The sequence below is a fragment of the Pseudomonas sp. 43(2021) genome, from assembly GCF_017490805.1.
GTDB lineage: Bacteria > Pseudomonadota > Gammaproteobacteria > Pseudomonadales > Pseudomonadaceae > Aquipseudomonas.
Genome location: NZ_JAFGYJ010000002.1, coordinates 158658 through 271185, shown reverse-complemented (window position 1 = coordinate 271185; position 112528 = coordinate 158658). Strand labels below are relative to the sequence as shown.

Genomic DNA, 112528 nt, shown 5'->3' with positions numbered 1-112528 from the left:
AACGACATGCCCATGGCCGTCGAGGCGCTGCGCCGGGTAGTCGCTTTCGAGCCCGCGCACCAGGTCATATGGGTGGCCGGCAATGGCGCCGAGGCGGTGCAGCGCTGCACCGAGCAGCAGCCAGACCTGATTCTCATGGACCTGATCATGCCGGTGATGGACGGTGTCGAGGCCACCCGGCGGATCATGGCCGAGACCCCGTGCGCCATCGTCATCGTCACGGTCGACCGCAAGCAGAACATGCACCGGGTGTTCGAGGCCATGGGCCACGGCGCCCTTGATGTGGTCGACACGCCGGCGCTGGGGGCGGGTGATCCGCGCGAAGCGGCAGCGCCTCTGCTGCGCAAGATCCTCAACATAAGCTGGCTGATTGGCCAGCAGCGCGCACCGGCTACCCGCCCGGTCGCCGCGCCTGTGCGGGCAGCGTCCCAGCACCGTGGCTTGGTGGCGATCGGCTCGTCTGCTGGCGGCCCGGCGGCCCTTGAAGTGCTGCTCAAATGCCTGCCGGCGGCGTTTCCGGCGGCCATCGTGCTGGTCCAGCATGTGGACCAGGTGTTTGCCGCGGGTATGGCCGAATGGCTCAGCAGCGCTGCCGGCCTGCCGGTGCGCCTGGCCCGTGAAGGCGAGCCACCGCAGCCGGGGCAGGTGTTGCTGGCCGGCACCAATCACCACATCCGCCTGCTACAGAACGGCCAGCTGGCCTACACTGCCGAACCAGTCAATGAAATCTACCGGCCCTCGATCGATGTGTTCTTCGAAAGTGTGGCGCGCTATTGGACCGGCGATGCGGTGGGCGTATTGCTTACCGGCATGGGCCGCGATGGTGCCCAGGGGCTGAAGCTGATGCGCCAGCAGGGTTTCCTGACCATTGCCCAGGACCAGGCCAGCAGCGCGGTATACGGAATGCCCAAGGCTGCTGCGGCCATCGATGCTGCAGTGGAAATCCGCCCGCTGGAACGCATAGCCGGGCGCTTGATGGAATTTTTCGCAAAATGACGAAGTGTATTGAATCACGCCGCCAGGCCGGTAGTGATCGGGTGAACAGGTATGAATGATTTACCGATCGAAGGTTTCACGACCCCCAACGAGAACTCGGCGATGGTGCTGCTGGTCGATGACCAGGCCATGATCGGCGAGGCGGTGCGGCGTGGCCTGGCCAATGAAGAGAACATCGACTTCCACTTCTGCGCCGACCCGCACCAGGCGGTGGCCCAGGCAGTGCGCATCAAGCCCACGGTGATCCTCCAGGACCTGATCATGCCTGGCCTGGACGGGTTGACCCTGGTGCGTGAATACCGCAACAACCCGGCAACCCAGGACATACCGATCATCGTCCTGTCGACCAAGGAAGACCCGTTGGTCAAGAGTGCAGCCTTTGCTGCCGGGGCGAACGATTACCTGGTCAAGCTGCCGGACACCATCGAGCTGGTGGCGCGCATTCGCTACCACTCGCGTTCCTACCTGACCTTGCTGCAGCGCGACGAGGCCTACCGCGCCCTGCGCGTCAGCCAGCAGCAACTGCTCGATACCAACCTGATGCTGCAGCGGCTGATGAACTCCGACGGCCTGACCGGGTTGTCCAACCGCCGCCACTTCGACGAGTACCTTGAGCTGGAGTGGCGCCGGGCCATGCGTGAACAGCAGCAATTGTCGCTGCTGATGATCGACGTGGACTTCTTCAAGGCCTACAACGACAGCTTCGGCCACCTGGCCGGTGACGAGGCCCTGCGCCAGGTGGCCGAGGCGATACGCGGCTCGTGCTCGCGGCCGACCGACCTGCCGGCGCGCTATGGCGGCGAGGAGTTCGTCCTGGTGTTGCCCAACACCTCGCCGGGTGGGGCACGCCTGGTGGCCGAGAAGCTGCGTCAGACCGTACTCGGCCTGGGCATCCCGCACACCGCCCCGGTGACCAACTCGTACCTGACCGTGAGCATCGGCCTGGCCACCCAGACTCCGTCTATCGGTAGCCATAGCCGGCAGCTGATCTCGGCGGCGGACAAAGGCCTGTACCAGGCCAAGAATGGCGGGCGCAACCAGGTTGGCATCGCCTGAAAAGCTGAAGCTGGCGCGGCCCCTGTGGGAGATTGCCCAGCCCTTTGGGCTGCGCTGTCGCACAGGGAACAATGTTCGAAAGCGTGTCACCTTCCCTTGTGGGAGCGGGCGTGTCGAGGCGTCGAACCGCCGCGAAGCAGACGACGCGGTGTATGGCACCGGCTTCGCCGGTGTTCGCGGGCACGCCCGCTCCCACAGGGGCTGCGCAATTTCCGAATGCTCTATATATAGGCTACCGCCCGGCGGGTCTGCCGCCTTGCTACGGACTCGGTTATACTCGCAGGCTTTTCACCGAATTCGTGCGAGTAGCCAGCCCATGGAAATCCAACCGATCCTGAACACCATCAAGGACCTCACCGAGCGTTCCCAGTCCATTCGGGGGTATCTTTGACTACGATCACAAGCATGACCGCCTGATCGAAGTCAACCGCGAGCTGGAAGACCCCAACGTCTGGAACAAGCCCGAGTACGCCCAGGCCCTGGGCCGCGAGCGTGCCATGCTGGCGCAGGTCGTCGAGACCCTGGACAAACTGTCCAACGGCCTGTCCGACTGCAAGGACCTGCTCGACATGGCCGTCGAGGAAGAGGATGAAGGCGCCGTAAGCGACGTCGAGACCGAGCTGCAAGCCCTGGAAGAGTCCCTGGCCCTGCTTGAGTTCCGTCGCATGTTCAGCGGCGAGATGGACATGAACAACGCCTACCTGGACATCCAGGCCGGCTCCGGCGGTACCGAGGCGCAGGACTGGGCCAACATCCTGCTGCGCATGTACCTGCGCTGGGCCGACAAGCGTGGTTTCGACGCTACCATCATCGAGCTTTCCGAAGGTGAAGTCGCCGGTATCAAGGGCGCCACCGTGCATATCAAGGGCGAGTACGCCTTCGGCTGGCTGCGCACCGAGATCGGCGTGCACCGCCTGGTGCGCAAGAGCCCGTTCGACTCCGGTGCCCGTCGCCACACCTCGTTCTCCGCGGTGTTCGTATCGCCCGAGATCGACGACAAGGTCGAGATCGAGATCAACCCGGCCGACCTGCGTATCGACACCTACCGTTCCTCCGGTGCTGGTGGTCAGCACGTGAACACCACCGACTCGGCGGTGCGTATCACCCACGTGCCGACCAACACCGTGGTGGCCTGCCAGAACGAACGCTCCCAGCACGCCAACAAGGACACCGCCATGAAAATGCTGCGGGCCAAGTTGTACGAGCTGGAAATGCAGAAACGCAACGCCGCCTCGCAGGCGCTGGAAGACAGCAAGTCGGACATCGGCTGGGGCCACCAGATCCGCTCCTACGTGCTGGATGACTCGCGTATCAAGGACCTGCGTACCGGTGTCGAGCGCAGCGACTGCCAGAAGGTCCTGGACGGTGACCTCGACCAGTACCTGGAAGCGAGCCTCAAGCAGGGGCTGTAAACCGTACACAACTGCCGCGGTACCTGGCCTGGGGCCGGTATCGCGTGCCCTGCCCGAAAGGGGCACCGCACACCTGATGGAAAGAATGACGAAATGAGCGACCTCAAGACCGAAGTGCAAGACCTGCAACAGGAAGAAAACGCCCTGATCGCCCTGCGCAAGGAAAAGCTTGCCGCCGAGCGCGCCAAGGGCAATGCCTTCCCCAATGACTTCCGTCGCGACAGCTACTGCAACGACCTGCAGAAACAGTACGCGGACAAGACCAAGGAAGAACTGGAAGCTGCAGCGATTCCGGTCAAGGTTGCCGGTCGCATCATGCTCAACCGTGGCTCGTTCATGGTCATTCAGGACATGACCGGCCGCATTCAGGTCTACGTCAACCGCAAGACCTTGTCGGAAGAAACCCTGGCCGCGGTCAAGACCTGGGACTTGGGCGACATCATCAGCGCCGAAGGCACCCTGGCCCGTTCCGGCAAGGGCGACCTGTACGTCGAAATGACCCACGTGCGCCTGCTGACCAAGTCGCTGCGCCCGCTGCCCGACAAGCACCACGGCCTGACCGACACCGAGCAGCGCTACCGCCAGCGTTACGTCGACCTGATGGTCAATGAAGAAACCCGCCACACCTTCCGTGTACGTTCGCAGGTGATCTCGCACATCCGCAAGTTCCTCATCGAGCGCGACTTCCTCGAAGTCGAGACACCGATGCTGCAGACCATCCCGGGCGGTGCTGCGGCCAAGCCGTTCGAAACCCACCACAACGCCCTGGACATGGCCATGTTCCTGCGTATTGCGCCGGAGCTGTACCTCAAGCGCCTGGTGGTGGGTGGCTTCGAGAAGGTGTTCGAGATCAACCGCAACTTCCGTAACGAAGGCGTTTCGACTCGTCACAACCCTGAATTCACCATGCTCGAGTTCTACCAGGCCTACGCCGACTACCGCGACAACATGGACCTCACCGAGGAACTGTTCCGCGAGCTGGCGCAGCTGGTACTGGGCACTACCGACGTGCCGTACGGCGACAAGGTATTCCACTTCGGTGAGCCGTTCGCCCGCCTGTCGGTATTCGACTCGATCCTCAAGTACAACCCGGAGCTGACCGCTGCCGACCTGCAGGACGTCGACCGCGCCCGCGACATCGCCAAAAAGGCCGGCGCCAAGGTGCTGGGCCACGAAGGCCTGGGCAAGCTGCAGGTGATGATTTTCGAAGAGCTGGTCGAGCACAAGCTGGAGCAGCCGCACTTCATCACCGAGTACCCGTTCGAAGTGTCGCCGCTGGCCCGTCGCAACGACGACAACCCGGCTGTTACCGACCGTTTCGAGCTGTTCATCGGTGGCCGCGAGATCGCCAACGCCTACTCCGAGCTCAACGATGCCGAAGACCAGGCCGAGCGCTTCCTGGCCCAGGTGGCCGAGAAGGACGCCGGTGACGACGAAGCCATGCACTACGACGCCGACTTCGTTCGCGCCCTGGAATACGGCATGCCGCCGACTGCGGGTGAAGGCATCGGCATCGACCGCCTGGTGATGCTGCTGACCAACTCGCCGTCGATCCGCGACGTGATCCTGTTCCCGCACATGCGTCCGCAGGCCTGAGTGAATTGAACGAGCCGCCTTTCGAGGCGGCTTTTTCTTGCCTGTACACTTGAATTGCCTGTGCCGGCCCTTTCGCGGCTAAAGCCGCTCCCACAGGGATCCCACTGCCCTCAGGCTGGTGCAGTCCCTGTGGGAGCGGCTTTAGCCGCGAAGAGGCCGGCACTGACGAAACACTGTCCATGAGGTACCCCCCGTGACACCCGCAATGCCTCACCAGGGCGCCGCCGGCATCGCCACCGCCGTCGCCGAAAGCGTGCAATACCAAGGCCGCAAGACTGCCCGCCAAGGCAGCGAGCAGCGTCGCCAGCTGATCCTCGACGCCGCCATGCGCATTGTCGTGCGCGATGGCGTACGCGGCGTACGCCATCGCGCCGTCGCCGCCGAGGCCGGTGTGCCACTGTCGGCCACCACCTACTACTTCAAGGACATCGAGGACCTGCTCACCGATACCTTCGCCCAGTATGTCGAGCGCAGCGCCGCCTACATGGCCAAGCTGTGGGCCAATACCGAGGTGGTGTTGCGTCAGTTGCTGGCCCAGGGCGACGGCAGCCCGCAGGCGCGGGCACGCCTGGCTGATGAGGTAGCGCGCATGACTGCCGACTACGTACAGCGGCAACTGCTGACCCGCCGTGACTTCCTGATGGCCGAGCAGGCCTTCCGCCAGGAGGCGCTGCTGTGCCCGCGCCTGGCCGAACTGGTGTGCGCCCACGAGCAGATCCTGCTGCATGGCACCCGGCAATTGCTGCAGGTGGTGGGCTCGCGGCAACCGGAGCAGGACGCCCAGATGTTGACGGCGATTATCGAGCAGATGGAATATCAGGGCCTGCTCAAGGATGCCAACGCGCAAGCCGATGGGCAGATGCTCGCTATGCTTAGCCGATACCTGCAGCTGGTGCTGGCGTCGGCCTGAGCCGAGACCGATTTTTCAAGGAGAACCTGATGAAAGCCTGGCGTGTGGTGTTGTTGACTCTGTCATTCCTGCTGCTGGGCGGTTGTCTGGTGACCTTCCACGAGCCCTTGCCGAGCAACCAGGCAGCGCCCAAGGCCTTGCTCGGCAAGTGGAGCAGCAAGGACGCCTGGGGCGAGCCGCTGAAGCTGGTGATCAGCCGTAGCGGCGCCGATGCCTACAAGGCGGTGGCCACGGCCAAGGGCAAGGCCCCTGAGGAATACGTGTTCACCGTGTCGCGCCACGGCAACCGCTGGTACCTGTCGGCCGGCGTGCCCAAGCGCCTGGGTGGCAACTTCCTGATCGGCGGTTTCGATATCGTCGATGGCAAGGAACTGGTGGTCTACAACCTGGATGTCGAGCAGGTGCAGCAGGCGGTGGACAAGAAGGAGCTGACCGGGCGCAGCACCGAGGTGCCTGAAGACAACGGCGACGGCGTGCTGATCGACAGCCCGTCGGCGCGGGTGCTGGCTTACCTGGACGACCCGGCCAACTCCGACCTGTTCGTTGAAGTGGCGCGGTTCCAGCGTTCCGGCAAATGACCGCGCTGGCTTCTTCGCGGCTGAAGCCGCTCCCACAGGGATTGCAGTACCTGTAGGAGCGGCTTTAGCCGCGAAGAGGGCGGTTCAGGCAATGCAAGGCTTGGCACTTTGTTCCAATAAGGAGTCCCCCGGTGGACGAATACCAGCAAACCATCCGTGCCCTGTCCGACCGCATCGTCGCGGCCCAGACCCCGATCCGGGTGCTGGACGCGGTGAAGTGGGACGACAACATCCGCCAGGGCTTCCTCAAGGCCAAGGGCAAGGAGCCGCCGGCCGTCGACCGTGCCTACTACCAGTCGCGCCCGCTGGCGTTCGATTCCAGCGCGGTCAAGGCCGAGTTCCAGGGCATCGAGCGCGACATCATTCGCCAGCTCGGCCAGTTCAACCCGGTCGGGCAGATCATGAAGCGCATGTGCCGCGAATACCGCATGGTCGTGCGCATGCTCGAAGCGCGCGGCACCGAGGATTTCGGCCTGATTTCCCAGGAGCTGTACGGCGCTGCCTCGGATGCCTTCCACGCCGGTGACCCGACCTTGGCCGACCTCGGTCTGATGCTGTCGGACTACCTGAACAACATCGATGGCCGTGGCGACCTCAAGGACGAACCGAAGAACCTCACCGCCAAGGAGGCCGTGGAAATCCTCCAGCACCGGCTGAACAAGGTGTTCGGCGAGGCCGAGGAGACCATCCGAGTGTTCGAGTCCGACGGTATCGTCGCCGATGCCGCGGCCGGGGCCGACTACATCAAGGTGCGTGCCGACGCCATGTTCAACGCCCGTGATGTGCGCGCCCTGGAGGTGCATGAAGGGCTGGTGCATGTTGGCACCACGCTCAACGGCCTGAACCAGCCGATCTGTACCTTCCTGGCCAAGGGCCCGCCCTCGTCGACGGTGACCCAGGAAGGCCTGGCCATCCTCATGGAGGTGATCGCCTTCGCCTCCTACCCCAGCCGCCTGCGCAAGCTCACCAACCGCACCCGCGCCATCCACATGGTCGAGGAGGGTGCCGATTTCATGCAGATCTACAACTTCTTCCGCGAGCAGGGCTTCGAGATGGCGCAGAGCTACAGCAACGCCAGCAGGGTGTTCCGTGGGTCGGTGCCCAATGGCCTGCCATTTACCAAGGACTTGTCCTACCTCAAAGGCTTCATCATGGTTTACAACTACATTCAGTTGGCCGTGAAGAAGGGCAAGCTCGAACAGATCCCTTTGCTGTTCTGTGGCAAGACCACCCTGGAAGACATGCGCACCCTGCGTCAGCTGGTCGAGGAAGGTCTGGTCGAGCCGCCCAAGTACCTGCCCGAGCAGTTCCGCGACCTCAACGCGCTGTCGGCCTGGATGTGCTTCTCCAACTTCCTCAACCATCTGAGCCTGGACCGCATTGAAGCCGACTACGCGAACATTCTCTGAGTGCTGCCGCCTGCTGACCCTGGGCTTGATCCTGCTGGGCCTGGGTGGTTGCAGCAGCCTGCTGTTCTACCCCGAGCGTGGCCAGCCGTTCACGCCCGAGCGAGCCAGGCTCGAGTACCGCGATGTCACCCTGACCACGGCTGATGGCATCCGCCTGCATGGCTGGTGGTTGCCTGCCAAGGCCGGGGTCGAGGTCAAGGGCACGGTGCTGCACCTGCACGGCAATGGCGGCAACCTGCCTGGGCACCTGGGCGGCAGCTACTGGCTGCCGGAACAGGGCTACCAGGTGCTGATGATCGATTACCGCGGCTATGGCCTGTCCCAGGGTGAGCCGAGCCTGCCCGAGGTGTATGAGGATATCGCCGCGGCGATGGCGTGGCTGGACCAGGCGCCCGAGGTCAAGGGCAAGCCGCTGGTGCTGCTGGGGCAGAGCCTGGGCGGCGCCATGGCCATTCACTACCTGGCGGCCCACCCCGAGCAGCGCCAGCGTTTCAGCGCCCTGGTGTTCGACGGCGTGCCGGCCAGCTACCGTGCGGTCGGGCGCTTTGCCCTCAGCACCTCGTGGATGACCTGGCCGCTGCAGGTGCCACTGTCGTGGCTGGTGCCGGACGGCGACAGCGCGATCCGCTCGATCGAGCAGCTGAGCAGCCCGCCCAAGCTGTTCTTCCACAGCATCGACGATACCCTGGTGCCGATGGACAACGGCATCCGCCTGTACCAGCACGCGCCAGCGCCGCGGGTACTGCAACTGACCCGTGGTGGCCACGTACAGACCTTCGCCGACCCGACCTGGCGTCAGGTGATGCTGCGTTTCCTCGACGACCCCAGCCATTTCAACGGCCTGCGGCGGCTGGCCGAAGTGCCCGATTACCCTGACGAGAAGAACAAGCAATGAGTGAAGAACGCAACGCCATCCCGCTGATCCTGACCGGTGTCGGCAGCATCATCGTGACGGTGGGGGCCTTGTGGTACTACGGTTACCTGCATTTCGCCAAGCCCGAGGATGCCCTGTTGCTGCAGGACTTCACCATGCTCAAGACCCTCCCTGGCGAGGACTACAAGGTCTCGCTGGACCCGGCGCCACAGGTGGCCCAGTGCGTCGATGGCGTGCTGGTGCTGTTCGACACCCAGCAGAAAGGCCTGACCGGCGTGCTGGTGGACAACCGCAAGCGCGCGGTGCGCTGCATGGGTGAGGAAACGCCGCAGCAGATACAGTGAGCCATTGTCTCTACTGCTTGTGCTGGCCCTTTCGCGGCTAAAGCCGCTCCCACAGGATCGGGCTGTACGCGATCCCTGTGGGAGCGGCTTTAGCCGCGAAAGGGCCGGAACAGGCAAAAGAAAGCCCCGCTTCGATCGCGGGGCTTGTCAGTTCAGCTAACCAACCTTACTGCTGCACCTGGCTCACCGAGCGCGGCGCCACCGGCTGGTTGTCGTTGGAGATGGTCACCTCCACCCGACGGTTCTGCGCCCGCCCCGAATTGCTCGAGTTGTCCGCTACCGGGTACTCCTTGCCATAGCCCTGGGCGACGATGCGCGCCGGGTCGACGCCGGCACGTACCAGTGCCATGCGCACACTGTTGGCGCGGCGCTCTGACAGGCCCTGGTTATAGTTGGCCGAGCCGACGCTGTCGGTGTAACCCTCGACAATCACCTTGCGTTCCGGGTTTTCCTGGAGGAACTGCGCCAGCTTGGTGATGTTCGGGTAGGCGTTGCTCTTGAGTTCGGCCTTGTTGAAGTCGAACAGCACGTCACCGAAGGTGACCAGCGTGCCGCGGTCGGTCTGCTTGGCGTTGAGGCTGTCCTGCAGCTTGGCGATCTGCGCGTCGCGGGCGTCCAGCTTGGCCTGGGCACGCTGGGCCGAGGCGTTCTTCAGTTCGCCTTCGGCGGTGCGCAGGGCGATGGTCTGCTTGGCCACCTCGACACGCTGGTTGGTCAGGTAGGCCAACTGGTCGACCTTCTTCTCGTCTTCGCCGTCCATGTAGGCCTTGTCGGCTTTGTTCAGCCAGTCCTGGGCATCCTTGGTCTCCAGCGCCGCAACCTTGCTCGATTGCGGGTCACTCTGCAGCGAGGAGAAGTTGGTGCGGGCCGATTCGAGGTTGGCGTTTGGGTCGTGCGAGCAGGCGGCAAGGCCGACACTCAGGGCCAGCAGGGCGGGAATCATGACGTAGTTGCGCATAGTGTTCATCCTTTGATCGTTTGCGAAGGCCGAGGTTGGCAGGGCAGGGCTCATTGAGCGCTGCGCAGGCCTTCCTCACGTACGTCCTGAACGCCCTCGCGGGCATCCTGCACGGCCTTCTGGGCCTTGGCCGCCTGGGCCTTGCGTTCGGCGAGGCGGGCGTCCCATTCGGCCTGTTCGGCCAGGCGCCTGGCGTCGTCGTATTTCTTGTCATGCATGGCGATCTCGGCCTGCTTGAACTTGTCCTGGGCCGCTTTCATTTCCACGGCGGCGAACTCGGTGCCGCCAGCGCTGACGGCGGAGTTCACGGCGGACTGGGTGACGGCATATTGCTCGGTGGGCGGGTTGCCCGCACAGCCGGCCAGGGCCAGGCTACTGCCCAAGGCCAGTGCTGCCAGCTTGAACCCGCGCACATGAGTGGATGAGGGTTTGCAAGTGAGGGTCTTCTTGGTGGTCAGTTCCATTGGATCACTCCTGTTCACGACGATGTCCGTAGCAGTCCATCGCTCATTCCCTGACACGTCCGCGCGCTTCAGCTCAACGGTGCACAACGGCAGGTGTGCAGGGTTTTAGCGTGATGGCTATTGGCTGTGACTGAGGCTTTTTCCGGATAGTTCAGAAAAAATCACCCTTAACGGACAACTATTTCTGACTAATCGGTCAGTGTGATTCGTCCGGAACTTTTGCGGTGTATAGCGGTATTCCGGGCCCCTACCAGGCCCGGAAGAATGGGGCGGCGGGTTACTTCTCGCTGTCGGCTGCGGGGTTGCTCAGGGCGTGCAGATGCTGCCGCGACAGTGAAAGAAAGCGCGGAGTAGGGCCGATGTCCTCGTACAGCGGGTCGCCTTCTTCGTCGGTGGCGATGACCTGGCGGCCCTGCACATAGGGGAAGCTGGCCTCCAGTTCCTCAAGAGCGGCTGCGACCAGTTCACCGAGCAGTTCTTCGGCGGTGCGCTTGGGGTACATGTCGATCAGCGCGGCCAGGCGCGCCTCTGACTCCAGGTCCAGGTGCAGGACATGGCCCGTGGGGCTAAGGGTACCGGCGGCATTCTGTTCCCAATGCCGGGCGAGTTCACGAATTTTCATGATGACCTCTGTTGACGCCTGAAAAGGCTGCATTGCATGGGAGTCTCGTGCTTTCACTTTAGTTTGCTTTGGCCGATCACGGCTTGCCATCGCCGCCCGGCTGTGGGCACTCTTGGGGCGAATACCGCGCACCCCTGTGGGAGCGGGTTCACCCGCGAACACCGGCGCAGCCGGTGCCAGGCACCGCGCTGGATTCTTCGCGGGTTAACCCGCTCCCACAGGGGATCGCGTAAAGGCTTAAAGGAATGCAATGCGCCAGAGCCGCGCCGGAGAGAGGGCCAATGACCGATATCGATGTGCGTTTGCGTGAAGATGTCCATGTGTTGGGTGAGTTGCTCGGCGAAACCATTCGCCAGCAGCATGGCGAGGCGTTCCTGCAGAAGATCGAAGACATCCGCCACAGTGCCAAGGCTGACCGTCGCGGCGCCGGCGAGCAACTGAGCTCGACCCTGGCGGACCTGGCCGAAGAAGACTTGCTACCTGTGGCCAGGGCCTTCAACCAGTTCCTCAACCTGGCCAACATGGCCGAGCAGTACCAGTTGATCCGCCGCCGCGACGCCGACCAGCCCGAGCCGTTCGAGGCCCGGGTGTTGCCCGAACTGCTGGCGCGCCTGAAGCAGGCCGGGCACGGCAATGATGCCCTGGCCCGGCAGCTGGCCAAGCTCGACATCCAGCTGGTGCTCACCGCGCACCCCACCGAGGTGGCCCGCCGTACCCTGATCCAGAAGTACGACGCCATCGCCGGCCAGCTGGCTGCCCAGGACCACCGCGACCTGACCCCGGGCGAACGCCAGCAGGTGCGCGAGCGCCTGCGCCGGCTGATCGCCGAGGCCTGGCACACCGAGGAAATCCGCCGCACCCGGCCTACGCCGGTGGATGAAGCCAAGTGGGGCTTCGCGGTGATCGAGCATTCGCTGTGGCATGCCATTCCCAGCCACTTGCGCAAGGTCGACAAGGCCCTGCTGGAGGCTACCGGCCTGCGCCTGCCGCTGGAAGCGGCGCCGATCCGCTTCGCCTCGTGGATGGGCGGTGACCGTGATGGCAACCCCAACGTGACCGCTGCGGTCACCCGCGAAGTCCTGCTGCTGGCGCGCTGGATGGCCGCCGACCTGTTCCTGCGCGACATCGATGCACTGGCTTCCGAGTTGTCCATGCAGCAGGCCAACGACGCCCTGCGCGAGCGTGTCGGCGACAGCGCCGAACCCTACCGCGCCGTGCTCAAGCAACTGCGTGACCGCCTGCGGGCGACGCGCGCCTGGGCGCATTCGGCGTTGACCAGCAACCAGCCGGCCAGCGCCGAGGTGCTGGTGGACAACCGTGACCTGATCGCGCCGCTGGAGCTGTGCTACCAGTCCCTGCACGCCTGCGGCATGGGTGTGATCGCCGAAGGCCCGTTGCTGGACTGCCTGCGCCGCGCGGTGACCTTCGGCCTGTTCCTGGGGCGCCTGGACGTGCGCCAGGACGCCGCCCGCCACCGTGATGCGCTGAGCGAGATTACCGACTACCTGGGCCTGGGGCGCTATGCCGACTGGGATGAAGAGCAGCGCATCGAGTTCCTCCAGGCCGAGCTGAAAAACCGCCGGCCACTGCTGCCCGCGCACTTCAGGCCGCAGGCCGATACCGCCGAGGTGCTGGCCACCTGCCGGGAAATTGCCGCCGCGCCGGCTGCCTCGCTGGGCTCTTACGTCATCTCCATGGCCGGTGCTGCCTCGGATGTGCTGGCGGTGCAGTTGCTGCTCAAGGAGGCTGGCCTGACGCGGCCCATGCGCGTGGTGCCACTATTCGAGACCCTGGCCGACCTCGACAACGCCGGCCCGGTGATGCAGCGCCTGCTCGGCCTGCCAGGCTACCGCGCCAACCTGCGTGGCCCGCAGGAAGTGATGATCGGCTACTCCGACTCGGCCAAGGATGCCGGTACCACGGCAGCGGCCTGGGCGCAGTACCGGGCCCAGGAAAACCTGGTGCGCATCTGCGCCGAGCACCAGGTCGAGCTGTTGCTGTTCCACGGCCGTGGCGGCACGGTAGGCCGCGGTGGAGGCCCGGCCCATGCCGCGATCCTGTCGCAGCCACCAGGTTCGGTGGCAGGGCGCTTCCGTACCACCGAGCAGGGCGAAATGATCCGCTTCAAGTTCGGCTTGCCGGGCATCGCCGAGCAGAACCTCAACCTGTACCTGGCCGCCGTGCTCGAAGCCACCTTGTTGCCACCGCCACCACCGCAGCCGGCCTGGCGCGAGTTGATGGACCAACTGGCCGCCGATGGCGTCAAGGCCTATCGCGGTGTGGTGCGGGAGAACCCCGATTTTGTCGAGTACTTCCGCCAGTCGACCCCGGAGCAGGAACTGGGGCGCCTGCCGCTGGGCAGCCGCCCGGCCAAGCGCCGCGCCGGTGGCATCGAAAGCCTGCGGGCCATTCCGTGGATCTTCGGCTGGACCCAGACCCGGCTGATGCTGCCAGCCTGGCTTGGCTGGGAAACGGCATTGAACAATGCCCTGGCCCGTGGCCAGGGTGAACTGCTGGCGCAGATGCGCGAGCAATGGCCGTTCTTCCGCACCCGCATCGACATGCTGGAGATGGTGCTGGCCAAGGCCGATGCGCAGATCGCCGAGGCCTACGACGAACGTCTAGTGCAACCGCATTTGTTGCCTTTGGGGGCGCACCTGCGCGACCTATTGTCGCAGTCGTGCCAGGTGGTACTGGGCCTTACCGGGCAGCCGGTGCTACTGGCGCACAGCCCCGAGACACTGGAATTCATCAGCCTGCGCAACACCTACCTGGACCCGTTGCACCGTCTGCAGGCCGAGCTGCTGGCCCGCTCGCGCAGCCGCGAAGCCGCTCTGGACAGCCCGTTGGAGCAGGCCTTGCTGGTCACTGTAGCGGGTATTGCAGCCGGCCTGCGCAACACCGGCTGAGGGTAGGCCCGAGGCGTCCCGGGCGGGTGCTGTGCTGGGCATGCAAGTGAACGATGAGGGTGGTTGCGCCGGGCGCAACCACCTGCCAGGTCGGCCGCAGGTGGCGCATTCCTGCAACTTTGGGACGCTTGTCTGGCTGCCGGGCGCTGTGTATCTTGAGCAGCCTTCTGACCGATTTGTGGTCATACCCGATTTTCCGGACTTGGCCCTGGTCGCCGAATCCATTGAATTTCATAAAAAAATTTGAGGAGCACAAGATGCGCGTAATTCTGCTGGGAGCTCCCGGGGCCGGTAAAGGTACTCAGGCAAAGTTCATCACCGAAAAGTTCGGTATCCCCCAGATTTCCACCGGTGACATGCTGCGTGCCGCCGTCAAGGCCGGCACCCCGCTGGGCCTGGAACTGAAGAAAGTCATGGATGCCGGCCAGCTGGTCTCCGACGAGTTGATCATCAGCCTGGTCAAGGAGCGCATCGCCCAGCCTGATTGCGCCAAGGGCTGCCTGTTCGACGGCTTCCCACGCACCATCCCGCAAGCCGAAGCCATGGTCGCTGCCGGTGTCGACATCGACGCCGTGGTCGAAATTGCCGTGGACGACGAGGAAATCGTCGGGCGCATGGCTGGCCGCCGCGTGCACCTGGCCTCGGGCCGCACCTACCACATTCAGTACAACCCGCCGAAAGTGGAAGGCAAGGACGACGAGACGGGTGAAGACCTGATCCAGCGCGATGACGACAAGGAAGAAACCGTTCGCCATCGCCTGTCGGTCTACCACAGCCAGACCAAGCCGCTGGTGGACTTCTACCAGAAGCTGTCGGCCGCCAATGCCGGCAAGCCGAAGTACAGCCACATCGAAGGCGTCGGTTCGGTCGAAGCCATCACCGCCAAGGTCCTGGCAGCCCTGAGCTGATCCAGCGCCTGACGCACCTCGACAACGGCCCGCTTGCGGGCCGTTGTCGTTTGTGGGACTCGGCATTGCGGCCCTGATGCGGCCTCTGTGGGAGTGGGCGTGCCCGCGAAGAATTCAACGCGGTGGCTGGCACCGGCTGCGCCGGTGTTCGCGGGCACGCCCGCTCCCACAGAGACCGCGCCAGTTCATCATGTAGCGCCTGATGGCCGTACAGCTGCCCCTTGGGGACACAACGCCGCCGCTGTTCTATACTGCCGCTCTTTTTCATTCGCACCTGGATACCCGTTCGATGACCACCCTGCTGGCCCTGGATACCGCTACCGAAGCCTGTTCCGTCGCACTGCTGCATGACGGCAAGGTAACCAGCCATTACGAGGTGATCCCGCGCATGCATGCCCAGAAGCTGCTGCCGATGATCAAGCAGTTGCTGGCCGACTCCGGCGTAGCGCTGAACGCGCTGGATGCCATCGCCTTTGGCCGTGGCCCGGGCGCGTTCACTGGCGTGCGCATTGCTATCGGCGTGGTCCAGGGCCTGGCCTTTGCCCTGGAGCGCCCGGTGTTGCCGGTGTCCAACCTGGCCGCACTGGCCCAGGGCGCCCTGCGCGAGCACGGCGTGCAGCAGGTGGCGGCCGCTATTGATGCGCGCATGGATGAAGTGTATTGGGGCTGCTACCAGGCCGCCGAAGGCGAAATGCGCCTGGTCGGCCAAGAGGCGGTGCTGCCGCCCGAGCAGGTGGCGCTGCCGGCGGGCAGCAGTGGCGAGTGGTTCGGTGCGGGTACCGGTTGGGGCTATGCCGAGCGCCTGGCGGTGCAGGTGGCGGCCAGCAATGCCAGCGCCTTGCCCAATGCCCTGGACATCCTCAGCCTGGCCAGGTTTGCCTGGGCACGTGGCGAGGCGATCGTTGCCGAGCAGGCGCAACCGGTCTACCTGCGCGATAATGTAGCGACACCCAAGAAGCGTTGAGTGTTGTTTGTCGGTTATCACCGATGACACTAAAACCTTTTGCGTGATCTGTGGTCCAGTTATCACTCGAGCATTAGCGATGGAACCCTGATGCTGCTAAATTGCCATCATCGGTCCTGAGTGCTCATGCCATGCGTATCGACGGTTTCTCACCGCAGTCCTACCCGATCAAGCGCTCGCCGCGCAAGGCGGCGGTGCGTGACGAGGCCATCGAAGATGCCGAGGTGATCGAGCAGGCCGAACCAGCCCCTCAGGAAGCCACCGGCCGCCGTCGCAGTGGCGGCCTGCCAGCCCGCCAGCAGGACATGATCTTCCCCCGCGCCCGTGACCGCCGCACTGCTACCGCATTGGCCAGCTACCTGAGCACCGCCGGTTTTACCGACTGGGACATGGAAGTAATGGGACTCGACCTGTACATTTAGTGGATGAGTTCATCGCCACTGCCTTATTTTCTCGGTTGCCCGTCCTGGAGCGAAAACGCCTGGCGCGACTACCTGTATCCCGCCGACGCCAACAGCAGTGAGATGCTTGGCTACTACAGCCGGGTATTCAACGCCGTCGAGGGCAATACCACCTTCTACGCCCGTCCCGCACCCGGCACCATTGCGCGCTGGGCGCAGATCATGCCCGAACATTTCCGCTTCACTGCCAAGTTCCCCAGGGACATCAGCCATGAAGGCGACCTGCGCGATCAGCTCGAACCGGCCTTTGACTTCACCCGCCTGATGGCCCCGCTGGGCCAGCGTGTAGCACCTTACTGGCTGCAGTTGTCGGCCCAGTTCGGCCCCGCACGGCTGGGCGAGCTTTGCCACTTCCTTGACGAGATCGGAGTGCCGGTGGCTGTAGAGGTGCGCAACCAGGCCTTCTTCGCCAAGGGTGAAGAAGAGCGCTTGCTCAACCGCCTCCTGCATGAGCGCGGTGTGGAGCGTATCTGCCTCGACCCGCGCGCCTTGTTCAGTTGCACCTCTCATGACCCCGCCGTGCTGCATGCGCAGGCGAAGAAGCCCAAGGTACCTCCACGCCCGGCAGCCTTCAGCCAGCAGCCGCAGGTACGCTTCATCGGCCATCCGCAGCTGGAGGCCAACGAGGCCTTCCTTACCCCCTGGGTAGACAAGGTTGCCACCTGGATCGAGGAAGGCCGCCGCCCCTACATATTCCTGCACACCTCGGACAACCGCCTGGCCGCGGCGCTGGCCCAGCGCTTTCACCAACGCCTGATGCAGCGCCTGCCGGGCCTTGCCGCGCTGCCGGAATTGCCGCGCACCCCCGAGGTCGAACAACTAGGGCTACTCTGACCATTCCCTGACTGCCGGAGGTTGAACCATGGATGTGCAAACCCTGCGAGCCGAAGCCTTCAAGGCCCTGCACGAGCGCGACAGCGCCTTCGTCATCCCCAACCCATGGGATGCCGGTTCGGCCAAGCTACTGGCCAGCCTGGGCTTCGAGGCGCTGGCCACCACCAGTGCAGGCCTGGCTTTCAGCCTGGGGCGGCCGGACGCCGAAGGGGCCTTGAGCCTGGACGATACCTTGGACAACGCCGGTGAGATTGTCGATGCCACCCCCTTGCCGGTGGCTGCTGACCTGGAGAACGGCTTTGGCGACCAGCCCGAAGATTGCGCCCAGACCATTCTGCGGGCAGCAGAAGTCGGCTTGGTGGGTGGCTCTATCGAGGATGCCAGTGGCCGCAGCGATGCACCGATCCATGACTTCGAGCTGGCAGTAGAGCGTGTGCGCGCAGCCGTGCAGGCGGCGCGCAGCCTGCCGTTCCCGTTTACCCTGTGCGCCCGGGCAGAAAACCTGCTGCACGGGCGCATGGACCTGGACGACACCATCCTGCGTTTGCAGGCCTATGCCGAGGCCGGTGCCGACGTGCTCTACGCGCCCGGGCTGCCTACTGTCGAGGAAATCCGCGCGGTAGTGCAGGCCGTCGCGCCACGGCCGGTGAATGTGCTGATGGGCATGGCGGGCGTGCCACTGAGCGTCAACCAGTTGCAGGACCTGGGCGTACGCCGTATCAGCGTCGGCTCATCGCTGGCCCGTGCCGCGTTGGGGGCCTTCCACCGGGCCGCGCTGGAAATTCGTGATGAGGGCACGTTCGGCTACGGGGAACAGGCACTACCGTTCGCCCAGCTCAACGAGCTGTTCCGCCGCTGACCTCAGGCGTGGGCGCGCACGTTGTTCAGCACCACCGGGCGGGCCCAGTGGATGTCGAACTCCAGGTCGTTCTGCTGTTTGGCCAGGGTGGCGTCGTCGAACGGCTCGGGGGCCGGGTCCAGCAGGTTGGTCTCGAACTCGGCGATCGGCAGGAACAGCGAGCGCGGGGTAGGGCCGGGGCCGGGCTCGGCAATGGGGTGACCTTGGCTCATCACCACAGGGCGCAGCCAGCTGTTGCTGATATCAAGCTGGCGCTGCTGTTCGATCAGCTCGACTGCGCTGAACGGCTCGGGAGCGGGCGGCAGCAGGTTGGCTTCGAGTTCTGCCTTGGGCAGGAACAGTGGCTCTGGCGGTGCCACCTCGGTGTCGTGTACCGGGCAGGCACGCTGGGCGTCGATCAGGGCCAGCGCGCGGGCGCCGCCGATCGGCTCGCCGCTGGCCTCGTCGTACTGCACGAACGACTGGCTGACGCTGTCTGCGGGCTCTTCCTGCTGCTCGGCCATGGCCCGGGCAAAGAAATCCTGCCACAGGTGGCTGACGCCCCCGAGTGCCTGGGTGTTGTGCTGACTGTAGTTGCCGACAGGCGACAGGTAGGTCAAGCCGATGGGAAGAGTATCTGACATGGCAGTCGCGCGCGTTGTGCTCTGGCAGAATAGCGGGATATTGCCTGTATCGGCCGAGGTGGCCGATACATTAAGGGCTGGGTTCAATTTCTAGGTGTGAATGATGGAAGAGCAGGGCACAGGTATCCGGGTCGAGGCGCTGTCGGCTGAATTCGAGGCGCAAGCCGCTGCGTGGGCCGAGCGTCTTGAGCTGCCGCTGCGGGACGATGCCGCCGGGTTTGCCGTGCAGGTGGGCGTCGATGGCTTGCAGATCCAGCAGTTGGGCCCGCAGGCCCCGGGGCCGGTGCGGGTGGACTTCGTCGAAGGCCAGGCCGCGCACCGGCGCCAGTTTGGCGGTGGCAACGGGCAGATGATCGCCAAGGCCGTGGGTATTTCCCAAGGTGTACGGCCGCAGGTGCTGGATGCCACTGCCGGGCTGGGCAAGGATGCGTTCGTACTGGCCAGCCTGGGCTGCCAGATGACCCTGATCGAGCGCCAGCCGTTGATTGCCGCGCTGCTGGAGGATGGCCTGGCGCGGGCCCGTGCGGATGAAGAGGTGGGGCCGATCGTGGGGCGCATGCGCCTGCTGACCGGCAACGCCATCGAGCGCATGCGAGCCTGGGAAGGCGAGGCACCCCAGGTGATCTACCTCGATCCGATGTTCCCGCATCGGGACAAGAGTGCGCTGGTGAAGAAGGAAATGCGTGTGTTCCGGCCTTTGGTGGGCGACGACCTGGATGCCCCGGCCTTGCTCGAAGCTGCCCTGGCGCTGGCGACCCACCGAGTGGTGGTGAAGCGGCCGCGCAAGGCCCCGATCATCGACGGGCCGAAGCCGAGCCATAGCCTGGAGGGCAAGTCGAGCCGGTATGACATTTACCCGAAGAAGGCGCTGAAGGCCTGATTTGGCTATGCCTGTGCGGGCCTCTTCGCGATGTGGTCTTGAGGCTCGTGCAGTGCCTGTGGGAGCGGGTTTACCCGCGAAGAGGCCCGCACAGGCATCCAGATATCAGGGCTGGAATGCCCGCATGAATACCCCGACCACCTCGCGCACATGCGCCTCGGCCTCATCCCCCTCCAGCGGCCCCGCGCACCCCAGCAGCAACCGGTAATCCGGTGCGCCCTTGACCAGGCAGAAGAAGTGTTCCGCCGCGCGCAGCGGGTTGTCGATGCGCAGCAGCCCGCGCTCATGCGCCCCGCGCAGCAATGCTTCCATCCCCGCCAGCACTCGCTTGGGCCCGGCTTCGTAGAAGTACTCGCCAAAACTCGGGTCGAGGCTGCCCTGGGCCATGATCAGGCGGCTGAGCTTGACCGCTTCATCGCTGCTGATCAGCGCCTGGAAGCCACGGGCAATGGTCAGCAGCACCTCTTCCACTGGCACCCCATCGGGGTACTCGAAAAGCAGGTCGGGCAACTGGATCTGGCAGGTTGCCATGACCGCTGAGCCGAACAGTGTCTGCTTGTCGGTGAAGTGGCTGTAGACGGTGAGCTTTGAAACACCTGCCGCCGCAGCGACCGCATCCATGCTGGTGTTGGCGTAGCCAAGACTGAGGAACAGGGCCTTGGCTGCTTCGAGAATCGCCTCTCGTTTGGCCAGGTCCTTGGGCCGGCCCGGGCCGATGGGTGCGTCGTTGGACATTGTGGTCTGCATCTGGTTGAAGAATCGCCCATCTTAACGGGTCAGGCGCCATTCGGGTGAACCTGCAAGGCTCAAACCCTGCCCTGCAAAAACCGGCATGCCCCCTTTCCGGCACCGATTGCCTGATTTAATATACTTACCAGTATAAATATTCAATGCGCCCTCCGCGAAAGGATTCATCATGTTGCGCCATGCCTTGTCCATCGCTCTGTCCGCTGCTGCCGTGCTGTTCCTGGCGGCGTGCGGCCAGGAAGCCGCCCCACCTGCTGCGCCGCGCCCGGCGTTGGTGGTGCAGCCGCAGCCGGCTGAAGCCGCTGCCGACAGTTACCCCGGCGAAGTGCGTGCGCGCTTCGAGCCGGAACTGGCCTTCCGCATAGGCGGCAAGGTCAGCAAGCGGCTGGTCGAGGAAGGGCAGCGGGTCAAGGCAGACCAGCCGCTGGCCGAGCTGGACCCGCAGGACGTGCGCCTGCAGCTGGAAGCCAACCGTGCCCAGCTGGCGGCCGCCGAGGCCAACCTGTCGCTGGTGCGCGCCGAGCGCGATCGCTACCAGAAGCTGCTGGAACGGCAGATGGTCAGCCATTCCCAGTACGACAATGCCGAAAACCTCTACCGCGCCGGCCTGGCCCGGCTGAAACAGGCCAAGGCCGAGTTCGACGTGGCTGGCAACCAGGCCGAATACGCTGTGCTGCGCGCACCGCAGGCCGGGGTGATCGCCAAGCGCCAGGTCGAAGTGGGCCAGGTGGTCGCAGCCGGGCAGACCGTGTTCACCCTGGCCGCCGATGGCGAGCGGGAAGTGGTCATCGGCTTGCCGGAGCAGCAGTTCGCCCGCTTCGCCGTGGGCCAGCCGGTGAGCGTGGAGCTGTGGTCGCACCCGCAAGAGCGCTTCCAGGGGCGTATCCGCGAGCTGTCACCGGCCGCCGATCCGCGTTCGCGCACCTTCGCTGCGCGTATCGCCTTTACCTCGGCCGCCGCGCCGGCGGAGCTGGGCCAGAGCGCCCGGGTGTTCATCGCCCATGAAGGGCTGATCCCGCTGGCGGTGCCCCTGTCGGCAGTCACTGCGGAAAACGGCCAGGCCTACGTCTGGCGGGTCAACAAGGACAGCCGCCTGGAGCGGGCAGTGGTACGCCTGGGGGCCTATGGCGCCGACAGCGTACCGGTGCTCGAAGGCCTTGCCCCGGGCGACTGGGTGGTCGCCGCTGGCGGCCATGTACTGCGCGAGGGCCAGGAGGTACGCCCCGTGGACCGCACCAACCGCGTAGTGAACCTGACGGCCAAGGAGTAAGTCCCGATGGGTTTCAACCTTTCTGCCTGGGCGCTGCGCAACCGCCAGATCGTCCTGTTCCTGATGATCCTGCTGGCGGCCATTGGCGCCATGTCCTACACCAAGCTTGGCCAGAGCGAGGACCCACCATTCACCTTCAAGGCCATGGTCATCCGTACCCTGTGGCCGGGTGCCACTGCCGAGGAAGTCTCGCGCCAGGTTACCGAGCGCATCGAGAAGAAGCTGATGGAAACCGGCGAATACGAGCGGATCGTCTCGTTCTCCCGACCGGGCGAATCGCAGGTCACCTTCATGGCCCGCGACTCGCTGCATTCCAAGGACATCCCCGAGCTGTGGTACCAGATCCGCAAGAAGGTCGCCGACATCCGTCATACCTTGCCGCCGGAAATCCAGGGCCCGTTCTTCAATGACGAGTTCGGCACCACCTTCGGCAATATCTATGCGCTGACCGGTGAGGGCTTCGACTACGCGGTGCTCAAGGACTATGCCGACCGTATCCAGATCCAGCTGCAGCGGGTCAAGGACGTGGGCAAGGTCGAGCTGATCGGCCTGCAGGACGAGAAAATCTGGATCGAGCTGTCCAACCTCAAGCTGGCCACTCTCGGCGTGCCGCTTGAGGCCGTGCAGCAAGCCCTGCAGGAGCAGAATGCGGTCAGCACCGCCGGCTTCTTCGAAACGCCCAGCGAACGCCTGCAGTTGCGGGTGAGCGGGCGCTTCGACAGCGTCGAGCAGATTCGCCAGTTCCCCATTCGCGTCGGTGACCGCACCTTCCGTATCGGCGATGTGGCCGAGGTGCACCGCGGCTTCAACGACCCGCCCGCACCGCGCATGCGCTTCATGGGCGAGGATGCCATTGGCCTGGCGGTGTCGATGAAGGACGGCGGCGACATCCTGGTGCTGGGCAAGGCCCTGGAAAGCGAGTTCGAGCGCCTGGCACGCAGCCTGCCGGCGGGCATGGAGCTGCGCAAGGTCTCGGACCAGCCAGCGGCGGTCAAGGCTGGCGTGGGCGAGTTCGTCCAGGTGCTGGTCGAGGCGCTGGTCATCGTGCTGCTGGTGAGCTTCTTCTCCCTGGGCCTGCGCACGGGGCTGGTGGTGGCGCTGGCCATTCCGCTGGTGCTGGCCATGACCTTTGCCGCCATGCACTACTTCGGCATCGGCCTGCACAAGATCTCCCTTGGCGCGCTGGTGCTGGCCCTGGGCTTGTTGGTGGATGATGCGATCATTGCCGTGGAGATGATGGCGATCAAGATGGAGCAGGGCTATGACCGCCTCAAGGCGGCCAGCTACGCCTGGAGCAGCACCGCCTTCCCGATGCTCACCGGCACCCTGATCACGGCGGCGGGCTTCCTGCCTATTGCCACGGCAGCCTCCAGTACGGGCGAGTACACCCGTTCGATCTTCCAGGTGGTGACCATCGCCTTGCTGACCTCCTGGGTGGCCGCCGTGGTATTCGTGCCTTACCTGGGCGAGCGCCTGCTGCCAGATCTGGCCAAGCTGCATGCCGCGCGCCATGGCAAGGACGGCCACGCGCCAGACCCTTACGCCACACCCTTCTACCAGCGTGTGCGACGTGTGGTGGAGTGGTGCGTGCGGCGGCGCAAGACGGTGATCCTGCTGACCATTGCCGCCTTTGTCGGCAGTATCCTGCTGTTCCGTTTCGTGCCCCAGCAGTTTTTCCCGGCCTCCGGGCGCCCGGAGCTGATGGTCGACCTGAAGCTGGCCGAAGGTGCCTCGCTGGCCAACACCGCCGAGCGGGTCAAGCAACTGGAGGCGCTGCTCAAGCAGCAGGACGGCATCGACAACTACGTGGCCTACGTGGGCACCGGTTCGCCGCGTTTCTACCTGCCGCTGGACCAGCAACTGCCGGCGGCCAGCTTCGCCCAGTTCGTGGTACTGGCCAAGTCGATGGAGGACCGCGAGCGCCTGCGCAGCTGGCTGATCAGTATCGTGGACCAGCAGTTCCCCGACCTGCGCGCGCGGGTCACCCGCCTGGAAAACGGCCCACCCGTGGGTTACCCGGTGCAGTTCCGGGTAACAGGCGAGCACATCGAGAAGGCCCGTGCACTGGCCCGCGAAGTGGCCGACAAGGTGCGCCAGAACCCGCATGTGGTGAACGTGCATCTGGACTGGGAGGAGCCGAGCAAGGCGGTGTTCCTCGAGATCGACCAGGACCGTGCCCGCGCCTTGGGCGTGAGCACCGCGCACCTGTCGAGCTTCCTGCAAAGCTCGCTGACTGGCACCACGGTCAGCCAGTACCGTGAGGACAACGAACTGATCGAGATCCTGCTGCGCGGCACCCGGCAGGAACGCAGCGAGCTGAGTAACCTCGGCAGCCTGGCACTGCCGACCGACAACGGCCAGAGCGTGGCGCTGTCGCAGGTGGCGACCCTGGAGTATGGCTTCGAGGAAGGTATTATCTGGCATCGCAACCGCTTGCCGACGGTGACCGTGCGCGCCGATATCTACGACAAGGAGCAGCCGGCCACGCTGGTGAAACAGATCGAGCCGACCCTGCGGGAGATTCGCGCCAAGCTGCCGGATGGCTACCTGTTGGAAGTGGGCGGCACGGTGGAGGATTCCCAGCGCGGGCAGAAGTCGGTGAATGCCGGCATGCCGCTGTTCGTGGTGGTGGTGCTGAGCTTGCTGATGATCCAGTTGCGCAGCTTCTCGCGTACGGTGATGGTGTTCCTCACCGCGCCGCTGGGGTTGATTGGCGTGACCCTGTTCCTGCTGGTGTTCCGCCAGCCGTTCGGCTTTGTTGCCATGCTCGGCACCATTGCCCTGGCAGGGATGATCATGCGCAACTCGGTGATCCTGGTGGACCAGATCGAGCAGGACATTGCGGCGGGGATGGAGCGCTGGCAGGCGATCATCGAAGCCACGGTGCGGCGCTTCCGTCCGATCGTGCTGACCGCGCTGGCGGCGGTGCTGGCGATGATTCCGTTGTCGCGTAGCGTGTTCTACGGGCCGATGGCGGTGGCGATCATGGGGGGGTTGATCGTGGCCACGGTGCTGACCCTGCTGTTCCTGCCGGCGTTGTATGCGGCGTGGTTCAGGGTGAAGAAGGGCTGAAGACCGCAGGGGAGGGCTTTGCCCTCCTGTCGCGACACAAGGCCACTCCCACAAAGGGCGTAGGAGCGGCCTTGTGTCGCGATGGGCTGCAAAGCAGCCCCCAGGGCCCTCAGAGGGCGCCGAAAACCTTCTTGGCCAGGCTGGTGGCCGCTTCAGCCGGGTTCTGGCGAATGCTCTGCTCCTGCTTGCCGATCATCTCGAACAGGCCATCCAGTGCCTTTTCAGTCACGTAGTTCTCGATGCTGGCGCTCTTGGCATCGACCACACCCAACGCCACGGCCTGCCCGGCAAAGTTGTTGTACTGCTGAGCCAGGCCAACCTTGTCGGTAGCCTGCTTGACGATCGGCAGGAACTTGGCGCGGATCTGCTCGCGGCTGCTCTTGTTCAGGTACTGGGTGGCCGAGTCGTCACCGCCGCTGAGAATACCCTTGGCATCGGTCACGCTCATGTTCTTCACGGCATCCACGAGAATCGCCTGGGCCTGCGGCACGGCAGCCTCGGCGGCCTTGTTCATGCTGGTTTCCAGGGCTTCGACCTGTTCACCTTTGCCGAACATCTTCATCGCCTTGGCGGCCTTGCCCAGGTTGCCAGGCAGTTCGATGCGCACGTCCGGGTTGTTGCTGAAGCCGCCCGGGGTGCTCAGTTGCTTGACGGCCAGTTGTGCGCCCTGGGTCAGGGCATCTTTCAGGCCGCCGGTGGCGTCTTTCTGGGTCAGGTCGCCCAGCGACAGGGCCAGGGCGCTGGCCGACAGCAGCAGGCCGGCGCACAGAGTGGTGAAGCGCAGGGAGGTGCGGATCATGAAGCTTTCCTTGTAAACAGATGAATACGGGTATCAGCGGACCGGATCGACCTTGATCCGCACAGGCTGTGGGTCACTGCCGTCGAGCATGACGCCGTGGTGTTCGGTGTTGATGAACAGCAGCTTGCCGTCCAGCTCGATGCGCGCGCTTACCGCATAGCGGTGGCCGGGCTTGACCTGGGCCGGGTCGTAGGTGAGGTGGAATGGCAGCGGTACGTTGCCTTTGACCGGGCCGGCCTGGCGGGCCAGGGTCACGGCAGGGGCATCCATCAGCGAAACATCCTGCAGTTCCACGCTCAAGGTAGCGGCAGGCGGCAGGGCAATACGCTGCAGGTAGAAGACTTCACCGTCCAGGCTGGCCTGGGTGGATGGGGTTTGGCTGGAGCAGGCTGCGAGCAAGGATGCGCAACACAGCATAAAGAGCTTTTTCATGGGGTCTCCGGTGTCCTTGGAGCTGGCTTGTGGCCAACCCCAGGGACTTTAGCGGATTTTCCCGGCTGATAAAGCCTCAGATGGTGGAAGTTTCCAGGCCGTCTTCACGGTGCAATGCCACCTGGCGGATCGACAGGCGTAGTTCGGCCGACAGCACGCGCTTGGCCACGCCTTCAGCCAGCTCGCCCAGCTTGTCGTGATAACCCAGCTTGCCCTGGGCATCTGCATGCAGCACGCCTTGCTCGACCAGGGTCTGGATGAAGTGGCGGAACAGGGTCTTGTCGAAGAACTCCGGGGCGTTCAGGCCGTGCAGGATCGACAGACGCTGGGCCATCATCACGCACAGGTCTTCCAGTTCTTCGGCGCTGAGGCTGTTCTGCCCACTGTTCAGCAGCAGTGAGGTGGCCATGTAGAAGCGCTGCAGGGTCTGGGTGATGGTGCGGGCGAGCAGGGTCAGCAACACGAACTGCCGCGAGCTGGGCGCCGGGCGAATGTAAGTGTCGTCGTCCTGGCGCAGCAGCCCTTGCTCGACCAGCGCTGCCAGCCATTGGTCAATCACCGCGTCCAGTTGCTCCGGCGCCCAGCGCAGGAATAGTTCGGCCTGCAGGTAGGGGTACAGCGCATGCACATACTGCCCCAGCAGTTCGCGGCTCATGCGCGAGCTGCTGAGGAAGAAGCTGGCCAGCAGCGCTGGCAGGGCGAAGATGTGCAGCACGTTGTTGCGGTAATAGGTCATCAGTACCGCATTGCCTTCATCCAGGTACAGGATGCGGCCCAGGGCGTCCTTCTGCTCGGCCACCAGGTTCATGCTGCGCACGTGTTCGATCAGCGCCTGGCCGTCGCCGTCGGGCAGGGTGGTGTGCGGCGAGTAGGGCACCTGGCGCAGCAAGGCCAGGTACAGGTCGAGTACGCGGGTCAGGGCGCGTTCGTCCAGGGCCAGGCGGCTGGTGGACAGCAGCGCCAGGGCCACCAGGTTGACCGGGTTGATCGCGGCCGCCTCGTTGAGATGGCGGGCCACGGTTTCGCCCAGGCGGGTGGTGGTGGCGTTGAGCCAGGCCGGGCGGTATTGCGGGCCGTGGTCCTGTTCACGCCAGCCGGGCTGTTGCTGGTCGAGGAAGCCGGCCAGGCGGATCGGTTCGCCGAAGTTCACGTATACCTGGCCAAAGCGCTGCTTGAGCGCCCCGAACACCTTGAAGATGTCGAAGATCGACTCCTTCTTCTTGCTGGCACCGCGCAGCTCGCCCAGGTAGGTGCGGCCTTCGAGCACGCGCTCGTAGCCGATGTACACCGGCACGAACACGATCGGCGTGCGCGACGAGCGCAGGAAGCTGCGCAGGGTAATGGCCAGCATGCCGGTGCGTGGCTGCAGCATGCGCCCGGTGCGCGAGCGACCGCCTTCGACGAAGTACTCGACCGGAAAGCCCTTGGTGTACAGGGTGTGCAGGTACTCGTTGAACACCGCGGTGTACAACGGGTTGCCCTTGAACGTGCGGCGCATGAAGAAGGCGCCGCCACGGCGCAGCAGGTTACCCACCAACGGCATGTTGAGGTTGATGCCCGCGGCCACGTGCGGCGGGGTCAGGCCGTTGCGGAACAGCAGGTACGAAAGCAGCAGGTAGTCGATGTGACTGCGGTGGCACGGTACGTAGATCACTTCGTGGCCGGGTGCGATGCCCTGCACCTGCTCGATGTGGTTGACCTTGATGCCGTCGTAGATCTTGTTCCAGAACCAGCTCAGCACCACTTCGAGGAAGCGGATGGCGGTGTAGGTGTAGTCCGAGGCGATCTCGTTGCCATAGCGCAGAGCCTGGGCTTCGGCCTTGGCCAGGGGCAGGTTTTCGCGCTGCGCCTCATCGACGATGGCCTGTCGCACCTGGGGCGCGTGGATCAGGCCCTTGACCAGGTTGCGCCGGTGCGAAATGTCCGGGCCGATGACAGCGGTCTTGAGGTTGCGAAAATGCACGCGCATCAGGCGCTGGGCCATGCGCACGGTGCGCTCGTGGCCCTTGTTGTGCTGCACCAGTTCGCGCAGGTGGATGGGGGCGGAGAACTGCACCCGGGTCTTGCGCCCGAGGATCAGCACGGTCAGCAGCCGGCGCAGGCGCCCGGTAACCGCCCAGCTGTCGGCGAACAGCAGCTTCCACGGGCTGGATTCACTGGCCGGGGTCTGGCCCCAGAACACACTGACCGGAATGATCTGCGCATCCTCTTCGGCATGCTGGCTGACGGCGGCGACCAGACGCTCCAGGGTGGGCGGGGCGCCGCGCTTGTCGTGGCGGCCGAGCCAGTCCGGGTCCGGGGTCAGGTAAAAGAAGGCAGCCGGTTCCTGCAGCGGGCCAACCGCCACCGGCAGCACCGGGCGCGGCAGGCCCGCCTTGGTGCATTCATGGTCGAGCACGGCCAGGTCGGTGAGCGCGGGCGTGGGCAGGGCATAGAACACCGGGCGGCTGCGGTCGAGCTTGAGGGTCAGGGAGGACTGGTTGATGGTCTCGGAGCGCACCCACAGGTACAACAGGCGACGCAGGGCGCCGAAGATCAGGCGGCGCAGGGGGGAACGGGTCATGGGGTGTGTGCCCTGGGAGTGATGTTCAGGTGGGTATTCAGCCAATTAGTCTGCCGTATCCGCGCAAGTTCAGCAAAAATCGCCGAACGGCGCGACAGTCATCAAATTTTTTTGTTCTGTGTCATATACTCGGCCTGCCACTTGCAAGATATTTACGCAAGCGGCGTCGACACAGGGAACAGACCCCTGTGTCTACAAGGCGATCTTCACAATAAAAATCCGGAGTAGTTCAGATGTCGTCTCGTGAGACTGGGAATGTAAAGTGGTTCAACGATGCCAAGGGTTACGGCTTCATTCAGCGCGAAGGTGGTGCGGATGTGTTCGTCCACTATCGGGCGATCCGCGGTGAGGGGCATCGTACCCTGGTCGAAGGACAGCGGGTGGAATACGCCTGCGTGCAGGGCCAGAAAGGCCTGCAAGCCGAGGACGTAGTGGGCCTCTGAGCCTCATGCTGTAAGGCTCGTTGTGGGAGCTGGCTTGCCGGCGATCACCGGCGAAGCCGGTGCCAGGCACCGTGTTGCCTGCATCGGCGGCAAGCCGGGCTCCCACAAAGAATGCAGTGCATTCAGGTGCGCCAGGTGATTTCCTCTTCACCGTCGGCGCTGATGCGGACCCAGCGGTCGGCATCTTCTTCTCCATCTTCTTCCACCCAGCCACCCGGCGCGCAGCGCACTTCCACGCCCAGTGCGGCAAATGCGGCGCGGGCGCAGGCGACGTCATCGGCCCACGGCGTCTGGTCGCTTTCCAGGTACAGGCTGTTCCATTTCCCTACAGCCTTGGGTAGCCAGGTGACCGGAATGTTACCGGCCTGGCATTTGAAGGTATGGCCTTTCTGCTTCCATTCGCTGCACGGGCCGATCGCCTGGGCGAGCCACTCGGCAATCTGCTTGTGGTCGACGTCGGTGTCCTTCAGGTAGATCTCGATATCAGGTTGGCGCATAAGGGCTCCGGGTGTGCTCAGTCTTGGCGCACGAAATAGTCATAACGCATGGAAACCGTGACCTCGAACGGCTCGGGCTGGTCGATCACCCGGGCACGCTTTTCGGCACTGGCACGCCAGCCGTGCGGGGTCATGGCCAGCAGGTCGGCGCGGGCCTTGGGCGCGGCCAGGCTCAGGCGGAACTCCAGGGTTTCGCTGTGGGCATGGGCCATGCCTTCGGGGACCAGGGCCAGGTGTTTGTCGTCGGCGTAAGGGCGTACTTCATCGTAGAGCACTTCGCGCAATTCCATCAGGTGGCCGCTGGTGGGGCCGACCCGCATCAGGCCGCCGCCGGGGCTGAGCAGGCGCTTGGCCTCGGCCCAGTCCAGCGGGCTGAACACGCTGGCGATGAACTGGCAGCTGGCGTCGGCAAGCGGCACGCGGGCCATGCTGGCGACCATCCAGGTGACCTCGGGCGCGCGGCGGCAGGCACGCTTGACCGCCTCGCGGGAGATGTCCAGGGCGTAACCGTCGGCGGCCGGCAGGGCCTGGGCGATCTGCGCGGTGTAGTAACCCTCGCCACAGCCGATGTCCAGCCAGGCACCGGGCTGGCGCTCGGCGGCCAGCTCGGCCAGGCGGCGCGCCACCGGCGCGTAGTGGCCGGCGTCGAGGAAGTCGCGGCGGGCTTCGACCATGGCCTGGTTGTCACCCGGGTCGCGGCTGTTCTTGTGCTGCACTGGCAGCAGGTTCAGGTAACCCTGGCGGGCGCGGTCGAAGCGGTGGCCGGCCGGGCACACCACCCCGTTGTCGAGCCGGCTCAGCGGCGCCTGGCAAAGAGGGCAGGTGAGCATCAGGCGAGCAACCGGACCAGGGTCTGGTAGTAGATTTCGGTCAGCAGGTCGAGGTCGCTGGCCAGGATCCGCTCATCCACCTGGTGGATGGTGGCGTTGACCGGGCCGAGTTCGACCACCTGGGTACCCATGGTGGCGATGAAACGGCCATCGGAGGTACCGCCGCTGGTGGACGGCTGGGTGTCGCGGCCGGTGACACCCTTGATGCTGGCCGAGACGGCGTCCAGCAATTCGCCCGGTTCGGTGAGAAACGGCAGGCCCGACAGCGCCCAGTCGATCGACCAGTCCAGTTCGTGCTTGTCGAGGATCGCCGACACCCGCGCCTGCAGGCCTTCGACGGTCGACTCGGTGGAGAAACGGAAGTTGAACAGTGCGGTCAGCTCGCCCGGGACCACATTGGTGGCGCCGGTGCCGGAATTGAGGTTGGAGATCTGGAAGCTGGTGGGCGGGAAGAACGCATTGCCTTCGTCCCAGTGCTCGGCCGCCAGTTCCGCCAGGGCCGGCGCGGCCAGGTGGATCGGGTTGCGCGCCAGGTGCGGGTAGGCCACATGGCCCTGCTTGCCGCGCACGGTCAGCTTGGCGCCCAGCGAGCCACGGCGGCCGTTCTTGACCACGTCACCCAGCAGGGTGGTGCTGGAGGGTTCGCCGACGATGCACCAGTCCAGGCGCTCGTTGCGTGCTTTCAGGCGCTCGACCACGGCCTTGGTGCCATGGTGGGCCGGGCCTTCCTCGTCGCTGGTGATCAGGAACGCGACCTTGCCGCGGTGGTCCGGGTAGTCCTGCACGAAGCGCTCGCTGGCAATCACCATGGAGGCCAGGCTGCCTTTCATGTCGGCGGCGCCACGGCCGCAGAGCATGCCGTCGGCGTCGATCAGCGCTTCGAACGGCTCATGCTGCCATTGCTGCACCGGGCCGGTGGGGACCACGTCGGTGTGGCCGGCGAAGCACAGCACCGGGCCGTCCTGGCTGCCGTGGGTGGCCCAGAAGTTGTCGACGTCCTCGATGCGCATCGGTTCGAGCTGGAAGCCCACGGCGCCCAGGCGGTTCATCATCTGCGCCTGGCAGTCGGCGTCGACGGGGGTGACCGAGGGGCGACGGATCAGGTCGCAGGCCAGTTGAAGGGTAGGCGAGAGCTCGGCTGGGGCCGTCATGGGGGACTCCGGGGCAAGGCGGGAAATCTGAGGGGCGTTATCTTATATCAAACCGATGGGCCATTGGGGCCGCTTTGCGGCCCTGTCGCGACACAAGGCCGCTCCTACAGGATCACCACAGCCCATCAGGCGTGTGCAATATCTGTGGGAGCGGCCTTGTGTCGCGAAAGGGGCGCAAAGCGCCCCCCCAGGATCTCAAGCCTGTTGCGGTTCGGCAGCCTTTTCTACGGGCTTGGGCAGCGACGACAGGAAGGCCATCACCAGCGCCGCCACATAAGGCAACGACTGCACCAGCAACATCGCCACCCAGAAGCGCATGTCCGAACTCGGCAGCCCCTGTACCAGGTAGATGCCCAGCGCCGCGCCCCACAGCAGCAACATGATGAACAGCTCTTCCCGCGCTTCGGAAATCGCCACCAGCAGCCCGTGGCTGTCGGCGTTCTTCGGTGTGCGGAAGAACGGCATGCTGCTGGTGAAGAACCCGTACAGCACCGCCTTGGCGATGGTATGCGACAGCGCCAGCCCCGCCAGCGCCGCAGCAAAGGCATCCTTCAGGTTCACCCCCACCGCGCGGCGGTAGAGGAAGACGATCTTGCCGACCTTGAAGAAGAACAGCGCCAGCGGTGGAATGGCAAAGATCATCAACGGCGGGTCGACCCGGTGCGGCACGATGATCATCGCCGCCGACCACAGCAGCGCGCCGATGGTGAAGAAGATGTTCATGCCATCGGCGATCCACGGCAGCCAGCCGGCCAGGAAGTGGTAGCGCTGGCCGCGGGTCAGCTCGCTGCCCTTGCCGCGCAGCAGGGCGCTGGCGTGGTGCTTGATGATCTGGATGGCGCCGTAGGCCCAGCGGAAACGTTGCTTCTTGAAGTCGATGAAGGTATCGGGCATCAGGCCCTTGCCGTAGCTGTTGTGGGCGTAGGCGGCCGACAGGCCTTTCTCGAACACCCGCAAGCCCAGTTCGGCGTCCTCGCAGATGCACCACTCGGCCCAGCCCAGCTCTTCCAGCACGCTGCGCCGGGTCATGGTCATGGTGCCGTGCTGGATGATCGCGTCACGGTCGTTGCGGGTGACCATGCCGATGTGGAAGAAGCCCTTGTACTCGCTGTAGCACAGCTTCTTGAAGGCGCTTTCGTGCTGGTCGCGGTAGTCCTGCGGCGACTGCACCACGGCAATTTTCGGGTCAGCGAAGTGCGGCACCATGTGCTTGAGCCAGTTGCGATCGACGCAGTAGTCCGAGTCGATCACCGCGATCACTTCGGCGTCCTTGGCGGTATGCGGGATCAGGTAGTTCAGCGCGCCGCCCTTGAAGCCGGCCAGGGGCGCGACGTGGAAGAACCTGAAGCGCTCGCCGAGCTTCTCGCAATGGGCCTTGAGGGGCTCCCACACGGCCGGGTCCTTGGTGTTGTTGTCGATCACCAGCACTTCGTAGTCGGGGTAGTCCAGCGCAGCCAGGGCATCGAGGGTCTGTTTCACCATCTCGGGCGGTTCGTTGTAGCACGGCACATGCACCGATACCTTGGGCCGGTAGGCGCTGTCGGCCTGCACCGGCAGGAACTCGCGCCGGCGCTTGTGTATCCATACCGCCTCGGCCAGTTCGTGGGCCTCGGTCAGCAGCACGATGAACACGCCCAGCGCGCCGAGGGCCAGCAGCACGCCCACGGTCAGGCTGAACCAGGTGCTGTATTGCTGGCTGTAGTCGTAGGCGATCCAAACCAGCACCGACCCGCACAGGAAGGTGATGAAGGTCAGGAAGGTGCGGCCGCGCTGGCGCAGGGCCGAACCGTCGATGAACAACACCATCAGGGCAATCATCGCCAGCACCACCGAGGCCACCGCCAGGGCACGCCACTGCGGGATGGCCACTACCGGGCCGTCGAAGTTGAATTTCTGCTGGCGTTCGGCGTTGTACACGCCCCAGTAGGCGCCCACCGAGCCTTCGTCGCTGGCCTTCCACGGCTGGTCGTAGGCTTCGATGACGAAATAGTTGTAACCACGGCGATTGAGGGTGTTGACCAAGGTGCGCAGGTAGATGGCCTGGTCGGCCTGGGTGGCATCGGCACCGCCGCGCATGCGGCCGTTGCTCGGCCAGCCAACTTCCGAGAGCAGCAGGGGTTTGCGCGGGAACTGGTGTTTCAGCTCGCGGGCGCGGTCGAGTACGAACTCGACCGAATCCTTCATCGGCACGAACTCCCAGTACGGCAGGATGTGCGCGGCTATCAGGTCGACGTGCTTGGCCAGCTGCGGGTTTTCCTTCCAGATGTGCCATTGCTCGCTGGTGGTCACTGGCACCTTGACGGCTGCGCGTACCCGGTCCAGGTATTTGATCAGGTTTTCCGGAGTGACTTCTTCACGGAACAGCGCCTCGTTGCCGACCACCACCCGCACCACGCTGCGCGACGTGTTGGCCAGCTGGATGGCCGTGGCGATTTCGCGCTCGTTGCGCTCCAGGTCCGGGCTGATCCAGATGCCCAGCGTTACCCGCAGGCCGAATTCCTCGGCCAGGCGCGGGATATCCGCCTGTGTGCCCTCCACGGTGTAGATACGGATGCTGTCGGTCAGTTTGCTCAACTGCTCCAGGTCCTGGCGCATCTCGTCGTCACTGGGGTACTGGCCCTTCTGCGGGCTTTCGCCAAGGCGGAACGGTGAATAGGAGAAGCCAGAGATCTGTTCTGGCCAGGCGGGGGCGGAAACCGGGCGGTTGATCAGCGCCCAGAACCCGGTGAACAACGCGGCGATGGCCAGGACCACAACCAGGTTCAGGCCGAATTTACGTGAAGACATTGTCGTCCATTTGTGTCGAAGTGATAGGACATTAAAGCAGGGTTGGTAGTGTCTTTCCTAACGATGCAGGCCATGGGCCCGCTGGCATATAATGCGCGCCGGTTTTTTGGGGTATGAGCATGAGCACAGAAGATCCACGCTTCGCCGGCGTTGCCCGGCTGTATGGCGACCAGGGGTTGCACCGTCTGGGCCAGGCCCACGTGGCCGTGGTCGGTATTGGCGGGGTAGGCTCGTGGGCGGCGGAAGCGCTGGCCCGCAGTGGCGTGGGCGAGATCACCCTGTTCGACCTCGACGACGTGTGCGTCAGCAACACCAACCGCCAGGCCCATGCCCTGGAAGGGCAGGTGGGGCGGCCCAAGGTCGAGGTCATGGCCGAGCGCCTGCGGGCGATCAACCCGGCGTGCACGGTGCATGCTGTGGCCGACTTCGTTACCCGCGACACCATGGTCGAGTACATCACCGAGAACCTCGATTGTGTGATCGACTGCATCGACAGCGTCATGGCCAAGGCGGCACTGATCGCCTGGTGCCGGCGGCGCAAGATTGCCATCGTCACCACGGGTGGCGCCGGCGGGCAGATCGACCCGACACAGATCCAGATCGCCGACCTGAACAAGACCTTCAACGACCCGCTGGCCTCGCGGGTGCGTTCCACCCTGCGCCGCGACTACAACTTCTCGCGCAATGTCAGCCGCAACTATGGCGTGCCCTGCGTGTTCTCCAGCGAACAGCTGCGCTACCCCAAGGGCGATGGCAGCGTTTGCCTGCAGAAAAGCTTCGTGGGCGAAGGCGTGCGGCTGGACTGCTCGGGTGGCTTTGGCGCGGTGATGATGGTGACCGCGACCTTTGGCATGGTGGCGGCGAGCAAGGCGGTGGAAAAACTGGTGGCGGGGTCGCGGCGGCCTTCGGAGCGGGTCAAGCCTGAATAGACTGCGTGGGCTTCTTCGCGGGTAAACCCGCTCCCACAGGTACTACATCTCTCTCAGGAAAGGTGAGGATCCTGTAGGAGCGGGTTCACCCGCGAAGAAGCCAGCACCGATTTAGCGGGGAGACGCCAGCTCCGCCATCCGCTGCAACACCGCATGCAGCCCATTGCTGCGCGAAGGCGACAGTTGGCGCTCCAGCCCCAGCTGAGTGAACCACTCCCGCAGATCGAGCCCGGCCAGTTCCTCATTGGCCAACCCTTGCACCCGCACCAGCAACAACGCCAACAGCCCGCGCAACAAGCGCGCATCGCTACTGGCCTTGAAGCGCCATACCCCTTCAACCTGCTCGGCCACCAGCCATACCAGGCTTTCGCAGCCATGCACCCGGTTGGCATCGGTCTTTTCAGTGTCAGCCAGCGGTTCCAGCCGGTCGCCCCACTGCATCAGCAGCCGCGCACGCTGTTCCCAGCCCTTGCCCTGCTCGAAAGCTTCCAGCGCCTGGCGCGCCTGATCCGGCAGGATCATCGCAACAGCTCCAGGCCCTGGTCCAGTGCCTCGAAGAAACGCTGCAAGTCATCGCTGTCGTTATACAGCCCCAAGGACACGCGGATCGCGCCCTCCAGGCCCAGGCCCTTCAGCAGCGGCATGGCACAGTGGTGCCCGGCACGCACGGCAATGCCTTGCTCGGTCAGCAGGTGGGCGATGTCGGCGTTGTGCACGCCTTCGATGACGAAACTGGCAAGGGCCGCCTGTGGCGTGCCGAGGATGCGTACACCATCGCGGTCTGTCAGGCCACGCAGCAGGTGCTGGTGCAGGCTGGCTTCATGGGTTTCGAGCGCCTGAGCATCGAGGCTGGCCAGGTAGTCCAGGGTTGCCCCCAGGCCGATCACCCCGGCGATCGGCGGCGTGCCTGCTTCGAACCCCAGCGGCGCCGGGCGGAAGCTGGCGCTGTGGTACTCGGCCAGTTGCACCATCTCGCCGCCGAACTGCCAGTGCTGCAGCAGTTCCAGTGCCTGGCTGCGGCCGTACAGCACGCCAACGCCTTCCGGGCCGTACAGCTTGTGGCTGGAGAACACATAGAAGTCGCAGCCAAGCTGCTGCACATCGTGGCGGCCGTGCACCACGCCCTGGGCACCGTCGACCACGCTCAGCGCGCCTTGGGCGCGGGCATGGGCCAGCAGCGCCGGCAGCGGCTGCCAGGTGCCCAGCACGTTGGACAGCTGGCTCACCGCCAGCACCCGGGTGCGTGGGCCGATCAGTTGCAGCGCCTGGTCCAGGTCGATGCGGCCATGGGCATCCAGCGGCAGCACCACCAGGCGCAGGTTGCGCCGGCGCGCCAGCTGTTGCCAGGGCAGCAGGTTGGCATGGTGTTCCAGGGCACTGACGGCAATTTCGTCACCGGCCTCGAAGCGGTGTTCCAGGCCATAGGCCAGCAGGTTCAGCGCCGAAGTGGCGCCGTGGGTGAAGATGATCTGCCGCGAGTCTGCCGCATTCAGCCAGGCGGCAACCTTGTCGCGGCTGGTTTCGAAGGCCTGGGTTGCCAGTGCGCCGGGCAAGTGCTGGGCTCGGTGCACGTTGGCTGCGCCATGGCCATAGTAATGGCTCAGGGCATCGAGCAGGGCTTGCGGCTTCTGGGTGGTGGCGGCGCTGTCCAGGTAGGTCTGGTGTTGCCGTTGCAGGGCGGCGATGGCGGGAAAATCGGCACGCCAGGGGGAGGGCTGGAACATGGTCACGGGGCCTGGAATGAAAATCGGGTCTGGCGTGGTGCCAGACCCGATCTTAACATTTCAAACGCTGAGAATCCGCTGTTGGCGAGCAAGCTCGCGCTTACAGGGGCTGAAGGATTCTCAGTTGTGCGCGTGCAGCGCCTCGTTCAGCTCGATGGCCGACTTGTGGGTCTTGCACTCCACCGCGCCGTTCAGCGAGTTGCGGCGGAACAGCAGGTCGGTCTGGCCGGCCAGGTCACGGGCCTTGACCACTTTGACCAGCTGGTTGTTCTCGTCCAGCAGGTTCACCTTGGTACCGGCGGTGATGTACAGGCCGGCTTCGACGGTGTTGCGGTCACCCAGCGGAATGCCGATACCGGCGTTGGCGCCGATCAGGCAGCCTTCGCCAACCTTGATGACGATGTTGCCGCCGCCGGACAGGGTGCCCATGGTCGAGCAGCCGCCGCCCAGGTCCGAGCCCTTGCCGACGAACACGCCAGCGGAAACGCGGCCTTCGATCATGCCCGGGCCTTCGGTGCCAGCGTTAAAGTTGACGAAGCCTTCGTGCATGATGGTGGTGCCTTCGCCGATGTAGGCGCCCAGGCGCACACGGGCGGTGTCGGCGATACGCACGCCGGCCGGGACCACGTAGTCGGTCATTTTCGGGAACTTGTCCACCGAGAACACTTCCAGCAGCTCGCCCTTCAGACGCGCTTCCAGTTGCAGTTCGGCCAGTTCGGCCAGGTCGACCGCGCCCTGGTTGGTCCAGGCCACGTTCGGCAGCAGCGGGAAGATGCCGGCCAGGCTCAGGCCGTGCGGCTTGACCAGGCGGTGCGACAGCAGGTGCAGCTTGAGGTAGGCCTCTGGGGTCGAGGTCAGCGCGGCGTCTTCGGCCAGCAGGGTGGCGACCAGCGGCTTGTGGCTTTCAGCCAGGCGGGTCAGCAGGGCGGCCTGGGCGGCATCCACACCCTTCACGGCTTCGGCCAGTTGCGCGGCCTGGGCGTTGCTGAAGGCGATGGCCTGGTTGCCACCTTGGTAACCGAGAACAGGGGCTACCGCGGCGACCAGTTCGGCGCTCGGGTTGAGCAGCGGTTGTGCGTAGAACACTTCCAGCCAGGCGCCCTGGCGGTTCTGGGAGCCGACACCGAAGGCCAGGCTGAACAGGGTATTGGACATGTGATTACCTCGTGCGAAATAGGGTAGGGGCTCAGGCCAGGGCAGCGGCGTACAGGTCAGGCTTGAAGCCGACCAGGGTACGCGCGCCAAGGTCGAGCACCGGGCGCTTGATCATCGACGGCTGGGCCAGCATCAGCTCGACGGCCTTGGCCTGGTCGAGGTCGGCCTTGCTGGCGTCGTCCAGCTTGCGGAAGGTGGTGCCGGCACGGTTGAGGATGACTTCCCAGCCGTGTTCGTCGCACCAGCGGTTCAGGCTGTCACGGTCGATGCCTTGGGTCTTGTAGTCGTGGAATTCGTAGGCAATGGCCTGGTCTTCGAGCCAGGTACGTGCCTTCTTCATGGTGTCACAGGCTTTGATGCCGTAGAGCGTGTAGGTCATTGTGTGCATTGGGGATCACAGGCGGCCCCAACCTCTCCGTTTTCCGATTTCAGTCGCGGGATTATGCGGGAACGATCCTCGCGGCGCCACGCCCGTGGTGCCCATGTTTACTGATCAAGGTATGTCTCAAGCGACCAGGCGCTGTACCGAACCGATGATCTTGTCACCGTGTTGCTGTTCAGCGGTGCGCAGATCGAAGGCGGTCTGCAGGTTGAGCCAGAACTCGGGGGTGGTGTCCAGGCAGATGGACAGGCGCAGCGCCATGTCGGCGGAAACACCGCCCCGTTCACGCAGGATGTTGTTGACGGTTGGTGTGGCAACCCCTAGCGCCCGGGCCAGTGCCGCGGCGCTGAAACCCATCTCTTTCTGGAAGTCCTCACGCAGGACTTCTCCGGGATGAATCGGACGCATACCGTTCTTGAGCATGATGCACCTCAGTGGTAATCGACAATTTCAACGTTAATCGGCCCGTTGTCGGTCCAGATAAAGCACAGGCGCCATTGGTCATTGACACGGATACTGTGCTGGCCTGCTCGGTTGCCGCTCAATGCCTCGAGACGGTTGCCAGGTGGCGACCGAAGGTCTCGCAGCTCTGTTGCGGCATCGAGCATGGCCAGTTTGCGTTCCGCAACTGACTTGATATCTGACCAACGCCGTGTCTTTCCATGAGTAAAAAGTGCTTCCGTGTCGGCACAGCTAAAGCTTCGAATCATGAGGCTGAATGCTTAACGTTATTCGTTAAGGTTGATTATACGACGGGATCCCAGCAGTTCAAGCCTGACTAGCGCAAGATGCTCGCCAACGTCAGTCACGTGCTGGGTATCATCATGTTACATATTCATCCGCCACCTGCGACTATCGTGCAGCGGCCCCGAATCGCCCATCGCCGCTAACATATTGTTTCAATGGCGATGTTTCGCCTTGTTGTCGTTTCTGGTTCACAAAGGAAGCTTTCCCGGATGCAGTCCGCCTACACCGTCCTCATCCTGCTGACACTGGTCAGCGTGTCGAAGCTGGTCGGCCGCATGATTCCGCTGCCCTTGCCGCTGGTGCAGATCGCCGCCGGCGCCTTGCTGGCATGGCCGACACTGGGCCTGCATGTGGCCCTGGACCCCGAGTTGTTCCTGTTCCTGTTCCTGCCGCCGTTGCTGTTCGCCGATGGCTGGCGCATTCCCAAGCGCGAGTTGTGGCGCATTCGCGGGCCGGTGGTGGCGCTGGCCGTAGGCCTGGTGCTGTTTACCGTGGTCGGTGCCGGTTACTTCATTCACTGGCTGCTGCCGAGCATCCCGCTGCCGGTGGCCTTCGCCCTGGCTGCCGTGTTGTCGCCGACCGACGCCGTGGCGGTTTCGGCCATTACCCAGGACCGCCTGCCCACCCCGCTGATGCACATGCTCCAGGGCGAGGCCCTGATGAACGATGCCTCGGGCCTGGTGACCTTCAAGTTCGCCCTGGCAGCGGCGATCACCGGGGTATTCTCGCTGACCGACGCCAGCTTCAGCTTCGTTCTGGTCGCCCTGGGCGGCCTGGCCGTGGGCGTGGCCCTGAGCTGGTTGATCGGCCGCTTGCGCGCGTGGATGATCGCCCGCGGCTGGGACGACCCGGCCACCCACGTGGTGTTCATGTTACTGCTGCCGTTCGCTGCCTACGTACTGGCCGAGCGCCTGGGTGTGTCGGGCATTCTTTCGGCGGTGGCGGCCGGCATGATGCAGAGCTGGCTCGACCTGCTGCCACGGCAGACCAGTACGCGCCTGCTCAACCGCAGCGTGTGGTCGCTGCTGGAGTTCGCTTTCAACGGTCTGATCTTCCTGCTGCTGGGCCTGCAACTGCCGGACATCATCAAGGCCGTGGTCAGCCATGAACCCACCGTCTGGCCGACCCTGGCCTGGCGCTGCCTGGACGTGGTGGCGATCTTTGTGGCGCTGATCTTGCTGCGGTTCATCTGGGTGCAGAGCATCTGGCGCTCGATCGGTGTGGTACGCCGCTGGCGCGGCAAGCCGGCGCTGGTGCTGATGCCCACGGCGCGTTCCTGCTGGTTGCTGACCCTGGGCGGTGTGCGTGGTGCGGTCACCCTGGCCGGCGTGATGTCGATCCCGTTGCTGATGGGAGCAGGCAAGGCCTTCCCGGAGCGTGACCTGCTGATCTTCATTGCGGCCGGGGTGATCCTGCTGTCGTTGATCAGTGCCTGTATCGCGCTGCCGCTGCTGCTGCGCGGGGTGACCAAGAGCCCGGACGAGCGTTTGCACCAGGAAGTGCAGGAGGCCTGGCGGCGCACGGCCGAGGCGGCGATCCATGCGCTGGAGGCAGAGGAAGTGATCGACAGCAATGCGCCACAGGATGCCGCGCAGGCGACCTTGGCAACCGAGTTGAAGGCGCGCTTGATGGCTGAGTACCGGGATGAGCTGGACAGCTACAACGACAGCGCCGAGGCCAAGGCCCTGGCTGAACAGATGGATTTGCTGGAGCGGCGTTTGCGCCTGCGTGCGCTACGGGCTCAGCGGCTGGAGCTGTATGAGCTGCACCGCAAGCATCTGGTGGGGGATGAAGTGGTGCGGCAGGTGCTGGGGGAGCTGGATATGAGTGAGGCAAACCTAGGGTCGGTCAGGTAGACCGCAGGGGGCCGCTTCGCGGCCCTGTGGGAGCGGGTAAACCCGCTCCCACTGGCACTGCACAACACTCAAGAATTGTACGGCCCCTGTCGAATCAGCGGTTCTGCAGGAATGCGCGAATCCGCTCCGCCGCCTCGATGCACTCGGCCAACGGTGCAACCAGCGCCATGCGCACGCGGCCGGCGCCCGGGTTCACGCCATCCACTTCACGCGACAGGTACGACCCCGGCACCACCGTCACATGCTGGGCCTCGAACAGGTCGCGGGTGAACTCGGCATCGCCGCCGGGTACCTTGGCCCACAGGTAGAAGCTGCCATCCGGACGCTGCACGTCCAGCACCGGCTGCAGGATATCCAGCACGGCATCGTACTTGGCGCGGTACTGGTCGCGGTTCTCGCGTACATGCGCCTCGTCCTGCCAGGCGGCGATGCTGGCCAGCTGGGTTTGTACCGGCATGGCGCAGCCGTGGTAGGTACGGTACAGCAGGAACGGCTTGATGATCTCGGCATCACCGGCGACGAAGCCCGAGCGCAGGCCCGGCAGGTTGGAGCGCTTGGACAGGCTGTGGAAAACCACGCAGCGCTTGAAGTCGCTGCGGCCCAGTTCCGCACAGGCCGTCAGCAGGCCCGGTGGCGGGGCGTCCTCGTCGAAGTACAGCTCGCTGTAGCACTCGTCGGCGGCAATCACGAAGTCGTGCTCGTCGGCCAGGGCGATCAGCTTCTTCAGGGTGGCCATCGGCACCAGTGCGCCGGTGGGGTTGCCCGGCGAGCACAGGAACAGGATCTGGCAGCGCTTCCACACTTCAGCCGGCACGGCGTCGAAGTCGGGGTTGAAACCGTTGCTTTCCAGGCACGGCAGGTAGTGCGGGGTGGCACCGGCCAGCAGGGCTGCGCCTTCGTAGATCTGGTAGAACGGATTGGGGCTGACCACCAGGCCGTCATCGGCGCGGTTGACCACGGCCTGGGTGAAGGCGAACAGCGCTTCACGGGTGCCGTTGACCGGCAGGATGTGGCGGTCGGCGTCCAGCCAGCCGGCCGGTACGCCAAAGCGCCGCTCGCACCACTGGCCAATGGCTTGGCGCAGGGCCGGCAGGCCGATGGTGCTTGGGTACACCGCCAGCTTGTCGAGGTTGTCGGCCATGGCCTGGGCGACGAACGCCGGCGATTCGTGCTTCGGCTCACCGATCGACAGGGCGATGGCGCGTTTGTCCGCCGCAGGCTTCACGCTGCCCAGCAGGGCGCGAAGCTTCTCGAACGGATAGGGCTGAAGCTGGGTCAAGGCATGGTTCATCGGCGCAAGGTCTCGTCAATCGTCTAGTCGTTAAAAGGTCACGCGGGTAGGGCTGGCATCGCTGGCCTGGCCGGCCTGCAGCTGCTGGACGATGGCCTCCTGCAGGCGGCTGCACAGCTGTGGGTCGGACAGCGGCTGGTTGTCGGCATCGGTGATGAAGAACACGTCTTCCACCCGCTCGCCGAGGGTGGCGATCTTGGCGTTCTGCAGCGACAGGTCGAACTCCAGGAAGATCCGCCCCAGCCGGGCCAGCAGGCCTGGGCGGTCGGGTGCGGTGATTTCGAGGATGGTCACCGGTCGCTGGGCATCGTTGAGGATGGTCACCTGCGGCGGGAAGTCGAAGTGCTTGAGCTGGCGCGGCACCCGACGCTGGATGATGGTCGGGTAGTCCTCGGGGTTGCGCAGCGCTTCGGTCAGGCCGTCGCGAATCTGCTTGACCCGCTGCGGGTTGTCGCCGATCGAGCCGCCGTCGTTGTCCAGCACGATGTAGGTGTCGAGGGTGAACTGGCTGCTCGAGGTGATGATCCGCGCGTCATGAATGTTCAGGTTCAGCTGCGACATGGCCGCCACCGTCACGGCGAAGAAGTCGTGCTGGTCGGGGGCGTAGATGAAGATCTGCGTGCCGCCCTCGAACTCGCGCTGAGTGGTTTCCTTGATCAGCACCAGCGGCCCGCCATCGGCCGGCTGCTGGAGTATCGCGTCACTGTGCCAGGCCACGTCGGCAGCGGTGTGCTTGAGGAAGTAGTCATCGCCCAGCTGTGACCACAGCTGCTCGACGTCGTCCGGGTCGGTGCCTTCGCGCACCAGGATGTCCAGCGCTGCCGATTGGGTCTGGCGAATCTGTTCTTCGCGGTCCAGCGGGTTTTCCAGGCCACGGCGCAGGGCGCGCTTGGTCTCGGTGTACAGCTGGCGCAGCAGGCTGGCCCGCCACGAGTTCCACAGGCTGGGGTTGGTGGCGTTGATATCGGCCACGGTCAGCACGTACAGGTAGTCCAGGCGCGTCTCGTCACCCACGTGCAGGGCAAAGTCGTTGATCACCTGCGGGTCGGACAGGTCCTTGCGCTGGGCGGTGGTCGACATCACCAGGTGGTTCTGCACCAGCCAGACGATCAGCCGGCTGTCCCAGGCGGGCAACTGGTGGCGTTCGCAGAACTTCTTCGCATCCACCGCACCCAGCTCGGAATGGTCGCCCTGGCGGCCCTTGCCGATGTCGTGATACAGGCCGGCCAGGTAGATCAGCTCGGGCTTGGGCAGGCGGCCCATGAGCTTGCTGGCCAGTGGGAATTTCTCGGACACCGGCGTGTATTGCAGCTTGCGCAGGTGCTTGATGAGGTTGAGGGTGTGTGCATCGACCGTATAGATGTGGAACAGGTCGTGCTGCATCTGCCCGACGATCAGGCCGAACTCCGGCAGGTAGCGGCCAAGGATGCCGTAGCGGTTCATCCGCCGCAGGTTGCGGTGGATGCCGATTTCGCACTTGAACAGCTCGATGAACAGGCTGGTGTTGCGGATATCGGTGCGGAAGGTGTCGTCGATCAGGTGGCGGTGCTCGCGCAGCAGCCGCACGGTATCGGCACGTACACCCTTGATCTCGGGGTGCTGGGCCATCAGCACGAAGATTTCCAGCATGGCGAACGGCGTGCGCTTGAACACGTTCGGCCTGGTCGCTTCTATATAGCCGTCATGCAGGCGGAAGCGCGCATTCAGCGGCTGGGTGGTGCCGCTGTCGTCATCGGCGAGGATGACCTCCTCGAAGTGCTGGATGATCAGGTCGCACAGCTGACTGATGCTCATCACCACCCGGTAGTACTGCTGCATGAACTGCTCGATCGCCCGCTTGGGGTTGTCGTCGCTGTAGCCCAGCAGTGCGGCGATGCTGCGCTGGTGGTCGAACAGCAGACGGTCCTCGGCGCGCCCTGCAAGCATGTGCAAGGCGTAGCGCACCTTCCACAGGAAGTCCTGGGACGAGGCCAGCAGCTCGTTCTCGCTTTCCAGCAGGAAACCTTCGCCGGCCAGCGCATGCAGGTTGAGGGTGCCGTACTGGCGGCGGGCTACCCACAGCACTGTCTGGATGTCGCGCAGGCCACCGGGCGAACCTTTCACATTGGGTTCGAGGTTGTACTCGGTGTCGTTGTACTTGTGGTGGCGGGCCTTGAGTTCGGCTCGCTTGGCCAGGAAGAAGTCCTTGCTCGGCCACATCTGCGCAGTGCTGGTCACCTCCAGCATGTGCTGGCGCAGGGTCTCGGGGCCGGCAATGGTGCGGCTTTCCATCAGGTTGGTGATGACCGTCAGGTCAGCGCGGGCCTGTTCGGCGCACTCGTCGACGGTGCGCACGCTCTGGCCCACTTCCAGGCCGATGTCCCACAGCAGGGTGAGAAACCGCTCGATGGCGTCGCGGTACTGCTCATGCTCGGCAGCGCCCAGCAAAATCAGCAGGTCGATGTCCGAATGCGGGTGCAGTTCACCACGCCCGTAGCCACCCACCGCGACCAGGGCGATGCCGCTGTGGTCGCCCCAGTCGAACTGGTTCCAGGCCTGTTGCAGGATATTGTCGACGAGCCAGGCGCGGGCCTCGATCAGCGGGCGGATTTCGCTGCCACTACGGAAACGTTTGTCGAGCACCTCGCCGGCCTGGCGGATGGCTTTCTTGAAGGCGGCGATGGGGCTCGCCTTGAGGGCCAGTTCCGCCTGGAACTGGCCGCGGTCGAACAGCTCGGGGTCCACCTGGGGCATCGCGTCACGTTCCTGTCGTGGGTTGGCCTGTGGGAGTGCGCTCAGGCCGAGGTGCGCGGGATGGTGTCGTCCTTGCGCAGGGTGAAGATCTCATAACCTGTCGCGGTCACCACCAGGGTGTGTTCCCACTGGGCCGAGAGCTTGCGGTCCTTGGTGATGGCGGTCCAGCCGTCGCCCAGCACCTTGGTGTCGGCCTTGCCCTGGTTGATCATTGGCTCGATGGTGAAGGTCATGCCTTCCTTGAGCTCCATGCCGGTGCCGGCGCGGCCGTAGTGCAGGATCTGCGGCTCTTCGTGGAATACCTTGCCGATGCCGTGGCCGCAGAACTCGCGCACCACCGAGAAGCCGTTCTTCTCAGCGTGCTTCTGGATCACTTCGCCGATGTCGCCCAGGCGGCAGCCCGGCTTGACCAGTTCGATGGCCTTGTACATGCATTCCTGGGTGACCTTGGACAGGCGCTCGGCCCATACCGGCACGGTGCCGACGTGGAACATGCGGCTGGTGTCGCCGTGGTAGCCGTCCTTGATCACGGTGACGTCGATGTTCAGCGTGTCACCGTCCTTGAGTGGCTTGTCGTTGGGGATGCCGTGGCAGACCACATGGTTGATCGAGGTGCAGATCGACTTCGGGTAGCCCTTGTAGTTGAGCGGTGCCGGGATGGCCTGCTGGACATTGACGATGTAGTCGTGGCACAGGCGGTCCAGCTCTTCGGTGGTGACACCGGGCTTGACGTGTTCTTCGATCATTTCCAGCACTTCGGCGGCCAGGCGGCCAGCGATGCGCATCTTCTCGATGTCTTCTGCGGTCTTGATGGTGACGGTCATTACAGGCTCTCTACGGCGCCGTGAACGGCGCGAACAAACGGGAAAGGCCGGATTCTAGCAGAGCAGGGCACCGATCGGTCGGGATCCAGGTAGAGAATTGGGGCTGCTGCGCAGCCCATCGCCGGCAAACCAGCTCCCACAGGAATCGCGTTACCCTTGAGGAAGCTGTCATCCATAGGGAGCATTCTGGCCTGTTTGGCGGGGTGCTGCAAAAGCCGCTGACGGACGCAACAGTATCCGGGTTCCGTTCGGCCGCGGTCTGTGGTATAAAATGCGCCGCTTTCGGGGACGACCCCGTCAGCACTTAACCCACACACGTGTCGACACGATGACCTGGGTGCCCCGAGTTGCAGAATTCGCGGGTTGGTCATTGGGATACGTGGAGGCCCAACCCGACTTATCAAGGAACTATCATGTCCCAAGTCAACATGCGCGATATGCTGAAGGCCGGTGTGCACTTCGGCCACCAGACCCGTTACTGGAACCCGAAAATGGGCAAGTACATTTTCGGCGCGCGTAACAAGATCCACATCGTCAACCTGGAAAAAACCCTGCCGATGTTCAACGACGCTCTGTCGTTCGTAGAGCGCCTGGCCCAGGGCAAGAACAAGATCCTGTTCGTCGGCACCAAGCGTTCCGCCGGCAAGATCGTCGCCGAGCAAGCTGCTCGTTGCGGTTCGCCGTACGTTGACCACCGTTGGTTGGGCGGCATGCTGACCAACTACAAGACCATCCGCGCTTCGATCAAGCGTCTGCGCGACCTGGAAACCCAGGCCGAAGACGGCACTTTCGCCAAGCTGACCAAGAAAGAAGCCCTGATGCGCTCCCGCGATCTGGAAAAACTGGATCGCAGCCTGGGCGGTATCAAGGACATGGGCGGTCTGCCAGACGCTCTGTTCGTGATCGACGTTGATCACGAGCGCATCGCGATCACCGAAGCCAACAAGCTGGGCATCCCGGTTATCGGCGTTGTCGATACCAACAGCAGCCCGGAAGGTGTTGACTACATCATCCCAGGTAACGATGACGCCATCCGCGCTATCGAGCTGTACATGACTTCGATGGCTGACGCTGTCATCCGCGGCCGCAACAACGTTGCCGGCGGCACCGAAGTTTACGCTGAAGAAGCGGCTGCACCTGCTGCCGAGTAATTAGACGCTAGCGTCGACTTGGCACGCAAAAAGGGGGCTCTGCCCCCTTTTTGCCACCTTGAAATCCTGCTGTCAGCATCGGCCCCGCATCATGGGCTCGCTGAGACAAACACAGCGGATTTGCAGAATTGAACGCCCGTGACGAACGGGTGGAATGGTTGAAAAACTTTCCAAGAGGATTTTGAAATGGCAGCAATTACTGCAGCGCTGGTAAAAGAACTGCGCGAGCGTACCGGCGAAGGCATGATGGATTGCAAGAAGGCCCTGGAAAAGGCCGGCGGCGACATCGAAAAAGCCATTGACGACATGCGTGCCTCGGGCGCCATCAAGGCCGCCAAAAAGGCTGGCAACGTCGCTGCTGAAGGCGCTATCGCCGTCAAGACCGACGGTAAATCCGCCGTCCTGCTGGAAGTGAACTCGCAGACCGACTTCCTGGCCCTGCAAGACGACTTCAAGAACTTCGTTGCCGACAGCATCGAAGAAGCCTTCGCCCAGAAGCTGACCGATGCCGCTCCGCTGATCGCCTCGCGTGAAGCTGCTCGTGAAGCCCTGGTTGCCAAGTGCGGCGAGAACGTCAACATCCGTCGCCTGGTGCGCGTTGAAGGTGACGTTGTCGGTGCCTACCTGCACGGCAACAAGATCGGCGCTGCCGTTGTCCTGAAAGGCGGCGACGTCGATCTGGCCAAGAACATCGCCATGCACGTTGCAGCTTCGAACCCTGAGTTCCTGCTGCCGTCGGAAGTTTCGGCCGAAGCGATCGAGCGCGAGAAGGGCGTCTTCCTGCAGCTGAACGCTGACAAGATCGCCGGCAAGCCGGAAAACATCGTCGAGAACATGATCAAAGGTCGTATCTCGAAGTTCCTGGCCGAAGCCTCGCTGGTCGAGCAAGCCTTCGTCATGAACCCGGAAGTCAAGGTTGGCGAGCTGGCCAAGAAAGCCGGCGCTGAAATCGTTTCCTTCACCTACTTCAAGGTCGGCGAAGGCATCGAGAAGCCAGTCGACAACTTCGCTGAAGAAGTTGCCGCTCAGGTCGCTGCTGCCAAGCAGTAAGACAGCCCCGTCTGTCGCCCCAAAGAGGCTGCCCGCTCACGCGCGCAGCCTCTTTGTCAAAACGGCGAAGGGTTTATAAGGCCCGTCGCCGCTGGCACCGAAGCGGTGCCACGCTACAGTTAGCAGGCTGCAAACAGCCCGCACGAATTTTCTAAAAGTACGCCGCAGGAGAGACTCGCAATGGCTCAGCAGGTGAGTGGTCGCCAACCTCGCTATAAACGCATTTTGCTCAAACTTAGCGGCGAGGCCCTGATGGGCTCGGAAGACTTCGGGATCGACCCGAAAGTGCTGGATCGCATGGCCCTCGAAGTTGGCCAGCTGGTAGGGATCGGTGTCCAGGTCGGCCTGGTGATCGGTGGTGGCAACCTGTTCCGCGGCGCCGCGCTCAGTGCAGCCGGCATGGACCGCGTCACCGGTGACCACATGGGCATGCTGGCCACCGTGATGAACGGCCTGGCCATGCGCGATGCGCTGGAGCGCTCGAACATCCCGGCCCTGGTCATGTCGGCCATTTCCATGGTCGGTGTCACCGATCATTACGATCGTCGCAAAGCTATTCGCCACCTCAACTCCGGGGATGTGGTAATTTTCTCCGCCGGTACCGGCAACCCGTTCTTCACCACCGACTCCGCGGCCTGCCTGCGCGCCATCGAAATCGATGCCGACGTGGTGCTGAAGGCGACCAAGGTCGATGGTGTGTACACTGCCGATCCATTCAAGGACCCGCATGCCGAGAAGTTCGATCACCTGACCTACGACGAGGTCCTGGATCGCAAGCTGGGTGTGATGGACCTGACCGCAATCTGCCTGTGCCGTGACCACAAGATGCCATTGCGGGTATTCAACATGAACAAGCCTGGCGCCCTGCTGAACATCGTGGTGGGTGGCGCTGAAGGTACTCTGATCGAGGAAGGCCAAGCATGATCAACGACATCAAGAAAGACGCGCAGGAGCGCATGACCAAGTCCCTCGAGGCCCTGGCTCGCAACCTGGCGGCAATCCGCACCGGTCGCGCCCACCCAAGCATCCTGGACAGCGTCAAGGTCCCGGCCTGGGGTAGCGAGATGCCGCTGAACCAGGTGGCCGCGATCACCGTCGAAGATGCCCGTACCCTGAAGATCGTCGCCCACGACAAGAACCTCAGCGCCGCCATCGAGAAGGCCATCCTCACCTCCGACCTGGGCCTGAACCCGTCCAGCGCCGGTACCACCATCCGTGTGCCGATGCCGGCCCTGACCGAGGAAACCCGCAAGGGCTACACCAAGCAGGCCAGTGGCGTTGCCGAGGATGCCAAGGTGGCCGTGCGCAACGTGCGCCGTGACGCCCTGGCCGACCTGAAGAAGCTGACCAAGGACAAGGAAATCAGCGAAGACGAAGAGCGTCGTGCCGCTGACGAGATCCAGAAACTGACCGACAAGTACGTTGCCGAGGTCGATGCTGCCTTCAAAGCCAAGGAAAAGGACCTGATGGCCGTCTAAGGCCGGGGTTTTTTAATGGAAAAGACCAAGCCAGCGGTGCCGTCCTCGGTGCCGCGTCATGTCGCGATCATCATGGATGGCAACAACCGCTGGGCGAAAAAGCGCCTGCTGCCCGGCGTCGCCGGGCACAAGGCGGGTGTCGACGCCGTTCGCGCGGTCATCGAAGTCTGTGCCGAGTCCGGGGTCGAGGTGCTGACCCTGTTCGCCTTCTCCAGCGAGAACTGGCAGCGCCCCGCCGAAGAGGTGGGTGCGCTGATGGAGTTGTTCTTTTCGGCCCTGCGCCGCGAGGCCAAGCGCCTCAACGAGAACAACATCAGCCTGCGAATCATTGGTGACCGTTCGCGTTTCCATCCCGAGCTGCAGGCCGCCATGCGCGAGGCCGAGGCGCTGACCGCCGGCAACAACCGCTTCATCCTGCAGATCGCGGCCAACTACGGTGGCCAGTGGGACATCGCCCAGGCCGCCCAGCGGCTTGCGCGGGAAGTGCAAGCCGGGCACCTGCGCCCGGAAGACATCACCCCGGGCCTGCTGCAGACCTGCCTGGCAACCGGCGAACTGCCGCTGCCGGACCTGTGCATCCGTACCGGCGGCGAGCACCGCATCAGCAACTTCCTGCTGTGGCAGCTGGCCTACGCCGAGTTGTACTTCTCCGACCTGTACTGGCCGGACTTCAAACACGAGGCCATGCGCAACGCCCTGGCCGATTTCGCTTCGCGCCAGCGCCGCTTCGGTAAGACCAGCGAGCAGGTCGAGGCTGGAGCTCGTGCTTAATGCTTAAACAACGCATCATTACCGCGCTGATCCTGCTGCCGGTCGCGCTGGGTGGCTTCTTCCTGCTCAATGGTGGGGATTTCGCCCTGTTCATCGGCTTCGTGGTGACCCTCGGCGCCTGGGAGTGGGCGCGCCTGGCCGGGCTGATGGCCCAGCCGCTGCGCATCGCCTATGCCGTGGTCGTCGCCGGAGCGCTGATGCTGCTGTACATCCTTCCGGAGCTGGCACCCTGGGTGCTGGGTGCCGCAGTGATCTGGTGGGGGTTGGCCACCTGGCTGGTGCTTACCTACCCGCGCAGCAGTGAGCTGTGGGCCAGTGCTGCCTGCCGCTTGCTGATCGGCCTGCTGGTATTGCTGCCGGCCTGGCAGGGGCTGGTGCTGCTCAAGCACTGGCCGTTGGGTAACTGGCTGATCCTGTCGGTCATGGTGCTGGTGTGGGCTGCCGATATTGGCGCTTACTTCTCTGGCCGTGCCTTCGGCAAGCGCAAGCTGGCGCCACAGGTCAGCCCGGGCAAGAGCTGGGAGGGCGTGTATGGCGGCCTGGCGGTCAGCTTGGCGATTACCTTGGTGGTCGGCATCAGCCGCGACTGGGGCTTCGGCCAGATCCTGCTGGGCCTGCTGGGGGCCGCGCTGGTGGTCATGTCTTCGGTGGTCGGTGACCTGGCCGAAAGCATGTTCAAGCGCCGTTCCGGCATCAAGGACAGCAGCAACCTGTTACCCGGGCACGGTGGGGTGCTCGACCGCATCGACAGCCTGACCGCGGCGATCCCGATTTTCGCCGTGCTGCTGTGGGCTGCCGAATGGGGTGTGATGTGAGTCGTCCGCAGCGTATTACCGTGCTGGGGGCCACCGGCTCCATCGGCCTGAGCACGCTGGACGTCATCGCACGCCACCCCGACCGCTACCAGGTGTTCGCCCTGAGTGGCTATTCGCGTATCGACGAATTGCTGGCCCTGTGCGTTCGCCATCGCCCGGCGTTCGCCGTGGTGCCGAGCGCCGAGGCGGCCGCGCGACTGCGCGAAAGCCTGGCTGCGGCGGGCTGCGCCACCGAGGTACTGGAAGGCGAGGCAGGGCTGTGCCAGGTGGCTTCTGCGCCGGAAGTGGATGCGGTGATGGCGGCCATTGTCGGTGCCGCCGGCCTGCGTCCCACCCTGGCGGCGGTCGAGGCAGGCAAGAAGGTGTTGCTGGCCAACAAGGAAGCGCTGGTGATGTCCGGCGCGCTGTTCATGGAGGCGGTGCGGCGCAGTGGTGCCGTGCTGCTGCCGATCGACAGCGAGCACAACGCGATCTTCCAGTGCATGCCCGGCGACTACGCGCGCGGTCTGAGTGCCGTCGGCGTGCGCCGGATCCTGCTCACCGCCTCCGGCGGCCCGTTCCGCGAGACTCCCCTCGAGGCGCTGCTGGACGTCACCCCGGAACAAGCCTGCGCGCACCCCAACTGGTCCATGGGGCGCAAGATTTCCGTGGATTCGGCCAGCATGATGAACAAGGGCCTGGAGCTGATCGAGGCTTGCTGGCTGTTCGATGCCGCACCGGCCAGGGTCGAGGTGGTGGTGCACCCGCAAAGCGTGATCCACTCCCTGGTGGACTACGTGGACGGTTCGGTGCTGGCGCAGCTGGGTAACCCGGACATGCGCACGCCCATCGCCAACGCCCTGGCCTGGCCCGAGCGGATCGACTCCGGGGTGGCCCCGCTGGACCTGTTCGCCATCGCTCGTCTGGATTTCCAGGCGCCCGACGAACAGCGCTTCCCTTGCCTGCGCCTGGCGCGGCAGGCTGCCGAAGCCGGCAACAGCGCACCAGCCGTGCTCAATGCGGCCAACGAGGTTGCGGTCGAGGCATTTCTCCAGCGGCGTATCCGCTTCCCGGAGATCGCGGGTATGATCGAACAGGTGCTCGATCAGGAGCCCGTCGTACCGCTGCCGTCGCTGGACGCGGTGTTCGCCGCCGACCAGCGTGCCCGGGAGCTTTCCCGTGAGTGGCTGAGGCGTCACGGTCGCTGATGCAGGCCCGCCACGGTTCACGAGGGGGGCTGGGCATGATGCCAGCCCGCTGAACATCATTCGGAGATGGATATGACAGCGCTCTACATGATTATCGGCACCCTCGTAGCCCTGGGTGTGCTGGTCACTTTCCATGAGTTCGGCCACTTCTGGGTGGCGCGCCGCTGCGGTGTCAAGGTGCTGCGCTTCTCGGTGGGCTTCGGTACGCCGCTGCTGCGCTGGCATGACCGCCATGGCACCGAATTCGTGATCGCGGCGATCCCGCTGGGTGGTTACGTCAAGATGCTCGACGAGCGCGAGGGCGACGTGCCGTCGGCGCTGGTCGGCCAGTCGTTCAACCGCAAGTCCGTGCGCCAGCGTATCGCGATCGTCGCGGCGGGCCCGGTTGCCAACTTCCTGCTGGCCATCCTGTTCTTCTGGGTGCTGGCGATGCTGGGTACCCAGCAGGTCCGCCCGGTGATCGGTGCAGTCGAGGCTGGCAGCCTGGCAGCATCTGCAGGCCTGACCGCAGGTCAGGAAATCGTCTCCATCGACGGCAAGCCGACCAATGGTTGGTCCTCGGTCAATCTGCAGCTGGTCCGTCGTCTGGGCGAGAGCGGCACCTTGCAGGTTGGCGTGCGTGAAGAAGGTGCCAGTGCCGAGCGCCAACTGCAGGTGAAGCTGGACAACTGGCTCAAGGGTGCCGACGAACCGGACCCGATCCAGTCGCTTGGGCTGCAGCCTTGGCGCCCGGCGATCGTGCCGGTGTTGGCCGAGATCGATCCGAAGGGCCCGGCTGCCGCTGCAGGCCTGAAAACCGGTGACAGGCTGCTGGCCCTCGATGGCGTGGCCGTGAACGAATGGCAGCAGGTGGTCGATGCCGTGCGGGCCCGCCCGCAAGCCAAGGTGGTGGTGCGTGTCGAGCGCGATGGTGCTGCGCTGGAGGTACCGGTCACCCTGGCGCGCAAGGGCGAGGGCAAGGCTGCCGGCGGCTATCTGGGTGCCGGGGTAAAAGGTGGCGAATGGCCTGCTAACATGCTCCGCGAAGTCAGCTACGGCCCGCTGGATGCGGTGGGTGAGGGGCTGTCACGTACCTGGAACATGAGCGTCCTGACCCTTGAATCGCTGAAGAAAATGCTGTTCGGGGAGCTCTCGGTAAAAAACTTGAGTGGACCGATAACCATTGCTAAAGTGGCGGGCGCTTCAGCCCAGTCCGGCGTGGGGGATTTCCTGAATTTCCTGGCCTACCTGAGCATAAGCCTGGGGGTTCTTAACCTGCTGCCCATCCCGGTTCTGGATGGGGGGCATTTGCTGTTTTACCTGGTCGAGTGGGCGCGCGGTCGTCCGCTGTCGGATCGGGTGCAAGGTTGGGGGGTCCAGATCGGTATCAGTTTGGTCATAGGGGTGATGTTGCTCGCCCTGATCAACGATCTGGGTCGACTATAAAGCTTCGCTCAATTGCGAAACCTGCCGTCTTGTCGCGGCGGGCTGTTTATTGCCAGTTGGAATAAAAGGACTTCATGAAACGTCTGCTGCTAACTGCGGTCATGTCCGCACTGATGATCGCTGAAGTTCACGCCGAGTCCTTCACCATCTCCGATATCCGCGTCAACGGCCTGCAGCGGGTTTCCGCCGGCAGCGTCTTCGGTGCCTTGCCGCTGAACGTCGGCGACCAGGCCGATGACCGCCGCCTGGTGGAGTCGACCCGTTCCCTGTTCAAGACTGGCTTCTTCCAGGACATCCAGCTGAACCGCGATGGCAATGTGCTGATCATCAACGTGGTCGAGCGCCCGTCGGTGTCGAGCATCGAGATCGAAGGCAACAAGGCGATCAGCACCGAAGACCTGATGAAGGGCCTGAAGCAATCTGGCCTGGCCGAAGGCGAGATCTTCCAGCGTGCCACCCTCGAAGGTGTGCGTAACGAGCTGCAGCGCCAGTACGTGGCCCAGGGCCGCTACTCGGCCGAGGTCGACGCCGAAGTGGTGCCGCAGCCACGCAACCGCGTGGCGCTGAAGATCAAGATCAATGAAGGTACCGTCGCCGCCATCCAGCATATCAACATCGTTGGCAACAACGTGTTCGACGACGAGACCCTGGCGCAGCTGTTCGAGCTGAAGACCACCAACTGGCTGTCATTCTTCAAGAACGACGACAAGTACGCCCGCGAAAAGCTCTCCGGTGACCTGGAACGTCTGCGTTCCTACTACCTGGACCGTGGCTACATCAACATGGACATCGCTTCCACCCAGGTGTCCATCACGCCAGACAAGAAACACGTCTACATCACCGTCAACATCAACGAAGGCGAGAAGTACACCGTTCGCGATGTGAAGCTGTCCGGTGATTTGAAAGTGCCGGAAGACCAGGTCAAGTCGCTGCTGCTGGTGCAGCCTGGCCAGGTGTTCTCGCGCAAGGTGATGACCAGCACTTCCGAACTGATCACCCGTCGCCTGGGTAACGAAGGCTACACCTTCGCCAACGTCAACGGCGTGCCGCAGCCGAACGATGAAGACCACACCGTCGACATCATGTTCGTGGTCGATCCGGGCAAGCGTGCCTACGTCAACCGCATCAACTATCGCGGCAACACCAAGACCGAAGACGAAGTGCTGCGTCGCGAAATGCGCCAGATGGAAGGCGGCTGGGCTTCGACCTACCTGATCGACCAGTCCAAGACTCGTCTGGAGCGCCTGGGCTTCTTCAAGGAAGTCAACGTCGAGACCCCGCCGGTGCCGGGCACCGACGACCAGGTCGACGTCAACTACAGCGTCGAAGAGCAGGCCTCCGGCTCGATCACCGCCAGCGTCGGTTTCGCCCAGAGTGCCGGCCTGATCCTCGGTGGTTCGATCAGCCAGAGCAACTTCCTCGGTACCGGTAACAAGGTGTCCATCGGCCTGACCCGTTCGGAATACCAGACCCGCTACAACTTCGGCTTCGTTGACCCCTACTTCACTGCCGATGGCGTGAGCCTGGGCTACAACGCCTTCTATCGCAGCACCGACTACGACGACCTTGACGTCGACGTGGCCAGCTACGCGGTGGACAGCTACGGTGCGGGTGTCAGCCTCGGTTACCCGATCAGCGAGACCTCGCGCCTGACCTATGGCCTGAGCGTGCAGCAGGACAAGATCAAGACCGGCCGCTATACCGTTGATGAAATCTTCGACTTCCTGAAGCAGGAAGGCGATAACTTCCTGAACTTCAAGGCTTCGATCGGCTGGTCGGAATCGACCCTGAACAAAGGCGTGCTGGCCACCCGTGGCCACTCGCAAAGCCTGACCCTGGAATCGACCGTTCCGGGCAGCGACCTGTCGTTCTACAAGCTCGACTACCGTGGCCAGCTGTTCAAGCCGATCACCAATGACTACACCCTGCGCCTGCACACCGAGCTGGGCTATGGCGACGGTTATGGCAGCACCTCCGGCCTGCCGTTCTACGAGAACTACTTCGCGGGTGGCTTCAACTCGGTCCGTGGCTTCAAGGACAGCAGCCTGGGCCCGCGCAGTACGCCGAGCCGTGGTGCAGCAGTGACTGGCAACGAAGGCACCCTCGCCGACCCGGATCAGGATCCGTTGCCGTTCGGTGGCAACGTGCTGGTGCAGGGTGGTGTCGAGTTGCTGTTCCCGCTGCCATTCGTCAAGGACCAGCGTTCGTTGCGCACCTCCGTGTTCTGGGATGTGGGTAACGTGTTCGACACCAATTGCGGCAACCAGCCTGATTGCGAGAAGGTCGGTTTCTCGGGCATGGCCAGTTCGGTCGGCCTGGGCGTGACCTGGATTACTGCACTAGGCCCGCTGAGCTTCAGCCTGGCGATGCCGGTCAAGAAGCCGGACGATGCAGACACCCAGGTGTTCCAATTCTCTCTGGGCCAGACCTTCTGAGGTCGGCCCTCGCTTAATGACAACGGTTTATCCAGGAGTGCATCGTGCGTAAGTTGACTCAACTGGCCGTAGTGGCCGCGGCGCTGGTCGCCACCCCGGCTTTCGCCGAAATGAAGGTTGCCGTCCTGAACTATCAGATGGCCCTGCTGGAATCGGATGCCGCCAAGAAATACGCGGTAGATGCCGAGAAGAAGTTCGGCCCGCAACTGACCAAGCTGAAAAGCCTGGAAAGCAGCGCCAAAGGCATTCAGGACCGTCTGATCAAGGGCGGCGACAAGATGCAGCAACAGGAGCGTGAGCGCCTGGAGCTCGAGTTCAAGCAGAAGGCCCGTGACTTCCAGTTCCAGTCCAAGGAGCTGAACGAAGCCAAGGCCGTTGCCGACCGCGACATGCTCAAGCAGTTGAAGCCGAAGCTGGATGGCGCTGTCGAGGAAGTGATCAAGAAAGGCGGTTACGACCTGGTCCTCGAGCGTGGCGCGGTTATCGATGTCAAGCCTCAGTACGACATCACCCGCCAAGTCATCGAGCGCATGAACCAAGCCCGTTGATATGACCGTGACCATGACGCTAGGCCAGTTGGCCGAGGCCCTCGGCGCCACCCTCAAGGGGCCCGAGGCGCTGCAGATTACCGGGCTGGCCACCTTGCAGGAGGCTGGCCCCGGTCAGTTGAGCTTCCTCGCCAACCCGCAGTACCGCAAATTCCTGGATAACAGCCAGGCGGCCGCGGTGCTGCTGAAGGCGGCGGATGCCGAAGGCTTTGCCGGCAATGCGCTGATCGTCGCTGATCCTTATCTGGCTTACGCACGTATTTCCCACCTGTTCGACCCCAAACCCAAGGCTGTGGCGGGTATTCATCCCAGCGCCGTGGTTGCCGAGGACGCGCAGGTGGATGCCAGTGCCAGCATCGGGCCGTTCGCGGTCATCGAAAGCGGTGCGCGCATCGGGGCCAATGTCAGCGTGGGTGCGCACTGCGTGGTCGGTGCTCGTTGCGTGATAGGTGAGGGCGGCTGGCTGGCTCCGCGGGTCACCCTGTACCATGATGTGACCATCGGCAAGCGTGTGGTCATCCAGTCGGGTGCGGTGATTGGCGGTGAAGGCTTCGGCTTCGCCAACGAGAAGGGCGTATGGCGCAAGATTGCCCAGATCGGTGGCGTGACCATCGGCGATGACGTCGAAATCGGCGTCAACACCGCGGTCGATCGTGGTGCGCTGTCGGACACGCGGATCGCTGACGGGGTCAAGCTCGACAACCAGATCCAGATCGCCCACAACGTGCAGATCGGCGAGCACACGGCCATGGCTGCCTGCGTCGGGATTTCCGGCAGCACGCGCATCGGCAAGCATTGCACCATTGCCGGCGGTGTCGGCATGGTGGGTCATATCGATGTCTGTGATAACGTTTTCGTGTCCGGGATGACCATGGTGACCCGTTCGATCACCGAACCGGGTGCCTATTCTTCCGGCACTGCCATGCAGCCACTGGCTGAGTGGCGCAAGAGCGCCGCGCGTATCCGCCACCTGGACGACATGGCCAAGCGTCTCCAGCAGCTGGAAAAACGCGTCGATACCGTGACCTCAGGTGGCCAGCCGGCATCAGAAGGCTGATACCATTCCCTGAGCAAGAGTGAACAGTCGCTAGCTGGCTCCTCTTTGGACTGCAAAAGGAGCGTGTGGTCAGCACCTGCGCTCCCTATTCTTATTACAGGCTTCCCCCCCGAAATGATGGACATCAACGAGATTCGCGAATACCTGCCTCACCGTTACCCGTTCCTGCTGGTGGACCGCGTGACGGATCTGGACTACGAGGCCCAGAGCATTCGTGCCTACAAGAATGTCAGCATCAACGAGCCGTTCTTCAACGGCCATTTCCCGGCGCACCCGATCATGCCGGGCGTTCTGATCATCGAAGCCATGGCCCAGGCCGCCGGTATCCTCGGTTTCAAGATGCTTGACGCCAAGCCGGCCGATGGCACCCTGTACTACTTCGTCGGCTCCGACAAGCTGCGTTTCCGTCAGCCGGTACTGCCGGGTGACCAGTTGGTGCTGGAAGCCAAGTTCCTCAGCCGCAAGAGCATGATCTGGAAATTCGAGTGCCGCGCCCTGGTCGACGGCAAGCCGGTTTGCTCGGCGGAAATCACCTGTGCGGAACGCTCCCTATGAATTCGATTGATCCTCGGGCCATTATCGACCCCTCGGCCAAGCTGGCCGACGGTGTCGAGGTCGGCCCCTGGTCGATCGTTGGCCCCGATGTGGAAATCGGGGAGGGCACCGTTATCGGCCCGCATGTTGTGCTCAAAGGGCCGACCCGCATCGGCAGGCACAACCGTATCTTTCAGTTTTCCTCGATCGGCGAAGACACCCCGGACCTCAAGTACAAGGGTGAGCCGACGCGCCTGGTGATCGGTGACCACAATGTGATCCGCGAAGGGGTGACCATTCACCGTGGCACCGTCCAGGACCGCTCGGAAACCACCGTGGGCGACCACAACCTGATCATGGCCTATGCCCACATTGGCCACGACAGCGTCATCGGCAACCACTGCATCCTGGTCAATAACACGGCCCTGGCCGGCCATGTGCATGTGGGCGACTGGGCGATCCTGTCCGGCTACACCCTGGTGCACCAGTACTGCCATATCGGTGCCCACGCGTTTTCGGGCATGGGCACGGCGATCGGCAAGGATGTCCCGGCCTTCGTCACCGTGTTCGGCAGCCCGGCCGAAGCCCGCAGCATGAACTTCGAAGGCATGCGTCGCCGGGGGTTCAGCGACGAGGTGATCCACGTACTGCGCCGTTGCTACAAGATCGTCTATCGCCAGGGCCTGACCGTCGAGGACGCGCTCAAGGAGCTGGAGGAACTGGCTGCGAAGCACCCAGAGGTCGAGCTGTTCCGTCAGTCGATCGTGAACTCCGCCCGCGGTATCACCCGCTGACATGGCGCAGCTTTGCGTAGCCTTGGTCGCAGGTGAGGCCAGCGGCGACATTCTCGGTTCAGGTTTGATGCGTGCCCTCAAGGCACGCCACCCCGACGTACGGTTTATCGGCGTTGGCGGTCCCTTGATGGAAGCCGAGGGCATGCAATCCTACTTCCCCATGGAACGCCTGGCCGTCATGGGCCTGGTCGAAGTGCTGGGGCGTCTGCGTGAGTTGCTCAAGCGCCGCAAGCTGCTGATCGAGACCCTGATCGGCGAAAAGCCCGATGTGTTCATCGGCATCGATGCCCCCGACTTCACCCTCAACATCGAACTGAAACTGCGCCAGGCCGGGATCAAGACCGTGCACTACGTCAGCCCGTCGGTCTGGGCCTGGCGGCAGAAGCGTGTGCTGAAGATCCGCGAAGGCTGCGACCTGATGCTGACGTTGTTGCCATTCGAGGCGCGGTTCTATGAAGAGCAGGGCGTGCCGGTGCGCTTCGTCGGCCACCCATTGGCCGATACCATTCCGCTCGAAGCCGACCGCCCGGCGGCGCGTGCCGCACTGGGCCTGGGCGAAGGGCCGGTAGTCGCGTTGATGCCGGGTAGCCGGGGCGGCGAAGTTGGGCGCCTGGGGGCGCTGTTCCTGGATGCCGCCGAACGGTTGCGCCAGCAGGTGCCGGGCGTGCGTTTCGTGCTGCCCTGCGCCAATGCCGCGCGGCGTGCCCAGGTCGAGCAGATGCTCGCAGGGCGCGAGCTGCCGCTGACCCTGCTCGATGGCCAGTCGCACCAGGCCCTCGCGGCCTGTGACGCGGTGCTGATCGCCTCGGGTACCGCCACCCTCGAAGCGCTGCTGTACAAGCGGCCGATGGTGGTGGCCTATCGCCTGGCACCGCTGACGTACTGGATCCTCAAACGCCTGGTAAAGAGCCCCTACGTGTCGTTGCCGAACCTGCTGGCCCAGCGCGTGCTGGTACCCGAGCTGCTGCAGGACGACGCCACCAGTGAAGCCCTGGCCAACACCCTGGCGCCGCTGGTCGCCGATGGCAGCCAGCAGACCGAACGCTTCGACGAAATTCACCGCACCCTGCGCCGTGACGCCTCCAACCAGGCGGCCGAGGCGGTACTGGCCTTGCTCAAGGACCGCTGACATGCAAATTGGACTGGACTTCAACCTGGTCGAAGACCTGGTCGCCGGCGTCGACGAAGTGGGCCGTGGCCCGCTGTGCGGCGCGGTGGTGACCGCGGCGGTGATCCTCGACCCGGCACGGCCGATCCTTGGCCTGAACGATTCGAAGAAACTCACCGAAGCCAAGCGCGAGGCGCTGTTCGACGAGATCTGCGAAAAGGCCCTGAGTTTCTGCATCGCCCGCGCCGAGGTCGAGGAAATAGACCGCCTGAACATCCTGCAAGCCACCATGCTGGCCATGCAGCGCGCCGTGGAAGGCCTGCACATTACACCGAAGCTGGCCCTGATCGACGGTAACCGCTGCCCGAAGCTGGCCGTACCGGCGTCGCCGGTGGTCAAGGGCGATAGCCAGGTGCCGGCCATTGCGGCGGCGTCGATCCTGGCCAAGGTGACCCGTGACCGGGAGATGAGCGCATTCGAGCTGATCTACCCGGGGTATGGCATTGGTGGGCACAAGGGCTACCCGACCCCGGTGCACCTTGAGGCGCTGGCGCGATTGGGGCCAACGCCCATTCATCGGCGTTCCTTTGCCCCGGTGCGGGCAGCGTGGGATGCGCGTGAAGGTGTCACCGACTCCCTGATCTGACCTATGGGGCCGCCTTGCGGCCCTTCGCGGGCACGCCCGCTCCCACAGGTATAGCGCCGTTCCTGAGGGCGATGATATCCCTGTGGGAGCGGGCGTGCCCGCGAAGGGCTGCGAAGCAGCCCAAAAAACATCCCCATTTAAGCTACAATCCCGCCCTTGTCGTTCAGCACTGCTACAGGATCTTCCATGTCGGTTCCCTTCGTTCACCTGCGCGTCCACTCCGAATTCTCGCTGGTCGACGGCCTGGTGCGGATCAAGCCGCTGGCCAAGGCGCTGGCCGGGATGAACATGCCGGCGGTGGCGATCACCGACCAGAGCAACATGTGCTCGCTGGTAAAGTTCTACAAGACCGCCATGGGCGCGGGCATCAAGCCGATCTGCGGCGCCGACCTGTGGCTGGCTGGTGCCGATCCGGAAGCACCGCTGTCGCGTATCTGCTTCCTGGCCATGAACCCCAAGGGCTACCGCAACCTCACCGAGCTGATCTCGCGCGGTTGGACCGACGGCCAGCGCAACGGCCTGGTCATCCTCCAGCGTGAATGGATTGCCCCTGCCAGCGAGGGCCTGATCGCCCTGTCCGCAGGCAAGGAAGGTGACATCGGCATGGCCCTGCTGGCCGGCAAGGACGATGAAGCCGAGGCCCTGCTGCAGGACTGGATGGCAATGTTCCCCGAGCGCTTCTATGTCGAAGTGCAGCGCACCAACCGCGCCCGCGACGAGGAATATGTGCACGCTGCCGTGGCCCTGGCGGACAAGCTCGGCGCCCCGCTGGTTGCGACCAACGACGTGCGTTTCATCAAGCAGTCGGACTTCGACGCCCACGAAACCCGCGTGTGCATCGGCGAGGGCTGGACCCTCGACGACCCGCGTCGGCCAAGGATGTATAGTGACCAGCAGTACCTGAAGTCAGCCGAGGAAATGACCGAGCTGTTCAGTGACCTGCCCGACGCCATCGCCAACACCGTCGAGATCGCCAAGCGCTGCAACATCCAGGTGCAGCTGGGCAAGTACTTTCTGCCCGACTTCCCCACGCCCAACGGCATGGGCATCGATGACTACCTGCGGCATGTGTCCCACGAAGGCCTGGAAGAGCGCCTGGCGGTGCTGTGGCCGAAAGAGACCACGCCCAATTACGAAGAGAAGCGCCAGGTCTACCTGGACCGCCTGAAGTTCGAGCTGGACATCATCATCCAGATGGGCTTCCCCGGTTACTTCCTGATCGTTATGGACTTCATCAAGTGGGCCAAGAATAACGGCGTGCCAGTCGGCCCGGGCCGGGGGTCGGGTGCCGGCTCGCTGGTGGCCTACGTGCTGAAGATCACCGACCTCGACCCGCTGGCCTACGACCTGCTGTTCGAGCGCTTCCTCAACCCTGAACGTATTTCCATGCCCGACTTCGACGTCGACTTCTGCATGGATGGCCGTGACCGGGTGATCGATTACGTGGCCGAAGCCTATGGCCGTAACGCGGTCAGCCAGATCATCACCTTCGGTACCATGGCGGCGAAGGCGGTGGTGCGTGACGTGGCGCGGGTACAGGGCAAGTCCTACGGCCTGGCCGACCGCCTGTCGAAGATGATCCCGTTCGAAGTGGGCATGACCCTGGAGAAGGCCTACGAGCAGGAAGAAATCCTGCGTGACTTCCTCAAGGGCGACGAAGACGCCCGCGAAATCTGGGACATGGCCCTGAAGCTAGAGGGCGTGACGCGCGGTACCGGCAAGCACGCCGGTGGTGTGGTGATCGCCCCGACCAAGCTCACCGACTTCTCGCCGATCGCCTGTGACGAAGAGGGCGGCGGCCTGGTAACCCAGTTCGACAAGGATGACGTCGAGGCCGCCGGCCTGGTGAAGTTCGACTTCCTCGGCCTGCGGACCCTGACCATCATCAAGTGGGCGATGGAGATCATCAACCGCGAGCAGGCCAAGAAGAACCTGCCCGACGTCAACATCGACTTCATCCCGCTGGACGATCGCAAGACCTACGAGTTGCTGCAGAAGGCTGAAACCACGGCGGTGTTCCAGCTTGAATCGCGCGGCATGAAGGAGCTGATCAAGAAGCTCAAGCCCGACTGCCTGGAAGACCTGATCGCACTGGTGGCTCTGTTCCGCCCGGGCCCGCTGCAGTCGGGCATGGTGGACGACTTCATCAACCGCAAGCACGGCCGCGCCGAGCTGGCGTACCCGCACCCGGACTACCAGTACGAAGGCCTGAAGCCGGTACTGGCGCCCACCTACGGCATCATCCTGTACCAGGAACAGGTGATGCAGATTGCCCAGGTGATGGCTGGTTACACCCTCGGCGGCGCCGACATGCTGCGCCGTGCGATGGGTAAGAAAAAGCCCGAGGAGATGGCCAAGCAACGTGGTGGTTTCATCGAAGGTTGTGCCAACAACAATATCGATGCGGACCTGGCCGGTAACATCTTCGACCTGGTGGAAAAGTTCGCCGGCTACGGCTTCAACAAATCCCACTCCGCCGCCTATGGCCTGGTGTCTTACCAGACGGCCTGGCTGAAGACCCACCACCCGGCGGCGTTCATGGCCGCCGTACTCTCGGCGGACATGCACAACACCGACAAGGTGGTGGTGCTGGTCGAGGAAGTGCGCAGCATGAAGCTGCGCCTCGATGCGCCGGACGTGAACTTCTCCGACTTCAAGTTCACCGTCAACAACGACGGCCGCATCGTCTATGGCCTGGGGGCGATCAAGGGTGTCGGTGAGGGCCCGGTGGAAGCGATCGTCGAGGCTCGCGCCCAGGGCGGCCCGTTCAAGGACCTGTTCGATTTCTGCGAACGCATCGACCTGAAACGGGTCAACAAGCGTACCCTCGACGCGCTGATCCGCAGTGGTGCGCTTGACCGCCTGGGCCCGCACTTCCATGACGAGATCAAGGCCTACCATGCCAACATCGACCTCAACCGTGCCACCTTGCTGTCGGCGCTGGGCGAGGCCATCAAGGCCGCCGAGCAGGCGGCGCATACCGCTGACAGTGGCCACGTCGACCTGTTCGGCGGCATGTTCGACGAGGTGGATGCCGACGTTTACGCCAACCACCGCAAGGTGCGCGAGCTGACCCTCAAGGAACGCCTGAAGGGTGAGAAGGACACCCTTGGCCTGTACCTCACCGGCCACCCGATCGACGAGTACGAGACCGAGATCCGCCGCTTCGCCCGCCAGCGCATTATCGACCTCAAGCCGTCACGCGATACCCAGACCATCGCCGGCATGATCATTGCCCTGCGGGTGATGAAGAACAAGAAGGGCGACAAGATGGGCTTCGTCACCCTCGATGACCGCTCCGGGCGCATTGAGGCGTCGCTGTTTGCCGATGCCTTCATGGCGGCACAGTCCTTGCTGCAGACCGATGCCATGGTGGTGGTAGAAGGCGAGGTCAGCAACGACGACTTCTCCGGTGGCCTGCGCCTGCGGGTGAAGCAGGTGATGACCATGGAAGATGCGCGCACCAAGCTGGCCGAGAGCCTGCGCCTGAAGGTGGCGCACGAAGCGCTCAAGGGCGACCGGCTGAAGTGGCTGGGCGAGCTGATTACCCGCCATCGCGGCGCTTGCCCGATCACCCTCGAGTACACCGGCAGCGACGCCAAGGCCATGCTGCAGTTCGGTGAGCAGTGGGCCATCGACCCGGCCGATGGGCTGATTCAGGCGCTGCGTGACCAGTTCGGGCGTGAGAACGTCTTCCTGCAATATCGTTGAACCGACAAAAAATTTAATCTCGACCTGAATGCGCCTGATCCCTTAAGGTATGGCGCCAAACGGATCAACCGGCCGGCCGCCTGGCCGTAGACCCAAGACGGATGACTATGAACCCGAATTTTCTCGATTTCGAACAGCCGATTGCCGACCTGCAAGCCAAGATCGAAGGCCTGCGCCTGGTAGGCAACGACAACTCGCTGAACATCAGCGATGAAATTGCCCGTCTGCAAGACAAGAGCAACACCCTGACCGAAAGCATCTTCGGCAACCTGACCAGCTGGCAGATCGCCCGCCTGGCCCGTCATCCGCGTCGTCCTTACACCCTGGACTACCTGGAGCACATCTTCACCGAGTTCGAAGAACTGCATGGTGACCGCCACTTCGCCGACGATGCCGCCATCGTTGGTGGTACCGCGCGCCTGGATGGCAAGCCGGTCATGGTCATCGGCCACCAGAAGGGCCGCGAAGTGCGCGAGAAGGTACGCCGCAACTTCGGCATGCCGCGCCCTGAAGGCTACCGCAAGGCCTGCCGCCTGATGGAAATGGCCGAGCGCTTCAAGATGCCGATCCTGACCTTCATCGACACCCCGGGCGCCTACCCGGGCATCGACGCCGAAGAGCGCAACCAGAGCGAGGCCATCGCCTGGAACCTGCGCGTGATGGCACGTCTGAAGACCCCGATCATCGCCACCGTGATCGGTGAGGGTGGTTCCGGCGGTGCGCTGGCCATCGGTGTGTGCGACCAGTTGAACATGCTGCAGTACTCCACCTACTCGGTGATCTCGCCGGAAGGCTGCGCCTCGATCCTGTGGAAGACCGCCGACAAGGCCGCTGACGCGGCCGAGGCCATGGGCATCACTGCCGAGCGCCTGAAGAGCCTGAACATCGTCGACAAGGTCATCCAGGAGCCGCTGGGCGGCGCCCACCGTGACCCGGCGAAGATGTCGGAAAGCATTCGTGCCGACCTGGTACAGCAGCTGGACATGCTCGGCAAGCTCGACCACGACGCGCTGCTGGCCCGTCGTTACGATCGCCTGATGAGCTACGGCGTTTGATAATGCGGTGAATGGCACCGGCTTTGCCGGTGTTCGCGGGCACGCCCGCTCCCACAGGAATTGCACTGCCCTTGGGGCTTGCACCATACCTGTAGGAGCGGGCGTGCCCGCAAATGCTTTCTTGAATCGAGCGAGGGCTAGATGATCAACCTCACCCCTTGGCTCAACGCCCCCAGCTGGTACATCGCCTTCTCCGGCGGCCTCGACTCCACCGTCCTCCTGCACCTGCTGGCCGATTACGCCCGCAGTCACGCATCGCCTCCACTGCGCGCCATCCACGTCCACCACGGCCTGCAAAGCGCTGCCGACGCCTGGCCCGCCCACTGCCAGACCGTCTGCGACAAGCTCGGCATCGAACTCCAGGTCGTCCACGTCCAGGTCACTCCCGGCGCCAGCCTCGAACAGGCCGCCCGCGACGCCCGCTATGCCGCTTTCAGACAAGCCCTCGGTCCAGGCGATATCCTGTTCACCGGCCAGCACCGCGACGACCAGGCCGAAACCCTGCTGTTCCGCCTGCTGCGGGGCGCCGGCCTGCGTGGCCTGGCAGCAATGCCGGGGCACCGGGTGCTAGGGCAGGGCAGCCTGGTCAGGCCATTGCTGGGCTGCTCCCGCCAGCAACTGCAGGACTACGCCCAGGCTAATGGGCTGGCCTGGATCGAAGATCCGTCAAACGCCGACACACAATTTGCCCGCAACTACCTGCGTGGCGAAGTGTTTCCGCTACTTCAGCAGCGTTGGCCGCAAGCCAGCCAGAATTTCGCCCGCGCCGCCGAGCACCTGGGCGAAGCCCTGGGCCTGCTGGACGAACTGGCCCAGGACGATCTGGCGCTTGCCGGGGAGGGCGCACCGGTGGCCTGGTCGGAGCTGGATTCCCTCGACCTGGCTACCCTGGTGGCGCTGTCGCCGGCCCGTCAGCGCAATGCCCTGCAACACTGGCTGAGCCGGCGCACCCGCCTGCCCGACACCCGGCACTGGGCAGGCTGGGCGGACCTGCGCGATGCCGCCGCCGATGCCCGGCCCGTCTGGCAGCTTGCCGATGGGCAACTGCTACGCAGCCATGGGCGCATCTGGTGGTTGAGCGGCGACTGGCTGCAGTTGCCCGCCGGCGAACTGGCCTGGGCCAATCCCGCCAAGCCTTTGCTGTTACCGGGCAACGGCAGCGTGCGTCTTGCTGGCGCAGTGCCGCTGGACGGCCTGCGCATTGCCTACCGCCAGGGCGGTGAAGTGCTGGACCTCCCCGGCCGCGGCCGGCGCGACCTCAAGCGCCTGCTCAACGAGCTGCAGGTGCCGTTCTTCCTGCGTCCGCGCCTGCCATTGCTGTACCAGGGCGAGCGCCTGCTGGCGGTGGCCAACCTGCCCGGGCGGGTGCAGGCGGATTGCCAGCTGTATTGGCAGTTGCCGACGAACGCGCAAGGTTTGAGCTGAAGGGTACATTCGGGTAGACTACCCTCCCTTCTTGATACAGCTTCTGTGGGTTCCGCGAAAACACAGGAGTTGCCGATTACCAAGCAGTTTTTTGCTGGGCTGATTCTTAAAATGACGAGCGAGCTCCATGCCGGGGATACCCCTGGTCTGTACAGACGCGGCAGTTTTTCGAGATGCACTGTGATTGACGCAGGTGATCGGGGGCTTCGGCCTTCCTTCGCTTTCTCCGGCGGCGCTGGCCGCCTTAACGCAGACTTCTAGGGTTTTTCATGACGCGCTACATATTCGTCACGGGCGGTGTTGTTTCTTCATTGGGGAAAGGCATTGCCTCGGCTTCCCTGGCGGCCATCCTGGAAGCGCGGGGCCTGAAGGTCACCATGCTCAAGCTGGATCCGTACATCAACGTCGATCCGGGCACCATGAGCCCGTTCCAGCACGGTGAAGTGTTCGTCACCCACGATGGCGCCGAGACCGACCTCGACCTGGGCCACTACGAGCGGTTCATCCGCACCACCATGACCCAGAACAACAACTTCACCACCGGCCGCATCTACGAGCACGTACTGCGCAAGGAGCGTCGTGGTGACTATCTGGGCGCGACCATCCAGGTCATCCCGCACATCACCGACGAAATCAAGCGTCGCATCATCAAGGGCGCCGGCGATGCCGACGTGGCCCTGGTGGAAATCGGCGGTACCGTGGGTGACATCGAGTCGCAGCCGTTCCTCGAGGCCATCCGCCAGCTGCGCGTCGAAGTGGGCTCCAAGCGCGCCATGCTGATGCACCTGACGCTGGTCCCTTACATCGCCACCGCTGGCGAGACCAAGACCAAGCCGACCCAGCACTCGGTCAAGGAGCTGCGCTCCATCGGCCTGCAGCCTGACGTGCTGATCTGCCGCTCCGACCACCCGGTCGATGCCTCGTCGCGTCGCAAGATCGCGCTGTTCACCAACGTTGAAGAGCGTGCGGTGATTTCGCTGGAAGACGTCGACACCATCTACAAGATCCCGGGCGTGCTGCACGCACAGGGCCTGGACGATTTCGTCGTCGAGCGCTTCGGCCTGCAGTGCAACGGCGCCGATCTGTCCGAGTGGGACAAGGTGGTCGATGCCAAGCTCAACCCTGAGCACGAAGTGACCATCGCCATGGTCGGCAAGTACATGGAGCTGCTGGATGCGTACAAGTCGCTGATCGAAGCGATGAGCCACGCCGGCATCACCAACCGCACCAAGGTCAACCTGCGCTACATCGACTCGGAAGACATCGAGAACCAGGGCACCAGCCTGCTCGAAGGCGCCGATGCCATCCTGGTGCCGGGCGGTTTCGGCCTGCGCGGTGTGGAAGGCAAGATCACCGCGGTGCAATACGCCCGTGAGAACAAGGTGCCGTACCTGGGTATCTGCCTGGGCATGCAGGTGGCCGTGATCGAATTCGCCCGTAACGTGATGGGCTGGAAAGACGCCAACTCCACCGAGTTCGACCGCAACAGCGGCCACCCGGTAGTCGGCCTGATCACCGAGTGGGCCGATGCCACCGGTGCCGTCGAGACCCGCAGCGAAGCCTCCGACCTGGGTGGCACCATGCGCCTGGGCGCACAGGACTGCCAGCTGGCCGCCGGTTCCAAGGTGCACGATTGCTACGGCAAGGACGTGATCACCGAGCGTCACCGTCACCGCTACGAAGTGAACAACAACCTGCTGCCGCAACTGATCGATGCCGGCCTGGTGGTTTCCGGCCGTTCCGAAGACGGCGCGCTGGTGGAAGTGGTCGAGTCCAAGGACCACCCATGGTTCGTCGCTTGCCAGTTCCACCCGGAATTCACCTCGACCCCGCGTGACGGCCACCCGCTGTTCAGCGGTTTCGTCAAGGCAGCCCTGGCTCAGAAGAACAAGGCCTGATCAATGACCCAGAAGATCATTCGCGTCGGTAACATCGAGATCGCCAACGACAAGCCGTTCGTCCTGTTCGGCGGCATGAACGTCCTGGAGTCCCGTGACCTGGCAATGAAGGTCTGTGAAGAGTACGTGCGGGTGACCGAGAAACTCGGTATCCCGTACGTGTTCAAGGCCAGCTTCGACAAGGCCAACCGTTCGTCGGTGACGTCCTACCGGGGCCCGGGCATGGAAGAAGGGCTGAAGATCTTCGAAGAGATCAAGCGCACCTTCAATGTGCCGGTCATCACCGACGTGCACGAGCCTTACCAGGCCGAGCCGGTAGCCAAGGTGTGCGACATCATCCAGCTGCCGGCCTTCCTGTCGCGGCAGACCGATCTGGTAGTGGCCATGGCCAAGACCGGCGCGGTGATCAACATCAAGAAGGCCCAGTTCCTCGCGCCCCAGGAAATGAAACACATCCTGACCAAGTGCGAAGAGGCCGGTAATGACCAGTTGATCCTCTGCGAGCGTGGTTCTAGCTTCGGCTACAACAACCTGGTGGTGGACATGCTCGGCTTCGGCATCATGAAGCAGTTCGAGTACCCGGTGTTCTTCGACGTGACCCATGCCCTGCAGATGCCGGGTGGTCGCGCCGACTCCGCCGGGGGGCGCCGCGCCCAGGTCACCGACCTGGCCAAGGCCGGCATGAGCCAGGGCCTGGCCGGGCTGTTCCTCGAAGCCCACCCCGATCCGGACAACGCCAAGTGCGATGGCCCATGCGCCCTGCGCCTGGACAAACTGGAGCCGTTCCTGGCCCAGCTCAAGCAACTGGACGACCTGGTGAAAAGTTTTCCGACGGTAGAAACCGCGTAAAGCTCGATTCTCGGGTAAAGTACCGTCCGATCCACCCCTGACCAGTCGGTCAGGGGTTCCCTTCACCCGGCCTGCCCACTGCAAGTCCGCCCGGTGAACGGCAAGAATTTCCTAAGCTAAGTTGTTTTCGTCAATTCTGGAGTGCTTACAACAATGGCAAAAATCGTCGACATCAAAGGTCGTGAAGTTCTCGATTCGCGTGGCAACCCCACCGTGGAAGCCGATGTACTGCTCGACAACGGCATCATCGGCAGCGCTTGCGCGCCGTCCGGTGCTTCCACTGGCTCGCGCGAAGCGCTGGAGCTGCGTGATGGCGACAAGAGCCGTTACCTGGGCAAGGGCGTGCTGAAGGCCGTCGCCAACATCAACGGCCCGATCCGTGACCTGCTGCTGGGCAAGGACCCTGCCGACCAGAAGGCCCTGGACCGCGCCATGATCGAGCTGGACGGTACCGAGAACAAGGCCAAGCTGGGCGCCAACGCCATCCTGGCCGTTTCCCTGGCTGCCGCCAAGGCCGCTGCCCAGGACCAGGACCTGCCGCTGTACGCGCACATCGCCAACCTGAACGGCACCCCGGGCCAGTACTCGATGCCGGTACCGATGATGAACATCATCAACGGTGGCGAGCACGCCGACAACAACGTCGACATCCAGGAGTTCATGGTTCAGCCGGTTGGCGCCAAGACCTTCTCCGACGGCCTGCGCATGGGTACCGAAATCTTCCACCACCTCAAAGCCGTGCTGAAGGCCCGTGGCCTGAACACCGCTGTTGGTGACGAAGGTGGTTTCGCCCCTAACCTGGCTTCCAACGAAGACGCCCTGGGTGCCATCGCCGAAGCCGTTGAAAAAGCCGGCTACAAGCTGGGCACCGACGTGACCCTGGCCCTGGACTGCGCGGCTTCCGAGTTCTACGAAGACGGCAAGTACAACCTGTCCGGCGAAGGCAAGTCGTTCGACGCAGAAGGTTTCGCCGAGTACCTGAAAGGCCTGACCGAGCGCTTCCCGATCATCTCGATCGAAGACGGCCTGGACGAGTCCGACTGGGCTGGCTGGAAGATCCTCACCGACAAGATCGGCGCCAAGGTGCAGCTGGTTGGCGACGACCTGTTCGTGACCAACACCAAGATCCTCAAGGAAGGCATCGAGAAGGGCATCGGTAACTCGATCCTGATCAAGTTCAACCAGATCGGCTCGCTGACCGAAACCCTGGAAGCCATCCAGATGGCCAAGGCTGCAGGCTACACCGCGGTGATCTCGCACCGTTCCGGTGAAACCGAAGACTCGACCATTGCCGACCTGGCCGTGGGTACCGCTGCTGGCCAGATCAAGACTGGCTCGCTGTGCCGTTCCGACCGCGTTTCCAAGTACAACCAGCTGCTGCGCATCGAAGAGCAACTGGGTGCCAAAGCGGTTTACCGCGGTCGTGCCGAGTTTCGCGGCTAAGCAAGAGATGGTAAAAAGACAGCAGCCGGAGTTGTAGGAACGTTCGTACTGATCTTTCCTACATTCCAACGGGTTTCTGTCGACGAAGCCTGGCCTCGGCCAGGCTTCGTGCTATTCAAGGCCCCGAAGTAAAAAGTACCCGGCAGCCTTTTTAACCTGGATAACGTGATGCGCAGTCCCTATTGGTTGTTCCTCGTCCTGCTCCTGCTGCTGGGTGGCCTGCAATACCGCCTGTGGGTGGGTAACGGCAGCCTGGCGCAAGTGACCGAGCTGAAGCAGCAGATTGCCGAGCAGCATGCCGAAAACGAGCGCTTGCTCGAGCGCAACCGCGTGCTCGATGCCGAAGTGCTGGAGCTGAAAAAAGGCATGGAGACCGTTGAAGAACGGGCTCGCCACGAATTGGGAATGGTCAAGGAGGGCGAAACCCTCTTCCAGTTGCCACAAAAATGATCGAAACGTTACCGGCCTTCTGGGCCGTGATTCCTGCTGCGGGCGTAGGTGCCCGCATGGCTGCCGACCGCCCCAAGCAGTACCTGGAGCTGGCCGGGCAGACTATTCTCGAGCACAGCCTCGACTGTTTTCTTGGCCACCCGATGCTCAAGGGCGTGGTGGTCAGCATTGCCGAAGACGACCCGTACTGGCCTGGCCTGCGCTGCGCCAGCGACCCGCGCATCCAGCGCGCAGCGGGTGGCCGCGAGCGTGCCGATTCGGTGCTCAATGCCTTGCTGATGCTGCATGCCCAAGGGGCAGCGGACAGCGACTGGGTGCTGGTGCACGACGCCGCGCGACCGAACCTGGCGCGCAGTGATCTGGACAAGCTGTTGTCGGCGCTGGCGGACGACCCGGTGGGTGGCCTGCTGGCGGTGCCGGCGCGCGATACTCTCAAGCGGGCCAATGCCGATGGCCGGGTGGGCGCTACCGTAGACCGCAGCACCATCTGGCAGGCCTATACGCCGCAGATGTTCCGCCTGGGGGCTTTGCATCGGGCGCTGGCCGAATGCCTGGTGTCGGATGTGCTGGTGACCGACGAGTCCTCTGCCATCGAGTGGTCCGGCCAGGCGCCGCGGCTGGTCGAAGGGCGCAGCGACAACATCAAGGTGACCCGGCCGGAAGACCTGGAGTGGTTGCGCCAGCGTTGGGCAGGGCGCCGCTGAATTTCTTGCTCCTGTGCCGGCCTCTTCGCGGGTAAACCCGCTCCCACAGGTACAGCGCAAACCTGAAGGGATGTGCGATACCTGTGGGAGCGGGTTTACCCGCGAAGAGGCCGGCCCAGCCAACATGCCGCTTCAGCCTTGCCGATACTCCGGCAACCCCGCCAATCCTTCCTTCAGGTAATCCACCAACCGCCGCACCTTCGGCGACAGGTGCCGCTGCTGCGGATACAGCGCCCACACCGCCGTGTTCGGCGGTTGGTGCGCCTCCAGCAACGACACCAGCGCGCCACTGTTCAGGTGCTCCAGCACGTAATAATCCGGCAACTGGCACAGCCCCATCCCCTGCAGCGCCGCATCCAGCACCGCCTGCCCGCTGTTGCAGCGCCAGTTGCCCTGCACGCGCTGGCTGATCTCACGGCCGTCCTGCAGTAGCGCCCACAAGTCCGAACTGCCCACCAGGCAATTGTGCCGCGCCAGTTCCGACAGGCTGTGTGGCCGACCATATCGTTCCAGGTAGGCCGGTGAGGCGCACAGGTACATGCGCCGAGGCGCCAGGCGGGTTGCTACCAGTCGCGAGTCGGCCAGCCGGCCCAGGCGGATGGCCAGGTCCATGCCTTCATGCACCAGGTCGAGGGTGTGGTTGCTCAGTTCCACATCCACCCGCAACTGCGGGTACAGCGCCATGAACCGCGTCACTAGCGGCACGATGAAGCGCTCGCCATAGGCCACCGCGCAGGTCATGCGCAGCAACCCCTTGGGTTCGCTGGCCAGGTCGCCCATGGCGCGCAGGGCTTCCTCGCGGCCATCCTGCAGACGCTGGCAGTGTTGCAGGAATGTCTGCCCGGCCTCGCTCAGGGTCACCCGCCGGGTACTGCGGTACAGCAGGCGCGTCTGCAGCCGTTCTTCCAGCCGGGCGATCTGCCGGCTGATGTGCGACGAGGAAACCCCCAGGCGCTCGGCGGCCGCGGTGAACTGGCCCGACTCGGCCACGGCGACGAATTCGTCGATGCCTTCCCAGCGGCTGCTCATTGATTATCCCTGCATGGCAATAATGTTTTGTCTTTGCCCGGATTATTCATCAAATGGCGGTGAATTACACTGCCAGACTGAATCGACCCTCTGTCTGGAGACCTTTGATGATCAAGTCCCGTGCTGCCGTAGCCTTCGAGGCCAAGAAACCCCTGGAAATCGTCGAAGTCGACGTGGCCATGCCCAAGGCCGGTGAAGTGCTGCTGCGCGTGGTCGCCAGCGGTGTCTGCCACACCGACGCCTACACCCTGTCCGGCGCCGACCCGGAGGGTATCTTCCCGTCGATCCTCGGCCACGAAGGTGGTGCGATCGTCGAGGCAGTAGGCGAGGGCGTCACCTCGGTCGCCGTCGGTGACCACGTCATCCCGCTGTACACCCCGGAATGCGGCAAGTGCAAGTTCTGCCTCTCGGGCAAGACCAACCTGTGCCAGGCCATCCGCGCCACCCAGGGCAAGGGCCTGATGCCGGACGGCACCACGCGCTTCTCCTACAAGGGCCAGCAGCTGTTCCACTACATGGGTACCTCGACCTTCTCCGAGTACACCGTGCTGCCGGAAATCTCCGTGGCCAAGATCCAGAAAGAAGCGCCACTGGAAAAGGTCTGCCTGCTGGGCTGTGGCGTCACCACCGGTATCGGCGCGGTGCTCAACACCGCCAAGGTCAAGCCGGGTGACACCGTGGCCATCTTCGGCCTGGGCGGCATCGGCCTGTCGGCGGTGATCGGTGCGGTCAAGGCCAAGGCCTCGCGCATCATCGCCATCGACATCAACCCGGCCAAGTTCGAAATCGCCCGCCAGCTGGGTGCCACCGACTGCATCAACCCGAAAGACTACGACCGCCCGATCCAGGAAGTGATCGTCGACCTCACCGACGGCGGCGTGGACTTCTCCTTCGAGTGCATCGGCAACGTGCAGCTGATGCGTGCTGCGCTGGAATGCTGCCACAAGGGCTGGGGCGAGTCGGTGATCATCGGTGTGGCCGGTGCCGGTCAGGAAATCGCCACCCGTCCGTTCCAGCTGGTCACCGGCCGTGTATGGCGTGGTTCTGCGTTCGGCGGCGTGCGTGGCCGCAGCGAGCTGCCAAGCTACGTGGAAATGTCCGAGAAGGGCGAGATCCCGCTGGATACCTTCATCACCCACACCATGGGCCTGGAAGACATCAACAAGGCCTTCGACCTGATGCATGAAGGCAAGAGCATCCGCAGCGTGATCCACTTCTGAGGTTTGCCATGAGCCTGGATAACATCTCCTGCCAGAAGAGCTTCGGCGGCTGGCACAAGCGTTACCGGCATCACTCCAAGGTGCTGGGCTGCGACATGGTGTTCGCCGTCTACCTGCCGCCGCAGGCCGAACAGGGCGAGAAGCTGCCAGTGCTGTACTGGCTCAGCGGCCTCACCTGTACCGACGAGAACTTCATGCAGAAGGCCGGCGCCCAGCGCCTGGCCGCTGAGCTTGGGCTGATCATCGTCGCCCCCGACACCAGCCCGCGTGGCGAGCAGGTGCCGGGCGACCCGGACGGCGCCTGGGACTTCGGCCTGGGTGCCGGCTTCTACCTGAATGCCACTCAGCAGCCCTGGGCCCAGCACTACCGCATGCACGACTATGTGGTGGAGGAGTTGCCTGCGTTGATCGAGGCACACTTCCCCGCCTCGGGCGAGCGCAGCATCAGTGGCCACTCCATGGGTGGGCATGGCGCGCTGGTGTGCGCCTTGCGCAACCCGGGGCGCTACCGCTCGGTGTCGGCGTTCTCGCCGATCAGCAACCCCATGGATTGCCCGTGGGGCGAGAAAGCCTTCAGCCGCTACCTGGGTGAAGACCGTGCGCGCTGGCGCGAGTGGGATGCCAGCGTGCTGCTGGCCGAAACTCCGGCCGGCGAGTGCCCGCCATTGCTGGTGGACCAGGGCGACCGCGACGACTTCCTCGAGAAGCAACTCAAGCCTGAAGCCCTGGAGCAGGCGGCACGCAAAGGGGGGCATGAACTGATCTTGCGCTTGCAGCCTGGCTATGACCACAGCTACTACTTCATTGCCAGCTTCATCGAGGAGCATCTGCGTCATCATGCGGTGGCTTTGGGGCGGGTGTAAGGCGTAGCATCTTGGATGCCTGCAAGATCGAGCGCCGCCCGCGCGGCGCTCGATCCCACAGGCGCAGACAATGCGGTGCCAATCACCCCAGCCCCAATGCCTCAAAAGCAGGTAGAATCACGCCCTGACTCATTCAGGGCGTTTTTCTATGCGTATTGGCCACGGCTACGATGTGCACCGTTTCTGCGACGGTGATTTCATTACCCTGGGCGGGGTGCGTATCCCCCACAAGTACGGCCTCCTGGCCCACTCCGACGGCGACGTACTGCTGCACGCCCTGAGCGATGCCTTGCTTGGCGCGGCAGCGCTGGGCGATATCGGCAAGCACTTCCCCGACACCGACCCGCAGTTCAAAGGTGCCGACAGCCGCGTGCTGCTGCGCCATGTGGTCGGCATCGTCCAGGCCAAGGGCTGGAAGGTCGGCAACGTCGACGCCACCATCGTTGCCCAGGCGCCGAAGATGGCCCCGCACATCGAAACCATGCGCCAGCTGATCGCCGAAGACCTGCAGGTCGAACTCGACCAGGTCAACGTCAAGGCTACCACCACCGAGAAGCTGGGCTTCACCGGCCGCGAGGAGGGCATCGCCGTGCATTCGGTAGCCCTGCTGCTACCCGCATGACCGAACTGGAACTGCTGGGCCCGCGCGCATCGGGCGAACCACTGGGTACCGCCGTCCTCAAGGCGGTGGCTGAAGATTTCCAGGTCGACGAAGTGCTGGACATCCCGCTGTCGGGCCAGGGCGAGCACCTGTGGCTGTGGGTCGAAAAGCGAGACCTGAACACCGAGGAGGCCGCCCGCCGCCTGGCCCGTGCCGCTGGCGTGCCGGTGCGCACGATCAGCTACGCCGGCCTCAAGGACCGCCAGGCCCTGACCCGCCAGTGGTTCAGCCTGCACCTGCCGGGCAAGGCCGACCCGGACCTGTCGCGTGCCGAGGATGCCAGCCTGCGCGTGCTCAAGCAGGTGCGCCACCAGCGCAAGCTGCAGCGCGGCGCGCATTCGGCCAACGGCTTCACGCTGCGCCTGACTGCCCTGGCTGCCGATCACCAGGCGGTGGATGCGCGCCTGGAACAGCTCAAACAGCACGGCGTGCCCAACTATTTCGGCACCCAGCGCTTCGGCCACGGTGGTGGCAACGTTCACGACGCCCTCGACTGGGCTGCACGCAAGGCCCTGCCCGAGCAGCGCAACGTGCGCTCGCGGCTGCTGTCGGCCGGGCGCAGCTACCTGTTCAACCAGCTGTTGGCGGCCCGTGTCGCCGATGGCAGCTGGGCGCGGGCCCAGGTGGGCGACCTGCTGGCGTTCACCGACAGCCGCAGCTTCTTCCCGGCGGGTGAGGCGGAATGTGCCGACCCGCGCCTGGCGATTCTCGACCTGCACCCGACCGGCCCGATGTGGGGCGCGGGCGATTCGCCGGCCGCTGGTGTCACTGCACAGTTGGAAAACGCCGTCGGCGCGCGTCAGCCGGCACTTTGCCAGTGGTTGACCCAGGCGGGCATGGATCACGAACGACGCATTCTGCGGCTCCCTATTGGCGGCCTTACGTGGCATTATCCCGAGCCTGATATCCTGCAACTGGAATTCGTCCTTCCGGCCGGATGCTTCGCCACCGTGGTGGTGCGCGAAGTCGTGGATCTGGTGTCGGCAGGGCAGACGGACAGCTCATGCGTATTCTGATTTCGAACGACGACGGTGTTACCGCACCCGGCATCGCCGCGCTGCACGCTGCACTGGCGGATTACGCCGAGTGCGTGGTGATTGCCCCGGATCAAGACAAGAGCGGCGCCAGCAGTTCGCTGACGCTGGACCGGCCACTGCACCCGCAGACCTTGGCCAACGGCTTCATCAGCCTCAACGGCACGCCGACCGACTGCGTGCACCTGGGGCTCAACGGGCTGTTGCCGCAGGCGCCGGACATGGTCGTGTCGGGGATCAACCTCGGTGCCAACCTGGGCGACGACGTGCTCTATTCGGGTACGGTCGCGGCCGCGTTGGAAGGCCGTTTCCTCGGCGGTACCTCACTGGCGTTTTCGCTGTTGTCGCGCCAGCCGGACAACCTGCCGACTGCGGCCCATATCGCTCGCCGCCTGGTCGAGGCGCAGTCGCGCCTGGCCTTGCCACCACGCACCGTACTCAACGTCAACATCCCCAACCTGCCGCTGGAGCACATTCGTGGCATCCAGCTCACCCGCCTCGGTCACCGGGCGCGGGCGGCGGCGCCGACCAAGGTGGTCAACCCGCGCGGCAAGGAAGGCTACTGGATCGCCGTGGCCGGGGATGCCGAGGACGGCGGCCCGGGCACCGACTTCCACGCGGTGATGCAAGGCTACGTATCGATTACTCCGCTGCAGCTCGACCGCACCTTCAGTGATGCCTTCGAGCAGCTCGACGGTTGGCTGGAGGGCCTGCTCTGATGCGCGAGGACGATATGCTGCGGCGTGGCATCGGCATGACCTCCCAGCGTACCCGGGAGAGGCTGATCCAGCGTTTGTGCGAAGAGGGCGTTTCGAACACCAAGGTGCTCGACGTGATCCGTCGTACCCCGCGCCACCTGTTCGTCGACGAGGCACTGGCGCATCGCGCCTACGAAGACACTGCGCTGCCGATCGGCCACAACCAGACCATCTCGCAACCGTTCATGGTTGCCCACATGAGCGAGCTGCTGCTCGAGGCCGGGCCGCTGGACAAGGTGCTGGAGATCGGCACCGGCTCGGGCTACCAGACGGCGATCCTGGCCCAGCTGGTCGAGCGGGTGTTCTCGGTGGAGCGCATCAAGGTGCTGCAGGACCGGGCCAAGGAGCGCCTGGTGGAGCTGAACCTGCGCAACGTGGTGTTCCGCTGGGGCGACGGGTGCGAGGGCTGGCCGGCGCTGGCGCCGTACAACGGCATCATCGTCACCGCCGTGGCGCCGGAAGTGCCGCAGGCACTGCTCGACCAGCTGGCACCCGGTGGCCGTATGGTGATCCCGGTGGGGCCAGCCGGCGAAACCCAGCAACTGATGCTGATCGTGCGCGAGGAGCATGGATTCTCCCGTCGCGTGCTGGGGGCCGTGCGCTTCGTACCGCTGCTCAACGGTCCGCTGGCCTGAACACTGCGGGTTCGAGCTACGCGATATTTTTGCGCCAGCACCGAATTCTTGCAGCAGCGCCCTGTCTATCTGGCGGGGTGAAGCGCTAGCGCACAGCTTGCACCAAGGCTTTGCAGCAGTCCTTCACCAACCCTGCCAATGCGGGCGGGCTTGGTTATAATTGCAACAATATTGCATTTCTTGTCTTCATATCGTTTTTCGGCACCATGAGGGGAGCGCGGGTGGGTCACACAGTCATTCGGCAGCGCAAGGACGGGTCGGGTTTCACGCTTCTGGTGATTGCACTGGCCATGGGCACGCTACTGGTAGGTTGCTCGAGCACCAGCAGCAACAGCGCGCGGGTGGTCGACCGCAGTAACACCGTGCCCAAGCGCCCGGCGGTAACCACCGGGCAGTACATCGTCAAACCTGGCGATACGCTGTTCTCCATCGCCTTCCGTTATGGTTGGGACTACAAGGAGCTGGCCGCGCGCAACGGCATCGCGGCGCCTTACACCATTCGCCCGGGGCAAGCGATTCGTTTCAGCAGCGGCTCTACCGGCAGCACCATGGTGGTGTCCAGCCCGTCGTCGTCGAGCAAGACCACGGTCATCCGGCGGCCTGTGGGAAGCACCGCCACAGCCCCTGCCAACACCAGCAAACCGGCCACGCCGGTAGCCTCCAGCAGCGCCCCGGTGGTCGCTACCGTGCCTGCTGCGGAGCGCGCGGTAGGCGGCTGGACCTGGCCTGCCAACGGCGTGCTGATTGGAAAATTCGCTTCAAACGGTAGTTTGAATAAAGGCATTGATATCGCCGGTGATTTGGGACAGCCTGTTTTTGCTGCGTCTGATGGTGCAGTGGTTTACGCCGGGAGTGGCTTGAGGGGCTACGGCGAACTGATCATCATCAAGCACAGCGATACCTACGTCAGTGCCTACGGCCATAACCGCAGGCTGTTGGTTCGGGAGGGGCAGCAGGTCAAGGCAGGGCAGTCGATTGCTGAAATGGGGTCCACGGGCACTGATCGGGTGAAGCTGCATTTCGAGATTCGCCGCCAGGGTAAACCCGTCGATCCGCTCCAGTTCCTGCCACGTCGTTGACCGTTGTGCCCGGCCTGTTCCTGTGATGTAGAGGGGACAGGCTCCAGCGCTGCCAAGGAGATAGGTGCCGCTCGAGTCTGAGTTCGAACTCAGCAAAGGACTATAACAATGGCTCTCAGTAAAGAAGTGCCGGAGTTTGACATCGACGATGACGTCCTCCTGATGGAGACGGGCATCGTTTTGGAAACGGATGTGGTGTCAGACGAACCTGCTGTATCTTCGGTTCGGACGAGGGCCAAGTCGGGCTCTTCGCTCAAGCAACACAAGTACATCGATTACAGCCGGGCGCTCGATGCCACCCAGCTGTATCTCAACGAGATCGGATTCTCGCCTCTGCTTTCGCCGGAAGAGGAAGTGCACTTTGCGCGCTTGTCGCAAAAGGGCGACCCTGCCGGCCGCAAGCGCATGATCGAAAGCAACCTGCGCCTGGTTGTAAAAATTGCCCGTCGTTACGTGAATCGCGGCCTGTCGCTGCTCGACCTGATCGAGGAGGGTAACCTGGGGCTGATCCGTGCGGTCGAGAAGTTCGACCCGGAGCGTGGTTTCCGTTTCTCGACCTATGCGACCTGGTGGATTCGCCAGACCATTGAGCGGGCGATCATGAACCAGACCCGCACCATCCGCCTGCCGATCCACGTGGTCAAGGAACTGAACGTCTACTTGCGTGCGGCGCGCGAGCTGACCCAGAAGCTGGACCACGAACCCTCGCCAGAAGAAATCGCCACCCTGCTGGAAAAGCCGGTCGCCGAGGTCAAGCGCATGCTGGGCCTGAACGAGCGGGTGTCTTCGGTGGATGTATCGCTCGGCCCGGACTCGGACAAGACCCTGCTCGATACCTTGACCGACGACCGTCCGAGCGACCCGTGCGAACTGCTGCAGGATGACGACCTGTCGCAGAGCATCGACCAGTGGCTGGGAGAGTTGACCGACAAGCAGCGTGAAGTGGTGGTGCGTCGCTTTGGCCTGCGCGGGCATGAAAGCAGCACCCTGGAAGATGTTGGCCTGGAGATCGGCCTGACCCGTGAGCGGGTGCGGCAGATCCAGGTCGAGGGGCTCAAGCGTTTGCGCGAGATCCTCGAAAAGAACGGCCTTTCCAGTGAGTCGTTGTTCCAGTAGCGCAAGCCTGCAACACAAAGCGCCCCGATGATTTCGGGGCGTTTTTGTATGTGGCGATCAGAGGTGCCCCATTCAAAATTGCCGGGGGCGCTTTGCGCCCCTTTCGCGACACAAGGCCGCTCCCACAGGTACTTCATCGCCTTTGAATGCACCACTATCCTGTGGGTGCGGCCTTGTGTCGCGAAAGGGCTGCAAAGCAGCCCCAAGACATTATGTACTGCGCTACCCCAGTAACATCGCGTGTAAGCCTTTGCTTACTTGTTTTGTAAGCCTTCTATGTACGCTTCAGTAAATCATTGTCGTATCCAGAGCCTGCGTTTTCCCAACACATTGAAAAACCTGGCTTATTCAGCTGTGAGGAAATGTGTCACCTGCAACACCCTGTGAGGTTTCGCGGTTGCCGGCCCTGCTCAAGTCGCTAGTATTCGAACTGTGCACAGGGACATGCACAGGCTTTCAGGAGGAAGGCCAAGGACATCGCAAGAGGCGATTTCATCAGGATGATGTTTGGGACAAGCAGGGACTACGGAAAAAATGTGGGCGGGTCAAACCGCCCCTTTTTTTGTCCGCCGAAAAACAAAAAAGGCCCCGAGGGGCCTTTTTCGTGTCCGGACGCTATCAGCGCTCCAGGTCTGCAATCTTGCCAGTCTTGCCATCCCACTCTTCAGCGTCCGGCAGGGCGTCCTTACGCTCGGTGATGTTCGGCCAGATTTCCGCCAGTTCGGCGTTCAGCTCGATGAAGTTCTCCATGCCCGCAGGCACTTCGTCTTCCGAGAAGATGGCTTGCGCTGGGCACTCCGGCTCGCACAGGGCGCAGTCGATGCACTCGTCCGGGTGGATGACCAGGAAGTTCGGGCCTTCGTAGAAGCAGTCCACCGGACAGACTTCCACGCAGTCGGTGTATTTGCATTTGATGCAGTTGTCGGTGACGACGAAGGTCATTTCTAATTCTCTCCTCAGGCGACGGCGGCGGCCCTTCCTCTCAGGGCCGCGCGGTTTACGGGTATGTGGCTGCAGGCCAGGCTAATAGCCTGCAGCACCAGCAAACCGCGGCGGATTCTACCAGCTTGTAGTGGGCGCCGTTATAACAGGTTCTTTAGTTGATATAGCATTTCGATAGCTTGACGCGGGGTCATGTCGTCCAGCTGCAGCTTGCCCAGCTTCTCGATGGCCGGGTGTGGCAGGCTGGCGAACAGGTCGCTCTGGTGCGGGACCTGTGGCACGTCCTTGGCCTTTTGGGCCGGGGGTTGTTCATGCGGCAGGCTGGTGGTTTCCAGCCGCCCCAGGTGTTCGCGGGCACGCTGGATGACGGCCGTTGGCACGCCGGCCAGCTGCGCCACGGCCAGGCCGTAGCTCTGGCTGGCAGGGCCAGGCAGCACGTGGTGCAGGAACACGATGCGTTCGTTGTGCTCGGTGGCGTTCAGGTGCACATTGGCCACCAGTGGCTCGCTTTCCGGCAGCACGGTGAGCTCGAAGTAGTGCGTGGCGAACAGCGTGTAGGCACGCAGTTGGGCCAGGCGCTCGGCGGCGGCCCAGGCCAGCGACAGGCCGTCGAAGGTGCTGGTGCCGCGGCCCACTTCGTCCATCAGTACCAGGCTGCGGTCTGTGGCGTTGTGCAGGATGTTGGCAGTTTCGCTCATCTCGACCATGAAGGTCGAGCGGCCGCCGGCCAGGTCGTCGCTGGAGCCGATGCGGGTGAAGATGCGGTCGACCAGTGACAGCTCGCAGCTGGCTGCCGGCACGAAGCTGCCGATGTGCGCCAGCAGCACGATCAGGGCGGTCTGGCGCATGTAGGTGGACTTACCGCCCATGTTCGGGCCGGTGATGATCAGCATGCGCGTGCTGTTGTCCAGGCTCAGGTCGTTGGCCACGAATGGCGTGGTCAGTACCTGTTCCACCACCGGGTGGCGGCCCTGCTCGATGCGCAGGCATGGCTCGTCGACGAAGCGCGGGCAGTTCAGGTCGAGGTTCAGCGCACGTTCGGCCAGGTTGCTGAGCACGTCCAGTTCGGCCAGGGCGGCGGCGCTGTCCTGCAGCGGTGCCAGGTGGCTGATCAGGGTTTCCAGCAGGGCGTCGTAGAGCATCTTCTCGCGGGCCAGGGCGCGGCTCTTGGCCGACAGCGCCTTGTCCTCGAACGCCTTCAGCTCCGGGGTGATGAAACGTTCGGCGCCCTTGAGGGTCTGGCGGCGGATGTAGTCGCCCGGGGCCTGCTCGGCCTGCTTGGTCGGCAGCTCGATGAAGTAGCCATGCACGCGGTTGTAGCCGACCTTGAGGTTGGCCAGGCCGGTGCGGGCCTTTTCCCGGGCTTCCAGGTCGATCAGGAACTGGCCGGCGTTCTCGCTGATCGCCAGCAACTCGTCCAGTTCGTTGTCATAGCCGGCCTTGAGCACGCCGCCATCGCGGATCACCGCCGGCGGGTTGTCGATGATCGCCCGCTCCAGCAGGCTGGCCAGTTCGGGGTAGGTGCCGGTAATGGCAGCCAGGCGCGCCAGGTGCGGCGCCTCCAGCTCGGCCATGGCGTTCTGCAGCTCGGGCAGCGCGCCCAGGGCATCGCGCAGGCGTGCCAGGTCGCGTGGGCGGGCGTTGCGCAGGCCGATTCGGGCGAGAATCCGCTCGATATCGCCAATTTCCTTGAGCTGCGGCTGCAGCTTCTCGAAGCGGTAGCCGTCGAGCAGGCAGCGGATCGAGTCCTGACGTGCCTGCAGCACCTTGAGGTCGCGCAACGGGCGGTTCAGCCAACGGCTCAGCAAACGGCTGGCCATGGCGGTCTGGCAGCGGTCGATCACCGACTGCAGGGTGTTGTCACGGCCGCCGGCCAGGTTGATGTCCAGCTCCAGGTTGCGGCGGCTGGCGCCGTCGAGGATGACCGTGTCGTCCAGGCGTTCGTGGCGCAGGCTGCGCAGGTGCGGCAGGGCAGTGCGCTGGGTTTCCTTGGCGTAGATCAGCAGGCAGCCGGCTGCACCGATGGCCAGGGTCAGCTTGTCGCAGCCAAAGCCTTTGAGGTCCTTGGTCGCGAACTGTTGGCACAGGGCCTTGCGCGCCGAGTCGCGGTCGAAGTCCCATGGCGCACGGCGACGGGCCCCGGGACGTTTCTCGGCAGGCAGGTCGCGCGGCCAGTCGTCGGGGATCAGCAGCTCGACCGGGTTCAGGCGCTCGAGCTCGGCCAGCAGGTTTTCCCAGCCCTTGATCTCCTGCACGCTGAAGTTGCCGCTGGTGATGTCCAGCACGGCCAGGCCGAACAGGCGCTCGTCACCGAGCAGCGCGGCAATCAGGTTGTCGCGACGCTCGTCGAGCAGGGCCTCGTCGCTGACCGTGCCGGGGGTGATGATGCGCACCACCTGGCGCTCCACCGGGCCCTTGCTGGTGGCGGGGTCGCCGATCTGCTCGCAGATCACCACCGATTCGCCGAGCTTGACCAGCTTGGCCAGGTAGCCTTCCAGCGAATGGAACGGAATCCCGCACATGGGGATGGACTGGCCGGCCGACTGGCCGCGCGCGGTCAGGGTGATGTCCAGCAGTTTTGCGGCTTTTTTCGCATCTTCGTAGAAGATTTCGTAGAAGTCGCCCATGCGGTAGAACATCAGCTGGTCCGGGTGCTGGCTTTTCAGCTTCCAGTACTGCTGCATCATCGGGGTGTGTGCGGAAAGATCAGACATTCAGGGCCTTACAGCGGGTGATCTGGTTGGCGTTTGTGAAACCGGCAATGGTACAGGCTTTTTCGAGCTGATGCAGGCGCGGCGCTGCATGCATCATCACGGTGCGGTGTGCATTGCATTTCATGCCTTGTGCCTGCATTATGCATGCTATGCAAAAACGCAACGTAGCCACTGTCCTCAGAGCACTGCTCGATCGCCACGGCCTGTCCCCGACGGAGCTGTATCGACGCACGGGTGTTCCTCAATCCACCTTGTCGCGGATTCTCGGCGGCAAGATCGTCGACCCGTCCGACAAGCACGTGTCGAAGATCGCCGAGTACTTCGGCGTGAGCACCGAACAATTGCGTGGCCGCGCCGAGCTTGGCGAGTCTCGCGAAGCCGCGCTGCCGGCCCATGGTCATGCCGACCTCAGCGACATAAGCCTGTGGGACGATGAAACCCCCGTCGAGGATGACGAGGTGTCGGTACCTTTCCTTCGCGAGGTTGAATTGGCAGCGGGATCAGGAAGATTCGTCATCGAAGAGAGCGAGCGTGCGCGCCTGCGCTTCGGCAAGCGCAGCCTGCGCCACAACGGCGTGCAGTTCGACCAGGCCAAGTGCGTGACCGTGCGTGGCAACAGCATGCTGCCGGTGCTGCGGGATGGCGCGACGGTGGGGGTGAACACCGGCAAGTGTGCGATCGGCGACATCATCGATGGCGACCTCTACGCCATCAACCATAATGGTCAGTTGCGCGTGAAGCAGGTCTATCGGCTGCCTACCGGCATTCGCCTGCGCAGCTTCAACCGCGACGAGCATCCCGACGAGGACTACAGTTTCCAGCAGATGCAGGATGAGCAGATCAGCCTGCTCGGGCATGTGTTCTGGTGGGGCATGTACGCGCGCTGATGCCCCCGACCCAAGAAACCCGCTACGGCGGGTTTTTTTTCGCCTGCAGAAAATCCCTACAAGGCAGGCCGTGCATGGCCTACATGCATAACAGCAAAAAATAACGCATGGAAATTTGAAGAAATGCATTGACTGCATATGCACTAATGCATAGCCTGTGTCTCAAGCCGGACGGAAACCGGTTGTTACACAGGCAGCGATGGACAGGCCTCAACTGTCCAGAGGGTTGGCAACTGGCCCGGGTGTGCAGCGTAAAGCACCACGATCAGTTATCCGGCGGGCAGGCAGCCGCGGTCGGAGTCACCAATTTGTAGCGGAACCGCACGGCGTCACCAGGCGTGGCCGGCGGTTCGTCAACGCATTACTAAAGAGCCTGGCGAGCCGGGCTTTTTGGAATGCCGATCTTTTGCAACACAGCATACCCACCACCGATCTGTTGGCGCTTGCCAACAGGCATTACACAGGAGACAGGACAGTGACGAACGAGCAACAGGCGTTACTCGAAATGCCGCTCTGGCTGGTAATCGTCCTGGCATTGCTGGGCGGTTTGAGCGGCGAAATGTGGCGGGCCGACAAGGCCGGTGCCACCGGTTGGTCGCTGCTGCGACGGCTGGCGCTGCGCTCCGGGGCCTGCATGGTCTGCGGGGTATCGACAGTGATGCTGCTGTATGCCGGCGGCCTGTCGATCTGGGCGGCCAGTGCCTTCGGCTGCCTGACGGCGGTCGGCGGCGCCGATGTTGCCATGCGCTTGTATGAACGCTGGGCGATCCGGCGCCTGGGCCTGCGCGACAGCACACAGCCCGACGAGCGATAAGGAGAATATGCATGAGCGAACTGGCCATTTTGCATGGCGCAGTGACGGCAACCATTCGTGAGGCAATGCCGGAGCTGGCATCGGTAGATACCTATACCGCCGTAGGAAATGTTCCAGAGCGGCCCTCGCTGCGCCACGGCATCGTCCGCATGACGGCCGATGCGGCACCGCGGGATGGCCGCTCGGTGTTGATTGCCACCTTCGAGGCGGATATCACCGCCGACAGTGCCAATCCAGAGGCGCGGCTCCAGGGCAGCCTGCTGGCCGCGCAACTGATGGACCTGCTACGCCAGCAGCATTGGGCGCTGGAATTCGTTGAAGCCAGCCGCAACCTGCAGGCGCAGTTCCAGGGTAACGCCTGGACTGTGCGCTGGGACCAGCCGGTGCTGCTTGGCGAGCCGCGCTGGAACTGGCCGGATCAGCCGCCCGGTAGCCTGGTACTGGGTTTTGCACCCGATACCGGGCAGGGTAACGAAGCACACTATGTTGCGCCGGAGGACCTGGCATGAGCTACGTCACAGCAATGCATGACCGCATGCTGGCGTGCATGGTCATCCCCTGCCGGGTGGTTGCGCTGGACCTTGCCGCGGCCAGGGTCCGGGTGTCCGACGGTAGCGGCTGGACCAGCGCCTGGTTGCGCTGGCACGCCCAGGCGGCCGGCCAGGCCAGGCACTGGCGGGCGCCCAGTCTGGGTGAGCAGGGTGTGTTGCTCAGCCCCAGCGGCGAGCCGGCTCAGGGCACCTTCCTGCCTGGCCTGTATGGCAATGCCGGTGGCGCAGCGGACAACCGTGGGCATACCGAGGTGTGGCGCTTCGCCGATGGCGGTTCAATCAGCTACGACTGGCAGGCCAGCCACTATGATATCCAGCTGCCGGCTGGCAGCGCGACCATCAAGGTTGGCGCCGGCACGGTGCAGGTCAGCGACGGTGCGATCAGCCTGCAGGCCGCAACCATCAACCTCTCCGGCAATGTCACGATCGATGGCCCGCTGCAGGTCAGCGGTGATATCAACGGCGGTGGGCGGATCATCGATACCGCCGGCAACACGGCCAACCACAAACACTGAATCGAGCCCGCCCATGCGGGCTTTTTCATATCAGGAGAATGCCATGCATACCCATGAACAGGGAGGCTTACCATGATCGGCATGGACCGCCGCACCGGTCAGCCCTTGGCCGGCATCGATCACCTGCGCCAGTCCATCGAAGACATCCTCACTACACCGCTGGGCAGCCGGCGCATGCGACCGGAGTACGGCAGCCAGCTGCGGCGTTTCGTCGATTTGCCGGTCAACGAGGGCTGGAAAAGCGCCGTGCAGGCCGAGGTGGCCCGCGCACTGGGCCGCTGGGAGCCGCGCCTGCAGCTGCAGCGGGTCAAGGTAGTCGCGGTGATCGGTGGCCAGGTCAGCCTGGCGCTCATCGGCCGCTACCTGGGCGACGACGCGCTGGTGGAGGTGAGCGTATGAGCCAGGTCGACCTGTCGAAACTGCCAGCACCACAGCTATTGGAGGACCTTGACTACGAAGCGCTCTACCAGGCCGATCTGGACACCTTCCGCAGCTACCTCGGCGACGGCTGGACCGCCAATCTGGAAAGCGACCCGGTGACCAAGCTGCTCGAGGTCGGCGCCTACCGCAAACTGCTCAACCGGGCACGCATCAACGATGCCGCCAAGGCGCTGCTGCTGGCTTACGCCCAGGGCAATGACCTTGACCAGCTGGCGGCCAATGTCGGCCTGCAGCGCCTGGTGATCGAGGCCGAAGACCTGGCCAGCGTCCCGCCAGTCGAGGCGTTGCTGGAATCGGACGATGCCCTGCGCGAGCGGGTGCAACTGGTTTATGAAGGCCTGACCACGGCCGGCCCGCGCAACAGTTACATCCTGCATGCCCGCAACGCTTCGGGACAGGTGGCTGACGCCACCGCCGAAAGTCCGTCGCCGGCCGTGGTGGATGTCACCGTGCTGAGCCTGCAAGGCAACGGCGAGGCCAGTACCGAACTGCTGGCGCAGGTGGCGACCTACCTGGATGACGATGATATCCGCCCCGTTGCCGACCGGGTCACCGTACGCAGCGCCGAGGTGTTGCCCTACCGCATCGATGCCGTGCTGTATCTGGCCGACAACGGCCCGGAGTACGAAGCGATTCTCGCCGAATGCCAGCGCCGCCTGCAGGCCTGGATCAACCCGCGCAGGCGTCTGGGCGTGGAAGTGGCGCGCTCTGGCATCGATGCGCAACTGCACATCGATGGAGTCAGCCGGGTCGAGTTGAATGGCTGGGCCGACATTCGCCCGAGCAAGGCGCAGGCGGCCTGGTGCAGCGGCTTCACCTTGAAGCGGGGTAGCTGATATGCAAAGCCTGTTGCCGCTCAACCGCACCGCGCTGGAGCGGGCCATCGAAGTGGCTGCGGACGAGGACCTCAAGGTCAGCCTGCGCCAACTCTACAACCCGGATACCTGCCCGGCGCATCTTCTTTATCAGCTGGCCTGGGCCTGGTCGGTGGACCGTTGGGAGGACAGCTGGAGCGATGAGATCAAACGCTCGGTGATCCGCTCGGCGTTCTTCGTCCATGCCCACAAAGGCACCCTGGGTGCGCTCCGGCGGGTGGTGGAGCCCTTCGGCTACCTGATCGAGGTGCAGGAGTGGTGGCAGACCACGCCGCCTGCTCAGGCGGGCACGTTCGCCCTGAAGATCGGCGTTTCCGATACGGGCATCAGTGAAAGCACCTATCAGGAACTGTCTGCCCTGATCGACGACGCCCGGCCGGTCAGCCGCCACCTGACCGGCCTGGTGATCAGCCTCGAAAGCCGTGGCGCCCTTCATTTCGGCTGCGCGATCCAGGACGGCGACGAACTGGACATCTACCCGTTGGCGCCCCGTGACATCGAAGTCATCGGCGTGATGGGGCGCGGTGGCCGCGAACACACAATCGATACCTTGGACATTGCACATGGTTGACCAGACTTCTCAGTTCTACGCCATCCTCACCAACGTGGGCGCGGCGAAACAGGCCAATGCCGATGCCTTGGGCATTGCCTGGAAAATCACCCAGATGGGTGTCGGCGATGCCAAAGGCACCGATCCTACCCCCAATGCCACCCAGACCAGCCTGATCAACGAATGGCGCCGGGCGCCGTTGAACCAGCTGAAGGTGGATGACAAGAACAGCGCGATCATCATTGCCGAGCAGGTCATCCCGGCCGACGTTGGCGGCAAGTGGATTCGCGAAATTGCGCTTTACGATGCCGATGGTGACATGGTCGCCGTGGCCAATTGCGCGCCGACCTACAAGCCGCTGCTGAGCCAGGGGTCGGGACGTACCCAGGTGGTGCGGATGAACCTGGTGGTCAGCAGCGCCAGCAATGTGCAACTGAAGATCGACCCGGCGGTGGTGCTGGCGACTCGGGAGTGGGTTACCGAGGAACTGGCCAGGCAGGACTTCAAGCATTCGGTGCTGGCGGCGACTACGGCGAACATTGCCCTGACCGGGTTGCAAACGGTTGATGGCGTGGCGCTGACTACCGGGGCGCGGGTGTTGGTGAAGAACCAGACCGCAGCCAAGGATAATGGGATCTACAAGGTTGCTGCCGGGGCCTGGAGTCGCAGTAGCGATGCCGATACCGATGCCAAGGTGACGCCGGGATTGATGGTTCTGGTGGAAAAAGGGGTTGCCAATGGCGACAGTGCCTGGCAACTGACCACCGACGGGCCAATCGCGTTGGGTGTTACTGCGTTAAGCTTTGTCATGGCGTTCGGGCGTACCGCAGTCGTTGCGGGAACCTACCACAGTGTGACTGTCGATACGTATGGCCGGGTAGTCGCAGCCACTAATCCTGACACCGTCGCCGGTTACGGTTTGACCGATGTGTACACCAAGAGTCAAATCGACCAATCGCTTGCCTTGAAGGCACCGCTGGCGAGCCCTGCATTGACCGGGCTTCCCACCGCGCCAACAGCCAATCCCGGAACGAACAACGCGCAGTTGGCGAATACGGCGTTCGTAATGACGGCTGTAGCCAACCTGGTTGCTTCCGCTCCAGGTACGCTCGATACCTTGAATGAGCTGGCTGCCGCGCTAGGGGATGACCCAAATTTTGCGACCACCATGGCAAATGAACTGGCCAAAAAAGCCGCATTGGCCAGCCCATCGTTCACTGGCGACCCTAAGGCCCCTACGCCTGCAGCCGCTGATAATGATACGAGCATCGCTACCACCGCGTTCGTTCGCTCGGCCATGGCGCTCTTCGGCATCGGTGCGCCTTCTGCGCCCATAACGAATATCGATGAGGTATCAGCCAGCGGTTTTTACGTCGTTGGCCAAGATACTGCCGGTATGAAGCCGAAGCATCCGGTTTCAGGCCAAGTGCTTGCCTCAGGCCAGATCATGCACATTCATCGGTCGAGTACTGTCGGGGCTACCCAGCTTTGGGACACCCTGACAAGCGGCGAACCGCTGACATTCATTCGAAGCCGGATTGGCAACACTGCGCAGTGGAACGACTGGGCACTGTTATGGACAAGTGGCAACACACCCAAGCAAGTTTCCCCTACAGATACAACAGCGGGGGCCATGGCGGTCGTCGGCTCCTTCGGGCTTGGCAAAGCCTATTTGAGCGCTGAAACGGACCTCAACCAGTACGTTGTTCCGGGTAACTATCTAACGCCCATGGCCGGTTTGACCAATGTTCCCAGGGGGTGGTTGACGGCGACTCGCTATAACCTGGTGGTTGAGGGCTCTGACGCAAGCAACTATCTGGTTCAGCGTATTACAGGGGGACTATCCGTGGGCGCGACGCCAATCCATGCCATCCGCGTCATGCAAAATGCAAACGGTTGGACGGAGTGGCAGATCATCAACACCAGTATCAACTTGCCATATCGTAATCAGGTCCGTTTCAGAACAGCAGGCGTCTATCAATGGTCGGTTCCCGATGGCGTTCACAAGGTCGAAGTGGAAGTGCGTGGCGGCGGCGGCAGTGGTGCTTTCGGGGCCAGGGATTCGACGGTCATTGGACCAGGCGGTGGCGGTGGCGGCGGGATCAGCAAGCGCTTGTGCGTTGTGACCCCAGGTAGCGTCATCACGATTACCGTCGGTGCCGGAGGAACCGCCGTTGCGGGAGAAGGTGAGAGTGGCGTTCCCGGTGGATCCTCGTCGTTCGGTGCGTTCTGTTCTGCAACGGGTGGGACTGCCGGTGGAATGAATGTTGGTGCGCCGGGTGGGCAAGGAGCAGGTGGTGATTTCAACGCATCGCTTGGCTCGGGGTTCCCTCCTTTGCGAAGTTCCGGTGGAACCACGAACTGGGGAGGCCAGGGAGGCGGCGGTGAAAGCATTTTTGCCGCTTACGATATTTCAATTCTCAGTCAGCCTGGCATGGGCGGTGGCGGCAGGACCGTTACACGCTCTCAGGCCGGTGCTGCGGGCTGTGTTTTCATTACGTATTAGGTGCAGAAATGTGGGCATTAGTACAAGACGAGGTCGTGCTGGAAACAACCGAGGTGGATCCAGAAGGCCGATATCACCCCGATCTGAAATGGCGCTCCTGCCCACCGCAGGTGCAAGCAGGGTGGCGCTATGTAAATGCAGTTTTCGTCGAGCCGATTCAATCGAGGCAACATGCGGAGACGATAGAGCGAGCCTGGCGTGACGCGGAAATTACCCTGTACCAATGGCTGCGGGACCGCCATCGAGACGAGCAAGCGCTGGGGCGACCGACGACTTTCAGTGACGCGCAATTCCTCGAGTTGCTCAACTATCTCCAACAATTGCGTGACTGGCCACAAGACCAACGCTTTCCAGATCGAAGCGCCCGGCCAGAAGCCCCCGACTGGATCGATTCATATACGTGATGACGCCCCGCACCGCCGGGGCGTTTTCTTTTCTGGCAGCACCCTTCAGGCCCTGCACCCGCAGGGCCTTTTCATACCTGAACCCGGAGTAAACCTACATGAGTGGATTCTTCCACGGCGTCACCGTAACAAACGTCGACACCGGCGCTCGCAGCATCGCGCTGCCTTCCTCTTCGATCATCGGTCTGGTCGACACCTTCACCGAGGGCGCTGGCGCCACCGCCAAGGCCAACGATCTGGTACTGATCACCAGCGAGCGTGAAGCCGTTGCGGCCTTTGGCGAAAACGCCGCCATCACCAAGGCCTGCCGCGCCATCTACACCCGTGCCAAGGCGGTCATCGTCGCCTGTGGCGTGGCCAGGCTGGACGATGCAGCGGAGCAGACCGCCGCGATCATCGGCACGGTGCAGGCCGACGGCAAACGCACCGGCCTGCAGGCGCTGCTCGACGGCAAGAGCCGTTTCAACGCCCAGCCACGCCTGCTGGCTGCCCCGCGCCACAGCGCTACCCAGGCGGTGGGCACGGCACTGGTGGCCCTGGCCGACAAGCTGCGCGGCATCGCCATCATCGACGGCCCCAACACCACCGACCAGGCGGCCATCGACTACGCGAAGAACTTCGGCGCCAAACGCGCCTTCCTGGTCGACCCGGGCGTGCAGTACTGGGACAACGGCGAGGAAGCCACCGTCGATGCACCCGGTTCGGCCTGGGTCGCCGGCCTGTTCGCCTGGACCGATCGCGAATACGGTTTCTGGGCCTCGCCCTCGAACAAGGAATTCGTCGGCATCACCGGCACCACTCGCCCGGTGGAGTTTCTCGATGGCGATGACAGCTGCCGCGCCAACCTGCTGAACAACGCCAACATCGCCACCATCATCCGCGATGACGGCTTCCGCCTGTGGGGCAACCGCACCCTGTCGAGCGACCCGAAATGGGCGTTCGTCACCCGAGTACGGACCATGGACATCGTCATGGACGCGATCCTCTACGGCCACAAGTGGGCCGTCGACCGCGCCATCACCGCCACCTACGTCAAGGACGTCACCGAGGGCCTGCAGGCCTTCATGCGTGACCTGAAGAACCAGGGCGCGATCATCAATTTCGAGGTCTTCGCCGACCCGGAGCTGAACACCGCCAGCCAGCTCGAGCAGGGCAAGGTGTACTGGAACATTCGTTTCACCGACGTGCCGCCTGCCGAAAACCCCAATTTCCGTGTCGAAGTCACCAACCAGTGGCTGACCGAAGTCCTCGATTCCGCCGCTTAAGGAGCGCATTTACATGGCAATGATTCCCGAAACCCTGGCCAACCTGAACCTGTTCGTCGATGGCGTCAGCTTCCAGGGTGATGTACCTAGCCTGACCCTGCCCAAACTCACCCTGAAGATGGAGGAACACCGCCCCGGCGGCATGGACATGCCGGTCGAAATGGACCTGGGCATGGAAAAGCAGGAAGCGGCCTTCACCACCACCGGTGTGCGCCGCGAAGCGCTGAAGTTCTTCGGCCTGGCCGACGGCAGTGGCTTCAACGGTACGTTCCGCGGCGCCTTCAAGGGCCTCAAGGGCAAGATCAACCCGGTAGTGGTGACCCTGCGTGGCACGCTCAAGGAAATCGACATGGGTGACTGGAAGTCCGGTGACAAGGCCGAGATCAAGCACAGCGTCGGCCTGACCTACTACAAGCTCGAAGTCGATGGCCGCCTGATCTATGAAATCGACGCGCTGGGCATGAAGCGCGTGATCGATGGCGTCGACCAGTTGGCTGCCCAGCGTGCCGCGCTCGGCTTGTAAGGAGATGACCATGGCTCAAGTGAAGAAGCAGCCTCAATGGCTGACCCTGAGCGCCGATCGCGTCACCGTGCGCCTGTCGCGCCCCAGCGAAGCCAATGGTGTTCAGGTCGACAGCCTGTCGCTGCGGGCACCGACCGTGCGGGACATCCGCAACGCCCATGCCGGGGGTGTGGATGATGATGAGCAGCGCGAACTGAACCTGTTCGCGTCGCTGGCCGAGGTTGGCATCAAGGACCTCGAAGGCCTGGCCCTGAAGGACTATAGCCGTCTGCAAAGCGGTTATTTTCGCCTGGTGCAGGACGACGAACTTTGACCCGGGCCGGCAAAAGGCCGCCGCCCGGCGGCTGGCCAAGGAGCTGAATTTTTCTGCGAGCGAGATCATGACCATGTCGTACAGCGACATGGTCTGGTGGCTCGCCCCGTGACAAGGAGGAACCTATGGCGAACACAGAGGTGTTCTCGCTCGGGCTCGGCGTCACCGTCATGAACCCTGTGGGCCAGGCCATCGAACTGCTGCGCCGGGACGTCGAACGCCTGCGCCGGCAGGCTGACGGCACCCGGCTTGGCCGGCTCATCGGCGAAGTGATCCGGCTGGGGTTGGAGCTCGGCAAAGTACGCCAGGTCGAACGCCAGCTGGCGCTGGACCAGGCACAGCAAGAGGAAGGGCCCATCGCCGGGTTGGGCGATGAGGCCGATGCCGTTGAGCGTTTACGCCAGCATTACCTGATGCTGGACCAGGTGATTGCCGGGCTGGCGCAGCTCAAGCCGCTGCAGGGCCAGATGACGGTCAATGTCTTTCAGCAGTGGCACTCGGTCGTGCAGGGGCCAGTGGGACCCAAGCTGCAAGCGCCTGCGCAGGCCCTCGCGCAGGCTCCCGGGCAGGCACCCGGCACGGATGCAGGTGACGACTCGGGCAACCTCGGCAAGGCCCTCGCGATGGCCGCCGGGGGTGGTGGGGTTGCTATCGCTGGCGTCATGCGCAAGCTGCCGCCGGAACGACAGCGTGCGATACGCGAGCGTGTTTCGAAGGAGTGGCGGGACAACCGTGTCGAAACCTTCGGCAAGCTGGCCAAGGTGCTAATCAGCGCTGAGGACGGCGAAGAAAGGGCACGCGGCGTCGGCGCTGCAGTCGGCGAAATCGGCGGTCGCGTGCTGGGCGCGATGGCACCTCTGCTGTTCAAAGGCAAAGGTAAAGCGATAGGCAGAACCTCGAGCACAGGTACAAGCAGAGGGAAACGTCAGAGCAGACGTGAAAGCAGGCGCAAGGCTCAAATCAAGGCGCAAAAAGAAGCTGCACGGAAGCAGAATGCTCAACAGGCGGCAGAGCAGAAGGAGGAAGAGACCGCGCAAGAGCAGTGGGCCAGGTTTGGCGGCCAGGTGGGCGAGGCTGCGGGTGATCAGGTCGGCGGTGCGCTGTTCAACTGGTTTGCGCAGGAGGATGAGCCCACGCCACACAGCAAAGGAACGCCTTTGGCGGCCGAGGCGCAAGCTGCTTCCGAGAGGGGGGCTTCGCTACCTTTGATCGCCACAGGCAGGCAGCTGCCATTGGCAGGAACGCTGTTCAAGCGCGCGCCACTGACGGCAGTGCTGGATACCTCGCTGCAGGTGGCCGATATCTACCAGGGCGACGCCACGCCCGAAGAGAAGCTGGAAGGCTATGGCGAGGCTTTCGGCGGGCTGGGTGGCAGCTTGGCCGGCTCTTCGGCCGGATGGCTCGGTGGCGCGGCAGCCGGTGCCATGATCGGTTCGGTGGTGCCCGGTTTAGGAACAGTGATCGGTGGCGCCATCGGCGGCCTGCTGGGGAGCCTGGGTGGTGGTTATCTGGGCGGCATGGGCGGTGAATTCGTCGGCGGCGCGTTAGGCAAGGCTGTGGCATCCGTGGCCGGCTCCGATACGCCAGGGATGAGCAAGGGCGTTACCGGCTCCCCTGACCAGACAGCCCGATTGCAGAAAAATGTCAGCACTCCGGCAGCGTTGACCGCGACTTCGAGCGCGCAACGGGTCGGCAGCTTGGCCGGTTCATCGGTCGGTGGGCTCGGTGGTGCGGCAGCGGGCGCCATGATCGGCTCGGTGATACCGGGTATGGGTACAGTGATCGGGGGCGCGGTCGGCGGCCTGCTGGGGAGCCTGGGCGGCATGGGCGTCAAGTGGGTCGGGGGCGCGTCAGGCAAGTCCCTGGCATTCGTCTCCGGCTTCGATGCGACTGGGGCGAGCCAGGACGTTGCCGGTTTCCCCGACCAGGCAAGCCGATTGCAGAAAAGCGTCACGCCTGCACCGCCAGCTATTTCGACACCGCCATCACCGGCTGTGGCTACGCCCTCCATCAACCAGCAATTCACCTTCACCGCCAACATGCCGGTGACCTTCAACAACAGTTTCGATGACCCGACCACCCTGCAACAACTGGAAGCCATCGCCCGGCGCGTGCTCGACGACTTGATGCGTCAGGCGCGCGCGGTCCAGATGGTCGATCAACCACAGCCATGAGGAGAACCCATGACCTACCTGGAACAGCTGCAAGGTGGCCTGCATGCACTGGTCAAGGCGGGCGAGGCGGGGCGTCGGCGTGCCGACGCCATGCTCGAGCCGATGAACCAGGCGGTCGGCCACACCAGGGAAGCGGCCGCTGAGCTCGAAGCCCTGCCATGGATCGGCCCGGTGATCGGCAAGCGCCTGCAACGCACCCTGCGCGCCATGGACTCGGCCAGGCAGCGCGTCGACAAGGTGATCGCCAAGTACGACCAGACCCTCGATGTGGTGCGCAAGGTGCGCGATCGCGTTGGGGCCTTCACCGAACAGCTGGGCAAGGCCGGAGCGGCAGTGCGGCGGGTGATTGGTGATGTGCGTTCGGTCGCCAGCGGTGTACTGTCGACCTTTGGCCTCGCGCCTGACGCCACACCTGCGGCGCAAGCGATCACGCCGTTCCCGCACCTGCTGGTACTGCAGCCGCTGAAGGCCAACACAGCGCCGTATTACTTCAACCTCGACACCGCAGCCTTCGATCAACTGCGCCGGCAAACGCGCTTTCGCTGGGCTGGGCAAGAACGTTTGAGCCGCGAGAATGCCCAGCAGGCGGTGGGTCTGGGGGAAGAGACCATCAATATCCGTGGCGCGATCTTCCCGGGCTTCAAGGGCGGACTGGGCCAGTTGCAGGCCCTGCGTGGCATCGGCCGCCAACTGCTGCCCCTGTCTTTGACCACCGGCTATGGCGAAGTGCTTGGCACCTGGTGCCTGACCCGCATCGAGGAAGAGCAGGGCGCCTTGCTGGCTGGCGGCATTGCGCGCAAACAAGGTTTCTCACTGGAGTTCGTCAGTTATGGACAAGACTTGCAAAACGTCTGAGGGCGACCTGCTCGACACCCTCTGTCACCATTATTACGGGCATCTCGATGGCAGCGTCGAAGCGGTGTTGCAAGCCAACCAGGGGTTGGCCGATGAGTCTCAGCCATTTCGCAGCGGCGTGACGCTCCGCTTGCCGGCGCTGGTGCTGTCACCGGCCAACGCCATACACCTGTGGGGCTGATGCCATGCAGCCACAATTTCGCATCCACGCCGACGGCAAGGACATCACTGCGCTGATCAACGATCGCCTGTTGCTGCTGCGTTCCACTGACAGGCCGGGCATGGAATCGGATGACTTCGAGCTGCGCATCGATGCACGAGACGGCACTGTGGCCGTGCCGGCTCGTGGCGCCCTGATCGAGGTGCATCTGGGTTACGCCGGCCAGCCGTTGACCCGGCTGGGGCGTTACACCGTCGATGAAGTCGAGTTGCTCGGCCCACCCGACACCCTGGTGATCCGTGGCAAGGCCAGCGATCTGCGCGGCAGTGGCCGGACCATCCGCAACGGGAGCTGGGAGGCCGTACCCTTGCAGCGCATCGTCGCCGAAATCGGTGCACGCAATGGCTGGCAGGCAATCTGCCCGGTGCCCACGCTGGTGCCGCGGGTGGATCAGGTCAACGAATCGGACTTCAATTTCATCACCCGCCTGGCGCGCCAATTCGACAGCACCGCCAAGGTGGCAAATGGCCAATTGCTGGTGCTGCCGCGCCAGAGCGGGCAGAGCGCCAGTGGCAAATCCCTGGGCGTGGTCGGCATCGCCCGTGGCGAGGTCAGCCAATGGTACTTCCGCCTCGATGACAAGGCTGCGCGCAAGGCTGTGCGCACCCGTCATCTTGACGTAGCCAGTGGCGAGGTGCGGACCATCGAGCTGGTCAACGATGAGGCCGCTGAGGGGCAACGGCCGGTGCATACCGACCGTCACCTTTACCCCAACCGTGCTGCCGCCGAGCAGGCAGCCAGGGCTCGCTTGGCCAGTTTCAACCGCGATACCGCCCATGTGCGCCTGGACTTGCCTGGGCGCACCGACCTGTTCGCCGAGCGCAGCATCGACTTGCAAGGTTTTGTCGATGGCCTCGACGGGCAGTACCAGATCGACTCGGTGGAGCACGTGTTCACCAGCTCGGGCTGGCGCACCACCGTGCAAGGCAATGGCGGCAAGTCAGGCAAGGTAAAGACCAAGGGCGCAGCGCCCCACCGCCAGGCCGCCATCAAGGCTTGAGGGTGATGCAAAGGAGTGTCAGACATGCTCACTGAAGCGCAATTGCTACACATTTTGCCGAACGCCCGCCCTGTAGCGGGCGTTTTTCTTTCTGCACTGAACCTAAGCCTGCCACGTTGGGAAATTGACAACCCCAAGCGCGTGGCGGCGTTCATCGCCCAGGTCGGCCATGAGTCAGGCCAGTTCCGTCATGTGAAGGAGCTGGGCAATGACCGCTACCTGGCCCGCTATGACACCGGCAGCCTGGCCCTGCGCCTGGGTAATACACCCCAGGCTGATGGCGATGGCCAGCTGTATTGCGGGCGCGGTCTGATCCAGGTTACCGGGCGCAACAATTACCTGGCCTGCAGCCGCGCGTTGTTTGGCGATCAGCGCTTGCTGGCGCAACCGCAACTGCTCGAACAACCACGCTGGGCCTGTGAATCAGCGGCATGGTTCTGGCATTCGCGTGGGCTCAATGCCCTGGCTGACCGGGGCGAGTTCAATCGCATCACGCGCCATATCAATGGTGGGCTCAATGGGCTGGATGATCGCCTCAAGCTTTGGGCGCGGGCCCGCGAGGTGTTGTGTTGAGCCGGTGGCAACTGGGGCTGGGCGGGGGCTTGCTTCTGCTGTCCGCAGCGCTGGCCTGGCAGGTTCAGGGTTGGCGCTATGGCCAGCAGCTGGCGCAACAGGCGCAAGCCCAGGCGGACGCCGAGGCTTCCCGGCTGCTCGCCGAACGTGAGCGGCGTCAGATGCTCGAACGACGCCTGGAAGAAAGTGAAACCCGTCATTTCAAGGAACTTGCCGATGTTCAGCAGTCTCAGGCTCGCCTGCGTGATCGCCTTGCTACTGCCGATCTGCGCCTGTCGGTCCTGGTCGAACGCGACACCCTCCTCGACACAGTGTCTGCCGCCGCCAGCGCCGGCGGCGTGGATCATGCAACCGTACGTGCCGGACTTGAGCCGACGCATGCTCGACGAATTATCGCCATCACCGATGAGGGGGACCGGGGATTGATTGCGTTACGGGCCTGCCAGGCTTATGTGCGGGAGGTGCGTGGTGAGCTTTAGTGCCTGTCTCGACGCGTCTGGCGCCTGTAAGGCTTGCACTCGAAAGCCGCAAAAATGCTACGGTGTCCCACTCCCGTCAAGGAACCCCGACATGGACCCGATCACCGTCCTCGCCACCCGCCTAGGCGAACATTTGCGCCGCTTCAACGCGCAGGTCACCACTGCTGAGTCCTGCACCGGCGGAGGCATAGCCGAAGCCATCACCCGCGTGCCCGGTAGCTCTGCCTGGTTCGAGGCTGGCTATGTGACCTATTCCAATGCCCAGAAAACTCGCCAGTTGAACGTGCCTGCGGCGCTGTTCGCCGAGGTTGGCGCAGTCAGCCAGGAAGTGGTCGAGGCCATGGTCCGTGGTGCCCAGGCAGCCAGCGGCGCGCGCTTTGCGGTGGCGGTGAGCGGGGTTGCCGGGCCGGACGGTGGTTCGCCGGCCAAACCGGTGGGTACCGTGTGGCTGGCCTGGGGTGACGGTAGCCGCGTGTTCAGCGAGCGGCGCCAGTTCGATGGCGACCGCGAAGCGGTACGCCGACAGACGGTGATCGCCGCGTTAGACGGCTTGTTACAGCTTGGTGCCGAGTAAATCGAAGACAGGGGTTTGCGCGGGCGCTTGCCTGTGGAATAATACTGGCTACTTATACAGGTATTCCGGCCGTCAGGGCCAAGTCGAACACGTGAGGATTTCAATGGACGACAACAAGAAGCGCGCCTTGGCTGCGGCCCTGGGTCAGATCGAACGCCAATTCGGCAAGGGCGCGGTCATGCGCATGGGCGACCACGAGCGCCAGGCTATCCCTGCCATCTCCACCGGCTCGCTGGGCCTGGACATTGCCCTGGGCATCGGCGGCCTGCCAAAAGGCCGTATCGTCGAGATCTACGGTCCGGAATCGTCGGGTAAGACCACGCTGACCCTGTCGGTCATCGCCGAAGCCCAGAAAAACGGCGCCACCTGCGCCTTCGTCGACGCCGAACACGCCCTCGACCCTGAATACGCCGGCAAGCTGGGCGTCAACGTCGACGACCTGCTGGTTTCGCAGCCGGACACCGGCGAACAGGCCCTGGAAATCACCGACATGCTGGTGCGTTCCAACGCTGTTGACGTGATCATCGTCGACTCCGTGGCTGCCCTGGTACCCAAGGCCGAGATCGAAGGCGAGATGGGTGACATGCACGTGGGCCTGCAGGCGCGCCTGATGTCCCAGGCGCTGCGCAAGATCACCGGTAACATCAAGAACGCCAATTGCCTGGTCATCTTCATCAACCAGATCCGTATGAAGATCGGCGTGATGTTCGGCAGCCCGGAAACCACCACCGGCGGTAACGCCCTGAAGTTCTACGCCTCGGTGCGTCTGGATATCCGCCGTACCGGCGCGGTCAAGGAAGGCGACGAGGTGGTCGGTAGCGAAACCCGCGTCAAGATCGTCAAGAACAAGGTCTCGCCGCCGTTCCGTCAGGCCGAGTTCCAGATCCTCTATGGCAAGGGCATCTACCGTAACGGCGAGATCATTGACCTGGGTGTTTCCCAGGGCCTGGTCGAGAAGTCCGGTGCCTGGTACGCCTACCAGGGCAACAAGATCGGTCAAGGCAAAGCAAACGCTGCCAAGTACCTGGCTGAGAACCCGGCTATTGGTGCCGAGATCGAGAAGCAGATTCGCGAGAAGCTGCTGACTGCTGGTGCTGTTGCGGCTGCTGGTAAGGCTGCTGCTGTCGAAGCTGATGCCGACGACATGGCCGACGCTGACGCCGGCTATTGATTGCTCGGTAGATAGCCGAACATGTCCGCCGTACTCGACACCCCCGTCGCCATCCGTCGGACAGCCATGGACCTGCTCGCGCGACGTGAGCACGGTCGCGTCGAGCTGACGCGCAAGTTGCGTCAGCGCGGCGCTTCGGACGAGCTGATCGAGCCTGAACTCGACCGGCTCGCCGAAGAAGGGCTGCTTAGCGAAGCCCGCTACCTGGAAAGTTTCATCCGGTACCGTTCCAGCTCCGGTTACGGCCCTGCGCGTATTCGCGAAGAGCTAGGCCAGCGCGGTTTGGCGCGTGCTGATATCGAGCAGGCGCTACGCGAGAGCGAGGTGGACTGGGGCGAGCGCATGCGTGACGTATGGCAGCGCAAATTTGCCGGGCAGCGCCCGCAAGATCCGCGCAGCCGTGCCCAGCAGACCCGGTTTCTGGCTTACCGGGGTTTCCCCATGGACATGATCGGCCGCCTGCTCAGTGGGCGTGATCTTGACGATTACTGAAGGCTGAGGCTGCGGTCTGGCACGGACCCTGTGGGAGCGGGTTTACCCGCGAACACCGGCGTAGCCGGTGCCATGCACCGCGTTGGATTCTTCGCGGCGGTTCGACGCCTCGATGAACCCGCTCCCACAGGGTGAATTGCGCCCCTGACGTTGGGCACGGAATCAACTGACCTTCAACGCCTCCCTGGCCCGCTGCGTGGTATGCATGGGCTGCGGCTTGGCCCAGTTCTCTGGCAGGTTGATGAAATCCACCAGCTCGCGCAGCCTGCCCTGATCCCGGCCATTGAAGGCAAATGACAAACGGGTCAGGTGACTGAAATTGCCCACTTCGTGCTCGGCACTGCTATCAGGTTGCTGGTGATATTTGCCACTCAGGCGCAAGTCGGCAAAGCCTTCCTGGATGTCATACAGCGCCGCCTCGCTGAGCGGGTGGTGCATGCGGATCACGAACTGGCTCTTCAGCCAGCGGCTGGAGTGGTAGTTGCTGTAGAACTGGTTGATTTCCTCCACTGCCTCGTCAGCGCTGTGCACCAGGCGCAGCAATTTCAGGTCGCTGGGCAGGATGTAGCGGTTTTCCTCCAGCTGGCGGCTGATGAAGTCCAGGCAGTCGCGCCAGAAGCTGCCGCCCGGCGAATCCAGCAGCACCACCGGCACCAGCGGGCTCTTGCCGGTCTGGATCAGGGTCAGCACCTCCAGCGCTTCATCCAGGGTGCCGAAACCGCCTGGGCACAGTACCAGGGCATCGGCTTCCTTGACGAAGAACAGCTTGCGGATGAAGAAGAAGTGGAACGGCAGCAGCTTGTCGGTGCCGTCCACCGTGGGGTTGGCGTGTTGTTCGAAGGGCAGGGTGATGTTGAAACCCAGGCTGTGGTCGCTGCCAGCGCCTTCATGGGCTGCAGCCATGATACCGCCGCCGGCACCGGTGATGACCATCAGGTCGGAGCGCGCCAGGGTTGCGCCCAGTTCGCGGGCCAGGGCGTACATCGGGTGTTCCAGCGGGGTGCGCGCCGAGCCGAACACGGTCACCTTGCGCCGGCCCTTGTAGCGTTCCAGGGTGCGGAACGAATGGTCCAGTTCGCGCAGGGCCTGCAGGGTGATCTTGGCGCTCCAGCGGTCGGTGTCGTCATGGGCCATGCGCAGGATGGTCAGCATCATGTCGCGGTACAGCGGCAGGTTGGGGCTGTTCGGTGCTACCAGTTGCAGTTGTGCGTCGATGTTGCTCAGGTCGATGTTGTTGTCGCGGAAGTGGCTGAACAGCAGTTCACTCGATTGGTAAGGCATGCAACGTCTCCTTCTGCACCAATACCTCTGACCTCAATCTAGACCCTTGGGCCCAATCGTGCCGGGGGTGTTCGGCACAGCCGCCCGTCGGCATGCAACCACGGGTGATGCGGGTTTGGTTAACTGGGTAAAGCGAAACGTGTCGATGCAGGAGGTGGCGGTATGCATCGCTTGATCATCGAAGTGGACCGGCAGCTTTACCAGCAGCTGGAGAATGCGGCGCAGGTGCATCACCTGAGCCTGGAGGCCGAGTGCCGGCGCAGGCTGTCTGGGCATGAATGCCAGTCGCGCTACTTGCAGGCGCTGCTGGCAGAGATCCGCGCCGACGCCGCTGAAGGGCGCTGGCGCGCCCGTGAAGACGAGAAGGTGTAGCTTGGTTACTTCTTCTTGTTGCCGGCCAGGCAGCTGGCATTGTCGAACGCCTGGTCCATGATCGGCTGGTTGGTCTTGTAGACCGTGAAGCGGTAGACCATGACCGCGCCTTTGGACATCAGGTTGCGGAACCCGCTGTTGCGGCAGACGCTGTCACCCAGCTGGCTGCGTACCTGTTCGGGGTTGGCCTGCATGCGCGCGGCATGGTCCTGGCGCACGCTGAGATGGTTGACCAGTGCCTTGCCTTCCACCGTATAACCCTGGTCGAGGATATCCTCATTGATGGCTCGCGGGGTGCCGACGCTGCTCTCTTTGGCAACCTTCTGCAGCATGTTGTTCAGGTCGTATTCCTGCTTGGAAGCCGCCTGGGCTGCCAAGGGAAGGGCAAGCAACAGGCTCAGGGCGGGGACGATACGGCGCAGCATGAATCTCTCCTGGTTCGATGACTGGCGCTTTGACATGCGCCGGTCGACGGCGTTCCCTGAAAATCGCGCAGGCGCGAGGCTGGGGTACGGTAAAAACAGCGATTATAGGGTCCGCGCCGCCACCTGCACAGCAATTGTCCCCCGTTCTGGTAGACTGGCAACCTTGTTTTCTCTGAGTCATCCTTGTGTCCATTCCCAACCTTTCCAGAGGCCTGCCGGCATGAGCCATGCGGTAGCGCGCCTGCGCGCCGAACGCCTGGCCCGCAGCAACAAGCCCTTCATCGCCCGTGGTTCGCGTGCCGAACGCTGCCCCGATTGCCGGGTCATCGCCACGCATTGCCTGTGCGCCTGGAAGCCCCGGGTGCAGGCCGAGTCCGGTGTGTGCCTGCTGATGCATGACACCGAGCCGCTGAAGCCTACCAATACCGGCTGGTTGATCGCTGACCTGATCGAGGACACCTCGGCCTTCGGCTGGCTGCGCACGTCGGTCGACGAACGCTTGCTGGCCTTGCTGGACGACCCACGTTGGCAGCCCTACATCGTCTTCCCCGGCGAATTCGTCGCCCAGGAGCGGGTGGTCAGCGAGGTGGTGCGTGAACCGGGCAAGCGCCCGCTGTTCATCCTGCTGGATGCCACCTGGACCGAAGCGCGCAAGATGTTCCGCAAAAGCCCGTACCTCGACCGCTTCCCGGTGTTGAGCCTGCAGGCCGAGCAGATGTCCCGCTATCGCCTGCGCCGCTCCAAGCGCGATGATCACTTCTGCACCGCGGAAGTTGCGGCCATGTGCCTGGACCTGGCCGGTGATACCCAGGCCTCGCAGGCGCTGGACGCCTACCTGGATGTGTTCAGCCTGCATTACCTGAGCGGCAAGCGGCGTCTGCCGCTGGACGAGCAGGACGACACCCACCAGCGTTTGCATACCTTCCTATAGTCCAAGGGGCACAACCCCTGCTTTGGTTCATAATGACCCTTACCCGAGTGCCCGACACAGAACAGGATCCCCAGATCGATGGCCACTTACGAAATCCTGATTGCCGATGACCACCCGCTGTTCCGTGGCGCCTTGCGCCAGGCCGTTACCCTCGGCCTGGGCCCGGATGTACGCCTGGTTGAAGTCGCCAGCATTGCCGAACTGGAAACCCGCCTGAGCGAAAAAGCCGACTGGGACCTGGTGTTGCTGGACTTGAACATGCCGGGTGCCTACGGTTTTTCCGGGCTGGTGCTGCTGCGCGGGCAATACCCGCAGATACCCGTGGTGATGGTATCGGCGCAGGAAGAGGCGGCAGTAGTGGTCAAGTCCCGCGAGTTCGGCGCCAGTGGCTTCATTCCCAAGTCCAGCACCCTGGAAGTGATCCAGGATGCGGTGCGCAAGGTGCTCGACGGCGAGGTCTGGTGGCCGCCGCAGGCGTTCGAAAAGGTCGATGTCTCGGCCGAGGCCAAGGCCGCCAGCGAAGGCCTGGCCAGCCTCACGCCGCAGCAGTTCCGCGTGCTGACCATGGTCTGCGAAGGCTTGCTGAACAAGCAGATCGCCTATGAGCTGAACGTGTCGGAAGCGACCATCAAGGCCCATGTGACCGCGATCTTCCGCAAGCTGGGTGTACGTACCCGTACCCAGGCCGCGTTGCTGCTGCAACAACTTGAATCGGTTGCCAGTAACTGAATGCGCGTGGCTTCACGCTTTTTTGACCCGTGCCGGTCTAGTCTGCTGGCCTTTCTGTTGTGAAGTGACTCACATGACATCGCCATTCAAGGGCCAGACCGGTCTCAAACGTATTCTCAACGCCGCCGGCTATTCGCTGGACGGCCTGCGCGCCGCCTTCAAGGGCGAGGCCGCGTTCCGCCAGCTGGTGCTGCTCAACGTGCTGCTGGTGCCGATCGCCTTCTGGCTGCCGGTCAGCCGTGCGGAGCGGGCGATCATGATCGCCGTATGCCTGTTGGGCTTGATCGTCGAGCTGTTCAACTCGGCGGTGGAGGCAGCCATCGACCGCATTTCGCTGGAGCGCCACCCTCTGTCGAAAAACGCCAAGGACATGGGCAGCGCCGCGCAACTGGTGGCACTGACCATGGTGGCGCTGGTGTGGGGTGTGATCCTGCTTTAAGCGATTGGTGGCAACACGATCTCGTCACTGCGGGTGAAGCCCGCAGTGAAGTTGCGGCACAGTTCGAGAAATTCGCGCATGGCCGAGGTCTGGTACTTCTGTTTGTGCCAGATGAAGTAGAATTGGCGCATCAGGTCCAGCTCCGGGGTTTCCACTGCTACCAGGCTGCCGCGGCGGAAGGCGTCGCGCAGGGCCAGGCGCGAGATGCAGCCGATGCCCAGGCCCGACTCCACCGCGCGCTTGATTGCTTCGGTGTGTTCCAGCTCCAGGCGGATGTTGAGGTTGGTGCGGTGGTGGCGCATGGCCTGGTCGAAGGTCAGGCGCGTGCCTGAGCCTTGTTCGCGCAGGATCCATGCTTCCTGGGACAAGGTCTGTACATCGGCGCGGCCCAGCTTGGCCAGCGGGTGCTGCGGCGCGCAGAACACCACCAGTTCGTCCTCGACCCAGGGCTGCACTTCCAGGTCCGGGTGGTTGCAATCGCCTTCGATCAGACCCAGATCAATTTCGTAGTGCGCGACCTGTTGCACGATGTGCGCAGTGTTCTGCACATGTAGCTTCACCTGGCTTTCCGGGTGCACCTGCATGAAACTGCCGATCAGGAGGGTGGCCAGGTAGTTGCCGATGGTCAGCGTGGCACCGACTGCCAGCGAGCCGAAACCGGACTTGCCGTTGAGCAGGTCTTCGATTTCCTTGGCCTGGTCGAGCAGGGCCACGGCTTGGGGCAGCAGTTGCTGGCCCAGGGCATTGAGGCTCAGGCGCTTGCCGGCGCGGTCGAACAGCTGGCAGCTGGACTGGCGCTCAAGCTCGGTGATCGAGGTGCTGGCGGCCGACTGCGACAAGGCCAGCACACTGGCGGCGCGGGAAACGCTCTGGTGCTGGGCCACGGCAACGAAGACTTGCAGCTGACGAAGTGTAAATCGCATATCGATATAACCGATAACACATATCTTGATAATCCAGTTAACAGATATTGTCGCTGCCCCTAAACTATCGCGCAACTGCGCGTCTTGCGCGCGCCGCGTCTTTCTTCAGGAGCCCCATTAGATGAGCAACATGAACCACGAACGTGTCCTCAGTGTTCACCACTGGAACGACACCCTGTTCAGCTTCAAGTGCACCCGTGACCCGGGCCTGCGCTTCGAGAACGGTCAGTTCGTGATGATCGGCCTGCAACAGGACAACGGCCGTCCGCTCATGCGCGCCTATTCCATCGCGTCGCCAAACTGGGAAGAGCATCTGGAGTTCTTCAGCATCAAGGTGCCGGACGGCCCGCTGACCTCGCAGCTGCAGCACCTGAAGGAAGGCGACGAGATCATCATCAGCAAGAAGCCTACCGGTACCCTGGTGCTCGACGACCTGAACCCGGGCAAGCACCTGTACCTGCTGAGCACCGGTACTGGCCTGGCGCCGTTCATGAGTGTCATCCAGGACCCGGAAACCTACGAGCGCTTCGAGAAAGTGATCCTGGTGCACGGTGTGCGCTACGTGAACGAAGTGGCCTACCGCGAGTTCATCACCGAGCACCTGCCGCAGAACGAATTCTTCGGTGAGTCGGTTCGCGACAAGCTGATCTACTACCCGACCGTAACCCGCGAACCGTTCGAGAACCAGGGCCGCCTGACCGACCTGATGCGCAGCGGCAAGCTGTTCAGCGACATTGGCCTGCCACCGATCAACCCGCAGGACGACCGCGCGATGATCTGCGGCAGCCCGAGCATGCTCGACGAGACCAGCGAAGTGCTGGACAGCTTCGGCCTGAAGATCTCCCCGCGTATGCGCGAGCCGGGTGATTACCTGATCGAGCGTGCATTCGTCGAGAAGTAAGGCGCAGGCTGAGGCAAAGAAGGCGACCCTTGGGTCGCCTTTCTTGTGCCTGTGAGTCATGTATCGCCAGCACCGGCCTCTTCGCGGGTAAACCCGCTCCCACAGGGGTACCACTGACCTCAGGGCTTGAGATATCCCTGTGGGAGCGGGTTTACCCGCGAAGAGGCCGGAACAGGCAAGGCACAATCTACTCGACGCGCGTCTCGCCGCTATACACCAATATTTCCCGACACCGCTTGCACAGGTAGCGCCGCCCCTGGCGCACCAGCTTGTGCCGCTGGGCGGTAAACGGGAAGTCGCTCTGCGGGCACGGGCAGCGGTAGATGTAGCGAGTGGCCACGCGCCGCTGCACTTCGTAGTTGTGGCAACGGTTGGGCGGCAGTTCATACACCCCGCGCATGATCAGCTGCCACTCCTCGCCATGGGCCTGGATACGGTCGCCGAACAGCTGGTGGGCCACCAGATGCGCCACTTCATGGGCCACGGTCTGGCGCAGGAAGTCTTCCTGGTTTTCGCGGTAAAGCTGCAGGTTGAAGCGCAGCAGGTTCTCGTGCAGGTGGGCGACACCGGCTTTTTGCCCGCGCAGCTTGAAGCTGACTTCCGGGCGCGGGAAGGGGCGTTTGAAGAAGGTTTCGGCTTGCTGGTAACAGGTTTCGACGCGTTGTCTGAGCAGCTCGGGCATGGCGGGGTGGTTCTCCTGACCGGGCATTATGCCGCAACCCCGGGCAGCCTGCGAGCCACTGGTCAGCACAGCCAGAGGCCGCCTTGCGGCGGCCCCAGGTTGATGCCCCAGTGTTGGTCGAGTCTGTTCTAGTTGGTGTAGACGGGCCCCACGCCCAGTCCCCAGATGATCACCGTGGCGGCCATGATCGCCACCAGTACCACAAGGCCCACCGCCAGCACCGAGCTGGAGAACAGGAAGCCTTCGTCGGACGGTATGTTCATGAACGTCGGCAAACCGACGTACAGCAGGTACACCGTGTAGCAGATGGCGGCGGTGCCAACCAGCATGCCCAGCCACAGGTGTGGGTACAGCGCCGCCAGGCCGCCGATGAACAACGGGGTGGCGGTGTAGGTGGCAAAGGCGATGCACTGTGCCATGGATGGGTTGGCATCGTAGGTGCGGGCCATCCAGTGGATGAACGCCCCCATTACCGCCACCCCGGCAAGCATCGCCAGGTACGACATGATGCTCATCCAGATGGCGCTTTCCATGGTCAGCATCACCGCTGGCCGGTCGCCGATCACCCAGCCGACCTGGGTGGTACCGATGAACGCCGAAACGGCGGGGATCGCAGCCAGGATCAGGGTGTGCGTCAGGTACATGTGGCTGATGGTTTCTTCTTCGCCACGAATTTCCCGCCATTCCTGGTCGGGATGGGTAAACAGCCCCACAACGTGATGAATCATGCCGGTCACTCCTCTCAATGTTGCCAAACGCCCCCCAGATGGAGCGCAAGCGGCCCGAGGCCCGAACACCGATGCAAGCGGTAATGTGGCCTTATGTCGCAGTATAGGAAGCCGTTACCCGCATAAACCACGCTTTTTAGAGCAAATTGCGCTGTAAGGCGTGCTGCTGATTACATTGAAGTCTTTATCGGAATGCCTACAGCGGCGCTGCGTTTGTGCGTAAAATAGCCGGCTTTTGTCACACCTCGCGGATCCAAGCGCTATGGGCACCCTCTCGGTCAACCAGAACAAACTGCAAAAACGCCTGCGTCGTCTCGCCGGCGAAGCCATCACCGACTACAACATGATCGAGGATGGCGACAAGGTCATGGTCTGCCTGTCCGGCGGCAAGGACAGCTACACCATGCTCGACGTTCTGTTGCACCTGCAGAAGGTGGCACCGATCAAGTTCGAGATCGTCGCGGTGAACATGGACCAGAAGCAGCCGGGGTTCCCCGAGCATGTGCTGCCGGCTTACCTCAAGGAACTGGGCGTCGAGTACCACATCGTCGAGAAGGACACCTACTCGGTGGTCAAGGAACTGGTCCCTGAGGGCAAGACCACCTGCTCGCTGTGTTCGCGCCTGCGCCGTGGCACCCTTTACACCTTCGCCGACGAAATCGGTGCGACCAAGATGGCGCTTGGCCATCACCGCGACGATATCGTCGAAACCTTCTTCCTCAACATGTTCTTCAATGGCGCGCTCAAGGGCATGCCGCCGAAGCTGCGCGCCGACGATGGCCGCAACGTGGTGATCCGCCCGCTGGCCTACTGCAGCGAGAAGGATATCCAGGCCTACTCGGACATGAAGGAATTCCCGATCATCCCGTGCAACCTGTGCGGTTCGCAGGAAAACCTGCAGCGCCAGGTGGTCAAGGACATGCTGGTGGAGTGGGAGCGCAAGCACCCGGGCCGTACCGAGAGCATCTTCCGCGCCTTGCAGAACGTGGCACCGTCGCAGCTGGCCGACCGCAACCTGTTCGACTTCACCAGCCTGAAGATCGACGAAAACGCCACCCCGCGTTTCCTAGACGTGCTGAACATCTGAGCCCATGCGCGATTACCAGTGGCTGCATGAGTACTGCCTGAACCGCTTCGGCTCGGCCCAGGCCCTGGAGGCCTTCCTGCCGCAGCCGCGCACGCCGGTGCAACTGCGCGATATCAGCGACGACCGCTACCTGTCGACCCTGGCCCTGCGGGTGTTCCGCGCCGGGCTCAAGCACAGCCTGGTGGATGCCAAGTGGCCGGCGTTCGAGCAGGTGTTCTTCGGCTTCGAGCCGGAGAAGGTGGTACTGATGGGCGCCGAGCACCTGGAGCGGCTGATGCACGACGAGCGCATCATCCGCCACCTGGGCAAGCTCAAGAGCGTGCCGCGCAATGCACAGATGGTCCTTGACGTGGCGAAGGAGAAGGGCAGTTTTGGTGCCTTCATCGCCGACTGGCCGGTGACCGATATCGTCGGTTTGTGGAAGTACCTGGCCAGGCACGGCAACCAGCTGGGCGGCTTGTCTGCACCGCGCTTCTTGCGCATGGTCGGCAAGGATACGTTCATCCCTACCGATGACATGGCGGCGGCGCTTATTGCGCAGAAGGTGATCGACAAGCCGCCGACCAGCCAGCGGGATCTGGCCTTGGTGCAGCAGGCGTTCAACCAGTGGCATGCAGAAAGTGGGCGACCGCTGTGCCAGTTGTCGGTGATGCTGGCGCATACCGTCAACCATTGAGATTTGTGTCGACCTCTTCGCGGGCATGCCCGCTCCCACAGGTACAGCGCAGGCCTCAAGTGTGGCGCGATCCCTGTGGGGGCGGGCAAGCCCGCGAAGAATCTAACTGCCTTCGCCCGCCATGCGCCGCTCATGCTGGAACTTCCAGCGTACATACAGCAGCCCGGCAATGAACAGCCCCAGGCTTACCAGCACTTCAACCCAGCCAAACAGTGCCCGCGCCGGGTCGAACGCCGCCAGCACGCCTTTGATGAAATAGATATTCACCACGAAGCAGGTCCAGGCATGAGCCCGGGCGCTGCCCGTCAGCATGCCCGGCAGCAACAGCAGCAAGGGTACCAGTTCGATCGCCAGGATCACCTCGACCCGTGCCCCGTGCAGGTTGGCGAACCACAGGTTGTTCACCACCAGCAGGGCGATCAGGCCGAAGAAGAACGCCAGGCTCAACGCCCGCGTCAGGCGCAGGCGCGGTGCCAGCCACTCCAGCGCCGGCAATACCTTGGGCTTCTTAGCCACGTGCTGCCTCCAGGGCCTTGGCGGTGGTCGCCAGGCGTTGGCCAAGGGCGCGGCACAGGGCTATCTCGTGCTGGTCGAGCTCGCGCTTGCCATCGGCGCCAGCATGATGGCTGGCGCCATACGGTGTGCCGCCGCCACGGGTCTCGAGCAATGCCGATTCGCTGTACGGCAGGCCCATCACCAGCATGCCGTGGTGCATCAGCGGCAGCATCATCGACAACAGGGTGGTTTCCTGGCCGCCGTGCAGGCTGGCGGTGGAGGTGAATACGCCCGCCGGCTTGCCGACCAGCTCACCGCCCAGCCACAGGCTGCTGGTGCCATCCAGGAAGTACTTGAGCGGCGCCGCCATGTTGCCGAAGCGGGTCGGGCTGCCCAGTACCAGGCCGGCGCAGTGGCGCAGGTCGTCCAGGGTGGCGTACAGCGCGCCACTGGCCGGGATGTCCGGGGCTACCGCTTCGCACTCGGTGGAAATCGCCGGCACGGTGCGCAGGCGGGCCTCCATGCCGGCCAGCTCGATGCCGCGGGCGATGTGCCGGGCCATCTCGCTGGTCGAACCATGGCGGCTGTAGTACAGCACCAGGATGTAGGGCTGGTTCACGGCAGGATCTCCAGGACTTTCTCGGGCGGGCGGCCGACCACGGCCTTGTCACCGGCGACCAGGATCGGCCGTTCGATCAGCTTGGGGTGCCGGGCCATGGCCTCGATCAGTTGTGCGTCGGTCAGCGCCGGGTCGGCCAGGTTCAGTTCCTTGTACTCGTCCTCGCCGGTACGCAGCAGCTGGCGCGGGGCGATGCCCAGCTTGCCGAGCAGGGCCTTGAGGGTGGCGGCGTCGGGCGGGGTTTCCAGGTAACGCACGATGGTCGGCGCCAGGCCGCGAGCCTCGAGCAGTTCCAGGGCGCCGCGGGATTTCGAGCAGCGCGGGTTATGATAGAGCGTGAGGTCGGTCATGTCGGGTCGCATCCAGCAGGGTGTGGCGGCTATTCTAACCGCAGCGACTGACCAATTTGCTTTAAAACTCGAGAAGGATTGACCCATGGCAAGGCGTCTGGCAGCAGTACTGGCCATCACCGCGAGCTTGTTGCTCGGTGGTTGCGGTGCCGATTATGGCGTGGACCAACACGGTAATACGGTTAAGGCCGAGCAGATCGACGGGCACTGGCTGGTGCTTAACTACTGGGCCGA

At 63.6% G+C, this 112528-nt stretch carries 113 protein-coding genes and 1 pseudogene (2 of these 114 only partly in view); 82 read left to right on the top strand and 32 right to left on the bottom strand.

The window, feature by feature from the left end; all coding sequences use genetic code 11:
• The 9 genes from wspF to J5M71_RS02800 all read left to right on the top strand — a co-directional run.
• Positions 1–996, top strand: partial view of a Wsp signal transduction system protein-glutamate methylesterase WspF gene (gene wspF / locus J5M71_RS02840; protein ID WP_207829503.1) — the 3' portion only. The gene continues 18 nt to the left of window position 1, outside the view; only the last 996 of its 1014 coding nucleotides appear in the window; its start codon lies off the left edge, out of view; it ends in the stop codon at positions 994–996.
• Positions 997–1047: 51 nt separating this feature from the next.
• A complete protein-coding gene (wspR, locus tag J5M71_RS02835; RefSeq protein WP_207829500.1) occupies positions 1048–2052 on the top strand; it encodes a Wsp signal transduction system regulator diguanylate cyclase WspR in 1005 nt (334 codons plus the stop codon).
• Between the two features lie 316 nt (positions 2053–2368).
• A protein-coding gene (gene prfB, locus J5M71_RS02830) for a peptide chain release factor 2 (RefSeq protein ID WP_096009945.1) occupies positions 2369–3464 on the top strand; the annotation gives its coding sequence in 2 pieces (ribosomal slippage) (positions 2369–2440 and positions 2442–3464; 1095 coding nt in all).
• 93 nt (positions 3465–3557) lie between these two features.
• Positions 3558–5060: a lysine--tRNA ligase gene (gene lysS / locus J5M71_RS02825; RefSeq protein WP_207829496.1), complete on the top strand. Its 1503-nt coding sequence runs from the start codon at positions 3558–3560 to the stop codon at positions 5058–5060.
• 205 nt (positions 5061–5265) lie between these two features.
• Entirely contained in the window at positions 5266–5970 is a 705-nt protein-coding gene (locus J5M71_RS02820; protein WP_063911478.1) for a TetR family transcriptional regulator, read from the top strand.
• A 29-nt stretch (positions 5971–5999) separates the two neighbouring features.
• Positions 6000–6548, top strand: coding sequence for a hypothetical protein (locus tag J5M71_RS02815; protein WP_063911479.1), 549 nt, complete (start codon positions 6000–6002; stop codon positions 6546–6548).
• A 131-nt stretch (positions 6549–6679) separates the two neighbouring features.
• A complete protein-coding gene (locus J5M71_RS02810) occupies positions 6680–7957 on the top strand; it encodes a flavohemoglobin expression-modulating QEGLA motif protein (RefSeq protein ID WP_025337939.1) in 1278 nt (425 codons plus the stop codon).
• The gene (locus J5M71_RS02805; RefSeq protein WP_063911480.1) at positions 7929–8852 is read left to right on the top strand and encodes an alpha/beta hydrolase; all 924 of its coding nucleotides are present in this window, start codon (positions 7929–7931) and stop codon (positions 8850–8852) included. Before J5M71_RS02810 ends, J5M71_RS02805 begins: the two co-directional genes overlap by 29 nt.
• Positions 8849–9175, top strand: coding sequence for a hypothetical protein (locus J5M71_RS02800; protein WP_207829493.1), 327 nt, complete (start codon positions 8849–8851; stop codon positions 9173–9175). The genes J5M71_RS02805 and J5M71_RS02800 overlap by 4 nt, the downstream gene beginning before the upstream one ends.
• Before the next feature lie 166 nt (positions 9176–9341).
• Here J5M71_RS02800 and J5M71_RS02795 read toward each other — a convergent pair whose 3' ends face one another.
• The 3 genes from J5M71_RS02795 to J5M71_RS02785 all read right to left on the bottom strand — a co-directional run bounded on the left by J5M71_RS02795 (position 9342) and on the right by J5M71_RS02785 (position 11219).
• Entirely contained in the window at positions 9342–10133 is a 792-nt protein-coding gene (locus J5M71_RS02795; protein WP_207829492.1) for an OmpA family protein, read from the bottom strand.
• Positions 10134–10183: 50 nt separating this feature from the next.
• Entirely contained in the window at positions 10184–10597 is a 414-nt protein-coding gene (locus tag J5M71_RS02790; RefSeq protein WP_207829491.1) for a DUF4398 domain-containing protein, read from the bottom strand.
• A 277-nt stretch (positions 10598–10874) separates the two neighbouring features.
• On the bottom strand, positions 10875–11219 hold the full coding sequence (locus tag J5M71_RS02785) for a hypothetical protein (protein ID WP_063911483.1): 345 nt from the start codon (positions 11217–11219) through the stop codon (positions 10875–10877).
• Between the two features lie 281 nt (positions 11220–11500).
• Here J5M71_RS02785 and ppc point away from each other — a divergent pair, with 281 nt between their 5' ends.
• The 7 genes from ppc (at position 11501) to J5M71_RS02750 (ending at position 18154) form a co-directional block, all read left to right on the top strand.
• Complete coding sequence (gene ppc / locus J5M71_RS02780) at positions 11501–14128, top strand: phosphoenolpyruvate carboxylase (protein WP_207829490.1); 2628 nt, start codon at positions 11501–11503, stop codon at positions 14126–14128.
• A gap of 40 nt (positions 14129–14168) precedes the next feature.
• Positions 14169–14375, top strand: a complete 207-nt coding sequence (locus tag J5M71_RS02775; protein WP_207829487.1) for a hypothetical protein — start codon at positions 14169–14171, stop codon at positions 14373–14375.
• A 10-nt stretch (positions 14376–14385) separates the two neighbouring features.
• On the top strand, positions 14386–15036 hold the full coding sequence (gene adk / locus J5M71_RS02770; protein WP_003259830.1) for an adenylate kinase: 651 nt from the start codon (positions 14386–14388) through the stop codon (positions 15034–15036).
• 289 nt (positions 15037–15325) lie between these two features.
• Positions 15326–16000: a tRNA (adenosine(37)-N6)-threonylcarbamoyltransferase complex dimerization subunit type 1 TsaB gene (tsaB, locus tag J5M71_RS02765; protein WP_207829484.1), complete on the top strand. Its 675-nt coding sequence runs from the start codon at positions 15326–15328 to the stop codon at positions 15998–16000.
• A gap of 131 nt (positions 16001–16131) precedes the next feature.
• Positions 16132–16422: a hypothetical protein gene (locus J5M71_RS02760; RefSeq protein WP_207829480.1), complete on the top strand. Its 291-nt coding sequence runs from the start codon at positions 16132–16134 to the stop codon at positions 16420–16422.
• A gap of 3 nt (positions 16423–16425) precedes the next feature.
• Entirely contained in the window at positions 16426–17295 is an 870-nt protein-coding gene (locus tag J5M71_RS02755; protein ID WP_207829479.1) for a DUF72 domain-containing protein, read from the top strand.
• A gap of 28 nt (positions 17296–17323) precedes the next feature.
• Entirely contained in the window at positions 17324–18154 is an 831-nt protein-coding gene (locus J5M71_RS02750; protein WP_207829478.1) for an isocitrate lyase/phosphoenolpyruvate mutase family protein, read from the top strand.
• Positions 18155–18156: 2 nt separating this feature from the next.
• Here the strand turns inward: J5M71_RS02750 and J5M71_RS02745 are convergent, their stop codons facing one another.
• Entirely contained in the window at positions 18157–18777 is a 621-nt protein-coding gene (locus J5M71_RS02745) for a hypothetical protein (protein ID WP_063911489.1), read from the bottom strand.
• Between the two features lie 103 nt (positions 18778–18880).
• Here J5M71_RS02745 and J5M71_RS02740 point away from each other — a divergent pair, with 103 nt between their 5' ends.
• Complete coding sequence (locus J5M71_RS02740; protein ID WP_063911490.1) at positions 18881–19657, top strand: class I SAM-dependent methyltransferase; 777 nt, start codon at positions 18881–18883, stop codon at positions 19655–19657.
• 105 nt (positions 19658–19762) lie between these two features.
• Here J5M71_RS02740 and J5M71_RS02735 read toward each other — a convergent pair whose 3' ends face one another.
• Positions 19763–20404: a TetR/AcrR family transcriptional regulator gene (locus J5M71_RS02735; RefSeq protein WP_207829477.1), complete on the bottom strand. Its 642-nt coding sequence runs from the start codon at positions 20402–20404 to the stop codon at positions 19763–19765.
• 169 nt (positions 20405–20573) lie between these two features.
• On the opposite strand from J5M71_RS02735, the gene J5M71_RS02730 reads away from it, so the two are divergent.
• On the top strand, positions 20574–21674 hold the full coding sequence (locus tag J5M71_RS02730) for an efflux RND transporter periplasmic adaptor subunit (RefSeq protein ID WP_207829476.1): 1101 nt from the start codon (positions 20574–20576) through the stop codon (positions 21672–21674).
• A gap of 6 nt (positions 21675–21680) precedes the next feature.
• Positions 21681–24746 carry an efflux RND transporter permease subunit gene (locus J5M71_RS02725; protein WP_207829475.1) on the top strand — a complete coding sequence of 1022 codons (3066 nt, stop codon included), beginning with the start codon at positions 21681–21683 and terminating at the stop codon, positions 24744–24746.
• Positions 24747–24855: 109 nt separating this feature from the next.
• Here J5M71_RS02725 and J5M71_RS02720 read toward each other — a convergent pair whose 3' ends face one another.
• The 3 genes from J5M71_RS02720 to plsB form a co-directional block, all read right to left on the bottom strand.
• A complete protein-coding gene (locus tag J5M71_RS02720; protein ID WP_028699975.1) occupies positions 24856–25545 on the bottom strand; it encodes a DUF4197 domain-containing protein in 690 nt (229 codons plus the stop codon).
• 33 nt (positions 25546–25578) lie between these two features.
• The gene (locus J5M71_RS02715; protein ID WP_087501379.1) at positions 25579–25977 is read right to left on the bottom strand and encodes a YbaY family lipoprotein; all 399 of its coding nucleotides are present in this window, start codon (positions 25975–25977) and stop codon (positions 25579–25581) included.
• 76 nt (positions 25978–26053) lie between these two features.
• Positions 26054–28540, bottom strand: a complete 2487-nt coding sequence (gene plsB, locus J5M71_RS02710; protein ID WP_207829474.1) for a glycerol-3-phosphate 1-O-acyltransferase PlsB — start codon at positions 28538–28540, stop codon at positions 26054–26056.
• Between the two features lie 233 nt (positions 28541–28773).
• On the opposite strand from plsB, the gene J5M71_RS02705 reads away from it, so the two are divergent.
• Positions 28774–28983, top strand: a complete 210-nt coding sequence (locus J5M71_RS02705; protein ID WP_003252255.1) for a cold-shock protein — start codon at positions 28774–28776, stop codon at positions 28981–28983.
• Between the two features lie 122 nt (positions 28984–29105).
• Here the strand turns inward: J5M71_RS02705 and J5M71_RS02700 are convergent, their stop codons facing one another.
• From J5M71_RS02700 to J5M71_RS02685, 4 genes are all read right to left on the bottom strand, one after another.
• The gene (locus tag J5M71_RS02700) at positions 29106–29480 is read right to left on the bottom strand and encodes a hypothetical protein (RefSeq protein ID WP_063911497.1); all 375 of its coding nucleotides are present in this window, start codon (positions 29478–29480) and stop codon (positions 29106–29108) included.
• A 17-nt stretch (positions 29481–29497) separates the two neighbouring features.
• Positions 29498–30310: a putative RNA methyltransferase gene (locus J5M71_RS02695; protein WP_182329135.1), complete on the bottom strand. Its 813-nt coding sequence runs from the start codon at positions 30308–30310 to the stop codon at positions 29498–29500.
• A complete protein-coding gene (gene dapE, locus J5M71_RS02690; RefSeq protein ID WP_013971240.1) occupies positions 30310–31461 on the bottom strand; it encodes a succinyl-diaminopimelate desuccinylase in 1152 nt (383 codons plus the stop codon). The genes J5M71_RS02695 and dapE overlap by 1 nt, the downstream gene beginning before the upstream one ends.
• Before the next feature lie 195 nt (positions 31462–31656).
• On the bottom strand, positions 31657–34248 hold the full coding sequence (locus J5M71_RS02685; protein WP_207829472.1) for a glycosyltransferase: 2592 nt from the start codon (positions 34246–34248) through the stop codon (positions 31657–31659).
• 119 nt (positions 34249–34367) lie between these two features.
• Between J5M71_RS02685 and tcdA the strand changes: the two genes are divergently transcribed.
• Complete coding sequence (gene tcdA / locus J5M71_RS02680; RefSeq protein WP_207829470.1) at positions 34368–35177, top strand: tRNA cyclic N6-threonylcarbamoyladenosine(37) synthase TcdA; 810 nt, start codon at positions 34368–34370, stop codon at positions 35175–35177.
• Positions 35178–35288: 111 nt separating this feature from the next.
• Here tcdA and J5M71_RS02675 read toward each other — a convergent pair whose 3' ends face one another.
• From J5M71_RS02675 to J5M71_RS02650, 6 genes are all read right to left on the bottom strand, one after another.
• Positions 35289–35699: a SufE family protein gene (locus J5M71_RS02675; protein WP_207829468.1), complete on the bottom strand. Its 411-nt coding sequence runs from the start codon at positions 35697–35699 to the stop codon at positions 35289–35291.
• Positions 35696–36901, bottom strand: coding sequence for a cysteine desulfurase (locus J5M71_RS02670; protein ID WP_207829465.1), 1206 nt, complete (start codon positions 36899–36901; stop codon positions 35696–35698). Before J5M71_RS02670 ends, J5M71_RS02675 begins: the two co-directional genes overlap by 4 nt.
• 120 nt (positions 36902–37021) lie before the next feature.
• On the bottom strand, positions 37022–38056 hold the full coding sequence (gene dapD, locus J5M71_RS02665; RefSeq protein WP_063911503.1) for a 2,3,4,5-tetrahydropyridine-2,6-dicarboxylate N-succinyltransferase: 1035 nt from the start codon (positions 38054–38056) through the stop codon (positions 37022–37024).
• A 31-nt stretch (positions 38057–38087) separates the two neighbouring features.
• On the bottom strand, positions 38088–38435 hold the full coding sequence (locus J5M71_RS02660; protein ID WP_075043977.1) for an ArsC family reductase: 348 nt from the start codon (positions 38433–38435) through the stop codon (positions 38088–38090).
• Between the two features lie 126 nt (positions 38436–38561).
• Complete coding sequence (gene graA / locus J5M71_RS02655; RefSeq protein ID WP_207829464.1) at positions 38562–38861, bottom strand: type II toxin-antitoxin system antitoxin GraA; 300 nt, start codon at positions 38859–38861, stop codon at positions 38562–38564.
• 8 nt (positions 38862–38869) lie between these two features.
• The gene (locus tag J5M71_RS02650; RefSeq protein ID WP_082810539.1) at positions 38870–39148 is read right to left on the bottom strand and encodes a type II toxin-antitoxin system RelE/ParE family toxin; all 279 of its coding nucleotides are present in this window, start codon (positions 39146–39148) and stop codon (positions 38870–38872) included.
• A gap of 246 nt (positions 39149–39394) precedes the next feature.
• Between J5M71_RS02650 and J5M71_RS02645 the strand changes: the two genes are divergently transcribed.
• Complete coding sequence (locus J5M71_RS02645; protein WP_207829462.1) at positions 39395–41041, top strand: Na+/H+ antiporter; 1647 nt, start codon at positions 39395–39397, stop codon at positions 41039–41041.
• 94 nt (positions 41042–41135) lie between these two features.
• On the opposite strand, the gene dapC is transcribed toward J5M71_RS02645, so the two are convergent.
• The 3 genes from dapC to map are packed head-to-tail and all read right to left on the bottom strand — an operon-like array spanning position 41136 to position 45889.
• Complete coding sequence (gene dapC / locus J5M71_RS02640; protein WP_207829461.1) at positions 41136–42332, bottom strand: succinyldiaminopimelate transaminase; 1197 nt, start codon at positions 42330–42332, stop codon at positions 41136–41138.
• A gap of 30 nt (positions 42333–42362) precedes the next feature.
• Positions 42363–45065, bottom strand: coding sequence for a [protein-PII] uridylyltransferase (locus tag J5M71_RS02635; RefSeq protein WP_207829457.1), 2703 nt, complete (start codon positions 45063–45065; stop codon positions 42363–42365).
• Positions 45066–45106: 41 nt separating this feature from the next.
• Positions 45107–45889, bottom strand: coding sequence for a type I methionyl aminopeptidase (map, locus tag J5M71_RS02630; protein ID WP_004375406.1), 783 nt, complete (start codon positions 45887–45889; stop codon positions 45107–45109).
• Between the two features lie 413 nt (positions 45890–46302).
• On the opposite strand from map, the gene rpsB reads away from it, so the two are divergent.
• The 23 genes from rpsB to ispD all read left to right on the top strand — a co-directional run bounded on the left by rpsB (position 46303) and on the right by ispD (position 72423).
• Positions 46303–47040, top strand: coding sequence for a 30S ribosomal protein S2 (rpsB, locus tag J5M71_RS02625; protein ID WP_003252287.1), 738 nt, complete (start codon positions 46303–46305; stop codon positions 47038–47040).
• 186 nt (positions 47041–47226) lie between these two features.
• Positions 47227–48090: a translation elongation factor Ts gene (gene tsf / locus J5M71_RS02620; RefSeq protein ID WP_207829456.1), complete on the top strand. Its 864-nt coding sequence runs from the start codon at positions 47227–47229 to the stop codon at positions 48088–48090.
• 180 nt (positions 48091–48270) lie between these two features.
• A complete protein-coding gene (gene pyrH / locus J5M71_RS02615) occupies positions 48271–49014 on the top strand; it encodes a UMP kinase (protein WP_003252294.1) in 744 nt (247 codons plus the stop codon).
• Positions 49011–49568, top strand: a complete 558-nt coding sequence (gene frr, locus J5M71_RS02610) for a ribosome recycling factor (protein WP_025337974.1) — start codon at positions 49011–49013, stop codon at positions 49566–49568. The genes pyrH and frr overlap by 4 nt, the downstream gene beginning before the upstream one ends.
• 15 nt (positions 49569–49583) lie before the next feature.
• On the top strand, positions 49584–50339 hold the full coding sequence (gene uppS, locus J5M71_RS02605; protein ID WP_207829454.1) for a polyprenyl diphosphate synthase: 756 nt from the start codon (positions 49584–49586) through the stop codon (positions 50337–50339).
• Positions 50339–51154 carry a phosphatidate cytidylyltransferase gene (locus J5M71_RS02600; RefSeq protein WP_207829451.1) on the top strand — a complete coding sequence of 272 codons (816 nt, stop codon included), beginning with the start codon at positions 50339–50341 and terminating at the stop codon, positions 51152–51154. Before uppS ends, J5M71_RS02600 begins: the two co-directional genes overlap by 1 nt.
• Positions 51151–52341 carry a 1-deoxy-D-xylulose-5-phosphate reductoisomerase gene (gene ispC, locus J5M71_RS02595; protein ID WP_207829450.1) on the top strand — a complete coding sequence of 397 codons (1191 nt, stop codon included), beginning with the start codon at positions 51151–51153 and terminating at the stop codon, positions 52339–52341. The genes J5M71_RS02600 and ispC overlap by 4 nt, the downstream gene beginning before the upstream one ends.
• 72 nt (positions 52342–52413) lie before the next feature.
• The gene (gene rseP / locus J5M71_RS02590) at positions 52414–53766 is read left to right on the top strand and encodes an RIP metalloprotease RseP (protein ID WP_207829449.1); all 1353 of its coding nucleotides are present in this window, start codon (positions 52414–52416) and stop codon (positions 53764–53766) included.
• 74 nt (positions 53767–53840) lie between these two features.
• Positions 53841–56201 (top strand): outer membrane protein assembly factor BamA, encoded by a 2361-nt coding sequence (gene bamA, locus J5M71_RS02585; RefSeq protein WP_207829444.1) that lies wholly within the window; start codon positions 53841–53843, stop codon positions 56199–56201.
• A 44-nt stretch (positions 56202–56245) separates the two neighbouring features.
• Complete coding sequence (locus J5M71_RS02580) at positions 56246–56749, top strand: OmpH family outer membrane protein (protein WP_015269197.1); 504 nt, start codon at positions 56246–56248, stop codon at positions 56747–56749.
• Position 56750: 1 nt separating this feature from the next.
• On the top strand, positions 56751–57806 hold the full coding sequence (gene lpxD, locus J5M71_RS02575) for a UDP-3-O-(3-hydroxymyristoyl)glucosamine N-acyltransferase (protein WP_207829443.1): 1056 nt from the start codon (positions 56751–56753) through the stop codon (positions 57804–57806).
• Positions 57807–57920: 114 nt separating this feature from the next.
• Positions 57921–58361, top strand: a complete 441-nt coding sequence (fabZ, locus tag J5M71_RS02570; protein WP_028634990.1) for a 3-hydroxyacyl-ACP dehydratase FabZ — start codon at positions 57921–57923, stop codon at positions 58359–58361.
• The gene (gene lpxA, locus J5M71_RS02565) at positions 58358–59134 is read left to right on the top strand and encodes an acyl-ACP--UDP-N-acetylglucosamine O-acyltransferase (protein ID WP_207829441.1); all 777 of its coding nucleotides are present in this window, start codon (positions 58358–58360) and stop codon (positions 59132–59134) included. The genes fabZ and lpxA overlap by 4 nt, the downstream gene beginning before the upstream one ends.
• Before the next feature lies 1 nt (position 59135).
• Positions 59136–60263: a lipid-A-disaccharide synthase gene (gene lpxB, locus J5M71_RS02560; protein WP_207829439.1), complete on the top strand. Its 1128-nt coding sequence runs from the start codon at positions 59136–59138 to the stop codon at positions 60261–60263.
• Between the two features lies 1 nt (position 60264).
• Positions 60265–60888, top strand: coding sequence for a ribonuclease HII (gene rnhB, locus J5M71_RS02555; RefSeq protein ID WP_207829437.1), 624 nt, complete (start codon positions 60265–60267; stop codon positions 60886–60888).
• Positions 60889–61074: 186 nt separating this feature from the next.
• Positions 61075–64599 (top strand): DNA polymerase III subunit alpha, encoded by a 3525-nt coding sequence (gene dnaE / locus J5M71_RS02550; RefSeq protein WP_207829435.1) that lies wholly within the window; start codon positions 61075–61077, stop codon positions 64597–64599.
• 107 nt (positions 64600–64706) lie between these two features.
• Complete coding sequence (gene accA / locus J5M71_RS02545; protein ID WP_207829433.1) at positions 64707–65654, top strand: acetyl-CoA carboxylase carboxyl transferase subunit alpha; 948 nt, start codon at positions 64707–64709, stop codon at positions 65652–65654.
• Between the two features lie 141 nt (positions 65655–65795).
• Entirely contained in the window at positions 65796–67079 is a 1284-nt protein-coding gene (tilS, locus tag J5M71_RS02540; RefSeq protein WP_207829432.1) for a tRNA lysidine(34) synthetase TilS, read from the top strand.
• A 269-nt stretch (positions 67080–67348) separates the two neighbouring features.
• On the top strand, positions 67349–68977 hold the full coding sequence (locus J5M71_RS02535) for a CTP synthase (protein ID WP_004375437.1): 1629 nt from the start codon (positions 67349–67351) through the stop codon (positions 68975–68977).
• Positions 68978–68980: 3 nt separating this feature from the next.
• Entirely contained in the window at positions 68981–69826 is an 846-nt protein-coding gene (gene kdsA, locus J5M71_RS02530) for a 3-deoxy-8-phosphooctulonate synthase (RefSeq protein ID WP_025337985.1), read from the top strand.
• A gap of 153 nt (positions 69827–69979) precedes the next feature.
• Complete coding sequence (gene eno, locus J5M71_RS02525) at positions 69980–71269, top strand: phosphopyruvate hydratase (protein WP_013971266.1); 1290 nt, start codon at positions 69980–69982, stop codon at positions 71267–71269.
• Positions 71270–71437: 168 nt separating this feature from the next.
• Positions 71438–71719, top strand: a complete 282-nt coding sequence (gene ftsB, locus J5M71_RS02520) for a cell division protein FtsB (protein ID WP_004375443.1) — start codon at positions 71438–71440, stop codon at positions 71717–71719.
• Positions 71716–72423, top strand: coding sequence for a 2-C-methyl-D-erythritol 4-phosphate cytidylyltransferase (gene ispD, locus J5M71_RS02515; RefSeq protein WP_207829428.1), 708 nt, complete (start codon positions 71716–71718; stop codon positions 72421–72423). Before ftsB ends, ispD begins: the two co-directional genes overlap by 4 nt.
• A gap of 132 nt (positions 72424–72555) precedes the next feature.
• Here the strand turns inward: ispD and J5M71_RS02510 are convergent, their stop codons facing one another.
• The gene (locus J5M71_RS02510) at positions 72556–73452 is read right to left on the bottom strand and encodes a LysR substrate-binding domain-containing protein (protein ID WP_063911522.1); all 897 of its coding nucleotides are present in this window, start codon (positions 73450–73452) and stop codon (positions 72556–72558) included.
• A gap of 107 nt (positions 73453–73559) precedes the next feature.
• Here J5M71_RS02510 and J5M71_RS02505 point away from each other — a divergent pair, with 107 nt between their 5' ends.
• From J5M71_RS02505 to rpoS, 8 genes are all read left to right on the top strand, one after another.
• Positions 73560–74672 carry an S-(hydroxymethyl)glutathione dehydrogenase/class III alcohol dehydrogenase gene (locus J5M71_RS02505; RefSeq protein ID WP_016712915.1) on the top strand — a complete coding sequence of 371 codons (1113 nt, stop codon included), beginning with the start codon at positions 73560–73562 and terminating at the stop codon, positions 74670–74672.
• A gap of 8 nt (positions 74673–74680) precedes the next feature.
• Entirely contained in the window at positions 74681–75535 is an 855-nt protein-coding gene (gene fghA, locus J5M71_RS02500; protein WP_191471930.1) for an S-formylglutathione hydrolase, read from the top strand.
• A 148-nt stretch (positions 75536–75683) separates the two neighbouring features.
• A complete protein-coding gene (ispF, locus tag J5M71_RS02495; RefSeq protein ID WP_159265991.1) occupies positions 75684–76157 on the top strand; it encodes a 2-C-methyl-D-erythritol 2,4-cyclodiphosphate synthase in 474 nt (157 codons plus the stop codon).
• The gene (truD, locus tag J5M71_RS02490) at positions 76154–77212 is read left to right on the top strand and encodes a tRNA pseudouridine(13) synthase TruD (RefSeq protein ID WP_207829425.1); all 1059 of its coding nucleotides are present in this window, start codon (positions 76154–76156) and stop codon (positions 77210–77212) included. The genes ispF and truD overlap by 4 nt, the downstream gene beginning before the upstream one ends.
• Positions 77200–77949, top strand: a complete 750-nt coding sequence (gene surE, locus J5M71_RS02485; RefSeq protein WP_025337991.1) for a 5'/3'-nucleotidase SurE — start codon at positions 77200–77202, stop codon at positions 77947–77949. The genes truD and surE overlap by 13 nt, the downstream gene beginning before the upstream one ends.
• A 35-nt stretch (positions 77950–77984) precedes the next feature.
• Positions 77985–78623, top strand: a complete 639-nt coding sequence (locus J5M71_RS02480; protein WP_015269209.1) for a protein-L-isoaspartate(D-aspartate) O-methyltransferase — start codon at positions 77985–77987, stop codon at positions 78621–78623.
• Positions 78624–78844: 221 nt separating this feature from the next.
• A complete protein-coding gene (locus tag J5M71_RS02475) occupies positions 78845–79702 on the top strand; it encodes a peptidoglycan DD-metalloendopeptidase family protein (RefSeq protein WP_207829548.1) in 858 nt (285 codons plus the stop codon).
• A gap of 108 nt (positions 79703–79810) precedes the next feature.
• Positions 79811–80818, top strand: coding sequence for an RNA polymerase sigma factor RpoS (gene rpoS / locus J5M71_RS02470; protein WP_063911526.1), 1008 nt, complete (start codon positions 79811–79813; stop codon positions 80816–80818).
• Positions 80819–81436: 618 nt separating this feature from the next.
• On the opposite strand, the gene fdxA is transcribed toward rpoS, so the two are convergent.
• Both fdxA and mutS read right to left on the bottom strand, forming a co-directional pair.
• Positions 81437–81760 carry a ferredoxin FdxA gene (gene fdxA / locus J5M71_RS02465; protein ID WP_004375459.1) on the bottom strand — a complete coding sequence of 108 codons (324 nt, stop codon included), beginning with the start codon at positions 81758–81760 and terminating at the stop codon, positions 81437–81439.
• A gap of 140 nt (positions 81761–81900) precedes the next feature.
• Positions 81901–84474, bottom strand: coding sequence for a DNA mismatch repair protein MutS (mutS, locus tag J5M71_RS02460; RefSeq protein ID WP_207829424.1), 2574 nt, complete (start codon positions 84472–84474; stop codon positions 81901–81903).
• A gap of 149 nt (positions 84475–84623) precedes the next feature.
• Here mutS and J5M71_RS02455 point away from each other — a divergent pair, with 149 nt between their 5' ends.
• The 21 genes and pseudogenes from J5M71_RS02455 to recX all read left to right on the top strand — a co-directional run bounded on the left by J5M71_RS02455 (position 84624) and on the right by recX (position 101656).
• Complete coding sequence (locus tag J5M71_RS02455; protein WP_207829422.1) at positions 84624–85361, top strand: S24 family peptidase; 738 nt, start codon at positions 84624–84626, stop codon at positions 85359–85361.
• Positions 85362–85836: 475 nt separating this feature from the next.
• Positions 85837–86175 (top strand): phage holin family protein, encoded by a 339-nt coding sequence (locus J5M71_RS02450; RefSeq protein ID WP_207829419.1) that lies wholly within the window; start codon positions 85837–85839, stop codon positions 86173–86175.
• An 11-nt stretch (positions 86176–86186) separates the two neighbouring features.
• A complete protein-coding gene (locus tag J5M71_RS02445) occupies positions 86187–86684 on the top strand; it encodes a hypothetical protein (protein WP_207829418.1) in 498 nt (165 codons plus the stop codon).
• On the top strand, positions 86681–87241 hold the full coding sequence (locus J5M71_RS02440) for a phage baseplate assembly protein V (protein WP_207829417.1): 561 nt from the start codon (positions 86681–86683) through the stop codon (positions 87239–87241). The genes J5M71_RS02445 and J5M71_RS02440 overlap by 4 nt, the downstream gene beginning before the upstream one ends.
• Before the next feature lie 72 nt (positions 87242–87313).
• Positions 87314–87640 carry a GPW/gp25 family protein gene (locus J5M71_RS02435; RefSeq protein ID WP_207829416.1) on the top strand — a complete coding sequence of 109 codons (327 nt, stop codon included), beginning with the start codon at positions 87314–87316 and terminating at the stop codon, positions 87638–87640.
• Entirely contained in the window at positions 87637–88518 is an 882-nt protein-coding gene (locus J5M71_RS02430) for a baseplate J/gp47 family protein (protein WP_207829414.1), read from the top strand. Before J5M71_RS02435 ends, J5M71_RS02430 begins: the two co-directional genes overlap by 4 nt.
• A 1-nt stretch (position 88519) precedes the next feature.
• Positions 88520–89128: a phage tail protein I gene (locus J5M71_RS02425; protein ID WP_207829412.1), complete on the top strand. Its 609-nt coding sequence runs from the start codon at positions 88520–88522 to the stop codon at positions 89126–89128.
• Positions 89121–90188: pseudogene (locus J5M71_RS29195) on the top strand (phage tail protein); the annotation flags it as partial. The gene J5M71_RS02425 and the pseudogene J5M71_RS29195, both read left to right, overlap by 8 nt.
• Before the next feature lie 1433 nt (positions 90189–91621).
• Positions 91622–92017 carry a phage tail assembly chaperone gene (locus tag J5M71_RS02415; RefSeq protein WP_207829407.1) on the top strand — a complete coding sequence of 132 codons (396 nt, stop codon included), beginning with the start codon at positions 91622–91624 and terminating at the stop codon, positions 92015–92017.
• A gap of 98 nt (positions 92018–92115) precedes the next feature.
• Positions 92116–93282 carry a phage tail sheath family protein gene (locus tag J5M71_RS02410; RefSeq protein WP_207829406.1) on the top strand — a complete coding sequence of 389 codons (1167 nt, stop codon included), beginning with the start codon at positions 92116–92118 and terminating at the stop codon, positions 93280–93282.
• 13 nt (positions 93283–93295) lie between these two features.
• Positions 93296–93805, top strand: a complete 510-nt coding sequence (locus tag J5M71_RS02405) for a phage major tail tube protein (protein WP_027920000.1) — start codon at positions 93296–93298, stop codon at positions 93803–93805.
• A gap of 10 nt (positions 93806–93815) precedes the next feature.
• Entirely contained in the window at positions 93816–94118 is a 303-nt protein-coding gene (locus J5M71_RS02400; protein ID WP_207829405.1) for a phage tail assembly protein, read from the top strand.
• 125 nt (positions 94119–94243) lie between these two features.
• The gene (locus J5M71_RS02395) at positions 94244–96292 is read left to right on the top strand and encodes a hypothetical protein (protein ID WP_207829404.1); all 2049 of its coding nucleotides are present in this window, start codon (positions 94244–94246) and stop codon (positions 96290–96292) included.
• 9 nt (positions 96293–96301) lie between these two features.
• Positions 96302–97147 (top strand): phage tail protein, encoded by an 846-nt coding sequence (locus tag J5M71_RS02390; RefSeq protein WP_207829402.1) that lies wholly within the window; start codon positions 96302–96304, stop codon positions 97145–97147.
• Positions 97122–97328 (top strand): tail protein X, encoded by a 207-nt coding sequence (locus J5M71_RS02385; protein ID WP_207829400.1) that lies wholly within the window; start codon positions 97122–97124, stop codon positions 97326–97328. Before J5M71_RS02390 ends, J5M71_RS02385 begins: the two co-directional genes overlap by 26 nt.
• Before the next feature lie 4 nt (positions 97329–97332).
• Entirely contained in the window at positions 97333–98367 is a 1035-nt protein-coding gene (locus J5M71_RS02380) for a contractile injection system protein, VgrG/Pvc8 family (RefSeq protein ID WP_207829392.1), read from the top strand.
• 24 nt (positions 98368–98391) lie between these two features.
• The gene (locus J5M71_RS02375) at positions 98392–98940 is read left to right on the top strand and encodes a glycoside hydrolase family 19 protein (RefSeq protein WP_207829389.1); all 549 of its coding nucleotides are present in this window, start codon (positions 98392–98394) and stop codon (positions 98938–98940) included.
• Positions 98934–99419, top strand: coding sequence for a lysis system i-spanin subunit Rz (locus tag J5M71_RS02370; protein ID WP_207829387.1), 486 nt, complete (start codon positions 98934–98936; stop codon positions 99417–99419). The genes J5M71_RS02375 and J5M71_RS02370 overlap by 7 nt, the downstream gene beginning before the upstream one ends.
• A gap of 91 nt (positions 99420–99510) precedes the next feature.
• Complete coding sequence (locus tag J5M71_RS02365; RefSeq protein ID WP_207829378.1) at positions 99511–99993, top strand: CinA family protein; 483 nt, start codon at positions 99511–99513, stop codon at positions 99991–99993.
• 103 nt (positions 99994–100096) lie between these two features.
• Positions 100097–101164, top strand: a complete 1068-nt coding sequence (gene recA / locus J5M71_RS02360) for a recombinase RecA (RefSeq protein ID WP_085626456.1) — start codon at positions 100097–100099, stop codon at positions 101162–101164.
• A 21-nt stretch (positions 101165–101185) separates the two neighbouring features.
• Positions 101186–101656: a recombination regulator RecX gene (gene recX, locus J5M71_RS02355; RefSeq protein WP_046616639.1), complete on the top strand. Its 471-nt coding sequence runs from the start codon at positions 101186–101188 to the stop codon at positions 101654–101656.
• A 162-nt stretch (positions 101657–101818) separates the two neighbouring features.
• Here the strand turns inward: recX and J5M71_RS02350 are convergent, their stop codons facing one another.
• A complete protein-coding gene (locus J5M71_RS02350) occupies positions 101819–102937 on the bottom strand; it encodes an LOG family protein (RefSeq protein ID WP_025337997.1) in 1119 nt (372 codons plus the stop codon).
• 162 nt (positions 102938–103099) lie between these two features.
• Here J5M71_RS02350 and J5M71_RS02345 point away from each other — a divergent pair, with 162 nt between their 5' ends.
• Positions 103100–103309: a hypothetical protein gene (locus J5M71_RS02345; RefSeq protein WP_207829376.1), complete on the top strand. Its 210-nt coding sequence runs from the start codon at positions 103100–103102 to the stop codon at positions 103307–103309.
• A 5-nt stretch (positions 103310–103314) separates the two neighbouring features.
• On the opposite strand, the gene J5M71_RS02340 is transcribed toward J5M71_RS02345, so the two are convergent.
• Complete coding sequence (locus tag J5M71_RS02340; protein ID WP_207829374.1) at positions 103315–103734, bottom strand: quorum-sensing-regulated virulence factor family protein; 420 nt, start codon at positions 103732–103734, stop codon at positions 103315–103317.
• Positions 103735–103954: 220 nt separating this feature from the next.
• On the opposite strand from J5M71_RS02340, the gene J5M71_RS02335 reads away from it, so the two are divergent.
• The 3 genes from J5M71_RS02335 (at position 103955) to J5M71_RS02325 (ending at position 105833) form a co-directional block, all read left to right on the top strand.
• Positions 103955–104665 (top strand): tRNA-uridine aminocarboxypropyltransferase, encoded by a 711-nt coding sequence (locus J5M71_RS02335; RefSeq protein ID WP_013971344.1) that lies wholly within the window; start codon positions 103955–103957, stop codon positions 104663–104665.
• Between the two features lie 78 nt (positions 104666–104743).
• Entirely contained in the window at positions 104744–105394 is a 651-nt protein-coding gene (gene erdR, locus J5M71_RS02330; RefSeq protein WP_016715442.1) for a response regulator transcription factor ErdR, read from the top strand.
• A gap of 73 nt (positions 105395–105467) precedes the next feature.
• The gene (locus J5M71_RS02325; protein ID WP_015269218.1) at positions 105468–105833 is read left to right on the top strand and encodes a diacylglycerol kinase; all 366 of its coding nucleotides are present in this window, start codon (positions 105468–105470) and stop codon (positions 105831–105833) included.
• Here J5M71_RS02325 and finR read toward each other — a convergent pair.
• Positions 105830–106756 (bottom strand): LysR family transcriptional regulator FinR, encoded by a 927-nt coding sequence (gene finR / locus J5M71_RS02320; RefSeq protein ID WP_004375481.1) that lies wholly within the window; start codon positions 106754–106756, stop codon positions 105830–105832. The genes J5M71_RS02325 and finR overlap by 4 nt on opposite strands.
• A gap of 121 nt (positions 106757–106877) precedes the next feature.
• Between finR and fpr the strand changes: the two genes are divergently transcribed.
• Positions 106878–107657 carry a ferredoxin-NADP reductase gene (gene fpr / locus J5M71_RS02315; protein WP_003252381.1) on the top strand — a complete coding sequence of 260 codons (780 nt, stop codon included), beginning with the start codon at positions 106878–106880 and terminating at the stop codon, positions 107655–107657.
• A 187-nt stretch (positions 107658–107844) separates the two neighbouring features.
• Here the strand turns inward: fpr and J5M71_RS02310 are convergent, their stop codons facing one another.
• Together J5M71_RS02310 and J5M71_RS02305 are read right to left on the bottom strand one after the other, a co-directional pair.
• Positions 107845–108339, bottom strand: a complete 495-nt coding sequence (locus J5M71_RS02310; protein WP_085602071.1) for a SprT family zinc-dependent metalloprotease — start codon at positions 108337–108339, stop codon at positions 107845–107847.
• 128 nt (positions 108340–108467) lie between these two features.
• Positions 108468–109067, bottom strand: a complete 600-nt coding sequence (locus J5M71_RS02305) for a Yip1 family protein (RefSeq protein WP_087501431.1) — start codon at positions 109065–109067, stop codon at positions 108468–108470.
• Positions 109068–109329: 262 nt separating this feature from the next.
• On the opposite strand from J5M71_RS02305, the gene ttcA reads away from it, so the two are divergent.
• The gene (gene ttcA, locus J5M71_RS02300; RefSeq protein WP_012270926.1) at positions 109330–110154 is read left to right on the top strand and encodes a tRNA 2-thiocytidine(32) synthetase TtcA; all 825 of its coding nucleotides are present in this window, start codon (positions 109330–109332) and stop codon (positions 110152–110154) included.
• Between the two features lie 4 nt (positions 110155–110158).
• Complete coding sequence (locus J5M71_RS02295; protein ID WP_207829372.1) at positions 110159–110830, top strand: DNA-3-methyladenine glycosylase I; 672 nt, start codon at positions 110159–110161, stop codon at positions 110828–110830.
• A 102-nt stretch (positions 110831–110932) separates the two neighbouring features.
• On the opposite strand, the gene J5M71_RS02290 is transcribed toward J5M71_RS02295, so the two are convergent.
• From J5M71_RS02290 to arsC, 3 genes are read right to left on the bottom strand one after another with little or no spacing between them, the layout of a single operon-like run.
• Positions 110933–111346 (bottom strand): DUF2069 domain-containing protein, encoded by a 414-nt coding sequence (locus J5M71_RS02290; RefSeq protein WP_207829369.1) that lies wholly within the window; start codon positions 111344–111346, stop codon positions 110933–110935.
• Positions 111339–111944 (bottom strand): NAD(P)H:quinone oxidoreductase, encoded by a 606-nt coding sequence (wrbA, locus tag J5M71_RS02285; protein ID WP_063911533.1) that lies wholly within the window; start codon positions 111942–111944, stop codon positions 111339–111341. Before wrbA ends, J5M71_RS02290 begins: the two co-directional genes overlap by 8 nt.
• Positions 111941–112294 carry an arsenate reductase (glutaredoxin) gene (gene arsC, locus J5M71_RS02280; RefSeq protein WP_061551299.1) on the bottom strand — a complete coding sequence of 118 codons (354 nt, stop codon included), beginning with the start codon at positions 112292–112294 and terminating at the stop codon, positions 111941–111943. The genes wrbA and arsC overlap by 4 nt, the downstream gene beginning before the upstream one ends.
• A gap of 85 nt (positions 112295–112379) precedes the next feature.
• Between arsC and J5M71_RS02275 the strand changes: the two genes are divergently transcribed.
• Positions 112380–112528, top strand: partial view of a TlpA disulfide reductase family protein gene (locus J5M71_RS02275; protein ID WP_063911535.1) — the beginning only. 316 nt of this gene lie beyond the right edge of the window; the window shows 149 of its 465 coding nt (coding positions 1–149); the start codon lies at positions 112380–112382; the stop codon falls past the right edge of the window.

Coding starts and splice junctions, on each gene's coding strand:
- wspR (WP_207829500.1), top strand. CDS start 1,048: ATGAATGATTTACCGATCGAAGGTTTCACGACCCCCAACGAGAACTCG.
- lysS (WP_207829496.1), top strand. CDS start 3,558: ATGAGCGACCTCAAGACCGAAGTGCAAGACCTGCAACAGGAAGAAAAC.
- J5M71_RS02820 (WP_063911478.1), top strand. CDS start 5,266: ATGCCTCACCAGGGCGCCGCCGGCATCGCCACCGCCGTCGCCGAAAGC.
- J5M71_RS02815 (WP_063911479.1), top strand. CDS start 6,000: ATGAAAGCCTGGCGTGTGGTGTTGTTGACTCTGTCATTCCTGCTGCTG.
- J5M71_RS02800 (WP_207829493.1), top strand. CDS start 8,849: ATGAGTGAAGAACGCAACGCCATCCCGCTGATCCTGACCGGTGTCGGC.
- J5M71_RS02795 (WP_207829492.1), bottom strand. CDS start 10,133: ATGCGCAACTACGTCATGATTCCCGCCCTGCTGGCCCTGAGTGTCGGC.
- J5M71_RS02790 (WP_207829491.1), bottom strand. CDS start 10,597: ATGGAACTGACCACCAAGAAGACCCTCACTTGCAAACCCTCATCCACT.
- J5M71_RS02785 (WP_063911483.1), bottom strand. CDS start 11,219: ATGAAAATTCGTGAACTCGCCCGGCATTGGGAACAGAATGCCGCCGGT.
- ppc (WP_207829490.1), top strand. CDS start 11,501: ATGACCGATATCGATGTGCGTTTGCGTGAAGATGTCCATGTGTTGGGT.
- J5M71_RS02775 (WP_207829487.1), top strand. CDS start 14,169: ATGCAAGTGAACGATGAGGGTGGTTGCGCCGGGCGCAACCACCTGCCA.
- adk (WP_003259830.1), top strand. CDS start 14,386: ATGCGCGTAATTCTGCTGGGAGCTCCCGGGGCCGGTAAAGGTACTCAG.
- tsaB (WP_207829484.1), top strand. CDS start 15,326: ATGACCACCCTGCTGGCCCTGGATACCGCTACCGAAGCCTGTTCCGTC.
- J5M71_RS02760 (WP_207829480.1), top strand. CDS start 16,132: ATGCGTATCGACGGTTTCTCACCGCAGTCCTACCCGATCAAGCGCTCG.
- J5M71_RS02755 (WP_207829479.1), top strand. CDS start 16,426: ATGAGTTCATCGCCACTGCCTTATTTTCTCGGTTGCCCGTCCTGGAGC.
- J5M71_RS02750 (WP_207829478.1), top strand. CDS start 17,324: ATGGATGTGCAAACCCTGCGAGCCGAAGCCTTCAAGGCCCTGCACGAG.
- J5M71_RS02745 (WP_063911489.1), bottom strand. CDS start 18,777: ATGTCAGATACTCTTCCCATCGGCTTGACCTACCTGTCGCCTGTCGGC.
- J5M71_RS02740 (WP_063911490.1), top strand. CDS start 18,881: ATGGAAGAGCAGGGCACAGGTATCCGGGTCGAGGCGCTGTCGGCTGAA.
- J5M71_RS02735 (WP_207829477.1), bottom strand. CDS start 20,404: ATGCAGACCACAATGTCCAACGACGCACCCATCGGCCCGGGCCGGCCC.
- J5M71_RS02730 (WP_207829476.1), top strand. CDS start 20,574: ATGTTGCGCCATGCCTTGTCCATCGCTCTGTCCGCTGCTGCCGTGCTG.
- J5M71_RS02725 (WP_207829475.1), top strand. CDS start 21,681: ATGGGTTTCAACCTTTCTGCCTGGGCGCTGCGCAACCGCCAGATCGTC.
- J5M71_RS02720 (WP_028699975.1), bottom strand. CDS start 25,545: ATGATCCGCACCTCCCTGCGCTTCACCACTCTGTGCGCCGGCCTGCTG.
- J5M71_RS02715 (WP_087501379.1), bottom strand. CDS start 25,977: ATGAAAAAGCTCTTTATGCTGTGTTGCGCATCCTTGCTCGCAGCCTGC.
- plsB (WP_207829474.1), bottom strand. CDS start 28,540: ATGACCCGTTCCCCCCTGCGCCGCCTGATCTTCGGCGCCCTGCGTCGC.
- J5M71_RS02705 (WP_003252255.1), top strand. CDS start 28,774: ATGTCGTCTCGTGAGACTGGGAATGTAAAGTGGTTCAACGATGCCAAG.
- J5M71_RS02700 (WP_063911497.1), bottom strand. CDS start 29,480: ATGCGCCAACCTGATATCGAGATCTACCTGAAGGACACCGACGTCGAC.
- J5M71_RS02695 (WP_182329135.1), bottom strand. CDS start 30,310: ATGCTCACCTGCCCTCTTTGCCAGGCGCCGCTGAGCCGGCTCGACAAC.
- dapE (WP_013971240.1), bottom strand. CDS start 31,461: ATGACGGCCCCAGCCGAGCTCTCGCCTACCCTTCAACTGGCCTGCGAC.
- J5M71_RS02685 (WP_207829472.1), bottom strand. CDS start 34,248: ATGTCTTCACGTAAATTCGGCCTGAACCTGGTTGTGGTCCTGGCCATC.
- tcdA (WP_207829470.1), top strand. CDS start 34,368: ATGAGCACAGAAGATCCACGCTTCGCCGGCGTTGCCCGGCTGTATGGC.
- J5M71_RS02675 (WP_207829468.1), bottom strand. CDS start 35,699: ATGATCCTGCCGGATCAGGCGCGCCAGGCGCTGGAAGCTTTCGAGCAG.
- J5M71_RS02670 (WP_207829465.1), bottom strand. CDS start 36,901: ATGTTCCAGCCCTCCCCCTGGCGTGCCGATTTTCCCGCCATCGCCGCC.
- dapD (WP_063911503.1), bottom strand. CDS start 38,056: ATGTCCAATACCCTGTTCAGCCTGGCCTTCGGTGTCGGCTCCCAGAAC.
- J5M71_RS02660 (WP_075043977.1), bottom strand. CDS start 38,435: ATGACCTACACGCTCTACGGCATCAAAGCCTGTGACACCATGAAGAAG.
- graA (WP_207829464.1), bottom strand. CDS start 38,861: ATGCTCAAGAACGGTATGCGTCCGATTCATCCCGGAGAAGTCCTGCGT.
- J5M71_RS02650 (WP_082810539.1), bottom strand. CDS start 39,148: ATGATTCGAAGCTTTAGCTGTGCCGACACGGAAGCACTTTTTACTCAT.
- J5M71_RS02645 (WP_207829462.1), top strand. CDS start 39,395: ATGCAGTCCGCCTACACCGTCCTCATCCTGCTGACACTGGTCAGCGTG.
- dapC (WP_207829461.1), bottom strand. CDS start 42,332: ATGAACCATGCCTTGACCCAGCTTCAGCCCTATCCGTTCGAGAAGCTT.
- J5M71_RS02635 (WP_207829457.1), bottom strand. CDS start 45,065: ATGCCCCAGGTGGACCCCGAGCTGTTCGACCGCGGCCAGTTCCAGGCG.
- map (WP_004375406.1), bottom strand. CDS start 45,889: ATGACCGTCACCATCAAGACCGCAGAAGACATCGAGAAGATGCGCATC.
- rpsB (WP_003252287.1), top strand. CDS start 46,303: ATGTCCCAAGTCAACATGCGCGATATGCTGAAGGCCGGTGTGCACTTC.
- tsf (WP_207829456.1), top strand. CDS start 47,227: ATGGCAGCAATTACTGCAGCGCTGGTAAAAGAACTGCGCGAGCGTACC.
- pyrH (WP_003252294.1), top strand. CDS start 48,271: ATGGCTCAGCAGGTGAGTGGTCGCCAACCTCGCTATAAACGCATTTTG.
- frr (WP_025337974.1), top strand. CDS start 49,011: ATGATCAACGACATCAAGAAAGACGCGCAGGAGCGCATGACCAAGTCC.
- uppS (WP_207829454.1), top strand. CDS start 49,584: ATGGAAAAGACCAAGCCAGCGGTGCCGTCCTCGGTGCCGCGTCATGTC.
- J5M71_RS02600 (WP_207829451.1), top strand. CDS start 50,339: ATGCTTAAACAACGCATCATTACCGCGCTGATCCTGCTGCCGGTCGCG.
- rseP (WP_207829449.1), top strand. CDS start 52,414: ATGACAGCGCTCTACATGATTATCGGCACCCTCGTAGCCCTGGGTGTG.
- bamA (WP_207829444.1), top strand. CDS start 53,841: ATGAAACGTCTGCTGCTAACTGCGGTCATGTCCGCACTGATGATCGCT.
- lpxD (WP_207829443.1), top strand. CDS start 56,751: ATGACCGTGACCATGACGCTAGGCCAGTTGGCCGAGGCCCTCGGCGCC.
- fabZ (WP_028634990.1), top strand. CDS start 57,921: ATGATGGACATCAACGAGATTCGCGAATACCTGCCTCACCGTTACCCG.
- lpxA (WP_207829441.1), top strand. CDS start 58,358: ATGAATTCGATTGATCCTCGGGCCATTATCGACCCCTCGGCCAAGCTG.
- lpxB (WP_207829439.1), top strand. CDS start 59,136: ATGGCGCAGCTTTGCGTAGCCTTGGTCGCAGGTGAGGCCAGCGGCGAC.
- rnhB (WP_207829437.1), top strand. CDS start 60,265: ATGCAAATTGGACTGGACTTCAACCTGGTCGAAGACCTGGTCGCCGGC.
- dnaE (WP_207829435.1), top strand. CDS start 61,075: ATGTCGGTTCCCTTCGTTCACCTGCGCGTCCACTCCGAATTCTCGCTG.
- accA (WP_207829433.1), top strand. CDS start 64,707: ATGAACCCGAATTTTCTCGATTTCGAACAGCCGATTGCCGACCTGCAA.
- tilS (WP_207829432.1), top strand. CDS start 65,796: ATGATCAACCTCACCCCTTGGCTCAACGCCCCCAGCTGGTACATCGCC.
- J5M71_RS02535 (WP_004375437.1), top strand. CDS start 67,349: ATGACGCGCTACATATTCGTCACGGGCGGTGTTGTTTCTTCATTGGGG.
- kdsA (WP_025337985.1), top strand. CDS start 68,981: ATGACCCAGAAGATCATTCGCGTCGGTAACATCGAGATCGCCAACGAC.
- eno (WP_013971266.1), top strand. CDS start 69,980: ATGGCAAAAATCGTCGACATCAAAGGTCGTGAAGTTCTCGATTCGCGT.
- ftsB (WP_004375443.1), top strand. CDS start 71,438: ATGCGCAGTCCCTATTGGTTGTTCCTCGTCCTGCTCCTGCTGCTGGGT.
- ispD (WP_207829428.1), top strand. CDS start 71,716: ATGATCGAAACGTTACCGGCCTTCTGGGCCGTGATTCCTGCTGCGGGC.
- J5M71_RS02510 (WP_063911522.1), bottom strand. CDS start 73,452: ATGAGCAGCCGCTGGGAAGGCATCGACGAATTCGTCGCCGTGGCCGAG.
- J5M71_RS02505 (WP_016712915.1), top strand. CDS start 73,560: ATGATCAAGTCCCGTGCTGCCGTAGCCTTCGAGGCCAAGAAACCCCTG.
- fghA (WP_191471930.1), top strand. CDS start 74,681: ATGAGCCTGGATAACATCTCCTGCCAGAAGAGCTTCGGCGGCTGGCAC.
- ispF (WP_159265991.1), top strand. CDS start 75,684: ATGCGTATTGGCCACGGCTACGATGTGCACCGTTTCTGCGACGGTGAT.
- truD (WP_207829425.1), top strand. CDS start 76,154: ATGACCGAACTGGAACTGCTGGGCCCGCGCGCATCGGGCGAACCACTG.
- surE (WP_025337991.1), top strand. CDS start 77,200: ATGCGTATTCTGATTTCGAACGACGACGGTGTTACCGCACCCGGCATC.
- J5M71_RS02480 (WP_015269209.1), top strand. CDS start 77,985: ATGACCTCCCAGCGTACCCGGGAGAGGCTGATCCAGCGTTTGTGCGAA.
- rpoS (WP_063911526.1), top strand. CDS start 79,811: ATGGCTCTCAGTAAAGAAGTGCCGGAGTTTGACATCGACGATGACGTC.
- fdxA (WP_004375459.1), bottom strand. CDS start 81,760: ATGACCTTCGTCGTCACCGACAACTGCATCAAATGCAAATACACCGAC.
- mutS (WP_207829424.1), bottom strand. CDS start 84,474: ATGTCTGATCTTTCCGCACACACCCCGATGATGCAGCAGTACTGGAAG.
- J5M71_RS02455 (WP_207829422.1), top strand. CDS start 84,624: ATGCAAAAACGCAACGTAGCCACTGTCCTCAGAGCACTGCTCGATCGC.
- J5M71_RS02445 (WP_207829418.1), top strand. CDS start 86,187: ATGAGCGAACTGGCCATTTTGCATGGCGCAGTGACGGCAACCATTCGT.
- J5M71_RS02440 (WP_207829417.1), top strand. CDS start 86,681: ATGAGCTACGTCACAGCAATGCATGACCGCATGCTGGCGTGCATGGTC.
- J5M71_RS02435 (WP_207829416.1), top strand. CDS start 87,314: ATGATCGGCATGGACCGCCGCACCGGTCAGCCCTTGGCCGGCATCGAT.
- J5M71_RS02430 (WP_207829414.1), top strand. CDS start 87,637: ATGAGCCAGGTCGACCTGTCGAAACTGCCAGCACCACAGCTATTGGAG.
- J5M71_RS02425 (WP_207829412.1), top strand. CDS start 88,520: ATGCAAAGCCTGTTGCCGCTCAACCGCACCGCGCTGGAGCGGGCCATC.
- J5M71_RS02415 (WP_207829407.1), top strand. CDS start 91,622: ATGTGGGCATTAGTACAAGACGAGGTCGTGCTGGAAACAACCGAGGTG.
- J5M71_RS02410 (WP_207829406.1), top strand. CDS start 92,116: ATGAGTGGATTCTTCCACGGCGTCACCGTAACAAACGTCGACACCGGC.
- J5M71_RS02405 (WP_027920000.1), top strand. CDS start 93,296: ATGGCAATGATTCCCGAAACCCTGGCCAACCTGAACCTGTTCGTCGAT.
- J5M71_RS02400 (WP_207829405.1), top strand. CDS start 93,816: ATGGCTCAAGTGAAGAAGCAGCCTCAATGGCTGACCCTGAGCGCCGAT.
- J5M71_RS02395 (WP_207829404.1), top strand. CDS start 94,244: ATGGCGAACACAGAGGTGTTCTCGCTCGGGCTCGGCGTCACCGTCATG.
- J5M71_RS02390 (WP_207829402.1), top strand. CDS start 96,302: ATGACCTACCTGGAACAGCTGCAAGGTGGCCTGCATGCACTGGTCAAG.
- J5M71_RS02385 (WP_207829400.1), top strand. CDS start 97,122: ATGGACAAGACTTGCAAAACGTCTGAGGGCGACCTGCTCGACACCCTC.
- J5M71_RS02380 (WP_207829392.1), top strand. CDS start 97,333: ATGCAGCCACAATTTCGCATCCACGCCGACGGCAAGGACATCACTGCG.
- J5M71_RS02375 (WP_207829389.1), top strand. CDS start 98,392: ATGCTCACTGAAGCGCAATTGCTACACATTTTGCCGAACGCCCGCCCT.
- J5M71_RS02365 (WP_207829378.1), top strand. CDS start 99,511: ATGGACCCGATCACCGTCCTCGCCACCCGCCTAGGCGAACATTTGCGC.
- recA (WP_085626456.1), top strand. CDS start 100,097: ATGGACGACAACAAGAAGCGCGCCTTGGCTGCGGCCCTGGGTCAGATC.
- recX (WP_046616639.1), top strand. CDS start 101,186: ATGTCCGCCGTACTCGACACCCCCGTCGCCATCCGTCGGACAGCCATG.
- J5M71_RS02350 (WP_025337997.1), bottom strand. CDS start 102,937: ATGCCTTACCAATCGAGTGAACTGCTGTTCAGCCACTTCCGCGACAAC.
- J5M71_RS02345 (WP_207829376.1), top strand. CDS start 103,100: ATGCATCGCTTGATCATCGAAGTGGACCGGCAGCTTTACCAGCAGCTG.
- J5M71_RS02340 (WP_207829374.1), bottom strand. CDS start 103,734: ATGCTGCGCCGTATCGTCCCCGCCCTGAGCCTGTTGCTTGCCCTTCCC.
- J5M71_RS02335 (WP_013971344.1), top strand. CDS start 103,955: ATGAGCCATGCGGTAGCGCGCCTGCGCGCCGAACGCCTGGCCCGCAGC.
- erdR (WP_016715442.1), top strand. CDS start 104,744: ATGGCCACTTACGAAATCCTGATTGCCGATGACCACCCGCTGTTCCGT.
- J5M71_RS02325 (WP_015269218.1), top strand. CDS start 105,468: ATGACATCGCCATTCAAGGGCCAGACCGGTCTCAAACGTATTCTCAAC.
- finR (WP_004375481.1), bottom strand. CDS start 106,756: ATGCGATTTACACTTCGTCAGCTGCAAGTCTTCGTTGCCGTGGCCCAG.
- fpr (WP_003252381.1), top strand. CDS start 106,878: ATGAGCAACATGAACCACGAACGTGTCCTCAGTGTTCACCACTGGAAC.
- J5M71_RS02310 (WP_085602071.1), bottom strand. CDS start 108,339: ATGCCCGAGCTGCTCAGACAACGCGTCGAAACCTGTTACCAGCAAGCC.
- J5M71_RS02305 (WP_087501431.1), bottom strand. CDS start 109,067: ATGATTCATCACGTTGTGGGGCTGTTTACCCATCCCGACCAGGAATGG.
- ttcA (WP_012270926.1), top strand. CDS start 109,330: ATGGGCACCCTCTCGGTCAACCAGAACAAACTGCAAAAACGCCTGCGT.
- J5M71_RS02295 (WP_207829372.1), top strand. CDS start 110,159: ATGCGCGATTACCAGTGGCTGCATGAGTACTGCCTGAACCGCTTCGGC.
- arsC (WP_061551299.1), bottom strand. CDS start 112,294: ATGACCGACCTCACGCTCTATCATAACCCGCGCTGCTCGAAATCCCGC.